Source organism: Leclercia sp. Marseille-Q4284, assembly GCF_916618945.1.
Taxonomy (GTDB): Bacteria; Pseudomonadota; Gammaproteobacteria; order Enterobacterales; family Enterobacteriaceae; genus Enterobacter; species Enterobacter tamurae.
Genome location: NZ_CAKAKG010000001.1, coordinates 863,469 through 978,811 on the forward strand (window position 1 = coordinate 863,469; position 115,343 = coordinate 978,811).

The window sequence follows — 115,343 nt, forward strand, 5'->3', positions numbered from 1 at the left end:
TGATAATGGTTTCGTGGATATCAGACGTTTTGATGCCGTCATAGAACTGGATGTGAGATCGCAGTTCCACCTGAGAAATAGATACGTTGTTCAGTCCTTCTGCTGCCCAGTCGAGAACACGATGGATTTTGTCCAGATTGATACGCTCGGTAGCACCGTCGCGCTTTGTCACCAGCAGACTCTGATTCATGTGGGTTTTTACCTGTCCGTGAAAAATGAAAATATCCCCCGCTTATCCACAGACCTCTGTGGATAAATACTATATATAGGGGTTGTGCGTTAAGCATAACGCAAGATGGTGAGTATTCTAGTAAGGATTCTTTTCAGCACAAGAGTTGATTTTGAGGTTAAATTCAGGTTGTGAAAGGGTAAAAAAGCGTAAGTCCTCGTGCCGTAAGGCCTGGACGTGATGTCAATAATGTAGAAAAAAAAATGAAAATTTGATCGACTGCTGATTTCTTCAACGGGTCTTAAAAAATGCGCAACTGAGGGTTGCGCATTCATCAGAAAAAGAGTGGCTAACCTTACTCTTTTTTTGCAGTGGTATGGAGCATGTAGTTAACGTCCACGCCCGGTGCCAGTTTGAACTTGTCGGTCAGGGGATTGTAATGCAGCCCGGTGATGTGCTGCTCTTTCAGCCAGGTGCCATCGACCCAGCCCAGCAATTCGGCGGGTTTGATGAATTTTTTCACGTCGTGCGTGCCCTTTGGCACCATCCGCAGCACGTATTCCGCGCCGACTACTGCCATCAGCCACGCCTTGCCGTTGCGGTTGATGGTGGAGAAGAACACCTGGCCGCCCGGTTTCACCAGTGCCGCACAGGCTTTTACTACCGATTGCGGGTCGGGAACGTGCTCCAGCATCTCCATGCAGGTGACGACGTCATACTGATGGGCATGTTTCGCCGCGTGCTCTTCGACGGTTTCCTGCACGTACTCCACCTGAACACCGCTTTCCAGCGCATGCAGTCGCGCCACCTGTAGCGGCTCGAAGCCCATATCCAGGCCGGTCACGGTAGCGCCTTCGCGCGCCATGCTCTCTGCCAGGATGCCGCCGCCGCAGCCTACATCGAGCACTTTTTTACCGAACAGGCCGCCGGAACGCTCTGCGATATAGCCCAGACGCAGGGGGTTAATGCGGTGCAGGGGTTTAAACTCACCTTCAAGATCCCACCAGCGCGAGGCGACGGCTTCGAATTTGGCGATCTCTTCCTGGTCAACGTTGGGAGCCACCGGGGATTTTTCCGCATTCATGGACGCTTTTACTCCGTAATTTAAAGACGAGGAAGTATATCAGGATAACAAAGCAAATTAGTTTAAACCTAAGCGGGTGTGTTATAATTTCCGACCTTTGAATCCGGGATACAGTAGAGGGATAGCGGTTAGATGAGCGACCTTGCGAGAGAAATTACACCGGTTAACATCGAGGAAGAGCTGAAGAGCTCCTATCTGGATTATGCGATGTCGGTCATTGTTGGCCGTGCGCTGCCGGATGTCCGCGATGGACTTAAGCCGGTACACCGTCGCGTACTATACGCCATGAACGTATTGGGCAATGACTGGAATAAAGCCTACAAAAAATCTGCCCGTGTCGTTGGTGACGTAATCGGTAAATATCACCCGCATGGTGATACAGCAGTTTATGACACCATCGTCCGTATGGCGCAGCCATTCTCATTGCGTTACATGCTGGTTGATGGTCAGGGTAACTTCGGTTCAGTCGACGGCGACTCCGCCGCGGCGATGCGTTATACGGAAATCCGTATGTCGAAAATCGCCCATGAGCTGATGGCCGATCTGGAAAAAGAGACCGTTGATTTCGTCGATAACTACGATGGCACCGAGCGCATTCCGGATGTGATGCCAACCAAGATCCCTAACCTGCTGGTAAACGGTGCATCCGGTATCGCCGTAGGTATGGCGACCAACATTCCGCCGCACAACATCACGGAAGTGATCAACGGCTGCCTGGCCTATATCGACGATGAAGAGATCAGCATTGAAGGGCTGATGGAACACATCCCGGGTCCGGACTTCCCGACCGCCGCCATCATTAATGGCCGTCGCGGCATTGAAGAAGCGTACCGTACCGGTCGCGGCAAGATCTATATTCGCGCCCGCGCTGAAGTGGAAGCGGACGCCAAAACCGGCCGTGAGACCATCATCGTCCACGAAATCCCGTATCAGGTGAACAAAGCGCGCCTGATCGAGAAGATTGCCGAGCTGGTTAAAGAGAAGCGTATTGAAGGGATCAGCGCGCTGCGTGATGAGTCTGATAAAGACGGCATGCGCGTCGTGATTGAGATCAAACGTGACGCGGTAGGGGAAGTGGTTCTTAACAACCTCTACTCCCTGACCCAGCTTCAGGTCTCCTTCGGCATCAACATGGTGGCGTTGCACCATGGTCAGCCGAAGATCATGAACCTGAAAGATATCCTGAGCGCGTTCGTCCGTCACCGCCGTGAAGTGGTGACCCGTCGTACCATTTTCGAACTGCGTAAAGCTCGCGATCGTGCACACATCCTTGAAGCTCTGGCGGTTGCGCTGGCGAACATCGATCCGATCATCGAGCTGATCCGTCGTGCACCAACGCCTGCCGAAGCGAAAGCAGGTTTAGTGGCTCAGCCATGGGCGCTGGGGAATGTCTCTGCGATGCTGGAACGTGCGGGCGATGACGCTGCGCGTCCGGAGTGGCTGGAGCCAGAGTTTGGCGTACGTGATGGTCAGTATTACCTGACCGAACAGCAGGCTCAGGCGATTCTGGATCTGCGTCTGCAGAAACTGACCGGCCTTGAGCACGAAAAACTGCTCGACGAGTACAAAGAGCTGCTGGAACAGATTGCCGAGCTGCTGCATATCCTTGGCAGCGCCGATCGTCTGATGGAAGTGATCCGTGAGGAGCTGGAGCTGGCCCGCGATCAGTTTGGCGATGAGCGTCGCACTGAAATCACTGCCAACAGTTCTGATATCAACATTGAAGATCTGATCAACCGCGAAGACGTGGTGGTCACCCTGTCTCATCAGGGCTATGTGAAATATCAGCCGCTGACCGACTACGAAGCACAACGTCGTGGTGGTAAAGGCAAATCTGCAGCACGTATTAAAGAAGAAGACTTTATCGACCGCCTGCTGGTGGCCAACACCCATGACACCATCCTCTGCTTCTCCAGCCGGGGTCGTCTGTACTGGATGAAGGTTTATCAGCTGCCGGAAGCGAGCCGTGGCGCGCGTGGTCGTCCGATCGTTAACCTGCTGCCGCTGGAAGCGAACGAACGTATTACCGCAATCCTGCCGGTACGTGAGTACGAAGAGGGCGTGAACGTCTTTATGGCGACCGCCAGCGGTACGGTGAAGAAGACCGCTCTGACCGAGTTCAGCCGTCCACGTTCTGCCGGTATCATTGCCGTCAACCTGAACGAAGGCGATGAACTGATTGGTGTGGATCTGACCTCCGGTTCCGACGAAGTGATGCTGTTCTCTGCCGCCGGTAAAGTGGTGCGCTTTAAAGAGAGCGCCGTGCGCGCCATGGGTCGTACCGCGACCGGCGTTCGCGGCATCAAACTGGCGGGCGAAGACAGCGTGGTTTCCCTGATTGTTCCACGTGGCGAAGGTGCAATCCTGACCGTCACGCAGAACGGCTACGGTAAACGTACCGCCCAGGACGAGTATCCAACCAAGTCCCGCGGTACTCAGGGCGTTATCTCGATCAAAGTGACCGAGCGTAACGGCTCCGTTGTTGGCGCGGTCCAGGTTGATGATGCTGACCAGATCATGATGATCACCGATGCCGGTACGCTGGTGCGTACCCGTGTGTCTGAGATCAGCGTGGTGGGCCGTAACACCCAGGGCGTTATCCTCATCCGTACTGCGGAAGATGAAAACGTAGTGGGTCTGCAGCGCGTCGCTGAGCCGGTGGATGACGAAGAGCTCGACTCCATCGACGGCAGCGTCGCAGAAGGTGACGATGAGATCGCACCGGAAGCGGACACCGACGACGATGCAGCGGATGATGCTGAAGAGTAACGTCTCCTGACGATAAAGGGCCGGTTTCCGGCCCTTTTCTTTTGTAGCACACGCAATTGCAGACAACCGAACATTGCGACCGCGCGCGTTTACCGCTACCTTAAGCCCATTCCTTTTGACCCTGATGGCGGAGCCTCGCCCCCTTGAAATACCTCGTCTCCTTTCGAACCACGCTGAAAGTTTCTCGCTATCTGTTTCGGGCGCTGGCGCTCCTGATCTGGGTGTTGATCGCCCTGTTTTCGGTGTTTTACATCGTCAACGCGCTGCACCAGAAGGAGTCGGAGATCCGTCAGGAATTTAATCTCAGCTACGAACAGTCCCAGCGCTACATTCAGCGCACCGCAGACGTCATGAAGGAGCTCAAGTACATCGCCGAGAACCGTCTGACGGCGGAAAACGGCGTGCTGGCCACCCGCGGGCGCGACAGCAAAACCGAGGTGCCCAGCTTTGAGCCGCTGTTCCCCGATTCTGATTGCGCTGCGATGGGCCCGGCATGGCGCGGGTCACTGGAGTCGCTGGCCTGGTTTATGCGCTACTGGCGCGATAACTTCTCGGCAGCTTACGATCTGAACCGGGTCTTTTTGATTGGTAGCGAAAACCTCTGTATGGCCAACTTTGGCCTGCGTGACGTACCGATGGATCGTGATAACGCCCTGAAAAGCCTGCATGAGCGGATCATGAAATACCGCAATGCGCCGCAGGATGAGCGCGGCAACAATCTGTTCTGGATAAGCCAGGGCCCGCGTCCAGGGGTAGGGTACTTTTACGCCATGACGCCGGTCTATCTGGCCAACCGCCTGCAGGCGATGCTCGGCACTGAACAGACTATCCGCATGGAGAACTTTTTCACCCCCGGCAACCTGCCGATGGGCGTGACTATTCTTGATGAAAATGGCCACTCCCTGATCTCGCTGGCGGGGCCGGAAACCCGGCTCAAGGTTGACCCTCGCTGGATGCAGGAGCGTTCGTGGTTTGGTTATACCTCCGGTTTCCGCGATCTGGTGCTGAAAAACAGCCTGCCGCCATCGTCCCTGAGCATCGTCTATTCCGTTCCGGTGGATCTGGTGCTGGAGCGTATCCGCATGTTGATCCTCAATTCGGTGCTGCTGAACGTGCTGGTGGGGATTGCGCTGTTTACGCTGGCGCGGATGTACGAGCGCAAAATCTTTATTCCGGCGGAGATCGACGCCCAGCGCCTCGAAGAGCATGAGCAGTTCAACCGCAAGATTGTCGCCTCTGCGCCAGTGGGGATCTGTATTCTGCGTACCCTGGACGGTACCAACATCCTCAGTAACGAGCTGGCGCATAACTATCTGAATATGCTGACCCACGAGGACCGGCAGCGGCTGACGCAGATCATTTGCGGGCAGCAGGTCAACTTCGTCGACGTACTGACCAGCAACAACACCAACCTGCAGATCAGCTTTGTGCACTCGCGCTATCGCAATGAGAACGTCGCCATCTGCGTGCTGGTGGATGTCTCCGCGCGCGTCAAAATGGAAGAGTCGTTGCAGGATATGGCCCAGTCGGCTGAACAGGCCAGCCAGTCGAAATCGATGTTCCTCGCCACCGTCAGCCACGAGCTGCGCACCCCGCTGTACGGAATTATCGGTAACCTCGATCTGCTGCAGACCAAAGAGCTGCCCCGGGGCGTTGACCGTCTGGTGACGGCGATGAACAACTCCTCCAGCCTGCTGTTGAAAATCATCAGCGATATTCTCGACTTCTCCAAAATTGAGTCTGAGCAGCTGAAAATTGAGCCGCGCGAATTCTCGCCGCGCGAGGTGATGAACCATATCAGCGCCAACTATCTGCCGCTGGTGGTGCGGAAACAGCTGGGGCTGTACTGCTTTATTGAGCCGGACGTGCCGGTATCGCTGGAGGGCGATCCGATGCGCCTGCAGCAGGTGATCTCCAACCTGCTCAGCAACGCCATTAAGTTCACCGATATGGGCTGCATCGTAATGCATGTCTCGAGGGCAGGGGACTATCTGAGCATCCGCGTGCGCGACACCGGGGTGGGTATTCCGGCCAAAGAGGTGGTCAAACTCTTTGATCCGTTCTTCCAGGTGGGAACGGGGGTTCAGCGTAACTTCCAGGGCACCGGTCTGGGGCTGGCGATTTGTGAAAAACTGATCAGCATGATGGACGGCGATATCTCGGTGGATACCGAGCCGGGTATGGGCAGCCAGTTCACCATCCGCATTCCGCTCTATGCCGCGCAGTCCCCGAGCATCGTGGTGGATGGATTAAGTGATAAACGCTGCTGGCTGGCGGTCAATAATGCCTCGCTGTATGCCTATCTGGAGTCCCTGCTGACGCCGCACGGTATTCGTGTGGCGCGCTACACCGGGCAAACACCGGATGCGGAAGACATACTCCTCACCGACGATGAGCTGACGCAGCCGTGGCAGGGCAAAGCGGCGGTGATCTTCTGCCGTCGCCACATCGGTATTGCTCAGGAGCGTGCCCACGGCGAGTGGGTGAACAGCGTGGCCTCGCCGCACGAGCTGATTGCGCTGCTGGCGCGCATCTATCGTATCGAGATGGACGCAGGCGATGGCTCGGCAGCGCTGCCGTCCCCGGAATCAGCACAGTCGCTGAACGAGGACATGATGATCCTGGTGGTGGATGACCATCCGATTAACCGCCGTCTGCTGGCCGATCAGCTGGGCTCGCTGGGCTATCAGTGTAAAACCGCGAACGATGGCGTGGATGCGCTGAACGTGTTGAGTAAAAACCATATCGACATTGTCCTGAGCGACGTGAACATGCCGAACATGGACGGTTATCGCCTCACCCAGCGTATTCGCCAGCTGGGCCTGACGCTGCCGGTGGTGGGCGTTACCGCCAACGCGCTGGCAGAAGAGAAGCAGCGTTGTCTGGAGTCGGGGATGGACAGCTGTCTTTCCAAGCCGGTGACGCTGGACGTGCTGAAACAGACGCTGTCGGTGTATGCGGAGCGGGTGAGGAAAACGCGAGTATAAGAGTGCGGCCTGATGCCCTCACCCCAACCCTCTCCCACCGGGAGAGGGCGCAAACATAAAAAAAGGCAACTTACGTTGCCTTTTTACATTTACCATGCCGCCGGGCATGTAGTTATCAGTCTTTATCTGCCGGACTCAGGGTCACGGAAGAGAGATAGTTCAGCAGGGCGATATCGTTTTCCACACCCAGTTTCATCATCGCAGATTTCTTCTGGCTACTGATGGTCTTGATGCTGCGGTTCAGCTTCTTGGCAATTTCCGTTACCAGGAAACCTTCTGCAAACAGACGCAACACTTCGCTCTCTTTCGGTGACAGACGTTTGTCACCGTAACCGCCAGCGCTGATTTTTTCCAGCAGACGGGAGACGCTTTCCGGGGTAAATTTCTTCCCTTTCTGCAGCGCGGCCAGCGCTTTTGGCAGATCGGTTGGTGCGCCCTGTTTCAGGACAATCCCTTCGATATCGAGATCCAGAACGGCACTTAAAATGGCCGGGTTGTTGTTCATGGTCAGCACGATGATCGAAATACTCGGGAAATGACGCTTGATGTATTTGATCAGCGTGATCCCGTCACCGTATTTATCTCCAGGCATGGAAAGGTCGGTGATGAGCACGTGCGCATCAAGTTTTGGCAGGTTATTAATCAGTGCTGTGGAGTCTTCAAATTCGCCGACTACATTCACCCACTCGATCTGTTCAAGTGATTTGCGAATACCGAACAGTACAATCGGATGGTCATCGGCAATAATTACGTTCATATTGTTCATGTATAAGGCTACCTTGCTACAGCAAGCTTTTGACATAATCGTCAATGTCGCTGATGTATTTTTCTATGCTGGCGGCATCTTTCTCACGAATAAGATGTTCCAGCGTTTCACATAATTGCTTGCCTGGAACCAGATTAAGCATGGCAAACACCCCTTTGAGCCGGTGTGCTGTCTGAGCCAGCGCTGCGAAGTCGTTCGCGGCGGATTCAGTATACAACCTCTTAACATCATCTGGTACTGTGTCTACGAAGAGAGAATAATAGCCGCTGGCCTGCAGTTCGGCATTTTCATTGCCGCCCAGTGGGGATTCCGGGATCGTTTCCTGCGCCAGTTGCTCCTCTATTAGTTGTAGTACAGCTTCCTGCATCGCATTGCTCATATTAAAGTTGACGCGCACCTGGCCGGGGCCAATTTTTCGCACGCCTGGCTCATCATCGCTTAAAAGCAAGCCCGAGGCAGTAAGATTAGACGGATTATCCGTTAAAAAGAGATCATATTCTTGACTTGCCAGCCTTTCGTCCGGGGAGATACAGGTCGCACCCCAGTTTTCCAGCTGACGCACCACGATACTGCGGATCTCATTCGACGTCACATCCACCATGATCACCACGTCGTCCAGCAGGCCCTCATCGTCCTCGGTTTCCTGCGGGGTGGCCGGCATTTTCACATGCAATGAATAACGGGTGCCCAGCGACTCACGGGCTTTGATATTCAGGTGGCCGCCAAGCTTACGCGCCAGCTGATCGCACAGCCAGAAGGTGAGGGCGTTGGCTTTACCGTAGTTGTCGCCCTGGGTATCGTTCAGGAACGGGAAGTGCAGGTTATCGATTTCACTGGCCGTGACCCCTTCGCCGGTATCGAGGATACGGAAGGTGAGACGGTCATCGGCCGACTCATCGCTGCTCACTTCAAGCGTGATTTTGCCAATCTGGGTGGTGGTCACCGCGTACTGGATCAGCATCAGCAGGATGCGACGCAGCGCGTCACGGTCGCCGTGGCGCTCATCGTTGGCGCGCAGCGGGTTGTTAATCAGCAGCTGTAGCCCTTTACGCTTGATCACCGGCAGCACCTCCGGCACCACTTCATCGATAAGATCCTGAATCGAGAACAGCGTGGCGGTGCTCTTCCAGCTGTCATTTTCCAGCATATTGGCGAGCTGGATCTCATCCACCAGACGCACCAGTGTATCGGCATGACTGGACAGCTGTAGGCTTTCCGGGCTGCTTAACTGCGCTGCTTCGCTGGCCAGCGCCTTCAGCGGAAGTTTGAAGGCGTCGCCAATATTCTGCATAAAGGCCGCCCGGCCCTGCTGGTTCTTCTCGTACAGCCTTTGTGCCTGCTTGAGCTTTTTATTCACCAGCACCTCGCGATCCTGATCGCGAATGATAAAGATCTGCGTGCGCGACGCCACCTGGCTGCGGAACTGGCGGATCTCATACAGCTCATTGTTGATGGTGGCCTGAATCACGCCCTGATGCTGATCTGCCATGCTGGTAATGTTCTGCAGATTCAGGTGCGGCAGCAGGTGATCGGCGATCTTATTGCTGATCACCGTGCGGTTGGCCTCCTGGTCGTGCACCAGCAGACCGAGCGGCAGCACCGAGACAATCTCTTCATTCAATGCGCGCAGGACGCGCAGCTCGTTGCTGGTGCCGCTGGCGACGGGAACATCGCTCTGGCGACCCGGCTGCGAGCGGAAGGTGCTGTAACCAAACAGCGCCAGCGCCAGCAAACCGATATTGAGCAGCAGCGGCAGCAGGATATTTTGCAGCGTATCCAGCAGCAGCGTACCAAAAGGCACCTGCCAGACCAGACGCATACCGGTGGTGTTCAGGGAGGAAGCAATCTCGATTTTCGATCCGTTAAAGGAGATCGAGACGCTATCGGGGCTCTCTTTGTCCGTCTGCGCGCGCTGGTTTTGCACCGAGGTGTCCTGCTCGAGGCGGAAGCTGTCGAGCGGCATATCCGGGGGGATCAGATCGTTGATTGGCAGATCGAAGGCCACTACCGTCGCCAGATGGCCTGGCTGGTTGAAGGTGGTGCGCAGGGTAAAGTAGTGGCCATTCTGCCAGGCCAGTCGGCGCAGGGAAGAGAAGCTTTCGCGCTCATCCAGGGCATTGGCCTGCTGCAGCATCTCCGCACGACGGGAATCGACAATCGAACCCACCGACGACTCTTTAAAACCGGAGGAGAGGTCTTTCAGCGGCAGGGTGGAGATCAGGATCATGCTGTTGTCCTGACCGTTGAGATAGTACATCGACCAGGGCACGGTCTCCGCGCCCCACAGCGTATCGAGATAGGTCGACATGCGCTGGGTCATCTCCAGCGTAGCGCTGTCGTGTGAGCCAAAGATCAGGGCTTCGGTTTTGCGCCGCGTTTTCTCCAGATAGTAGACGTCCTGCTTCAGGCGCGTCTCCTGCAATCCTTCAGCGGAGGAGGTCGTTGGGGTAGCCGCGATGTTGTCGTAAATCTGCCAGGTTGCGTAGCGCCAGGTGTCGATACGTTTATGCATGGCGTGGCTGATATCAACAATCTGATAGCTTCTGTCTTTTAACCAGGTGTTCACCGCGCTCTGTACCATTACGCCCATGGTCACTAACAGCACAACGATCAATAGAAGAAAGAAACGGGTAATACTGCCCGGAAGCAGAGAAAATTTGTTCGCGGCTGTGGTTTCTGACTGACTCATTGATGTGTTTAACCCGTTATGGCTGCGCTTCAGGCGAATAGGGCAGTATAAAGCGTAATAATCGAATTTCCAGCTTCACGCCACTTAGAGGCTGACTTTTTCGCTCCGTTGCGTGAGGCAGAGGGGGTGTCTTAAATCTGTACGGTCGAACTTTTATTGTACAAATAAGGGACAATATATGGAAAAAATAGCACGAATTAACAAGAAATTAAATTAGCCATTCCATTTTTAAGCCTAAAAATAGCACGCTAAGATTTAATTAATAGTCGTTATAGTTTCAGGCAGGTAGCACAAATATGCGGGATTTGCGTAAAGAAAGGTAAAAAAAAACCGAACGCATTGCATTCGGTTCAATTCGGGATAAACAGACATTCAAATATGAATGACGGTAATAAATAAAGTTAATGATGATAGCGAGAGATATTTTAGTAGCCGGATGAATTTTTGTTTTGGCAATCAGTGCTATAATGAATTTTTATATAAGTCATTGAATTAAATAATTAATTTTAAAATTTTGTTTTTTAGTGCTTTATTTTTTAACTTTGCGTGCGGCAAAAAAGTTCCCTCATTTTTACAAATTGAAACATCTATGCGGCAATATGAAACATCTTAAAAGTTTTCGTATCATATTCTTATTGGATTATTCTGTATTTTTGAGGAGAATGAACTTGCCGACTGGTTAAGAGGGTTGATCAGTAAGCAGTGGTAATAAAAGACATATAACAGAGGGTTAAAATAATGAAAGTTAAAGTACTGTCCCTCCTGGTACCAGCACTGCTGGTAGCAGGCGCAGCAAATGCGGCTGAAATTTACAACAAAGACGGCAACAAATTAGATCTCTACGGCAAAGTAGACGGTCTGCACTATTTCTCTGATGACGAAGGCGCTGATGGCGATCAGACCTACATGCGTATCGGCTTCAAAGGCGAAACTCAGGTTAACGATCAGATCACTGGCTACGGTCAGTGGGAATACAACGTTCAGGCTAATGACACTGAAAGCAGCAGCAACCAGTCCTGGACGCGTGTGGCCTTCGCCGGTCTGAAATTCGCTGAAGCAGGTTCTTTCGACTACGGTCGTAACTACGGCGTGATCTACGACGTAACTTCCTGGACCGACGTTCTGCCAGAATTCGGCGGTGACACCTACGGTTCTGACAACTTCCTGCAATCCCGTGGTAACGGCGTTGCGACCTACCGTAACCAGGACTTCTTCGGTCTGGTTGAAGGCCTGAACTTTGCTCTGCAGTACCAGGGTAAAAACGGCAGCGTCAGCGGTGAAAACGATACCGGTCGTAGCCTGCTGAAACAGAATGGTGACGGCTTCGGCGGCTCCCTGACCTATGACCTGGGCGAAGGTTTCAGCGTAGGTGCAGCAGCAGCCTCTTCCAAACGTACCGCAGACCAGAACGGCCCAGGCGTTTATGGCCGTGGCGACCACGCTGAAGTGTATAGCGGTGGCCTGAAATACGACGCGAACAACCTGTATCTGGCAGCGCAGTACTCCCAGACTTACAACGCGACCCGTTTTGGTGACTCTCAGAGCGACGCCGACAACGCTGTTTACGGCTTTGCGAACAAAGCACAGAACTTCGAAGTGGTTGCACAGTACCAGTTCGACTTTGGTCTGCGTCCATCCGTGGCTTACCTGCAGTCTAAAGGTAAGGACATCGAAGGTAACGGCGACCAGGATCTGCTGAAATATGTTGATGTTGGCGCGACTTACTACTTCAACAAAAACATGTCCACCTATGTTGATTACAAAATCAACCTGCTGGATGCAAATGCCTTCACCGATCGTGCCGGCATCAGCACTGATGACATCGTAGCCCTGGGCCTGGTTTACCAGTTCTAAGTCTTACGCAGTAGTGCAAAAAGGGGCCAACTGGCCCCTTTTTTTGGCCCTGCTATCAGCCCCTTACAAAGCCTGCTTTTTAGTGTACTCTTGCCGGTCTCAGGCTTGAGGATAATAACGAATGGAAATTACTTTTCTGCGCGTCGGTTTTCTGGCGACACTTTTTATGCTTTCTGCGTGCGATGCACCCACCCCTCCGGTCAAGAGCGAAACCGCTGCCGCGACGGTGCTGGAAGGCAAAACCATGGGCACCTTCTGGCGCGTTAGCGTGATTGATCTCCCGGCGGCCCGGGCGGAAGAGCTGCGCGGGAAGATCCAGTCCCAGCTGGACGGCGATGACCAGCTGATGTCTACCTATAAAAATGACTCCGCCCTGATGCGCTTTAATCACTCCCAGAGCACCTCCCCCTGGCCGGTGAGTGAGGCGATGGCCGATATCGTCACCGAGTCGCTGCGGGTGGGTTATAAAACCAACGGCGCGATGGATATCACCGTCGGTCCGCTGGTTAACCTCTGGGGCTTTGGCCCGAACAAACAGCCGGTGAAAACTCCCGATCAGGCACAGATTGACGATGCCCGGGCGCAGACGGGCCTGCAGCATCTGACGGTCATCAATCAGTCCGGCAAGCAATACCTCGAAAAAGATATCCCCGATCTGTTCGTTGATCTATCGACGGTCGGAGAGGGCTATGCCGCCGATCACCTGGCCCAACTGATGGCCGAAGAGGGGATCCCGCGCTACCTGGTGTCGGTGGGCGGGGCGCTGGTCAGCCGCGGCATGAATGCCAGCGATAAACCCTGGCGCGTGGCGATCCAGAAACCCACCGATCGGCAAAACGCCGTGCAGGCCATTGTGGATATTAACGGCCACGGCATCAGCACCTCCGGCAGCTACCGTAACTATTATGAGCTGGACGGAAAACGCATCTCCCATGTGATCGACCCCCAGACCGGCCGCCCGATTACGCACAATCTGGTGTCGGTGACGGTGATCGCCCCGACGGCGCTGGAAGCGGATGCCTGGGATACCGGCCTGATGGTGCTGGGAACAGAGAAAGCCAAAGAGATCGTGCGCGAGCAGGGTCTGGCGGTCTATATGATCGTTCGCGAAGGGGAGGGCTTCAAAACCTGGATGTCCCCGCAGTTCGCCAGCTTCCTCGTCAACGGGGCGAATTAAAAAGCAAGGTTGCGGGTTTTTGTCGGGTGGCGTTCAGGCAGGCTAGGCGTATGCTTATATAAGGAGCCGATCATGAAAAAGCCGAACCTGATAAATGATGATCAACGCTGGCTGGCGGTGCAGGCCCGTGATGAGAGTGCCGACGGTCAGTTTGTGTTTGCCGTACAGACCACCGGCATCTTCTGCCGTCCCTCCTGCCGGGCGCGCCACGCTCTGCGCGAAAACGTTCGCTTTTACGCCGATGCCCGTCAGGCTGAGCTGGCGGGTTTTCGTCCCTGCAAGCGCTGCCGCCCGGATCAACTGGATCCCCAGGCGCAGCGGATCGCCACCATCGAAAAAGCCTGTCGCTTACTGGAGCAGGAGCAACCGCTGACGCTGGACATGCTGGCGCAAGCGGTGGCGGTGAGCCCGTATCACCTGCATCGTCTGTTCAAATCCTTCACCGGCATGACGCCGAAAGCCTGGCAGCAGGCGGCCCGGGCGAAACGACTCCGCGACGCCCTGGCCCAGGGCGAGAAGATCACCGATTCGGTGCTGGCGGCGGGTTTTCCCGACAGCAGCAGTTACTATCGCAAGGCTGACGCCACGCTGGGTATGACGGCGAAGCAGTACCGCAACGGCGGGGAGGAAACCACCGTGCGCTATGCCCTGAGCAGCTGCACGCTGGGGCGCTGCCTGGTGGCGGAGAGCGCACGCGGTGTCTGCGCCATTTTACCCGGGGATGAGGACCGTGCCCTGATTGCCGAGCTGGAGACACTCTTTCCCCACGCCCAACGAGAACAGGCCGATGCCGCCTTCGCCGCGCGCGTCGCCCAGGTGATCGCCAGCGTGGATAATCACGCCGTGGCACTGGCCCTGCCACTGGATATTCGCGGTACAGCCTTCCAGCGTCAGGTCTGGCAGGCCCTGTGTGCCATTCCGGGCGGGGAGACCGCGAGCTATCAGCAGGTGGCCAACGCCATAGGTCATCCCGGTGCGGTGCGGGCGGTGGCCCGGGCCTGTGCCGCCAACAGGCTGGCGATTATCATCCCCTGCCACCGGGTGGTGCGTAGCGACGGCGGGCTCTCGGGCTACCGCTGGGGCACGGCCCGTAAAGCGGCGTTGCTGCGCCGTGAAGCCAATAAAGAGGAGGTATAATGCTGGATCTTTTTGCGGATGCTGAACCCTGGCAGGAGCCGCTGGCACCCGGGGCGGTGATCCTGCGCCGCTTTGCGCGGGCAGGGGCCCCGGATTTAATGCAGGGGATCGAACAGGTCGCCAGCGCCTCGCCGTTTCGCCAGATGGTCACCCCGGGGGGATACACCATGTCGGTGGCGATGACCAACTGCGGCGGACTGGGCTGGACTACCAATCAACGCGGCTACCTCTATTCTCCGGACGATCCCCTGACCGACACCCGCTGGCCGCCAATGCCTAACGCTTTTGCCGCCCTGTGCCATGATGCAGCCTGCGCGGCCGGTTATCCCGACTTTCAGCCGGATGCTTGTCTGATCAACCGCTACGCCATCGGGGCTAAACTCTCCCTGCATCAGGATAAGGACGAGGCCGACCTGCGGGCGCCGATTGTCTCGGTCTCACTCGGCCTGCCCGCCGTCTTCCAGTTCGGCGGATTACGGCGCAACGATCCGCTGCAACGCCTGCTGCTGGAGCATGGTGACGTGGTGGTGTGGGGCGGGTCATCCCGCCTGTTTTATCATGGTATCCAGCCCCTTAAACCGGGAGAACACCCTGTCACAGGAGAGTATCGCTACAACCTGACCTTCCGTCAGGCGGCGAATAACGAATAAAAATAAGAATTATTCTTGATGTAAGTGACGAGCAGTTTACACTGCTGGCTGTTTTTTCTTGTCTGGATTGCTCTGCATGGAACTCCTGTTACTGGTCTGGCGCCAATACCGCTGGCCGTTTATCGCGGTGATGGCCTTAAGCCTGCTCAGCGCCACCCTGGGTATTGGACTTATCGCCTTTATCAACCTGCGTTTGATTGAAACGGTGGACACCACCCTGATGGTGTTGCCGGAATTTCTCGGCCTGCTGGTGCTGCTGATGGCGGTCACCCTGGGTTCGCAGCTGGCGCTTACCACCCTCGGTCACCACTTCGTTTTCCGCCTGCGCAGCGAGTTTATCAAGCGTATTCTGGATACCCAGGTTGAACGCGTCGAGCAGCTGGGCAGCGCCTCTCTGCTGGCCGGGTTGACCAGTGATGTGCGCTCAATCACCATCGCCTTTGTGCGTCTGCCGGAGCTGGTGCAGGGGATTATCCTGACCTTCGGCTCAGCCGCCTATCTGGCCTGGCTCTCCACCAAAATGCTGGCGATCACCGCCCTGTGGATTGTGATCACCATCTGGGGCGGTTACATGCTGGTGTCGCGCGTCTATAAGCACATGGCGGTGCTGCGTGAAACCGAAGACAAGCTCTATAACGACTATCAGACGGTGCTGGAAGGGCGCAAAGAGCTGACCCTGAACCGCGAGCGCGCCGAGCACATCTTCAATAACCTCTATATCCCGGATGCCCGCGAATATCGCCATCACATTGTGCGGGCCGATACCTTCCATCTGAGCGCGGTCAACTGGTCAAATATCATGATGCTGGGGGCGATTGGCCTGGTCTTCTGGATGGCGAACAGCCTTGGCTGGGCGGATACTAACGTCGCCGCTACCTACTCGCTGACCCTGCTGTTCCTGCGTACGCCGCTGCTCTCCGCCGTCGGTGCGCTGCCGACCCTGCTCAGCGCCCAGGTGGCCTTTAACAAGCTGCGCAAGTTTTCGCTGGCCCCTTACAAAGCCGAATTCCCGCGCCCGCAGGCCTTCCCGGACTGGCAGACGCTGGAGCTGCGCAACGTCACCTTTACCTATCAGGACAACGACTTCTCTGTCGGACCGGTGAACTTAACCCTTAACCGCGGCGAGCTGCTGTTCCTGATTGGCGGTAACGGCAGCGGAAAATCGACGCTGGCGATGCTCCTCACCGGCCTGTATCAGCCCCAGTCGGGCGAGATCCTGCTGGACGGTAAACCGCTGAGCGCCGAAAAACCGGAAGATTACCGCAAGCTGTTCTCTGCGGTATTCACCGACGTGTGGCTGTTCGATCAGCTGCTGGGCCCGGAAGGCAAGCAGGCCGATCCGGCGCTGGTGGAGAAGTGGCTGGCGCATCTGCAAATGTCGCACAAGCTGGAGCTGCAGGATGGCAAGATCCTCAACCTCAAGCTGTCGAAAGGGCAGAAGAAGCGCGTGGCGCTGCTGCTGGCGCTGGCAGAAGAGCGCGACATCATTCTGCTGGATGAGTGGGCCGCCGATCAGGACCCGCATTTCCGCCGCGAATTCTACCAGGTGCTGCTGCCGCTGATGCAGCAGATGGGTAAAACCATCTTCGCCATCAGCCATGACGATCACTACTTTATTCATGCCGACCGCCTGCTGGAGATGCGCAGCGGTCAGCTGAGTGAGTTGACCGGCGCTGAACGTGATGCCGCGTCGCGTGATGCAGTGGCCCGTACCGCCTGAGTATCAAATATGCCGGGGGCGGTTTCGCCGTCCCCGGTCTGTAACTGCCGCTTTTTTGTTCTTCCCGCCGATTCGTTTATTAAAATTTACACAACCCCGCGCTATGCTTAATGCCAACTCATTTAATGGATTTATGAATTATGTCTGTATTGAATAAGAACAGCGCACGGCTGCGCGATGAAGAGCGTGCGCGCCTGATCTGGCTGATGACCACCGACAAAGCGCTTACCTCTACCCTGCTGGGTAAACTCACCCTGGCTGAGCAATATGACGTCGGCACCTTAGCCGACGATATTGCTGAGGTAGGGGCGCTGGTAGCCCATTTACCGCCGCCGGATCTGGCCGACACCCTCGAAGCCTTACCTTCGGAAGAGCGCCATGCCCTGTGGCGGCTGGTGCAGGATCACGAGCGTGGTCAGGTGCTGGTGGAGGCGTCCGAGAACGTCTGGGAAGATCTGATCGATGAGATGAGCGACGACGCGATCCTCGATGCGCTGCGTACCCTGGATATCGACGATCAGATCTATCTCGTGCAACATCTGCCGCGCAACCTGACCGGACGCCTGCTGGCGTCGTTGCCGCCTCAGGAACGCGCCCGCGTCCACCAGGTCATGCACTATGAGCAGGACCGCGTCGGGGCGATCATGGAGTTCAGCGTGATCACCGTACGCCCGGACGTCACCCTGGGCACGGTCCAGCGTTACCTGCGTCGGCTCGGTAAAATGCCGCAAAACACCGATAAGCTGTTTGTGACTTCCCGGGATAAAACCCTGCTCGGCGAGCTGGAGCTGCAGACCATTCTGCTCAACAGCGCCCAGAGCAAGGTCAGCGAGGTGATGGACCCCCAGCCGATGCTCTTCTCCCCGGAAGATGATGCTGAAAAAGCCGCGCGTACCTTCGAGCGTGACAACCTGCTCAGCGCCGCGGTAGTGGATGCCGTGGGCAAGCTGTTAGGGCGACTGACCATCGATGAGATCGTCGATGTGGTCTATAAAGAGACCGACAACGATATGCGCGCCCTCGGGGGCCTCAGCGCGGAAGAGGATGTCTACGCCCCGGTGAGCAAGGCGGTGAAAACCCGCTGGGCATGGCTGGCGATCAACCTCTGCACCGCGTTTATTGCCTCCCGTGTCATCGATGGATTTGAACACACCATCTCGCAGCTGGTGGCTTTGGCCTCGCTGATGCCTATCGTGGCAGGCATTGGCGGCAATACCGGTAACCAGACCATCACCATGATTGTGCGCGCCCTGGCGTTGCAGCACATCCAGCCGGGCAACTTTACCTTCCTGATTTTGCGTGAGCTGGGCGTGGCGTTGATCAACGGCCTGGTGTGGGGCGGGATTATGGGCGGTATCACCTGGTGGCTATACGACGATATGGCCCTGGGCGGAGTGATGACCCTGGCGATGGTGCTGAACCTGCTGGTGGCGGCGATGATGGGGGTGATCATTCCGTTAACCATGACCCGCCTCGGGCGCGACCCCGCAGTGGGGTCGAGCGTGATGATCACCGCTATCACCGATACCGGCGGGTTCTTTATTTTTCTTGGCCTGGCGACGCTGTTTCTGCTGTAGCGGCGTTATGGCGTCGCAGGCGGGCAGGGAGGATCGCCATCAGGATAATCCCGCCCAGCACGCCAATCGCCAGATTGCCGGTTGAGACGGTGGCCGCAACGGTCACCAGCATCACCAGCGTTTCAGCCACGGGGGCCTCTTTGACGGTGCCCGGCTGAATACTGTGCCAGTTGAAGGTTTTCACCGCGACGATCGCCATGATCCCCGCCAGCACCGCCATCGGGATTTTGGCCATCACGTCGCTCAGGGCTGTGACCAGCAACAGCAGCACCAGCCCGGCGGCCAGGGTGGAGACGCGGCTGCGCCCTTTACCCATTTCGACGTTAACGATGGTCTGACCGATCATCGCGCACCCGGCGATCCCGCCAAAGAAGCCCGCCATGATATTGGCTACGCCCAGCCCCATGCTCTCGCGGCGCTTGCTGGACGGCGTGGCCGTCAGCTCATCCACCAGTTTCGCCGTCAGCAGCGACTCCATCAGGCCAACAAAGGCAATGCTCAGCGCGCAGGGCCAGATAATGCTCAGGGTATGCAGGTTAAGCGGCACCAGCATCTGGGTGATCCCCGGCAGACCGCCGCCGATCGAGCCTTCGTCGCCGACGGTCGGCAGCAGCTGGCCGCTGGTAACGGTAAACAGGGTCAGGACCACAATCGCAATCAGCGGAGAAGGGATACTTTTAATGTAGCGGGGTGCCCAGAGCACAATCAGCAGGGTCAGAACAAACAGGCCGACAATCAGCGGGCTTTTGCTCCAGAAATGCGGCACCTGGGCAAAGAAAATTAAAATCCCCAGCGCGTTCACAAACCCGGTCATCACTGACTGGGGAATAAAGCGCATCAGGCGCGCCATTCCCAGCGCACCAAACAGGATCTGGATCAGGCCCGCCAGCAGCACCGCCGGCAGAATATATTGCGCGCCATGCTGATGAACCATCGGCCCAATCACCAGCGCCACGGAACCCGCAGCGGCGGTTACCATCGCCGGGCGTCCGCCCATTACCGACAGCGCCAGGCATAATACCACCGAGGCGAACAGGCTCACTTTCGGATCGACGCCCGCCACAACCGAGAAGGAGATGACCTCTGGAATGAGCGCCAGGGCGGTGATGACACCGGCCAGGGTTTCACGCATCAACAGCGACGGAGAACGCAGAACCGATAAGGTCCGGGGAGAGGTATGGGTTTGAGACATAGTTTTTCGCAGGTTAGTGGCGCTGGGCAGGATCTGTGCGGCCGATCACAAAGGGCAGCATAGTAGCGGTAAAATGCCCACGTTGCCAGCCCGGCAGCGTCATACCCCTACAAATACCGCGACATTAATTATCATAATTACAATAATTATTTAACCTTTAAACAATATTTAATTATTGCTACCGTGGCGCCGCAATCGACTTCATCTGCATACATAGCGAACAAAACGCTTATTACGAAGGCACTAATTATGAAAAAAATGACTGCCCTGTTGCTGGCTGCGGCGGCAAGCTTTAGCGTTGCCCCGATGGCGGCGAAGGCTCAGGCATCGCAGGATCAGGAAACGGACGTTCTGTTAATTGGCGGCGGGATCATGAGCGCCACGCTGGGAACCTATCTGCACGAACTTGAGCCGAACTGGTCCATGACCATGGTTGAACGCCTGGACGGCGTGGCGCAGGAGAGCTCTAACGGCTGGAATAACGCCGGTACCGGCCACTCGGCCTTAATGGAGCTGAACTACACTCCGCAGAAGAAAGACGGCTCTATCAGCATTGAGAAAGCCGTGGAGATCAACGAAGCATTCCAGATCTCCCGTCAGTTCTGGTCTCACCAGGTGAACAGCGGCGTATTGCACGATCCGCACAGCTTCATTAACACCGTCCCGCACATGAGCTTTGTCTGGGGCGACGACAACGTTAACTTCCTGCGCGGTCGTTATGCTGCCCTGCAGCAAAGCTCGCTGTTCCGCGGGATGAAGTACTCCGAAGATCACGCTCAGATCAAAGCGTGGGCACCGCTGGTCATGGAAGGGCGAGACCCGAACCAGAAAGTTGCGGCGACCCGGACCGAAATCGGTACCGACGTGAACTACGGCGAAATTACCCGTCAGCTGGTGGGCTCTCTGCAGAAAAAAGAGAACTTCAACCTGTCGCTGAACAGTGAAGTGCGCGGCTTTAAGCGTAACGCGGACAACACCTGGAGCGTGACCGTTGCCGATCTCAAGCACAATGAAGAAGAGCACGTCATCAAGGCGAAGTTCGTCTTTATCGGTGCGGGCGGCGCGGCGCTGAAGCTGCTGCAGGAAACCGGCATTCCGGAAGCGGAAAACTATGCAGGCTTCCCGGTTGGCGGCCAGTTCCTGGTGTCGGAAAACCCGGAAGTGGTGAACCGTCATCTGGCGAAGGTGTATGGTCAGGCGTCCGTGGGCGCACCACCGATGTCGGTGCCGCACATCGACACCCGTATTCTTGACGGCAAGCGCGTGGTGCTGTTTGGGCCGTTCGCGACCTTCTCAACCAAGTTCCTGAAGAACGGTTCGCTGTGGGATCTGCTCAGCTCTACCACCACTTCGAACGTGGGACCCATGGTCGATGTCGGTCTGGATAACTTCGATCTGGTGAAATACCTGATTAGCCAGGTGATGCTCTCCGATGACGATCGCTTTGAGGCGCTGAAAGAGTACTATCCGGACGCGAAGCTGGCAGACTGGCGTCTGTGGCAGGCGGGTCAGCGCGTGCAGATTATCAAGCGTGACGAAGAGAAAGGCGGCGTGCTGCGTCTGGGCACTGAAGTGGTCAGCGATAAAGAGGGCACCGTGGCCGCGCTGCTGGGGGCATCCCCGGGGGCATCCACTGCTGCACCGATCATGCTGCATCTGATGGAAAAAGTGTTTAAAGACAAAGTCGCAAGCCCGGAATGGCAGGCGAAGCTGAAGACCATTATTCCGTCTTACGGTACGGCGCTGAACGGCAACGTTGACGCTACCGAGCAGGAGCTGGAGTACACCAGCCGCGTACTGCAGCTGAAGTATGAAAAGCCGCAGGCACCGGATGTGGCGCCTCAGGCTGAGCCGCAGGCGACATCCCAGCCGGAAAGCAAACCGGTCGCGGATATCGCGCTCTGATACAAAAAAGCCGGGTTATCTGACCCGGCTTTTTTATTAACGCGCGACGGCGTTCCCGACCTTATCGTCGGCCTGCCAGATGCGGTATTTCACCTCAACGTTGTCCGGCGTATAGACCACAATCGGCAGCTTGCTGTTGTAGCGCAGCAGTCTATGCTCCCCCAGACTGGCGGTCACAAATTTCGCCCTCTTTTTCCCTTCCGGGCAGGCCATCATGGTCGAAACCGGCGAGGTGACCTTATCAAAGACATAATAGTCGTAGCCCCAGCCTTCCAGCGTCTTGCTGGTTAACTGGCCGCCCAGGCGATGCACGTTGCAGTCCACCTCCAGCGTCTGGCCGATCAGCAGCTCAACTTTATAATTTGCTTCATCTTTCTGCGCGGGCAGGTCGATAACCTGGCGCTTCATCCCGTGCTCCGCCTGCGGATACGGGGCCGTTTTCTCAAGCGGTTGAGCGGCAGGGGCGGCATATGCGCTGGCACAGGCCAGGGCCAGCAGGGCGACGACGCTTTTAGGTGCGTTTTTCACAGTCATTCCTTTTTATGTCAAACGATTCACGCCTACACTAGCATAAGTGGTGTTTATTGCCTTTATTTTATTTATATCTGGTTTATATCACTGGTTATTTGCCTTTGTTGTGGTTTTAAATACTGGATTGGTGCCGGGGCGACGATCGTGGTAGGGTTAGCGGCAATCATTGTTATTCATCTGTGAAGGAATAAATGCATGGTACGCCAAAAACTTAACACGCCGGCCGGGAAAAAATTTCTGCTGGCACTGCTGACGGTGTTTATGATCGCGGTGATTGGAGTGGGCCGTGTGACGATCGTCGGTGTGATTGAGCAGTACAACATCCCGCTGACGTCGTGGACCACCAGCATGTACGTTCTGCAATCGGCGATGGTGCTGGTCTACAGCACGGTCTTTACCGTTCTGCTGGCCATCCCGCTGGGGATTTTTTTCCTCGGGGACAGCGATAAGCACTGAGTTTTCCCGCTAGCAGGAGTGGCGCATGGTCTCCCGGTTTTCCACGCTGAGCCGGATCCCCAAAGGGGTCTGGGTGGTTGGCGGCGTCAGCATGTTGATGGATATCTCTTCGGAGATCATTCATAGCCTGTTACCGCTGTTTATGGTGACTACGCTGGGTGCCAGCATCATCTTTATTGGCCTTATCGAAGGACTGGCGGAAGCCACGGCGCTGATCGTCAAGGTCTTCTCCGGCGCCATCAGCGACTATCTCGGAAAACGCAAAGGGCTGGCGCTGCTGGGCTACGGGCTGGGTGCGGCCAGCAAGCCACTGTTTGCGCTCGCGTCCTCGTCGGGGATGATCCTCGGGGCGCGCTTAATTGACCGGGTAGGGAAGGGGATCCGCGGCGCGCCCCGTGACGCGCTGGTGGCTGACGTGACGCCGCCGGAACTGCGCGGGGCGGCATACGGGCTGCGTCAGTCAATGGATACCATCGGCGCGTTTCTTGGTCCGTTGCTGGCGGTCGGCATGATGCTGCTGTGGAACGACGATTTCCGCACCATCTTCTGGATCGCCGTTATCCCCGGCGTGCTTGCCGTCGCGCTGCTCTTTTTTGGCCTGCATGAACCCGCCTCTCCCGTCACCCATAAACGCACCAATCCGATCAAAAAAGAGAATCTGAAACGCCTCGGGGCGAGCTGCTGGTGGGTGATTGGTCTCGGCGCGGTCTTTACCCTGGCCCGCTTCAGTGAGGCCTTTCTGGTGCTGCGGGCCCAGCAGGCGGATATTCCGCTGGCGCTGATCCCGCTGGTGATGGTCGCCATGAACCTGCTTTACGCCTTTTCTGCTTATCCGTTCGGCAAACTCTCTGACGTCATGAGCCACACCCGCCTGCTGCAGTGGGGGCTGGTAGTGTTGATCGCGGCGGATATCGTGCTGGCGCTCACCACCCACTGGGCGGGGATTATCCTCGGCGTGGCGCTGTGGGGCATCCATATGGGGATGACTCAGGGACTGCTCACCGCGATGATCGCGAAAACGGCACCCGCCGATCTGCGCGGTACCGCCTTTGGTCTGTTCAGCATGGTGAGCGGCGTGGCGCTGCTGATTGCCAGCCTGGGCGCGGGAATCATCTGGGAAGTGTGGGGGGCGGAATATACCTTCTACGCCGGAGCGGCGATCTGCCTAGTGACCCTGGCCTATCTCCTCAGGCGTCCGGCAGCGTTGTAAAGTGCGCAGCTGCGGAAAATTATTGCGTTAAAAATTCGGAGAGTTAGCGCCGTTTTGTTACCAATGTGGTCCTTTCTATCAGGAGATTTTTATGAAAAGGACCACACTGTATTCCGCGCTGGCATCAGCTCTGCTGCTGCCTTCTCTTTACGCTCATGCCGGCCCGCAGGCGCACGTTGTCTGCGCTTACAACCACACTCTGGGGGATGACGCCGTAATGATGTTCGGCAAAGTCAATCAGGCGATGTGGCACGACTTTTTTGGCAACACCCGCACCGATGCGTTCTCATCCTATGCCTCGCTGCGCAAGCAGTCAGAAACCACCTGCGATAACAAAGCCGACAGCTCGGCCTACTGGGCACCCTCCCTGCGTCTCCCGGACGGTACGGTGGTCAAGCCTGCCTACCAGAAAACCTATTATCAGGCTTCAAATGTCGATCAATATCCCCTCAGCCCGTTCCCTGCCGGGCTGGCGATGGTGGCGGGGGATCATCACGGCACCAGTCCTAACTCGCGGATCACCTTTTTATGCGCCAACGGCAAAGGTTACAGCAATAAAATCGGGGAGGTGTGCGGCCTGAGAAAAGCCAAAGATGCGGTGCAGTTCAATATCGGCATCCAGTTCCCCAACTGCTGGGATGGCATCAACCTGAAGCCGCATCACGGGATGGCTAACGCGGCCTATGATGTGAAAGGGCAGTGTCCTTCCGGCTTCCCGGTGAAGATCCCGACGGTGAACATGAACGTGGCTTACGTGCTGCACGGTATCACCTCCCTGGATACCGCCAAAGCGCAGCTGTCCCTCGATCCCACCATGAACGGCGACGCGCGCGAGGAGCACTGGGGCAGTCTGTACACCGCCCATGCCGACTTTATGAACGGCTGGACCGAAGAGGGAGCGCGCTTTATGACCGAGATGTGCATGAACCAGGGCATGGATTGCGGCACCAACGTCCCGTATGGCTATTCGAAAGCGAAGGCCAACGTCTGGGTGAGCAGCGAGGCGCCAACCACGCCGGTTCCGACGGCACAGACCCTGTTAATTCAGGATAACTGGAAGAACGGCGGTCGTACCCGTAACGTCGAGACCATGAGCCTGGTGAAATTTAAGATCCCTGCGCTGCCGACCGGCCAGGATCCGTCCCTGTTTAAGTACAAAGTGCGTATCTTCGGTGGGAAAGTCGAAGCTAACGGCGCGGATCAGATCTTCTTCTATCCCGCCAGCAACGACTGGGATCCGGCCACCGTTACCTGGAAAAAACGGCCTTCCTGCAACTACAGTTCGGATGCGATCCTGTATCTCAACAACAAACGTGAGTACCGGATGGTCGATGTCGACAAGGCGGTGCGTAAAGCGCTGGCCGCAGGGAAAACCGAGATCTCCTGGTACATCGGTGGCGATCGTCAGGGCAATCACTACCAGTTCAGCCCGGCGGATTCCAGAGAGAGCCTGATGCTGATGCTGAGCGGGTACAAACATACTCCGGAAATCTGACAGGCATAAAAAAACCAACCGCAAGCGGTTGGTTTTTTTTGAGGAATTTTTGGTCGGCACGGAGAGATTTGAACTCTCGACCCTCGCCACCCCATGACGATGCGCTACCAGGCTGCGCTACGTGCCGACACGAAAATTTATACTACCTATTTCCGCGTTTAATGCAAGGTCAGTTCAGGCTAACTGATTAATTTTAAATCAGTTAGCGATGAACCGTTTTTCATCCGTCAACACCTGTAACAGCAGGCTGAGCTGCGGCGTCTGGTCGTTGAGTTTTTCACCCTGCAGGTTATAGGTTTTGTAATTCCCGTTGCTGCTCAGGACCAGCGTCAGGGCTGGCGTCGTGACGGCCAGCGTATTGTTGCTGGCGGCGGTCACCCAGTTGTGGCGACGGGTGGCGCTGAACAGATCCTGACCCTGGGAATACTCATTGGCTGGCGTGCTGACGTGGAGCAGACGCTGCATCAGAGTGGTCATCACATCTTTGTGATCGGTCAGCATGTTAATGCGCTGCGATGGTGTGCCAGGCCAGTGGATCACCAGCGGAACATGCAGACGAGGGCGGGACCAGTCGACATCGTTGCGCTCGTTGCCCAGCGGCACGCCGTGACCCGCGGTGATCACTACCACCGTATTCTCCAGCTTGCCGGATTCACGCAGGGCGTTCAGCACGCGCGCAATCTGGGCATCCACATCGCCGGCAGCCTGAGCGTAGCGGCGGGCAAAGGTTTTCTGGTTACTGTCATCCAGGGTGGTGCTGTTGAAGGCAACCCAGGAGAACCAGCGGTTATCGTCCTGGGCATAGCGGTTCAGCCAACTGATCCACTGTCCGGCGGTCTGAGCGTCGGACTGGCTGCGGGTGGCCGGCAGCGAGAAGTCGGACAGCAGCGCCTGACGGAAGAGCGGGCTGCTGAAGCCATCAGACGAGAACAGCCCCAGCTGGTAACCCTGCTGGTTCAGGCCGGTGATCAGCGCCGCAGGAATACGCGACGACAGCACGCCGTCCATATAGCCCGGCGAAATGCCGTAGAACAGGCCGAAGATCCCGGTATCGGTAGCGTTACCGGAACTCATATGCTGGGTAAAGTTGATGTTCTTATCGGCAAACTCCGCCAGCGTCGGCATCTGCTTCTCAAAGCGCGAGTAGTTCAGGCCGTCAACGGTGATCAGCAGGACGTTCTGGCCCTGGCCCATATCACGGTAGCGCAGATCGCTGAGCGGATACTGCACCGATACCGCTTCGGGATCGCCTTGCTCAATCAGGCGGCGCTGATACTCCTGCGCATCCAGCAGGCCGTGTTTCTCGAGGAAGCGGCGGGCGGTCATCGGATAGGAGAGCGGCAGGTTTGCGCGCTGCATAGTGATTGGCCGATAGAAGTTGGCATCCGCCCAGATATACATGAAGTGCGAGCCGATAAAGGCCACGAAGAACAGAGCGGCAACCGGTTTGGCGTAGCGACGACGACGCGTCAGGCTGCGCAGCTTTTGCCAGCTCCAGGTGGCAAAAAGCATCTCAATCAGCAGAATAATGGGCACGCTGATAAACATCAGCTGCCAGTCACGCGCGGTTTCGTTCTGGTCGGGGTTAATCACCAGTTCCCAGACGACAGGATTTAGATGCAGGTGGAAACGGGTAAAGACTTCGCTGTCGATAAGCAGCAGCGTCATGCCCACAGTGGCCAGGATCGCGGAGACAAACCGCATCAGCCGCTGCGACATGACGACAAAGGTCAGCGGGAAGAGGATCAGTAAATAGGTGGCGAAGACCAGAAAGCTGAAATGGCCTATGACGCTCATCCACGAATAGACGCGTCCGGCCAGTGTTGTCGGCCAGTCGGCGACAAACAGATAACGACTGCCCAGCACCATCGCCAGCAGAATGTTAAACAGGGCAAACCAGTGCCCCCAGCTAACCATCTGGGAGACTTTTTCACGGTAGCGCTGACGATTCGTCACCATAAACTGTCGTTCGTTTCCCTTAGTGCGCCTGGTCGTCGTTAACCGAGGACTGTAAGGCCTGAGCGAAAGATTTCGCGATCGCCTGGCGCTGGGCCGGCGCAACGCTGGTATTGATAAGGTTAGTCACCATATTGCCCAGAACCATCAGGGAAAGGTCGGTTGGCGCCTTATGTTTTTCCAGTACGTTGAGCAGCTCACTGAGCATTTGTTCAACGTGTTCATCACTGTAGCGGGAGAGTTGTGGCATAAATCGAAATCTGTTTGTAGAGGAAAGGGCAACATATTACCGTAGCAACAGCTTTTTTTCCCCTTTTTTATCTTCGGTTGCATACATGTCTGGCGGGTGGTTGAATACGGCCCGGTCTAAAAGGAGAGTTTATCATGAGTCTGGATATCAACCAGATTGCCCTGCACCAGCTTATCAAGCGTGATGAGCAAACCCTTGAGCTGGTGCTGCGCGATTCGTTACTGGAACCTACCCCTACCGCGGTTGACATGATCGCGGAGCTGCACCGAGTTTACAGCGCCAAAAACAAAGCCTATGGCCTGTTCAGCGAAGAGAGTGAACTGGCGCAGACCCTGCGCCTGCAGCGTCAGGGCGAAGAGGATTTCCTCGCCTTCAGCCGGGCCGCTACCGGCCGTCTGCGCGATGAGCTGGCTAAATACCCGTTTGCCGACGGCGGGATCGTCCTGTTCTGCCACTATCGCTACCTGGCGGTGGAGTACCTGCTGGTGGCGGTACTGAACAACTTAAGCAGTATGCGCGTCAATGAGCAGCTGGATATCAGCTCTACCCACTATCTGGATATCAACCACGCGGATATCGTGGCGCGTATCGATTTGACCGAATGGGAAACCAATCCGGAATCGACCCGCTATCTGACCTTCCTGAAAGGGCGGGTAGGGCGCAAGGTTGCCGACTTCTTTATGGATTTCCTCGGCGCCAGCGAAGGCCTGAACGCCAAAGCACAGAACAAAGGCCTGCTGCAGGCGGTGGATGACTTCACCGCGGAGGCCGAGCTGGACAAATCCGAGCGCCAGAACGTGCGTCAGCAGGTGTACGCCTACTGCAACGAGCAGCTGCAGGCGGGAGAGGAGATCGAGCTGGAATCCCTCTCTAAAGAGCTGGCTGGCGTCAGCGAAGTGAGTTTCCAGGACTTTACGGCAGAGAAAGGCTATGAGCTGGAAGAGAGCTTCCCGGCGGATCGCAGCACCCTGCGTCAGCTCACCAAATTTGCCGGTAGCGGCGGTGGGTTAACCATTAACTTCGATGCCATGCTGCTGGGTGAGCGCATTTTCTGGGATCCGGCGACCGACACGCTGACCATTAAAGGCACCCCGCCAAACCTGCGCGATCAGCTGCAGCGTCGCACTTCCGGCGGTAAATAACAGCCATAAAAAAACCCCGCAATGCGGGGTTTTTTCTCGATACGTTAGCGATTACGCGCGAACGAAGTCGATGTGAGACAGTTTTGGCTTGAACGGGTGACGCTGAACAGCCTGAACCTTCACTTTTTCTTCTTTACCGTCAACAACCAGGGTCAGAACTTCGCCGTAAAAACCAGGCTTGTCCTGCAGGTTCCACACTTTGTCGTGGTCCAGTTCGATTGCGATCGGAGCAGCTTCGCCGCCATAGATGATGGCAGGGAATTTGTTTGCTACGCGCAGGCGGCGGCTCGCACCCTTGCCCTGCTCTTTACGTGCTTCTACATTGATAGTTAACATTGATTTCTCTCTGTACATATTATTCCTGCTACAGGCGACCCAGCAGCAGGTAAGTGTTCAGCCTCACGGATGTGAAGCGGGCGGCATTTTATACTCAAATGACCCGCACATCAATGAAAAGTCCCTTTATCCCCGTAATTCATTGGCCCGGCGGTAGCGACCTTCATAATCAAAAACCTTCTCACGCACCTGCCAGAACTGCCCTTTTTTCCGCGCCACCACGAAGTCAGGGTGGCGCAGCAGCGGCTGTTGATGGACGATGTCCGCCGCGGTTATCCAGCGCAGCGGCACACCCGGCGTGCGGGTATGCGGGCGGATAAACAGCTGTTCAAAGGCGGTACGCTGGGCGGGCGTCTGCAGACGGAAGCGCTCACTCACGTCAGCGCCATCCTCATCGTAATAGGTAATTTTCAGCCATTCGCCTTTCTCATCCGCGCCGTGGGCCAGCACCATCCCACTGCAGCGCAGCACCAGCGCGTCCTTCAGCTTCAGGGCCGCTTTCAGCATATCGTCGGGATCGACCAGCACCGTATCGCAGGCGCGACAGCGGCGGGCGGCAATGTCATTTTCGGCGTTACACTGCGGACAGTTTTTAAAGCGGAAGCGGTAGTCGCACTGCTCGCGATGGCCGTCGTCATCTTCAAACCAGCCCTGACAGCGGCGGCCAAAGTGTTCAATCAGGGTGCCATCGGCGGTGGTTTTGCCCCAGAAGGTGTTGGCAAACCCGCAGCCGGGACAAAATACCTGCACGGGGACGTTGTCACTTTTCCCCTTTGGCGCCCCCACTTCCGGGGCGTACAGGTCGTGTGGGTTCCCGGCATAATCCAGAATCAGGCAGTCGGTTTTGCCGGGGGCTAAACGCAGGCCGCGGCCGACAATCTGCTGATAGAGGCTGACCGATTCAGTCGGACGCAGAATGGCGATCAGATCCACGTGCGGGGCGTCAAAGCCGGTAGTAAGCACTGACACATTGACCAGGTAGCGGAACTGCTGCGCTTTAAAATCGTCAATCAGTCGATCGCGCTCGCTGCCCGGCGTTTCGCCGGTGATAAGCCGCGCTTCGCTGGGGGGCAGCAGGCCGGTGATTTCCCGGGCGTGCTCCACGGTAGCGGCAAAAATCATCACCCCTTTGCGTTCGGCGGCAAACTCCATTATCTGGCTGATGATGTGCGGGGTAATACGATCCTGCTTTTTCAGCTCGTGGTTGAGATCCGCCTCGCTGAACAGGCCATTGCTCTGCACCTGCAGCCGGCTGAAATCGTACTGCACTACCGGCATGTCCAGCCGCTCCGGCGGCGTCAGGTAGCCGTGTTTAATCATGTAGCGCAGGGGCAGCTCGTAAATGCAGTCGCGGAACAGCGCCTTTTCATTGCCGCGCACCATGCCGTGATAATGAAAGCGGTAGATCCAGCCTTTACCGAGGCGGAACGGGGTGGCGGTAAGCCCCAGCAGACGGATGTGAGGATTCACGCTCTTCAGGTGGGCCAGGATCTGCTGATACTGGCTGTCGTCGTCATCGCTGATGCGATGGCACTCATCCACGATCAGCAGCGAGAACTCGCTCTGAAACTTGTCCAGATTGCGCGCCACCGACTGCACGCTGCCAAACACCACTTTGCCGTGACTCTCTTTGCGCTGTAACCCGGCGGCAAAAATATCGGCCTCGAGGCCCAGCGCCAGATACTTGGCATGGTTCTGCGCCACCAGCTCTTTGACGTGCGCCAGCACCAGCACGCGCCCGCGTGCCAGGCGCGCCAACTCGGCGATCACCAGGCTTTTGCCCGCCCCGGTGGGCAGGACGATGGCGGCCGGTTCTTTATGCTGACGAAAGTGGGCGAGGGTGGCGTCCACGGCTTCCTGTTGATAGGGGCGAAGTGTAAAGGTCATGGTTACTCAGCTTTGTTATCCCGCATATAGTATGCCACGAAACTTTTTCCCTTGAGTGGCGCACAGAGCCCGTTATACTGAGCTGTTGTTAACTGCTTCTTTTCCGGGCGCCTCGTCCGGCTCCTGGCACCTTTAAGGCTAAAATTATTTCATGCGACTTGATAAGTTTATCGCTCAGCAACTCGGCGTAAGCCGCGCTATTGCTGCGCGTCTGATTCGCGGCAGCCACGTTACTGTGGATGACGATATCGTGCGAGACAGCGCGTTCAAACTCCAGCCTGAGCATCAGGTGGAATATGAAGGCAATTCGCTGACCCAGCAGAACGGCCCGCGTTACTTCATGCTCAATAAGCCGCAAGGCTATGTCTGCTCGACTGACGATCCCGATCATCCGACCGTGCTCTACTTCCTGGATGAGCCTGTGGCACATAAGCTGCACGCCGCCGGACGTCTGGATATCGACACCACCGGCCTGGTGCTGATGACCGATGACGGTCAGTGGTCGCACCGTATTACCTCGCCGCGCCACCAGTGCGAAAAGACCTATCTGGTGAACCTCGAATCGCCGGTGAGTGACAGCACGGCAGAACAATTCGCCCACGGCGTCCAGCTGCATAATGAAAAAGATCTGACTAAACCCGCCGTGCTGGAAGTGATCACCCCTACCGAAGTGCGTCTGACCATCAGCGAAGGGCGCTACCATCAGGTAAAACGCATGTTTGCTGCCGTGGGTAACCACGTTGTCGGTCTGCATCGCGAACGGATCGGCGAGATCGCTCTCGACCCGGACCTTGCGCCAGGCGAATACCGCCCGTTGACGGAAGAAGAAATTGCCAGCGTTGGCCTCTCTTCACGCTAATTTCAGGAGTTAACTGTGACCACCAGGCCACACTCGTCGTTCAGCATTGTCTTTATCCTTGGCCTGCTGGCCATGCTGATGCCGCTGTCCATCGACATGTATCTGCCCGCGCTGCCGGTGATCGCTGAGCAATTTGGCGTCCCGGCGGGTAGCGCACAAATGACCCTCAGCACCTATATCCTCGGCTTTGCCCTCGGCCAGCTGCTGTACGGACCGATGGCCGACAGCCTGGGCCGCAAACCGGTGGTGCTGGGCGGGACGCTGGTGTTTGCCGTTGCCGCAGCGGCCTGTGCGATGGCGCAGTCCATCGATCACCTGATTGTGATGCGTTTCTTCCACGGCCTGGCGGCCGCGGCGGCCAGCGTGGTGATCAACGCCCTGATGCGTGATATCTACCCGAAAGAAGAGTTCTCCCGCATGATGTCATTCGTCATGCTGGTCACCACCGTTGCGCCGCTGGTAGCCCCGATGGTCGGTGGCGCGGTGCTGGTGTGGTTCAGCTGGCACGCGATTTTCTGGATCCTGGCGCTGGCGGCCCTGCTGGCCTCGGCGATGATCTTCTTCTTTATTAAGGAAACTCTGCCCGCTGAGCATCGACAGAAGTTTCATATCCGCACCACTCTCGGTAACTTTGCCTCACTGTTTCGCCATAAGCGCGTGCTGAGCTATATGCTGGCCAGCGGCTTCAGCTTTGCCGGGATGTTCTCCTTCCTCAGCGCCGGGCCGTTTGTCTACATCGAGCTTAACCACGTCTCCCCGCAGCATTTTGGCTACTACTTTGCGCTGAACGTGGTGTTCATCTTTGTGCTGACCATGATTAACAGCCGCTTCGTCCGCAAGGTGGGGGCGCTGAACATGTTCCGCATCGGACTGTGGATCCAGTTCGTGATGGCGGTGTGGATGGTGGTGACTGCCTTCTTCGACGTCGGCTTCTGGACGCTGGTGGTGGGTATCGCGGCGTTTGTCGGCTGTATCTCGATGGTGTCGTCTAACGCGATGGCGGTGATCCTCGACGAGTTCCCGCATATGGCCGGGACCGCCTCCTCCCTGGCGGGCACTTTCCGCTTCGGCATTGGCGCCATTGTTGGGGCGCTGCTGTCGCTCGCGACCTTTACCAGCGCCTGGCCGATGCTCTGGTCAATTGCGTTGTGCGCCACCGGCTCAATTCTGTTCTGCCTCTACGCCAGTCGGCCCCGAAAAGCGGTGAAATAACGCACAAGAAAGGGTCCCGATGGGGCCCTTTTTTGATTCGGGTCAATCAAAACTGGTTTCTCTGAGGCCATGTTTGTTTCTTTTATGTAAAATATATTTGTGTAAATAGTCACAGCTTTGTACCTAAAAAGGTTGTGTTAGATCACAGAAACGGGTACATATAGCGCCGCTATCGATCTGAAACACTGACTAAAAGCCCTGATAAATAAGACGCCAGAGCCCGCAGGAACTGGGTGTAAGCGTTTTCTTACTCAAAACAGAGCAAGTGTTTAATGATGTGTTACTATAAATGTAAATAGATTGTGAAGTATATTGTGCTTCCGGGGAACAGACGTGAATACATTACAGCTCTCCATTATTCATCGCTTGCCGCAAAGCTATCGCTGGTCGGCGGGTTTTGCAGGCTCGAAGGTTGAACCGATTCCGCAAAATGCCGCGAACGGTGACAACTGTCTGGTGGCGCTCAAGCTGCTGGGCCCGGAAGAGGGCAACGCATGGCCGGTGATGGAAAAACTGAGTCAGGCCCTGACCGATATTGAGCTTTACAGCTCGGTCCTGGAGTGCGAAGGCGAGCCGTGCCTGTTCGTGAAAAGTCAGGATGAGTTCGCGGCGACCTGCCGCCTGAAAAACTTCGGGGTGGCGATCGCCGAATCCGTAGCAGGTCAGGCTCCTGTCTGAGCGTCAGCGTAACGCTAACAGCTGACGCGTATACGCCTGCGTCGGCGCGGCAAACACGCGCTGACACTCCCCTTGCTCGACCACCTCTCCCTGCCGTAACACAATCACCTGGTGACACAGCGCCCTGACCACCTGTAAATCGTGGCTGATAAAGATGTAGGCCAGCCGGTGCTTCTCCTGCAGATTTTTCAGCAAGGCCAGGATTTGCGCCTGCACGGTTTTATCCAGCGATGAGGTCGGTTCATCCAGAATAATCAGCTCCGGGCGCAGGATCAGCGCGCGGGCAATGGCGATGCGCTGGCGCTGGCCGCCGGAAAAGGCAGCCGGATAACGATGCCGGGTCTGCGGATCCAGTCCCACTTCGCCCATCACCCGAATGACCTCCTCTTCACGCGCCTGCGCGCTGAGGTCAGGCTGATGCACCCGTAGCCCCTCCTCAATAATTTGCTGTACGTTGAGACGCGGATTCAGGGAGGAGTTCGGATCCTGAAACACCACCTGTATCCGGTGGCGGACGGGCAACATCTGTCGGCGATCCCAGCGGTGCAGCGGCTGGCCGTCAAACATAATTTCCCCTTTCGAGGCGATCAGGCGCAGCAGCGCCAGCCCGGTCGTACTCTTCCCGGAGCCGGACTCACCCACCAGTCCCAGGGTTTCTCCGGGGCGCAGCGTGAAGCTGACGTTGTTCAGCACCTGCTTATTATCCACCACCCGACGCAAAAGGCCTTTGCGCACCGGAAACGCCACGGACAGATCTTTTACGCTCAGCAGCGGTTGTGCCGTATCCGGCAGCGGAACGGGATCCCCGTCAGGTTCGCTGTTAAGCAGCCGCTGGGTGTAGGGATGCTGCGGGGCAGCTAACAGCGTCGCGGCCCGGTTCTGCTCCACGCAGCGGCCGCTCTGCATCACCGCTACCCGGTCGGCCAGCTTTTTTACGATGCTGAGGTTGTGGGTGATAAACAGCAGGCTCATATTCAGCTCGTCGCGCAGCTCGCGTAACAGCTGGAGGATCTGCGCCTGCACCGTAACATCCAGGGCGGTGGTGGGTTCATCGGCGATCAGTAATTCCGGGCGGGTCAGCAGCGCCATGGCAATCATTACCCGCTGGCGTTCACCACCGGAGAGCTGATGGGGAAAATCCGCCAGCCTTTTGGCGGCGTTGCGGATCCCGGTGCGCTCAAGGCAGTCGAGCATCTCTCCGCGGGCCGCCTCCTTACGCATCCCACGATGCAGGGAGAGCACCTCGTAGAGCTGTTTTTCGAGGGTATGCAGCGGGTTCAGCGACACCATCGGCTCCTGGAAAATCATGGCGATCTTGTTGCCCCGTACCCCGCGCAGGGTGCGCTCGTCAGCATGCAGCAGCGACTGGCCGTGAAACAGGATATCGCCCTGCGGGTAGACCACCGGCGGGGCGGGGAGCAGGCGCAGCACGGAGAGGGCGGTGACGCTCTTCCCGGAACCCGATTCCCCCACCAGCGCCAGCGTCTCCCCGGCATCGATTTGCAGGGAAATATCATTCACCACGGTGCGCAGCTCACCCTGCTGGCGAAAGGCAATGGAGAGGGCGTCAATATGAAGCAGAGGCTGGGTCATCTTACACCGCCTTATTCGGATCAAAGGCATCGCGGACCGCTTCGCCAATAAAAATCAGCAACGAAAGCAGCACGGCGACGGAGAGAAAACCGGCAATCCCGAGCCACGGCGCCTGCAGGTTGTTTTTGCCCTGTAACAGCAGCTCGCCCAGCGACGGCGACCCCAGCGGCAACCCGAAGCCGAGGAAATCGAGCGAGGTGAGGGTGGTGATGGAGCTACACAGAATAAACGGCAGGAAGGTCAGGGTGGCCACCATGGCGTTCGGCAGCATGTGGCGGAAAATGATCCCGCGATCGCTTACCCCCAATGCCTGGGCGGCGCGGATGTAGTCGAAGTTACGGGTGCGCAGGAACTCGGCCCGCACCACGCCCACCAGCGCCATCCAGCCAAAGAGTACCGTGATCGCCAGCAGCCACCAGAAGTTGGGCTGCACCACGCTGGAGAGCAGAATGATCAGGAACAGCGTCGGCATGCCGGACCAGACTTCGATAAATCGCTGCCCCCAGAGGTCAATTTTGCCGCCGTAGTAGCCCTGAATCGCCCCGGCCAGTACCCCCATCACACTGGAAAACAGGGTCAGCAGCAGGCCAAACAGAATCGAGATCCGCGTCCCGTAGAGAATGCGCGCCAGCACGTCCCCGCCGTTGGCATCGGTACCCAGCCAGTTTTGCGCCGAAGGCGGAGACGGGAACGGGGTGGTGGTGGCAAAGTTAATGCTGGTGGCACCAAAGCGGACCGGGGTCCAGAGCACCCAGCCGTGGTTGTTGAGCTGCGCCTGTAACCACGGGTCCTGATAATCCGCCGCAGTGGCGAAAGGGCCACCGAAGTCGCTTTCGCTGTACGTTTTCACCACCGGGACGTACCAGCGATCGTTAAAGTGCACCAGCAACGGCTTGTCGTTGGCAATCAGCTCTGAGCACAGGCTGAGGAGGAAAAACAGGGCGAAAATCCACAGCGACCAGTAGCCGCGGCGATTGGCCCGAAAGCGAGCCCAGCGGGCCTGGTTGATGGGGCTTAAGCGCGGCATCAGCGACCCTCAAAATCAATGCGTGGATCGACCAGCGTATAGCAGATATCACTGAGGATATTCAGCAGCAGGCCAATCAGGGTGAAAATATAGAGCGTGCCAAACATCACCGGGTAATCCCGCGAGACGGTGGCCTCGTAGCCGAGTAGCCCCAGACCGTTGAGAGAGAACATCACCTCAATGAGCAGGGAGCCGGTAAAGAACATGCTGATAAAGGTGGCCGGGAAGCCGGCGATCACCAGCAGCATGGCGTTACGAAAAATATGTTTCCACAGGATGCCTCGCTCGCTCACCCCTTTGGCGCGGGCGGTGACCACGTACTGCTTGCGGATCTCGTCGAGGAAGGCGTTTTTGGTCAACATGGTCAGGGCCGCAAAGCCGCCAATCACCGTCGCCAGCACCGGCAGGGTGATGTGCCACAGATAATCGGTGATCTTCTTGTACCACGGCAGAGTGCTAAAATCGGTCGACACCAGCCCGCGCAGCGGGAAGAGGTCGAAATAACTCCCCCCGGCAAAAAAGACGATCAGCAGCACGGCAAAGAGGAACGCCGGGATCGCATAGCCAATAATAATGAAGGTGCTGCTCCAGATATCGAACCGACTGCCGTTATACATCGCTTTGCGGATGCCGAGCGGGATCGAGACCAGGTAGATAATCAGGGTTCCCCACAGCCCCAGGGTGATGGACACCGGCAGGCTCTCTTTGATCAGATGCAGCACCGAGGCGCTACGAAACAGGCTGTCGCCAAAATCAAAGCGCAGATAGTCCCCCAGCATTTTGAAGTAGCGTTCGTGGATCGGTTTATCAAAGCCGTAGCGCTGGGTGATCTCGGCGATCACCTCCGGATCGAGGCCGCGCCCGCCGCGATAGTGGCTCTCATTGATATTGCCCACCCCGGTGCGGGCGTGGCTGGCGCGCATCCCTTCATCGCCCCCGCCGGGCATCGACCCGCTGTTGCCGAACTCGATGGCGGCAATCGCCTGATCCACCGGGCCGCCCGGGGCGATCTGCACGATAAAAAAGTTGATGGTGATAATCGCCCACAGGGTGGGGATTATCAGCAGTAAACGACGAAGTAAATAAGCGCCCATTGCGTATCCTTAACGCCGCTCGGCGGGTAATTTCGCCGCTTTGTTAACGTCATACCACCAGTTTTCAAACCCGAGCGCATAGACCGGGCGCTGGGCCGGCAGGGCGAATTTATCCCAGCGGGCTACCCGGTCCTGGGCCATAAACCACATTGGCAGCATGTAATAGTTCCAGGTCAGGACCCGATCCAGCGCCCGCCCGAGGGGCAGCAGCTTCTCTTTATCGCCCTGTGCGGCAACGATTTGCGCAATCAGGGCGTCGATGGCCGGGTTTTTCACCCCCGGCGCATTATAGGTTGAATCAATGTATTCCGAGGACCAGGAGATCTGCAGGTCAGTCCCGGGCCAGGGCATCGCCCGCCACAGGCGCGGCATCATATCGTAATCACGGTTGCGCATGCGGTTGGTGGCTTGCGAATTATCCACCTGGCGGATGTTCATGGTAATGCCCAGCCGTTCAAGATTGTGCTGGAACGGTAGCACCCACTGGTTATTACCGCCCGAGGGCAGCAGCAGCTCAAAGCTGAGCGGTTTGCCGGTTTGCTTGTTGACCCGCCGCTTATTTTTGATCTCCCAGCCAGCCTCGTCCAGCAGCTGACTGGCTTTCAGCAGGTTATTACGATCGTAGCCATCGCCCTTTGAGACCGGCGGTTGGAAGACGGTGGTAAACACCTCGGCGGGGATCGCGCTTTTCAGCGGGGCGAGGAGGGTCAGTTCCGCGGCATCCGGGTATCCCTTTGCCGCGTACTCTGTATTCTGAAAATAGCTGTTAACCCGGCTGTAGGCGCCATAGAACAGCGCCTTGTTCATCCACTCAAAATCAAAGGCGAGGGTAATGGCCTGGCGAACACGGCGATCGCTGAATACCGGGCGCTGAATATTAAACGCCAGCCAGCGCGTATCCTGAGCGGAGTCGTTTTTCAGCGCCTCTTTCACGATAAAGCCGCGGTCAAAGTTTTTCCCGATGTAGCGCGTGGCCCAGTTTTTGGCGCTGCTCTCCACCCGCATATCAAAGGCACCCGCTTTGAAGGCTTCGAAGGCCACGTTATCGTCCAGATAGTAGTCGTAGCGCAGGGTGTCAAAATTCCAGCGGCCCCGGTTCACCGGCAGGTTGGCCGCCCAGTAATCCTTCACCCTGGAGTAGATCAGATACTGGCCCATCCGCCAGCGGGTGATGCGGTACGGCCCGCCAGCCAGCGGTGGGGTGGCGAGCGGATCGCTGAGCTTGTGATCTTTCCAGAACTTTTCAGGCATCACCGGCAGGGTCAGCAGGCTCAGCATATCCTCTTTATTGGGTTTGGTCAGCGTAATGCGCACCGTCAGCGGGGCGATGGCCGTCACCGTGGCCCCTTTATAGACCAGCCGGAACTGCGGCACCCCTTCGGTCATAAATTTATGGAAGGTGAAGGCCACGTCGCTGGCCTTCACCGGCGTGCCGTCATGAAAGCGCGCCAGCGGGTTGATGGTCAGCTCCATCCACGAAAAATCATCGGCGTAGCGTGCCTGCTCTGCTACCAGCGGATAGTAGCTGCCGGGCTCATCGTCAGAGGTGGTGAAGAGGGTATCGTAGAGGGCGTCGGTGCGCTCGGCCGCCACGCCGCGCAGGGCGTAGCGGTTGAAGTTGTCGAAGGTACCAATGGCCGCCAGGGTGACGCTGCCCCCTTTCGGCGCAGCGGGGTTGACGTAATCGTAATGATCGAAGTTGATGGCGTATTTCGGCTCGCCAATCACCGCGAACGCGTAGCTCTCTTTGATGGTTTGCGCCTGGCTGAGCCCACTCATCATCGCCATCAGCAGCACTATTATGCGCACAATCATTCCGCTACGTTTTCCTCTTACACTCTGGCCGGGCCGGATACCTGAATAATAAGTGACGTAGCGGTGGTTGGGAAATTATTCGCTGTCGGGATGTATATCCGGTTTCCAGGTCATAAGCTGCTCCAGGCGCATCGGGCGGCTGATCCAGTAGCCCTGAAGCATATTGACGCCGTGATCGCGCAGCCATTTCGCCTGCTCGGGGGTCTCGACACCTTCGGCGATGGTCACCATATTCAGCCGCCGGGCGAGGGTCAGCACCGTGTCCAGCACCGGGGAGGTGACGGTCTCCATGCCGATGGCGTTGACGAAGCCCCGGTCGATTTTGAGATAGTCCATGGTGAAACGCTCAAGGTAGATCAGGGCGCTGTGCCCGGTCCCAAAGTCATCTACCGCGATTTCAAACCCTTCCAGATGCAGCCACTCAAACAGCTTCGTCGCTTCCCGCTGATTCAGCATATCGCGCTCGGTAATTTCGAGCACAATCTGGAAATGATCTGGCGGCAGCGAGGCGGCGAATTTGCGCATATCGTCCTTGAAGCTGTCGGCATGCAGATGGCCCGGCGAGATATTAATCCCCAGCTTGGAACCCGGCGGGAGGCATTTTTTCAGCGCCGGGGCGTCGCGCAGGATCAGGTCAAAGAGATGCAGCGTCAGTGGCACAATTAATTTCTGCGCTTCCGCAAAGCTAATAAAGGCATCAGGCGGGATCTCCCCGGCGCCGGGATGGTGCCAGCGCATCAGCACCTCCACGCCGCCCGGCTGTAGAGTAACCGCATCCACGACCGGCTGATAGACCACGTGAAACTGGTTCTGCTTAATGGCGGTGAGGATCTCTTTCCGCGGATTGGCGCGGTTCATCAGCCCGTAGAAACAGAGCACCCCAATGCTGGAGCCACACATCAGCCCAAACAGCAGCGCAAATTGCAAATCGGCCAGCGTCCAGGTTTCGGCGTACAGATGAATGGTGAGCGGCAGCCCCTCAATCTGGCTGGCGCGCGCAGGGTGTTCCTTCAGGTCCGAAACAGGGATTAACTGGTTTGAATAGGTCGAAAAAGCGGTCTTGCCGATAATAAGGGCAATACCGGCAAATTCATCCTGGCGGGCGGTATATAACAGATAGGGGGTCAGGTTGAGATTAATAGAGGTAAATACCCCGCCGTTATCCAGCAGCGGATTTCGGTGCCATAACACAATGGCCGGTTTTTTCGGCATCATCGGCGTACCGGGCAGCAGGACCATATCGACCTCTTTACTAATGTCGATATCCGGCACCAGCTCGCTGAGGGGCACATGCAATGGCCCGGTAGCTGACGAGCAGAAGGCGATTTTATCTTTTACCAGCAGGAAGGCCCGGACGTTAAGGCTGAATGCGGCGCGGGAAGTTAGTTCGGCGCTGACTTCGTGGCACTGGCTTAAGGTCAGCGGCTGCAATTCATCAACTGAGATGCGCAGCTCTTTAAAATAATCGGCCATGTAGTCATGGAGGTCGGTAATCAGATTATCGTATTTCACTTCCCGTTTGTGATAACTGAAAAAAAACTGCATACCGCCGCAGAGCAGGGCGACAATAAGACCGACAAGGACGCTGAGCATCAGCACTCTTCGACGGGTTGATAAATGGCGGGTAAACATAAATGTTATCGGATCCTGATGTGCCGCCCGCGTTATCATGACGGCTAAACTCACGCAACTATCAGACTATAGCCTGGAACGGCCAGACCTGATTTCCATGTTGAGGTACAAAAAAAAAGCACTGCATAAGCAGTGCTTTTTTACCATGCTGTCAGTCAAGGGAAACGGACAGCACAGGCGGTTAACTGCGAGTCAGTACACGGCGCGCTTCATTGTAGCGCTTTTTCCAGTACGGTTCGTTCATACTGGAGATAGTCACACCACTGCTGGTGGACGCGTGGACAAACTGGTCGTTACCAATATAGATGCCGACATGACGGCCGGTAGAACCCGCACGGAACAGCACTAAATCGCCGGTGCGTAAGCTGCTACGCGAGATCGATTTGCCCATTTCCTGTTGTTGATAGGTCGAACGCGGAAGTTCTAAACCAAACTGCTCGCGGAAAGTACGTTGTACGAAACCGGAACAATCAATCCCTTTACGTGTATCGCCGCCCAGGCGATAGCGCACGCCCTTCCAGCTAGCATACTGGTCCATTAATCGGGATTTAATATCCAGATTGCTGACCATTTTTTCAAATTCATCCTGAGAAGCTTGCAGTGAAGAGGCGTCTTCCGACCCCACAACACGCGTCTCAGGATGCATATTCTTTGCGGTATTCGATGCGCTACAAGCTGAAAGCAGAACCGCTACTGCAATCGCCGGGATCACCCGTGAGAAGTATCTCAAGATCGGTTGAGATTTGACCATGTTGTTTATTATCCCTTGAAGTCCTTAACGACAAATATCGTTATAAAAAATGCCAAGCGAGACGAGACTAAATACCTGCGCACTATCAGACAATTCTTTATGGTCAAATCTGTGGCGAATCGCACAAATTTATTTACAACGATAATAATTGCAGCGCTGAGGTAAAACGAGTCTGAGAGTACCCGATCGGGACGGTCATTGCGAGAAAAAATATCCTTTTTTTTATAAGAAAATGTGATACCGAAAGTGAGCAACCGGCAAAGCAATATGGCGGCTTAATTTAGGTTAAGTATTGAACAACGTGTTAATTTCTAACGTTATTACTATTACAGTAAGATGACAGTGGGGAGGGATGCAGGAAGATAATCAATCAGGGATTGGTGATAATCCCTGACTGAAACTATTAATTTTGGTTAGAAATTTGTTTTAAGATTGTTGAATTACCCGGGGCAGATAGCGATCAAATAAGCCTATTAAGCGATCGCTTAAGGGGGTCATCAGACACCAGGGAAGCCCAATCAACGCCACTGAAAGGGATCCGACGGCAATATCGCTGAACCAGTGCGCGCCAATCATTACCCGCGGGAAAGAGAAAAACATAAAAATAATCAGGGCTAATGCGAAAGTCTTATGACCAAAATAGCGCCACATAAAGGCGGTGAAAATAAGCAGCATCATGCCATGATCGCCCGGGAAACTGTCCTTCGAGGCGTCTTTTGTCGAAATATGCAGCAATTCACTGACGCGGTAGATATCCGGGAAAAATAGCGTCGGACTCGAGCGTTTCACCGGAATAAGAGCCTGTGCCAGCTGGTTCAAGACCACTGCCGTCAGCAGCATCACCAGGCCGATCATCAGAATACGCCGCCGCCCGGCAGCACTCTCGTTGCGCCAGAAGGTGAGCATCAGGTAGCCCATCGCCAGCAGGGAGCAGACGTCAAAGGCCCGGTTATTGGTGATCGCCACCAGCCACAGGAAGGCGCGACTCTCTGCCAGTTGCTGGTTAAAGAAGTGAAATATCCCGCTATCCAGCGGGAACCAGAAACCGTGGTTGACCGGCAGATACCAGGATAAAAAGAGCGCCAGGCCAGCGAGGTTGAGCAATAAAATGGGAATTAGTCGGGTTTTCATCATCATGCCCTGAGCTGTCAAAACAGGCAACGTTAGTCGCCCGAACCTAAACGAAGCTTCAACAAGCTCGACTGTAGGGCGTTCCAGTCGGTGTTAACCGCACTAATTAACTCTATTCGGCTATCCGGCGGCGTGACACCCTGGGTTTCGATGTGAAAATCGGCCCCCTGGCGATTGACCTGTAACAGCCCCTCGGGAATACGCATCACCCCCTTCACGCGGTCGACCGGTGCCAGCCGGACCCACTCCAGCAAACCGATGGTGTCGAAGCAGGTGTCGGCATCGAATACCCAGCCGCAGGCCTGATGCCCCTGGCCGCTGTTCAGGCTGCGACGCCAGCGCTGGTGAGCAGGCAGGCTCAGCGCGGCCAGACCCTGTTTTTCGCCGTGGCTGTGGGCATGGGCAGCGCTGGCGGACAACGCCTGCAGATTACGCCGCGGCAGGTCAAGCAGGGCATTATCGATATTCCCCTGGGTGGTGTGCGAGAGCTGACGTTCACCGCCGAAGTGCTGCCACCAGATATCCAGCGCGGCACGGCTTTCCGCGGTGGCGCGATCCTCTTTATTGGCAATGATGATGTCGGCAGCGGCAAGCTGATCGCGGAAATTCTCGTTCTGGACATATTTTTCGTCCAGCAGCTGACGCGGGTCGAGCAGGCACAGGGTGGCGCGCAAATCGATCCACGGCTCATAGACCGGGGCGGTCAGCAGGTCGAGGATCTGCTTCGGATGGCCCAGCCCGGTGGGTTCAATCAGCAGCCGGTCGGGCTTGCCCTGACGCAGCAGGGTGTTCAGCCCCACCTGCATCGGCAGGCCGTTCACGCAGCACATACATCCCCCCGGGATCTCCTTCACCAGCGCCCCGTTATCGGCCAGCAGGGCGCCATCAATGCCGATCTCGCCAAATTCATTGACCAGCACGGCCCATTTTTCACCGGGATCTTTATTCGCCAGCAGGTGCAGTATCGACGTGGTTTTCCCGCTGCCGAGAAAGCCAGTAATGAGATTGGTTTTAGTCACAGGTGCTCCAGGGGTGATAAATGTAATGCTATAACAATTATCAGTAATCCTGCCGCAAAAAAACAGCCCTGGGAAGGGGGAGGGCGAACGGGAGACGTCCCGCTCGCCTGAAACGCACCGGTTAACCCTGGAGCGTATCGATAATGGCCTGGCGGGCGCCCGACTGGCGGATGCGCTGGTAAGCCGCGGTAACGGCATCCACGAACTGCGGATCCTGCGGCAGGTCGGTGCCAAAGATTTCACTCAGCGCCAGCAGGGCGGTGACGCGCTCCTCTTCGCTGCTGGTCTCAACAATGGCGCGAATTTTATCGCTCAGCGGATCGCGGACATCAATGGCATTACCCGCATCATCCACGCCACTGACGTAACGCATCCAGCCCGCAACCCCGAGGGCCAGCAGCGGCCAGGCGGTATCGCGCTGGCGGTGGAGACGAATACTCTCCAGCATCCGCTGCGGCAGCTTCTGGCTACCGTCCATCGCAATCTGCCAGGTGCGGTGCTGCAGCGCCGGATTGGCGAAGCGGTCAATCAGGCTGTCGGCGTAGGCGGTCAAATCCACCCCGGTAATGCGCAGCGTCGGAGCCTGTTCTTCAAGCATCAGGCGACGGGCGGCGTCACGCAGGGCGCTGTCCGCCATGCAGTCGTTGATATGGGCAAAACCGGCCAGATAGCCGAGATAAGCCAGGAACGAATGGCTGCCGTTGAGCATGCGCAGCTTCATCTGCTCCCACGGCAGGACGTCCTGCACCATCTGCACGCCAGCCACTTCCCACTCCGGACGACCGGCGACGAAATTGTCCTCGATCACCCACTGGATAAAGGGCTCACAGCTGATAGCGCACGGATCTTCAACCCCCACTTCACGGGCGATTTCGGCCAGCGAGTCGTCGGTGGCGGCGGGTACGATCCTGTCCACCATGGTGCCCGGGAAGCTGACGTTGGCGGCGATCCACTCTGCCAGCTCTGGAGAACGCTTATGGGCCATCCCCAGCACCGCGTTTTTCACCACGTGGCCGTTATCAGGGATGTTATCGCAGGAGAGCACGCTGAACGGGGTCAGACCGCGCTCGCGACGGCGATGCAGGGCTTCGACGAGGATCCCCGGCGCGGAGTGCGGCGCATCGGGATGGTCAAGATCGTGAATAATTCGTTCATTGCGGGTATCGAGCTTGCCGGTGGCCGGATCGATGCAGTAACCCTTTTCGGTGATAGTCAGCGAGACAATCGCCACCTGCGGCTCGCAAAATTTCTCGATAATGGCCGCCAGCGAATCAAGCTTAGCGTTCAGGCATTCATGAACCGCCCCGACGATAATCGGCTGATTACCCTCAGCGCCTTTTTCCAGCACCGTAAACAGGTGATCCTGCGCGCGCAGCTGGCTCATCAGCGTATCGCCGCTAAACAGGCTAATCTCACATATCCCCCAGTCGCCGCCGTTGGCGTTGAGCACCCGATCGGTCAGGAGCGCCTGATGCGCGCGATGAAAGGCACCAAAGCCGAAATGGACGATACGGGAGCGTAATGCCTGGCGATCGTACTGCGGCTGTAACACGTGAGCGGGTAGCGCGGTGGAGGCAACTGTCTTCATGAAATAAACACCTGATTAACCATTAATTAACAATGCCAGTGTAAAGTTATATGACAGCAAATTGAATTGGTGAGCCGTAATTATCCGGGAACTGTGAGATGGATCAATCAATATAGCGAGACACATTGACCTGCCTGGTCAGGCATGTATGGTAGTCGTCATCTCGGTAGATAATATTGGTATAACAACTTTAGAGGGTGAATCAATGGAACAAACCTGGCGTTGGTACGGGCCGAAAGACCCGGTTTCTCTTGATGATGTGCGTCAGGCTGGCGCAACGGGCGTCGTCACCGCACTGCACCATATTCCCAACGGTCAGGTATGGCCAGTGGAAGAGATTAAAGCGCGTCAGGCGCTGCTGGCAGAGAAAGGGCTGACCTGGTCGGTGGTGGAAAGTATCCCGGTTCACGAAGAGATCAAAACCCACTCCGGCGACTACCAGACCTGGATTGCCAACTACCAGCAGAGCATCCGCAACCTGGCGGCCTGCGGGATTGATACCGTGTGCTACAACTTTATGCCGATCCTCGACTGGACGCGTACCGACCTGGAATATGAACTGCCGGACGGCTCAAAAGCGCTGCGTTTTGACCAGATCGCCTTTGCCGCCTTCGAGCTGCACATCCTGAAGCGTGACGGCGCAGCGGCAGATTACACCGCCGAAGAGCAGCAGCAGGCTCAGGTGTGGTTCGACAATGCCAGCGATGCCGATATTGAAAAACTGACCCGTAACATCATCGCCGGCCTGCCGGGTGCGGAAGAGGGCTACACCCTCGACCAGTTCCGCGCGCGTCTGGCGGAGTATGGCAACATCGACAAAGCCCAGCTGCGGGAAAACATGGCCGTCTTCCTGCGCGCCATCGTGCCGGTGGCGGAAGAGGCGGGCGTACGTCTGGCGATCCACCCGGACGATCCTCCGCGTCCGATCCTCGGCCTGCCGCGTATTGTCTCCACTATTGAGGACATGCAGTGGCTGAAAGAGACGGTGGACAGCATCAACAACGGCTTCACCATGTGTACCGGCTCCTACGGCGTGCGTGCCGATAATGACCTGGTGCAGATGATTGAAACCTTTGGCGACCGGATCCACTTCACCCACCTGCGGGCCACCTGCCGGGAAGATAACCCGAAAACCTTCCACGAAGCGGCGCACCTTGGCGGCGACGTGAACATGGTGGCGGTAGTCGATGCGATTCTGCGTGAGGAGCAGCGCCGTAAGCAGGCAGGCGATCTGCGTCCTATTCCATTCCGTCCGGATCACGGGCACCAGATGCTGGACGATCTGCGTAAGAAAACCAACCCGGGTTACTCGGCGATTGGGCGTCTGAAAGGGATGGCCGAGGTGCGCGGCGTGGAGCTGGCGCTGAAGATGACCAAATATCCTGAGCTGCTGTAAGAGGTATTGCCGGGTGGCGCTGCGCTTACCCGGCCTACAAAAAACCGGCCAATGAGCCGGTTTTTTTATGCCTGCTTTTGTAGGCCGGGTAAGGCGAAGCCGCCACCCGGCGCAAACAGCACTCTGTTAGTCAGCACGACCCATATAGCGTTTTTCTTCGATATGGATGCGGATCTTCTCGCCTGCGGAGAGGTATTCCGGCACCTGCACCACCAGACCGGTAGTCAGGGTTGCTGGTTTGTTACGTGCGGAAGCGGAAGCACCTTTGATGCCTGGTGCGGTTTCCACGATCTCCAGATCGACGGTCTGCGGCAGTTCCAGTGCCAGCAGCACGCCATCCCAGGTCAGAACCTGCATATCCGGCATTCCGCCTTCCGGGATAAACAGCAGCTCTTCTTCAATCTGATCTTTGGTGAAGATGTACGGGGTGTAATCTTCTTTATCCATAAATACGTATTCGTTGCCGTCAACGTAGGAGAAATCGACATAGCGACGGGTCAGGGTAACGGTATCCACGATATCGTCGCCTTTGAAACGCTCTTCAACTTTCAGACCGGTACGCACATCAGCAAAACGCATTTTGTACAGCGTTGCTGCGCCACGGGCGCTTGGTGCCTGAATATCGATGTCTTTCACAATCAGCAGCTTGCCGTTGTAATTCAGCACCATACCTTTCTTAATTTCGTTCGCTCTTGGCATTGCAATAATCCTGTTCACGGGAAGGTCAAAAATATCGCGTCAAAGTACTCGCGCGCGGCATTTCAGGCAAGTGGATTTCGTGGCTTTTGCTATCAATACGCAAAAGGTGTTACTGTGCGCGTCACGCCCGCGGGAGCGGCTTTCTTTCAGGTAAAGTACGTTTATGGATTGCCGTCCGGACTGCGGAGCATGTTGCACCGCCCCCTCCATCTCAAGTCCTATTCCCGGGATGCCCAACGGCAAGCCTGCTAACACCCCCTGCGTCCAGCTGGACGCGCAGCAGCGCTGCAAAATTTTCGGCTCGAGCTTGCGGCCGAAAGTCTGTGCCGGGCTCCAGCCGTCGCCTGAGATGTGCAGCACCTCGCGCGGGCAGGCCATGACCTGGCTGCTCGAACTCGAGGCGCTCACCGCGCCTTAAATATCTTTAATGCGCGTCAGGCAGAGCGTGGTGAGGATGCACATCCCCAGCGCAATCCAGAACACCGCATGATAGCTCCAGATCTCGGCCACTACCCCGGCCACCGAGCCGGCAATAATCCAGCCCACGCGGGTGGTATTGGTGTAGAGCGTCGTGGCGGCACCCGCCTGGCCCGGCATCAGATCCTGGAAGTAGAGCATGCCGATCCCGGCGAGAATGCCAATATAGATGGCATTCAGCAGCTGTAATCCCAGCAGCACCACCGGCGAGTGGGCGCTCAGCATCCCGACGTAAAACAGCAGGCCCGCAACGGCGGCAACGCGCATCAGGAAGCGCTTACCGAAGCGTTTAGCGTAGTAGCCTGCAATCAGCATCGTTGGGATCTCCAGCCCGGCGGCCGTGCCCATCATCACCCCGGCCAGCTTCTCGGACAGATGCAGCTCATTAATAATAAACAGCGGCATATTGATGATGTACAGGCTGTTGGTGCCCCACATTAAAGTGCAAACCGTAAACAGCAGCAGGGCGTCGCGACGGTTGCGGCGGGGGGATTCCAGCACCCCGGTGGCCAGCTTCGGCTCTTTGCGCATCGTCGGCAGGAAAAACCACACCATCGCCCCACAGACCACAAACGCCACCGCGGCGCTGAGATACATCGCCGTGAAACCAAATCCCATTGCCAGGGCGTAAGCCAGCGGCGGCCCGACCACCCATGCCAGTGACACCTGGGCACGCAGGATCGAGCTGAACATCACCGCCTCGCGGCCGGTATGGTCGGCATGCTCCCGGGCTAAGGCGAACAGCTGCGGGTTAGCGGTAGAGCCAAAGCTGCTGAGAAACACGCCGACAAACAGCAGCACGAAATAGTTACGGTTCCAGGCAAACAGCAGGCAGGCGAAAACGCCCATCAGGCAGCAAAAGACGATCAGCGATTTGCGGTCGCCTTTCTTGTCCGAACGTCCGGCCAGAAACTGGCTGACCAGGATGCCGATGATGGCACTCCCGGTAAAGAAGAAGCCGACCATGGCCGGACGGACATGCACCTCGTTGGTGAGGAACAGGCTCAGGGTAGGGGTTTGTAACGCCCCGGCAATCCCGGTGAGAAAGGCAACAATGAGAAATGCCGATGAGGTCAAATCAAATGACTTCGGAGAGGCAGCGGCGGGGGTCGTGTGCATGTTTCTGTATCAGTGATATGAAGAGAGGCGGAGTGTACGCCGCTTGTCAGAAAATAGACAGATATCCACACCCCTTACCCCACAAAAAATCAAAAAGGTATTTCATCCTGTCGCTGCGCTTGCTGAAGTTGCTGAAACCGAGCGGTGACTCGGTGTCGGAAGCGTGAATCTGAAGCAAAAATGTGCTGTAACTCTAAATTTTGCATGCTGAAATCAGCCATTACTTGCAAGGTAACGCGTAAAGCGCAAGACTTCTTGAAACGTTTCAGCGCTAATTGGTTTACCTAACCTAAACGGATTGGCGCCTTTTTTCACATTTAAGCTGAAACGATTCAATTTCAGCAGGAGTGGAGAACCATGTTCCAGTTATCCGTACAGGACATTCATCCCGGCGAACAGGCCGGTACTAAAGAAGAGGCTATCCGGCAGATCGCCGCCGCGCTGGTGCAGGCGGGCAACGTCGCCAACGGCTACGTTGACGGCATGCTCGCTCGTGAACAACAGACCTCAACCTTCCTTGGCAATGGCATCGCCATTCCACACGGCACCACCGATACCCGCGATCAGGTGCTGAAAACCGGCGTTCAGGTTTATCAGTTCCCGCAGGGCGTGCTCTGGGGCGAAGGCCAGGTGGCCTATGTCGCCATCGGGATTGCCGCCAGCAGCGATGAACACCTCGGCCTGCTGCGTCAGCTGACTCACGTCCTGAGCGATGACTCGGTGGCTGAACAGCTGAAATCCGCTACCACCGCTGAAGAGCTGCGCGCCTTGCTGATGGGTGAAAAACAGAGCGAAGCCCTGAAGCTGGATAACGACATGCTGACCCTCGACGTAGTGGCATCTGATCTGGTGACCCTGCAGGCGCTCAACGCCGGTCGCCTGAAAGAGGCCGGTGCGGTGGATACCGCCTTCGTGGCTCACGCTATTAACGATAAGCCGCTGAACCTCGGTCAGGGCGTCTGGCTGAACGACTGTGCTGAAGGCAACCTGCGCAGCGCTATCGCCGTCAGCCGTGCGGCCACGCCGTTCGATACTGCCGGTGAAAGTGCCGCTATGCTGGTTACCGTGGCGATGGCTGATGACCAGCCGGTTGAGGTGCTGAAGCGCCTGAGCGACCTCCTGCTGAACAAAAAAGCTGAACAACTGCTGAAAGCGGATGCCGCAACTCTGCTGGCGCTGCTGACCAGCGACGATGTGAATACCGATGAACTGCTGAGCGCCGAGTTTGTAGTGCGTAACGAACATGGTCTGCACGCGCGTCCGGGCACCATGCTGGTCAACACCATTAAGCAGTTCAACAGCGACGTTACCGTTACCAACCTCGACGGCAGCGGGAAGCCGGCCAACGGCCGCAGCCTGATGAAGGTTGTCGCGCTGGGCGTGAAGAAAGGCCATCGCCTGCGTTTCACCGCGCAGGGTGCGGATGCTGAACAGGCGCTGAAAGCGATTGGCGAGGCCATCGCGGCCGGTCTGGGGGAGGGCGCATAATGAGCAGACGTGTTGCCACCATTACGCTGAACCCGGCTTACGACCTCGTGGGCTTTTGCCCGGAAATTGAACGCGGCGAAGTGAACCTCGTGCGTACTACTGGCCTGCACGCGGCAGGTAAAGGGATTAACGTTGCGAAAGTGCTGAAGGATCTCGGGATCGACGTCACCGTCGGCGGATTCCTTGGCAAAGATAACCAGGATGGTTTCCAGCAGCTGTTCAGCGAGCTGGGGATCGCCAACCGTTTTCAGGTGGTGCAGGGCCGTACCCGTATCAACGTGAAAATGACCGAGAAAGATGGCGAAGTGACCGACCTGAACTTCTCCGGTTTCGAAGTCACCCAGGCCGACTGGGAGCGTTTCGTTAATGACTCCCTCACCTGGCTGGGCCAGTTCGACATGGTCTGCGTCAGCGGCAGCCTGCCGTCCGGCGTCAGCCCGGAAGCGTTCACCGACTGGATGACGCGCCTGCGCAGCCAGTGTCCGTGCATCATCTTTGACAGCAGCCGCGATGCGCTGGTGGCCGGTCTGAAAGCCGCGCCGTGGCTGGTGAAACCGAATCGTCGCGAACTTGAGATCTGGGCCGGCCGTAAGCTGCCAGAATTAAAAGACGTGATTGAAGCCGCCCATGCCTTACGTGAGCAGGGTATCGCTCATGTGGTGATCTCCCTGGGTGCCGAGGGCGCGCTGTGGGTTAACGCGTCCGGCGAGTGGATCGCCAAACCGCCGTCGATGGAAGTGGTCAGCACCGTGGGTGCCGGCGATTCGATGGTGGGCGGGTTGATTTACGGCCTGTTGATGCGTGAATCCAGTGAACATACGTTACGTCTTGCCACCGCCGTTGCTGCCCTGGCCGTCAGCCAGAGCAATGTCGGGATCACCGATCGTACCCAGTTAGCCGCGATGATGGCGCGCGTTGACTTGAAACCTTTTAACTGACAGCAGGAGAGGCATAATGAAAACGCTGCTGATTATTGACTCTGCACTCGGACAGGCGCGCGCCTATATGGCGAAAACCTTGCTGGGTTCGGCGGGACATAAAGCACACCTTGATTTCATCGACAACCCGGGCGATGCCGAACTGGTTATCGTCCTGGGCGACAAGATCCCGGCCGACAGCTCGCTGAACGGCAAAAAAGTGTGGCTGGGCGATATCAATCGCGCCGTCGCCCACCCGGAACTGTTCCTGAGCGAAGCGAAAGGCCATGCGGCGCTGTATACCGCCCCTGTCGCTGCGGAAACGGCAACGGCTGTTTCCAGCGGTCCGAAACGCGTAGTGGCGGTTACCGCCTGCCCGACCGGCGTCGCGCACACCTTTATGGCCGCAGAAGCCATTGAAACCGAAGCCAAAAAACGTGGCTGGTGGGTAAAAGTTGAAACCCGTGGTTCAGTGGGCGCAGGCAATGCCATCACTCCGGAAGAGGTGGCGGCAGCGGACCTGGTGATCGTGGCCGCGGATATCGAAGTGGATCTGGCGAAGTTTGCCGGTAAGCCGATGTACCGCACCTCCACCGGTCTGGCGCTGAAGAAAACGGCTCAGGAGCTGGATAAAGCGCAGGCGGAAGCCAAACTGTTCCAGCCTTCAGGTAACACCGCCTCTTCGGCCTCTGAAGGCAAGAAAGAGTCCGCCGGGGCCTATCGTCACCTGCTGACGGGCGTCTCCTACATGCTGCCGATGGTGGTAGCGGGCGGTCTCTGTATCGCGCTCTCCTTCGCCTTTGGTATCGAAGCCTTCAAAGAGCCAGGTACCCTGGCGGCGGCGCTGATGCAGATTGGTGGCGGCTCGGCGTTCGCGCTGATGGTGCCGGTGCTGGCAGGTTACATTGCATTCTCCATTGCTGACCGTCCGGGTCTGACCCCGGGTCTGATCGGCGGTATGCTGGCCGTGAGCACTGGCTCTGGCTTTATCGGCGGGATCATCGCGGGCTTCCTCGCAGGCTACGTGGCGAAGCTGATCAGCTCGAAGCTGAAACTGCCGCAGAGCATGGAGGCGCTGAAACCGATTCTGATCATTCCGCTGTTCTCCAGCCTGGTTGTTGGTCTGGCGATGATCTACCTGATCGGTAAGCCGGTCGCGGGTATCCTTGAAGGCCTGACCCACTGGCTGCAGACCATGGGCACCGCCAATGCGGTCCTGCTGGGTGCGATCCTTGGCGCCATGATGTGTACCGATATGGGTGGTCCGGTGAACAAAGCAGCATACGCGTTCGGCGTTGGCCTGCTGAGTACCCAGACCTATGCTCCGATGGCGGCGATTATGGCGGCAGGTATGGTGCCACCGCTGGCGCTGGGCCTGGCGACTATCATTGCCCGTCGTAAGTTCGACAAGGCGCAGCAGGAAGGCGGTAAAGCAGCGCTGGTTCTGGGCCTGTGCTTTATCACCGAAGGGGCTATCCCGTTTGCTGCCCGTGACCCGATGCGCGTTCTGCCGTGCTGTATCGTCGGCGGTGCCGTGACCGGTGCCATCTCCATGGCGGTTGGCGCAAAACTGATGGCGCCGCATGGCGGTCTGTTTGTTCTGCTGATCCCGGGTGCGATTACCCCGGTGCTGGGTTACCTGTTCGCGATTATCGCCGGTACGCTGGTAGCAGGTCTCTCTTACGCGGTGTTGAAACGCCCGGAAGCTGAAGTGGTGGCCGCGAAAGCAGCATAATTACGCAGAAAGATAAAAGGCAGAGGAAACTCTGCCTTTTTTTATTGCCTTTAAACGTGCAACGGGTCGCATTCTTTTGTAGAGCTGAATACTGTCTCTACAAATAATTGTGATTCTGTTCATGATCGTTTAACGATCCGTATTTCATTCCCTTTACTTCCCCCTTCTTACGCATAATATGAACACGTGTTCGCATGTAAACATATGCTCTAATAACTTTTAATGTTACCGAATCGCTTAATTGTCATTGCGATGGCCAGCGTGCCAGAGGATGTTCTATGCGTGAAAAGGATTATATTGTTGTTATTGGTTCTGCAAATATGGACGTGGCGGGATATTCACATGATTCCCTCAATTACGCCGACTCTAATCCAGGAAAAATAAAATTCACACCCGGGGGCGTAGGCCGCAATATTGCGCAAAATCTGGCGCTACTGGGTAAAAATGTCTGGCTCCTTTCCGCGGTAGGCGACGATTTTTACGGTCAGTCGCTGCTGTCACAAACCCAGGCCGCCGGGGTGCAGATCGATAAGTGCCAGGTTATTCCCGGAGAAGGCACCTCCAGCTATTTATCGTTACTCGACAATACCGGGGAGATGCTGGTTGCCATCAACGATATGGCGATTTCTGACCACATCAATCCGCACTATCTGGCCCATCATCTGGCGTTTATCCGTGCCGCAAAAGCGGTAGTGGTGGACTGCAATCTCAGCGAGTCAGCCCTCGCATGGATCTTTGAGAATGCAGGCCAGACGCCGGTGTTCGTCGATCCGGTCTCGGCCTGGAAGTGCAGCAAAATTAGCGACTGGCTGAGCCATATCCACACCCTGAAACCCAACCGGCTGGAGGCAGAAACCCTGAGCGGCATCCCGCTCTCCTGCGCGGCGGACGCGCCGAAAGTGGCGGCCTGGTTTCACCAGCATGGCCTGTTCCGGCTGGTGCTGAGTATGGGCGGTGACGGCGTTTATTACAGTGAGAACGCGGGTGAAAGCGGCTGGTCAGCGCCGTTTAAAACTCAGGTAGTCAACGTCACCGGCGCGGGGGATGCAATGATGGCCGGGCTCGCTTTTTGCTGGCTGGCAGGCGCCACATTTAAATATTCCGTTCGTTTTGCCCAGGGCTGCTCTTCGCTGGCGCTGGCTTCCGTATATACCAATAACCCTGATTTATCGTCTGAAAACGTTAACGCATTAATGGAGAGAGAACATGTCTGAATTAAAACTTCCTGCTGAGTTCCTGCAAATTTCTCCTGAGGTTCAGGACGCTTTAAATAATAACAAACCAATTGTGGCGCTTGAATCCACCATTATTTCTCACGGCATGCCTTTCCCGCAAAATGCCCAGACGGCGCTGGAAGTCGAAGATGCCATCCGCCAGCAGGGGGTTATTCCGGCCACCATTGCCATTATTGGTGGCGTAATGAAAGTTGGGCTGAGTAAAGAGGAGATTGAATTATTAGGCCGCGAAGGCCATGCGGTGACCAAAGTCAGCCGCCGGGATCTTCCTTTTGTGGTGGCTGCAGGCATCAACGGCGCCACTACGGTGGCCTCTACCATGATCATTGCCGCGATGGCCGGGATTAAGATCTTTGCCACCGGCGGGATCGGCGGCGTTCACCGTGGCGCAGAGCACACCTTTGATATTTCCGCTGATTTACAGGAGCTGGCGAAAACCAACGTCGCCGTAGTTTGCGCCGGGGCGAAATCGATTCTCGATCTCGGCTTAACCACCGAATACTTAGAGACCAATGGCGTGCCGCTGATTGGCTACCAGACGCAGTCCCTGCCAGCCTTTTTCTGCCGCTCCAGCCCGTTTGAGGTCAGCATCCGTCTCGACAGCGCCGAGGCCATCGCCCGGGCAATGGCGGTGAAATGGCAGACCGGTCTCAACGGCGGCCTGGTGATTGCCAATCCCATTCCCGAGCAGTTTGCGATGGCGGAAGAGACTATCAATGCGGCTATCGACCAGGCGGTAAGGGAAGCGGAAGAGCAGGGCGTGACCGGCAAAGCCAGCACCCCGTTCCTGCTGGCCCGTGTGGCGGAACTGACCGGCGGCGACAGCCTGAAATCAAATATCCAGCTGGTCTTTAACAATGCCCGTCTGGCCTGCGATATCGCGAAGGCTTATCAGCGTATGGCGTAACCCTTCACAGGCAGTTTGCCGTCGCCTGTCTTCGCAGTGGAATCACGGATACCCGGCCTGTCGCCGGGTTTTCAGGTAAGGAAATCATTATGGACGTAATGAGAAGTCTGCTGGGTATGGCGGTACTGTTGGCGATAGCCTTCCTCCTGTCGGTGAACAAACGCCGTATCAGCCTGCGCACCGTCGGCGCCGCATTCGTATTGCAGGTGGCGATCGGCGGCATCATGCTCTATTTCCCACCCGGCAAATGGCTGGTCGAACAAGCTGCTATCGGGGTGAGTAAGGTCATGTCCTACAGCGATGCCGGCAGCGCCTTTATCTTTGGGGCGCTGGTCGGGCCAAAGATGGACACTCTCTTTGACGGGGCCGGGTTCGTGTTTGCCTTCCGGGTGCTGCCCGCCATTATCTTTGTCACCGCGCTGATCAGCCTGCTGTACTACATCGGGGTGATGGGGCTGCTGATCCGCGTGCTGGGCGGTATTTTCCAGAAAGCGCTGCGCATCAGCAAAATTGAATCCTTTGTCGCGGTGACCACCATCTTCCTCGGGCAGAACGAGATCCCGGCGATCGTGAAACCCTTTGTCGATAAGCTAAACCGCAACGAGTTGTTTACCGCCATTTGTAGCGGGATGGCGTCGATTGCCGGGTCGATGCTGATTGGCTACGCGGGGATGGGAGTGCCGATTGACTATCTGCTGGCCGCCTCGCTGATGGCGATCCCGGGCGGGATCTTGTTTGCCCGCCTGCTGAGTCCGGCCACCGAGGAGTCGCAGGTCACCTTTGAGAATCTTTCCTTCAGCGAGACGCCGCCAAAAAGCATTATCGAAGCCGCAGCCACCGGGGCGATGACCGGGCTGAAAATCGCTGCCGGGGTCGCGACGGTGGTAATGGCGTTTGTGGCGATCATTGCCCTGCTGAACGGTATGCTGGGCGGCATCGGCGGTTGGTTTGGCATCGAAAGTCTGAGCCTCGAAGGGCTGTTTGGCTACGCCCTGGCACCGCTGGCGTGGATCATGGGTGTCGAATGGCAGGATGCGACTCTGGCGGGCAGCCTGATTGGCCAGAAGCTGGCGATTAACGAGTTCGTCGCCTATCTCAACTTCTCGCCGTATCTGCAAACCGCCGGTCAGCTGGACGTAAAAACCATCGCCATTATCTCGTTCGCGTTGTGCGGTTTCGCCAACTTCGGCTCGATCGGAGTAGTGGTGGGGGCCTTTTCGGCAGTATCGCCCCAGCGCGCCCCTGAGATCGCCCAGCTTGGCGTGCGGGCGCTGGTGGCGGCAACGCTCTCTAACCTGATGAGCGCCACCATCGCCGGGTTCTTTATCGGTTTAGCGGGCTCGTGACACTCAGGCCGGGTAGCGACACTACCCGGCTTTTTTACTGCGGATTGTTCAGCAGGGACCAGGCGTTATCCACTGACAGGGTCGGATTGTTAATGCTTTCACTGGCGCGGGAAAGCGCCGCGCAGGCGAGGGCAAACCGCGCCGCATCAGCAAAATCGCTCCCGTCGAGGAAACCGTAAATCAGACCTGCCATAAAGGCATCATCGGCACCAAAACGGTCGACCACAGGGTGCTCAGGAGGGGTCAGCAGGAACGGCTCCGCGCCTTGCTCACTGCACAGCACCGAATCATCTTCCAGACACACCACAATCCGCTGCACCCCTTTCTCATGCAGGGCGGTCAGCGCGGCATGACGATCGTCGCACTCCGCCAGAATCTGCAGCTCTTTCAGCGTCGGCTTGAGGGTATGGATGCGCGACAGCCAGGGCTTGATTCTGTCGGCTTTAAATTCTGAAACCGTGTCGACAAACACCGGAACATCTCCGGCGAGGGTAAAGACCCACTCCAGAGATTCTGCCGTGAGATTACAGTCGGCCAGCACCACCCCGGCATGGGCCAGCAGCTCGCGCGACTGGTTCAGCAACTGCGGCGTCAGCTCCTGCAGGATGTGCGTGTCGTTGATGGCCAGCACGGTGTCGTCCTGCGGGTTAGCAATCGACAGATAAGTTGCCGTGCTTTGCCCGTGCAGGCGGATCGTGCTCTGAACGTTAACGCCTGCCAGCCGGGTTTGCTCCAGCAGGGTTTCGCCATAAAAATCACTGCCGACCGCGGAGATCAGGTGTACCTCGCGGCCCAGCAGCGCCAGGTTATGGGCAATATTTCGCGCCACGCCACCTGCCGCGCACTGAATCGCCCCCGGATGGGAGGAGGGTTCAGGGAAGCGAATGTCGGCCACGCCGCGAATATCCATATTGATCGCGCCAAGCGCCACGCAATAATCCTGTTCGGTGAGGATATAGCCCTTGCCCTTGATTGCTCCTTTGCGCATCAAATCCATAATGTGCGCGGCCACGCGCGAGCGGCTGATATCCAGAATCTGGGCGATTTCATGCTGCTGAATAAGAGGGTTGCGCCGCAGGATCTTCAGGATCTGCTTTTCCCTTTCGTTCATCATTATGCGGTGGCCTCAGCGTGCTGCTGTGCTTTCAGCCAGGCGATCTCTTCCGCCCAGATATCCGGGTTAATGGTTTCCAGCACCAGCGGAATACCGTCGAAACGCGGGTCCTGCATGATAAAGCGGAACGCGTCGTGGCCGATATTGCCTTCACCGAGGCTATGGTGGCGGTCAACGCGGCTGCCAAAGGTGCTTTTCGCATCGTTGAGGTGCATGCCGCGCAGGTATTTAAAGCCCACAATGCGTTCAAATTCCGCGAAGGTTTTTGCACACTCTTCACTGCTGCGCAGGTCGTAACCGGCGGCAAAGGCGTGGCAGGTATCAATGCAGACACCGACGCGGGTTTTATCTTCCACGCCGTCGATGATGGCCGCCAGATGCTCAAAGCGGAACCCGAGGTTGCTGCCCTGTCCGGCGGTATTTTCAATTACTGCCGTCACCCCTTGAGTCTGTTCCAGCACAATATTGATCGACTCGGCGATCCGCGCCAGACAGGCATCTTCGTCGATCTGCGACAGATGGCTGCCCGGGTGGAAGTTCAGCAGCGTCAGGCCAAGCTGCTCGCAGCGCTGTACTTCATCGAGGAAAGCCGCGCGGGATTTATCCAGCGCCTCCTGTTCCGGGTGACCGAGGTTAATCAGGAAGCTGTCGTGGGGCAGGATCTGACCGGAGGTGAAATGGTATTTTTCGCAGGCCGCTTTGAACTCATCAATTACCTGAGTGGTTAACGGCGCGGCGCGCCACTGGCGCTGATTTTTGGTGAACAGGGCGAAAGCGGTCGCCTCAATTTCGGCGGCACGAATGGCGGCATTTGCCAGACCGCCAGCAGCGCTGACGTGCGCTCCAACATATTTCATACAGGGACTCCTGTTAACCCGCAAACGCTTATGATAGCGGGTTAACAGGAGAAGGATGAAGTGGTTTATGCCAGCAGGCTGTGTACCGCCAGGTTAATGGCACCCCCGCCGACAATCAGCCAGACGAAGAGCACCAGCGCCATCAGCAGCGGTTTGGCTCCGGCCTTTTTCAGGGCGCTGACGTGAGTGGTCAAACCCAGCGCCGCCATCGCCATCGCCAGCAGTACCGTATCCAGCGTCACCAGCATATCCACTACCGCTTTTGGCAGCAGATGGAACGAGTTAAACACCGCCACCACAATAAACAGGATCGCAAACCACGGAATGGTGATTTTGCTCTTCTCGCCGTTGCCCGCTGGAGCAAGCTGCTTCACGCGCGCCGCCAGAATCAGCAGGAAGGGGGCCAGCATCATCACCCGCAGCATTTTGGCGATCACCGCCGCATTCTCTGCTTCCGGGCTGATGGCGTGACCCGCTGCCACCACCTGGGCCACCTCATGCATCGTCGAGCCGATATAAATCCCGTAGGTTTCCGGGCTAAACCAGTGCGCCACCAGCGGATACATCGCCGGATAGAGGAAGATCGCCAGGGTACCGAAGATCACCACTGTCGCCACGGCAACCGTCACCTTACTGGCCTCGGCCTTTACCACCGGCTCGGTCGCCAGCACCGCTGCGGCGCCACAAATGCTGCTCCCGGCGCCAATCAACCAGCTGGTCTGTTTGTCGAGCCCGAACACCTTCTGGCCGATAAAGCAGGCCAGCAGGAAGGTACTGGTCAGGGTTAACACGTCGATGGCGATCCCGCTGACGCCCACGTCAGCAATCTGCGCGAAGGTCAGGCGAAAACCGTACAGGATGATCCCGAGGCGCAGCAGGTGCTGTTTGGCGAAGATCACGCCGCTATCACAGGGTTTGTAGATGTGCGGATAGACCGTATTCCCGACGACCATACCCAGCAGGATGGCCAGCGTCAGGGCACTGAATCCCGCCCCGGCCACCGCCGAAATACTGCCGCCCCATAAGGCCACACCGGTGACCAGCGCGCTCAGCGCCAGGCCAGGAATGTAGCGCCGGACTGAATGATGATGCTGTAGGGTGAGTGTTGTCATAGCCTTCTCCTTTTCTCTGGCTAAAGGTTACGGCGCGCTGGTTTAAAAATAAAATTGATTATATATTTATAATTAATCTCTATAAGTGGTAAGCAGTGTGCTTACCGTTCCGGATGGTGACTATGCACATTACGTTACGCCAGCTTGAGGTCTTTGCCGAAGTGCTGAAAAGCGGGTCGACTACCCAGGCTTCTCAGATGTTGGCCCTGTCCCAGTCTGCGGTCAGCGCCGCGCTGACCGATCTGGAAGGTCAGCTGGGCGTTCAGCTCTTTGACAGGGTAGGGAAGCGGCTGGTGGTGAACGAGCACGGGCGACTGCTCTATCCCCGCGCGCTGGCGCTGCTGGAGCAGACCGTCGAGATCGAACAACTGTTTCGTGAAGACAATGGCGCCATCCGCGTCTATGCTAGCAGCACCATCGGCAACTACATCCTGCCGGAGGTGATTGCCCGCTACCGCCGCGATTTCCCGGGTTTGCCGCTGGAAATGAGCGTTGGCAACAGCCAGGACGTGATCAACGCGGTGATCGATTTTCGGGTGGATATCGGCCTGATCGAAGGGCCGTGCCACAACGCCGACATCATTGCGGATCCCTGGCTGGAGGATGAGCTGGTGGTCTTCGCCTCGCCGGCCTCTTCTTTATTACAGCAGGAGGTAACCCTGGAGCGGCTGGCGCAGGCACCGTGGATTTTGCGCGAGCAGGGGTCAGGCACGCGGGAGATCGTCGATTATCTGCTGCTGTCGCACCTGCCACAGTTCCATATGGGCATGGAGCTGGGCAATTCGGAAGCCATCAAACATGCGGTACGCCACGGTCTGGGCATCAGCTGCCTGTCGCGCCGGGTGATTGCCGAACAGCTGGAGAGCGGCACGCTGGTGGAGATCCCCGTTCCGCTGCCGAACAAGCTGGTGCGCACCCTGTGGCGCATCCATCACCGCCAGAAGCACCTCTCTAACTCCCTGCAGCGTTTTCTGCGTTACTGCGAAATGTAAGCCCGCCCGGCGGCGTTTTGTCCGCCGGGATCTATTCCGCGCACCAATACTATTCTCTGCTTTACTTATAATCCTGGCCCGGTCATGAAGCTCTCTTATAACAGGGCATTTGTGCCGGAAGAGCTGGCGATCGTCTGCTACAATCGCGCCTCATTTTTTGAATGGACAGCATTTTCATATGGTTTCCGAAACTAAAACCACAGAAGCGCCCGCGCTACGTCGCGAACTCAAGGCGCGTCACCTGACGATGATTGCCATTGGCGGTTCTATTGGTACAGGTCTTTTTGTCGCCTCTGGTGCGACCATTTCTGCAGCGGGCCCGGGCGGCGCGCTCTTTTCCTATATCCTGATCGGTTTGATGGTCTACTTCCTGATGACCAGCCTGGGTGAACTGGCGGCGTACATGCCGGTATCCGGTTCTTTCTCTACCTACGGTCAGAAATACGTGGAAGAAGGCTTCGGCTTCGCGCTGGGCTGGAACTACTGGTACAACTGGGCGGTCACCATCGCCGTGGATCTGGTGGCATCGCAGCTGGTGATGACATGGTGGTTCCCGGATACGCCGGGCTGGATCTGGAGTGCGCTCTTCCTCGGGGTGATCTTCCTGCTGAACTACATCTCTGTGCGCGGTTTTGGCGAAGCGGAATACTGGTTCTCGCTGATCAAAGTCGCCACGGTAATCATCTTTATCATCGTAGGCGTGGCGATGATTGTTGGCATCTTCAAAGGCACCGAACCGGCGGGCTGGAGCAACTGGGGGATTGGCGATGCGCCGTTTGCCGGGGGCTTCTCGGCGATGATTGGCGTGGCGATGATCGTCGGCTTCTCCTTCCAGGGCACGGAACTTATCGGTATTGCCGCCGGTGAATCCGAAAACCCGGAGAAGAACATTCCGCGCGCGGTGCGGCAGGTCTTCTGGCGTATCCTGCTGTTCTATGTGTTTGCCATCCTAATTATCAGCCTGATCATTCCGTATACCGATCCGAGCCTGCTGCGTAACGACGTAAAAGACATCAGCGTCAGCCCGTTCACGCTGGTGTTCCAGCATGCCGGTCTGCTCTCTGCGGCGGCGGTAATGAACGCGGTGATCCTGACGGCGGTGCTGTCGGCGGGTAACTCCGGGATGTACGCCTCTACCCGTATGCTCTACTCCCTGGCCTGTGACGGCAAAGCGCCGCGTATCTTCGCGAAGCTCTCCCGGGGCGGCGTGCCGCGTAACGCGCTGTATGCCACCACCGTGATTGCCTGCCTGTGCTTCCTGACCTCGATGTTCGGCAACCAGACGGTCTACCTGTGGCTGCTGAACACCTCCGGGATGACGGGCTTTATCGCCTGGCTGGGTATCGCCATCAGCCACTACCGTTTCCGTCGCGGCTACGTGAAGCAGGGTTATGACATTAATAATCTGCCGTACCGTTCCGGGTTCTTCCCGCTGGGTCCGATCTTCGCCTTTGTGCTCTGTCTGATCATTACCCTCGGTCAGAACTACGAAGCCTTCCTGGCTGACACCATCGACTGGGGCGGCGTGGCAGCGACCTATATTGGTATCCCGCTGTTCCTGATCATCTGGTTTGGCTACAAGCTGACGAAGGGATCAAAGTTTGTCAGCTATAGCGAAATGGACTTCCCGAATAGCTTCAAAAAATAAACGCAACGCCTCTTTTAAACCCGCTCATCCGAGCGGGTTTTTTTATCTCCACAGTATGCCATCTTGACATAACTTTTAACAATTGAATTGATAATAGTTATCGTTTGCCTTATCATTATCGAATTAATAAAAAGCAGTTGTGAGCAGTACATATTTGATTTTGCTGTGTTTACCTCATGGAGATAGTAAATGTTTAGGTTGAATCCCTTCGTTCGGGGAGGGCTGTGTGCGTCTGCTCTGTCCCTGACCCTGCCGGTTGTTGCGGCGGAATCTGGCGACACGATGGTGGTGACCGCTTCGGCCAACGAGCAAAACCTGAAGGATGCCCCGGCCAGTATCAGCGTCATTACCCAGCAGGATCTGCAGCGTAAGCCAGTGCAGAACCTGAAAGATGTGTTACGGGACGTTCCGGGCGTGCAATTAACTGACGAAGGGGACAACCGTAAGGGTGTCAGTATTCGCGGTCTGGACAGCAGCTATACGCTGATCCTGGTTGACGGGAAACGCGTCAACTCGCGCAACGCCGTTTTCCGCCATAACGACTTCGACCTTAACTGGGTTCCGGTTGATGCTATCGAGCGTATCGAAGTGGTGCGCGGGCCGATGTCCTCCCTCTATGGCTCCGATGCCCTGGGCGGTGTGGTCAACATCATCACCAAAAAGATCGGCCAGAAATGGACCGGCACCCTCACCGCCGACACCACCATTCAGGAGCATCGCGATCGCGGTGACACCTACGGTGGCCAGTTCTATACCAGCGGTCCGCTGGTGGATGGCGTCCTCGGGCTGAAAGCCTTTGGTAGCCTGTCAAAACGCGATAAAGACGATCCTCAGGATTCAACAACCAGCGCCACCGGGGAAACCCCGCGTATCGAGGGCTTCACCAGCCGCGATGCCAACGTGGAATTTGCCTGGACCCCGAACGAGAACCACGATTTCACCGCCGGCTACGGCTTTGACCGTCAGGACCGCGATTCCGACTCGCTGGATCAGAACCGCCTTGAGCGCCAGAACTACTCCCTGAGCCACAACGGCCGCTGGGGCCTGGGCAACAGCGAGCTGAAATTCTACGGCGAGAAGGTCGATAACAAAAATCCGGGCAACAGCAACCCAATCACTTCCGAAAGCAACTCTATTGACGGCAAATACGTTCTGCCGCTGGGAGAGATTAACCAGCTCCTGACCTTTGGTGGGGAATGGCGTCATGACAAGCTGAAAGATCCGGTTAACATCACCGGCGGTAGCAGCAGTAACACCTCTGCCAGCCAGTATGCGCTGTTCCTGGAAGACGAATGGCGGATCTTCGAGCCGCTGGCGCTGACCACCGGCGTGCGTATGGACGATCACGAAACCTACGGCGACCACTGGAGCCCGCGTGCTTATCTGGTCTACAACGCCACCGACACCCTGACGGTAAAAGGCGGCTGGGCAACGGCATTCAAAGCGCCATCCCTGCTGCAACTGAGTCCCGACTGGACCACCGGCTCCTGCCGCGGTGCCTGTGAAATTGTCGGTAGCCCGGATCTGAAGCCGGAAACCAGCGAAAGCATCGAGTTGGGTCTCTACTACAACGGGGAAGAGGGCTGGTTAGAGGGCGTGCAGGGTAGCATTACCGCTTTCCAGAACGACGTTGATGATCGCATCAGCATTCTGCGTACCGCGAACGTTAATCAGGCGCAGGGCTACCCGAACTACGTCGGCCTGAACGCCGACGGCGAACCGGTGTTCCGTTACTACAACGTCAATAAGGCGCGTATCCGCGGCCTGGAGACGGAGGTGAAATTCCCGATTGCCGAAGACTGGCGCATGACGCTGAATTACACCTACAACGACGGGCGTGATATCAGCAACGGCGACAACAAGCCGCTCTCCGACATGCCTTTCCATACCGCGAACGGCACGCTTGACTGGCAGGCAACCCAGGCGTGGTCCTTCTACGTGCAGGGCAATTACACCGGTGAGAAACGCACCGTTACCGATGGGGATGCAACGCCGGGCGGCTACGTGGTGTGGAATACCGGTGGCGCATGGCAGGCAACCAAAAACGTCAAGCTGCGTGCGGGGGTCATGAACCTGCTGGATAAAGATCTCAGCCGCGACGACTACAGCTACACCGAAGAAGGACGCCGTTACTTTATGGCGGTGGATTACCAGTTCTGATGGTGGGATCGCCGGGCGGCGCTGCGCTTGCCCGGCCTACATAGGGCACTTGTAGGCCCGGTAAGCGAAGCGCCACCGGGCATCAGGCTGCACTTACTTCAACAACTGCTGCGCATGGAAGCGCAGATGATCTTCAATAAACGACGCAATAAAGTAGTAGCTGTGATCGTAGCCGGTCTGGATGCGTAGCGTCAGCGGCCAGGCCTTCTGGCGCGCGGCTTCCGCCAGCACCGCCGGTTGTAACTGGCTCGCCAGGAACTGATCGGCATCACCCTGATCGATAAGCGTCGGGATCGCCTGTTCCGGCTGGCTGGCCAGCATCAGCGCGCAGCTGTCCCATTCCTGCCAGGTCGCTGCGTCCTCACCCAGATAATGGCTGAACGCTTTTTGCCCCCACGGCACCTGGGCCGGATTCACGATCGGCGCAAAGGCCGACACGCTGACATATTTACCCGGGTTTTTCAGCGCCATCACCAGCGCACCGTGGCCGCCCATTGAGTGGCCGCTGATGGCACAGCGATCGGATACCGCAAACTCCGCCTGGATCAGCGCCGGCAGCTCATCGCGCAGGTAATCGTACATCCGGTAATGATTCGCCCAGGGCGCCTGAGTGGCGTTGAGGTAGAACCCGGCACCTTTGCCAAGATCGTAACCGGCATCGTCTGCCACCTCGTCACCGCGCGGGCTGGTATCCGGCATCACCAGAGCGATCCCCAGTTCCGCTGCCACGCGCTGGGCGCCCGCTTTGGTAGTGAAGTTCTCATCGTTGCAGGTCAGGCCGGAGAGCCAGTAGAGTACCGGCGGTTTTGCGGCACCGTTAGTTGGTGGCAGAAAAATGCTGAACGTCATGGCGCAGTTCAGCACCGCCGAGTCATGACGCCAGCGCTGCTGTCGACCTTCAAAACAGTGGTGCTCTTCGAGCAGTTCCATGCAGGGCTCCTTCAGGAAGGTTGTATAAAGAGATGAAGGTCATAATACAGATAATTCAATAACGAGTGAGTAACTTTCACTTCCGCATTAACGACATATCCTGCATCATGAATTTACGAAACTTTAACATCTGGAGTGGTCATGGCGCTGCGTATCGCGCTCAGCGGTTTTGTGGTTCTGGTGGTGGCGATGGGAATAGGGCGTTTCGCCTTTACACCCCAGGTGCCGCTGATGATTGCGGCAGGGCAACTGACCCTGACCAGCGCCGGGCTGGTGGCGGCCATGAACTACCTCGGCTATCTGGTGGGAGCATGGGATGCCATGCGCGCGCACCGGTTTGTCGAAGGCCGTCTGTGGCTGGGGATTGTTGGCGCGGTGGCGCTGACCCTGCTCTCGGCCGTCGCCGATAACGCTGTGGTCCACGGGCTGCTGCGGTTTGTCATTGGCTGCATGAGTGGCTGGTCGATGGTACTGATCGCCGCCTGGACCAACGATCGGCTGGCCCATTTCGGTAAGCCAGGCCTCAGTGCCGCGGTCTTCGCCGGGCCGGGGGCAGGCATCACGATAAGCGGTCTGCTGGCGGTGTGGATCCAGGCCCAGGGGTTGTCGGCCAGCGCGGCATGGCAAATCTACGGCGTGCTGGCACTGGTGCTGATCGCCGTGGTGGCTCGCTATCTGCCGCGTGCCGGACAGCTGCACCGCCCGGGTACCACGCCGGAGCCGCTGGCGCTGACCCGGGATCTGCGTCGTCTGGTCTGGAGCTACAGTCTGGCCGGGTTTGGCTATATTCTCCCGGCGACCTTTCTGTCGCAGATGGCGGCGCTGCGCTTTCCTGGCAGCGCGTTTGCCCAGTTTGTCTGGCCGGTTTTCGGCGTGGCTTCGGTGCTGGGCATTGCCCTGAGTATCGCTCTGCGCCATCTCTCCACCACGAATCGCAGACTGGCGCTGGTGCTCTGGCTGCAGGCGGTGGGGGTGATTGCTGCCTGGCTGTTGCCGGGGATGGCCGGTCTGGTGACCGGTGCATTGCTGGTGGGCGGCGGATTTTTATGTGCGGTACAGCTCTCGCTGCTTTACGGGCGTGAACTGGCACCGAATCATACGCGTTACATGGCCGGATTACTCACCACTGGCTATGCCATCGGGCAGCTGATTGGCCCGATGACCTCGGCGTTGTCGAGCTGGCTCACCCACCAGCTGGAGCCCGCTCTGGGCCTTGCGGGTATCGCCCTTTTCGTGGCGGGCGGGCTGGTCTGGCAGCGTCAGGTTGAAAGGTAACGGCAATTGCAATAATTATCGCGGTGAATACTGGATTATGCTCGCCGCCTCGCGCACAATGACTGCACATTTTGCCCCATGTAGGGCAGAAGCGCGCCACACCTGCAGGAGAAAAGAATGTCATCAATGAGTAAAGAAGCAGCTCTCGTCCACGAAGCACTGGTTGCGCACGGCCTTGAAACCCCGTTGCGTCCACCGGTTCAGGATCTGGACAACGAAACACGTAAACGTCTTATTTCCGGCCATATGACCGAAATCATGCAGCTGCTGAATCTCGATTTGAGCGATGACAGTCTGATGGAGACCCCGCGTCGCATCGCCAAAATGTATGTCGATGAGATTTTCTCCGGCCTGGATTACGCCAATTTCCCAAAAATCACCGTCATTGAAAACAAAATGAAGGTGGATGAGATGGTAACGGTGCGTGATATCACCCTGACCAGCACCTGTGAACACCACTTTGTGACCATCGACGGCAAAGCGACCGTGGCCTATATTCCGAAAGATGCAGTCATTGGTCTGTCGAAAATTAACCGCATCGTGCAGTTCTTTGCCCAGCGTCCGCAGGTGCAGGAGCGTTTAACCCAGCAGATCCTGATCGCGCTGCAGACGCTGCTTGGCACTAACAACGTGGCGGTTTCCATTGACGCGGTGCATTACTGCGTGAAAGCGCGCGGTATTCGCGATGCGACCAGCGCTACCACGACCACCTCGCTGGGCGGCCTGTTTAAATCCAGCCAGAACACCCGTCAGGAGTTCCTGCGCGCCGTGCGTCACCACGACTGATCATCAGGGCAGAATAGATGGAAAGAAATGTCACGCTGGATTTCGTTCGTGGCGTCGCTATTCTGGGTATTCTGCTGCTCAATATCAGCGGCTTCGGTCTGCCGAAAGCCGCTTATCTCAATCCCGCCTGGTATGGCGATATTACCCTCAGCGACGCCTGGACATGGGCGGTGCTGGATCTCTTCGCCCAGGTCAAATTCCTCACTCTGTTTGCCTTGCTGTTCGGGGCCGGCCTTCAGCTGCTGCTGAAGCGCGGTAAACGCTGGATCCAGGCCCGGCTTTCGCTGCTGGTACTGCTCGGATTTATTCATGGCCTGCTGTTCTGGGACGGCGACATTCTGCTGGCCTACGGGCTGGTGGGGCTGATCTGCTGGCGCATCATCCGCGATGCGCACGATATCAAAAATCTCTTCAATACCGGCGTGGTGCTGTTCCTTATCGGCGTGGCTATCCTGCTGCTGCTGGGGGTGATCTCTGGCGGCTCCACCAACCGTTCCTGGGTGCCGGATGCGGCCAACCTGCAGTACGAGCAGTACTGGAAGCTGGGCGGCGGAATGGAGGCCATCAGCAACCGGGCCGATATGATTGGCAACAGCCTGCTGGCGCTCGGGGCGCAGTACGGCTGGCAGCTGGCAGGGATGATGCTGATCGGCGCCGCGCTGATGCGTACCGGCTGGCTGAAAGGCGAGTTTAGCCTGCGTCATTACCGGCGAACCGGGATCTGGCTGGTGCTGGCCGGGCTGGCGATTAATCTTCCGGCGGTGATCGCCCAGTGGTATCTGCACTGGGATTACCGCTGGTGCGCATTTTTATTACAGGCACCGCGTGAACTGAGCGCGCCGTTGCAGACGATAGGCTATGCCGCACTCATCTATGGCTTCTGGCCGCAGCTCTGCCGTTACCGTCTGGTGATCGCGGTGGCCTGCGTCGGACGCATGGCGCTCAGCAACTACCTTTTACAGACGCTGATCTGCACCACCTTGTTCTATCACCTCGGCCTGTTTATGCAGTTTGATCGCCTGCAGCTAATGGGTTTCGTCCTGCCAATATGGCTGGTAAATATCCTTTTCTCTGTTTTCTGGCTGCGTTATTTCCGTCAGGGGCCGCTGGAATGGCTATGGCGGCAATTAACCGCACGTGCTGCAGGTGTTTCATTAAGTAATACATCCGGATAACGATCTGGATCACAATCATTAACAAAACGGATGTAACCGTTTTCATCCTTGTGAGCTTCTTCACGTAGTCCTCCCTTTCTCGCTGCCAGAATAGTCACCTTGCTAAACACAGGGGGTGTCTGTGAGTTGCTGCAATCTAAATAAGGGTGGTGAATATGATCACCATTCGTGACGTCGCGCGTCAGGCGGGCGTTTCTGTCGCCACCGTTTCCCGGGTTCTTAATAACAGCGCGCTGGTCAGTCCGGAGACGCGTGAGTGCGTGATGAAAGCCGTCACGGCGCTGGGCTACCGGCCTAATGCGAATGCTCAGGCACTGGCAACCCAGGTCAGCGATACCATCGGCGTGGTGGTGATGGATGTGTCTGACGCCTTCTTTGGTGCCCTGGTGAAAGCCGTAGACATGGTTGCTCAGGAGCACCAGAAAAATGTGCTGATCGGCAACAGCTACCACGAGGCGGAAAAAGAGCGTAACGCCATTGAGGTGTTGATCCGTCAGCGCTGTAACGCCCTGATCGTTCACTCAAAAGCCTTAAGCGATGAGGAGCTGTCTGCCCTGATGGAGCAGATCCCCGGCATGGTGCTGGTCAACCGCATCGTGCCGGGCTATGCCCACCGCTGCGTCTGCCTTGATAACGTCAGCGGAGCGATGATGGCGACGCGGATGCTGGTGAATAATGGCCATCAGCGCATCGGCTATCTTGCGTCAAACCACCGCATTGAAGATGACGAAATGCGTCGTGAAGGCTGGCAAAAAGCGTTGCTGGAGCAGGGCATTACCGCCCCGGACAGCTGGATCGGCACCGGCTCGCCGGACATGCAGGGCGGGGAGGCAGCCATGGTGGAGCTGCTCGGGCGCAATCTGCAGCTGACCGCGGTCTTTGCCTACAATGACAGCATGGCCGCAGGGGCGCTAACCGCGCTGAAAGATAACGGCATTGCGGTGCCACAGCATTTGTCACTGATTGGTTTCGATGATATTCCCATTGCCCGTTACACGGACCCGCAGTTGACAACGGTGCGCTACCCCATCGCCTCTATGGCGCGGCTGGCCACGGAGCTGGCGTTACAGGGGGCCGCTGGCAAGCTCGATATCAACGCAACCCACTGTTTCATGCCGACTTTAGTGCGTCGCCATTCGGTTGCCATTCGGCAAATTGTGGTGCCGATCACTAACTAATAATTCGTCGTGATGTAACCGTTTTCAATTTGTGAGTAAATTCACAGTAAGTTAACAATGCGCTGTCTATGATGTCAGCGTTTTAGTGACTGAAACGCTATGTAACGGTGAGTAATCGTTTTTACTATAGCCACGGCACGTTAAACATCCAAAAAAACGCATTCTGGAGCGTTACCGACCAAGGAAGATAGAAATTTTATAAGTGGACTTCGGCGGGCAGTAACGTTTCTTTAACATGCCGCCGCCGATCGTTATTCACACGAACTACCCTGCATAAAAAAAACCGGAGATATCATGAATAAGAAGGTGTTGACTCTGTCTGCTGTTATGGCAAGCATGCTTTTTGGTGCGACCGCGCACGCTGCAGATAGCCGTATTGGTGTGACTATCTATAAATACGACGACAACTTTATGTCTGTTGTGCGTAAAGCCATCGAGAAAGAGGGCAAAGGGGCGCCAGACGTTCAGCTGCTGATGAATGACTCTCAGAATGACCAGTCCAAACAGAACGACCAGATTGACGTCCTGCTGGCTAAAGGCGTAAAAGCCCTGGCAATCAACCTGGTTGACCCGGCTGCTGCGGGCACCGTTATCGAGAAAGCGCGTGGCCAGAATGTGCCAATCGTGTTCTTCAACAAAGAACCTTCCCGTAAAGCGCTGGATAGCTATGACAAAGCCTTCTACGTGGGTACCGACTCCAAAGAATCCGGCATCATTCAGGGCGACCTGATTGCTAAACACTGGGCTGCTAACCCGAACTGGGATCTGAACAAAGACGGTCAGGTTCAGTTCGTTCTGCTGAAAGGCGAACCAGGCCACCCGGATGCTGAAGCCCGTACCACTTACGTGATCAAAGAGCTGAACGACAAGGGTCTGAAAACCCAGCAGCTGGCGTTAGATACCGCCATGTGGGATACCGCGATGGCGAAAGACAAGATGGACGCCTGGCTGTCCGGCCCGAACGCTGACAAAATCGAAGTGGTTATCGCCAACAACGATGCGATGGCAATGGGTGCTGTAGAAGCGCTGAAAGCTCACAACAAATCTTCTGTGCCGGTATTTGGCGTGGATGCCCTGCCTGAAGCAATGGCGCTGGTTAAATCTGGCGCAATGGCCGGTACCGTGCTGAACGATGCTAACAACCAGGCGAAAGCTACCTTCGATCTGGCGAAAAACCTGGCAGACGGCAAAGGCGCTGCTGACGGTACCAACTGGAAAATCGAAAACAAAGTTGTTCGCGTACCGTACGTTGGCGTAGATAAAGAAAACCTGGCGCAGTTCACCAGTAAATAAGTTTTAGTATTCCACTGGGCGCAGTTTCTGCGCCCTTTTATCACGCGACGCGAGGCCGAGAAGGTATAATTATGGTCAGCACAACGACTCAGTCGTCCGGTGAATTCTTGTTGGAAATGAGCAATATCAACAAGTCTTTTCCCGGGGTTAAAGCACTGGATAATGTTAATTTAAAAGTACGGCCTCACTCCATTCACGCTTTAATGGGTGAAAACGGTGCGGGTAAATCAACATTATTGAAATGCTTATTTGGGATCTATCAAAAAGATTCTGGCAGCATTGTTTTTCAGGGGAAAGAGATCGATTTCCATTCTGCCAAAGAGGCACTGGAAAACGGTATTTCGATGGTTCACCAGGAACTTAACCTGGTACTTCAGCGTTCGGTGATGGACAATATGTGGTTGGGTCGTTATCCGACCAAAGGCGTATTTGTCGATCAGGACAAAATGTATCGCGATACGAAAGCCATTTTTGATGAACTGGATATTGATATCGATCCGCGTGCGCGCGTGGGTACGTTATCGGTTTCACAGATGCAGATGATCGAAATCGCCAAGGCGTTCTCCTATAACGCCAAAATCGTGATTATGGATGAGCCGACCTCTTCATTAACGGAGAAAGAGGTGAACCACCTGTTCACCATTATCCGTAAGCTGAAGGATCGTGGCTGCGGCATCGTTTATATCTCGCACAAAATGGAAGAGATCTTCCAGCTGTGTGATGAGATCACGGTGCTGCGCGACGGTCAGTGGATTGCCACTCAGCCGCTGGAAGGGCTGGACATGGACAAGATCATCGCCATGATGGTGGGTCGCTCCCTGAACCAGCGTTTCCCGACGAAAGAGAACAAGCCGGGTGAAGTGATTCTGGAAGTACGCAACCTTACGTCGCTGCGTCAGCCTTCCATTCGCGATATCTCCTTCGAACTGCATAAAGGGGAGATCCTCGGGATTGCTGGTCTGGTGGGGGCCAAGCGTACCGATATCGTGGAGACCCTGTTCGGTATTCGCGAGAAATCCGGCGGGACCATCACTCTGCACGGGAAAAAGATCAATAATCATAACGCCAACGAAGCCATTAACCACGGTTTTGCGCTGGTGACGGAAGAGCGCCGCTCAACCGGTATTTACGCCTATCTGGATATTAACTTTAACTCGCTAATTTCTAATATTCAGAATTACAAAAACAAAATCGGTCTGTTGGATAATTCCCGCATGAAGAGCGATACCCAATGGGTAATTGACTCGATGCGCGTGAAAACCCCAGGTCACCGCACGCAAATTGGCTCGCTCTCCGGTGGTAATCAGCAGAAGGTAATTATCGGACGCTGGTTATTAACCCAGCCTGAAATTCTGATGCTGGATGAACCCACCCGTGGTATCGACGTGGGTGCAAAGTTTGAAATTTATCAGCTGATTGCTGAATTAGCCAAGAAAGATAAAGGGATCATTATTATTTCGTCCGAAATGCCGGAATTGTTAGGGATCACAGATCGTATTCTGGTCATGAGCAATGGTCTCGTTGCCGGAATTGTTGAAACCAAAACGACAACGCAAAACGAAATTTTGCGTCTTGCGTCTTTGCACCTTTAAGATTAGGGGCTCCTCATGAGTGCGTTAAATAAGAAAAGTTTTCTTACTTATCTGAAAGAAGGCGGTATTTACGTTGTTCTTTTAGTCTTGCTGGCCATTATTATTTTCCAGGATCCGACATTCTTAAGTCTCCTGAACTTAAGTAACATTCTGACCCAGTCTTCGGTGCGTATTATTATCGCCCTGGGCGTAGCGGGTCTGATCGTCACCCAGGGTACTGACCTGTCAGCCGGTCGTCAGGTTGGTCTGGCGGCGGTTGTCGCGGCAACGCTTCTGCAGTCGATGGAAAACGCCAACAAGGTGTTCCCGGAGATGGCGACCATGCCGATTATTGTGGTAGTCCTGATTGTCTGCGCTATCGGTGCGATCATCGGTCTGATTAACGGCATCATCATCGCTTACCTGAACGTAACGCCGTTCATCACCACCCTGGGTACGATGATCATCGTTTACGGTATCAACTCCCTGTACTACGACTTCGTGGGTGCCTCGCCGATTTCCGGTTTCGACAGCGGCTTCTCTACCTTCGCGCAGGGCTTTATCGCGCTGGGCAGCTTCCGCCTCTCTTACATCACCTTCTACGCCCTGATTGCGGTGGCCTTTGTCTGGGTGCTGTGGAACAAAACCCGCTTCGGTAAAAACATCTTTGCTATCGGCGGCAACCCGGAAGCGGCGAAAGTCTCCGGTGTTAACGTCGCGCTGAACCTGCTGGTTATCTATGCCCTCTCCGGCGTGTTCTACGCGTTCGGTGGTTTGCTGGAAGCGGGCCGTATCGGCTCTGCTACTAACAACCTCGGCTTTATGTATGAGCTGGATGCGATTGCGGCCTGCGTCGTGGGCGGTGTCTCCTTCAGCGGCGGTGTGGGTACTGTGCTGGGCGTGGTAACTGGTGTGATCATCTTCACCGTTATCAACTACGGCCTGACCTATATCGGCGTGAACCCGTACTGGCAGTACATTATTAAAGGCGCGATCATTATCTTCGCCGTTGCGCTGGACTCCCTGAAGTACGCGCGTAAGAAGTAAGATTGGTGATAATAAAAAACCCGCGTAATGCGGGTTTTTTTATGGTTGCTGGGGTTCATTTGCTAACAGCGACACGATAAGTGATTTTGAGGTGGGGACCAGTCCGGTTTCCAGCCCGAACGGTTTAAAGACTTTATTAATCATCTCTGCAGAAAAATTGCCTTTATCATTTTCCACTTCTGATAACGTCTTACGTGCCACCTTCACCAGACGAGCATAATCATCCTGACGCAGCCCTAAAACTTCGATCCTGAGTCGCTTCAATGCCTGGCCTTGCGTGATATTCCCCAGTAACAGGTCCCGGATAATGGCATGCATCACCGGTTTACGGTCCAGCGTATTGACTCTGGGTTTATTGGGTGAGAATCGCTGGCTGCCTGAGCCTGTAATGAGCGCTTCGTCCGCTATGGGGAGCGGAGAGGAGGGAAGACGCTGATTGCGGCTGCGTAGATTTGCCAGCGTGGCACTCAGGTCTGACTGTTTCTTATCAGAAGATTTCATAGCAATTTCCAGCGCGTCAGTTTATCGGCAATAAAGTTGAAACCAGTAGCGGGCATCTCAAGAATCTGCCCGGGCACACCACGGTCTTGTAAGCGTGCTTTAAGCCCAGCAAGCTGCGCTGATGTTTCCCGTAATGCAGCTAAAAGTTGGGGAGCGGGAACTAAATCAGACAGCGCCTGAGCGATACCGTTGAAATCGTACTCACCGCCTGATTCATAGGGTGATGACCACTTTGTTGAGCGTGGTATCCCTTCCGGATCTGCTTTCATCGGGGCAAAATCGTATATGGGGGCCAGATAAATTTTATTTTCTGTTCTGATAAAAGCGGTATTACGACCGTGATTGTCACTGTTGCCAAACAAAATATTCAACAGGTCTCGGCGAACCCATTCGACAACAAACTCAGGAATATTGAAATTGTATCCCTGCTCGCAACACATATTACTGCGTGTGATTTTTTCGATTAATGTGCGAAGCGTTGTTTCATGATCGAGAATAACCCCCGGGCCCTTTTGTAACAGGGAATAGACAGATTCCATCCCTAACTTGATTAACTCCCCTTGCGCATTTCTTGCGATATCAAAACGGGGCAGCCATAAGGAAGGGTAGCTACGACCTTCCAGTAGCCTCATCCCTTCGGTGGGGATAGTGCTGAACCCCATGGCTGTTAGCTCATGATAATAATGAAATTCAGCTCTCAATATATTGCAGTCGATTTCGTTTCGCGCACCCCGAGGGTACTTAACCAGATAATAACTGTCCTGGTTGTCAGGGTTATTTTGCCAGGTATCGATCCAGATCTTTTGTTCCTTGCTGCAACGCAACAATAATTTTGGCGCCTCCCCGCCGGCACCTGTTGCCCCACCGGCTGCAGCGCCTCTCTCCTGAGCATAATCGAGAAAATCGGCGGCGCGGTTAATAACATCTTCTACCGTAAAATAGTGCGCTTCCGCGTGCGGATGATAATCGGGAACGGATTCTTTAATACGTAGGTTACCAACAGGAGACATCGTGCCATATTTCAGCAGGATAAAATTTTGCTGGCCGATGGGTAGATCGTTAATGTCGAGATAGTTTATCCAGTAACGACGACTTGCGCCGCCTGGAATGATGTCATCCAGGAATCTCAGCCAGCCTGGTTTACCCCGATCATCAAAGTAGAGGGAGACAGGATAATTCAGTGAGACGGCATGATGATCGTCATAGTCAAGAAAATCGATAGCATAATCAGAGAGATAATTGACTTCCGTGGTTCGCCAGTCGTCATTATCGCTATAAGGGAAAGTGACGATCGCAATGTCTTGCCATTCGCTGTACAACCACGCCTGTATTGTTAATGACTCCATTATCGTCTCCTCCTTGCCACATGAGTAAAATATTACGCATTAATCAGCAATTTGCCAGTTAATGTAACTTATATTACTCAGGAATGGGCCTGGAAGGTTTTAATGTGTACTATAGGCCGCATTAAACTCAGGGGGTGGCTTTCTTCTTCTGCATCTCCAGCAGTTGCTCTGGCGTAACCGCCGGATAGCCCTGGGCATCTTCCGGCACTTCAAGCATCGCCGGGATCGGCACCAGCGGGCCTAAGAAGCGCGGCTCACGTTTGAAGACATAGAGATCGGCCAGTGCACCGAGGCGAGCGCCAAACTCGCGCACCCGCACGGTGAGCATGTCTTTCGGTGACGGGACGGCATAACACTGCGCCTGAATGCCCATATGCAGGGCAATAAACAGCGCGCGCTCGCAGTGGAAGCGCTGAGTGATGATGATGAAATCGTTGGTATCAAACACCTTGCGGGTGCGCACAATCGAATCGAGGGTTCTGAAACCCGCGTAGTCGAGCACGATATCCGCCGGATCAACGCCTGCGGCAATCAGATCCTTACGCATGGTGACCGGCTCATTGTAGCTCTGCAGCGCGTTATCGCCGCTCAGCAACAGGTAGTTGACCTTCCCACTGTTGTAGGCGTTGAGCGCTCCCTGAATGCGGTAACGGTAATACTGGTTGATCACCCCGGTGCGGTAATACTTGGCGGTGCCGAGCACTACGCCAACCTGACGGTAGGGCAAGTCCTGAAGGTCATCAAAGATATAGGGGGCCGTTTTCCAGCTCATCCAGCGGTCGAGGCCCAGCGCAGTCAGCAGCACAATGGCGATCAGGGCAACCAGGCTGTAAAACACGCGCTTTAACATACAGATGACTCTTACCAAAGGTGAAATTTCACTCAGGCTACTTTACCCGTCTGGTAAGCGCAAGAAACGGCGGTTTAATTGGAGGGATTTTCATCAATTGTGCGGGCATTGCTGCCCGCATCAAGGACTTACGCCAGCAGAACGCGGTCGATGCTGGTGCAACCCAGGGCGCGCAGCGTGGCCGCAGTGGCATCCCACTGGATCAGCGGAGCGTCGGCTTTTTCCGCCAGAATGGCGCGCTGGATGTCCGGGTAGTCGTAACCGTTGAGGCTGAGCAGGTTCAGGGCGCCCTGCAGCGGTGGCAGCGTCGGGTTAAAGGCGGCGTTCTCGGCATAGCTGCCGGTGAAGAGTCGGCCATCGCGACACTCCAGCGCCACGCCGCTCGGGGAGTTACTGTACGGTGCGTGTGACTTGTTGGCAGCGAGAATAGCCGCCTGGGCCAGCTCGTCACCGCTGACGGCATAACCATGATCCTGCTCATCCATCAGCAGGGATTTAATCTCCAGATCCTTAGGTCCGAAGGCGTCCGGCAGATAATCTTCCAGCGTATGCGGGGCGCGGCCCGGGAGGTTGATGCGCAGCTGCAAACCGCTGTTGAGCTCGTTCATAAACTGACGACAGTGGCCGCACGGCGTGTAGTTCACGGTAATGGCCTGCAGGGAGTGTTCCCCGCGCAGCCAGGCGTGGCTGATGGCGCTCTGTTCTGCGTGCACGGTCTGCTGCATGGTGGCCCCAATAAACTCCATATTGCCGCCGAAATACCAGGTGCCGCTCACGCCGCGCGCAATGGCGCCGACGTTGAAATGAGAGAGGTCCGCACGGGCGCAGGCCGCCGCCAGGGGCAGAAGTGCAAAGGCCAGCGCGTCATCATCCAGATCGGTAGCACCTTTCAGGGCGGTGACCTGTTCAGCCGTCAGCAGGGCGGGGAAGTGTGCATCCGCCAGAACCGGGGCCAGGGCTGACTGCAAATTCTCTGCAAGCTGAGCGAAAGCTGATTGAAAACGTGGATGCATGGCGTTGCCTCTTAAAGGTTAATGGATCGGTAGTGTACGGAGCCGATGCGGCTTTATATGTGACTCAGATCTCATTATTTGTGCAACTTATGAAACTCAAATGAAAAATGCGCGACGCGTCGCAAATTTTAGCCCATGACCGCCAGAATAATCGGGAACAGGAACGGCGCGATCAGCGAGGTCATGATCCCGCAGATCACCAGCGCCAGGGAGCTGAATGCCCCTTCCTGATAATCCAGCTCCGCGCAGCGGGCGGTGCCGAGGGCGTGCGAGGCGGTGCCCATCGCCAGACCACGGGCTGACTTAGTGCGAATGCGCATCGCGTTGAGCAGCGTATGGCCTAATACCGCCCCGAGAATACCGACATAAATAACGCACACGGCGCTGATCGCCGGGATACCGCCGAGACTGCCACCCACTGCCATTGCGATCGGCGTGGTCACGGATTTAGGTAAAATAGAGGCTGCGATTTCCGGCGTCGCCCCCATCAGCAATGCCACCGACGTACCGGTGATCATCGCCACCACGCTACCGATCAGGCAGATGGTAATGATCGACTTCCAGCGGGCGCGGATCTGGTGCAGCTGTTCATACAGCGGAAACGCAAGTGCGACCACCGCAGGCTGGAGCAGATCGTTGAGGACCTTGCTGCCCTGGAAATATTTCGCATAAGGGATGCCGGTCAGCAGCAGGAACGGAATAATCACCACCATCGCCACCAGCAGGGGATTGAGCAGGGGGAACTTCAGGCGCACCGCCAGCTTGCGGGCGGCGAAGAATACCGCCACGGTAAGCGGCAGCGACCACCAGATATTGGCCATCATTTGTTCTGTCCTTTCTGTCCAACCACGTTACGTTCCCCGTGCACCAGATGCGTGCTCCAGCTCACCACTAAAAACGCCACCAGCGTACTGATGGTGCAGGAGACAAATATCGGGCCAAACTGCGCACTCAGCAGGTCGTAATACTGCATCACCCCCACGCCAATCGGCACGAACAGCAGCGCCATATAGCGGATTAATACCGAGCAGCCGGGCTTGACCCATTTTGCCGGGAGGATTTGCAGCGCGAGCAGCACAAACAGGATCAGCATGCCAATAATGCTGCCGGGAATGGTAATGGGCAGCAGGGAGGCGAGAAAGATACCCGCATACAGGCAGGCATAAATCAGGATGAAGGCGCGCAGGTATTGCCAGACAACTATCAATGATTTCTTCATGGTGAAAGTCCTTAATGGAACGCATTCATCATACAATTAAAACCGGAAACGTGCTACGGATCACATCATGACTTTTGAGCATACCAGACATTACTTTCTGGAACGTTGGGCATTTCCCCAAACCGCAGGAGACAACGTGGCGCTGACAAGATACGATCAACAGATAAAGATAATGATGCTCAAATCCGGCCCTTACCCTTTACTGGAGGTAAACAATGCCATCAATTCTCATTAAAACCGCCGACGAGCTGGCTCGCCAGCGCCACGCGGGTGAACTGCTGGCCTCGGTGTTCACCATGCTGGACGACTTTATTAAGCCTGGCGTATCCACTATGGAGATCAACAATCGCGCCGAGGCCTTTATCGTCGATCAGCTTAAGTCCCGTCCGGCCAGCAAAGGGCAATATGATTACCCCTACGTGCTGAACACCTCGGTCAACGACGTGGTCTGCCACGGGATCCCTAAAGAGTCGGAACACCTTAAATCCGGGGCTATCGTCAACGTCGACATCACCCTCGAAAACGCGGGCATGATCGCCGACTCCAGTAAAATGTATCTCATTGGTGACGTTTCGCCTCTGGCCCGCCGGCTGGTGAAAGCGACCTACGAAGGGATGTGGAAGGGGATCAAGGCCGTCAAACCGGGTGCCACGCTGGGCGATATCGGCCACGCCATTCAGTCCTATGTTGAAAGCCAGGGCTACAGCGTGGTGCGGGAATATTGCGGCCACGGCATTGGCAAAGAGATGCATGAAGAGCCGCAGATCCTGCACTACGGCAAACCTGGCGAAGGCCCTGTATTACAGGAGGGGATGGTCTTTACCATCGAACCGATGATCAACCAGGGCGGCAGCCGGATCAAAACGAAGAAAGATGGCTGGACGGTGGTGACCCGTGACAAAAAGCTCTCTGCCCAGTGGGAACATACCATCGCCGTGACCGCAGATGGGTTTGAGGTGCTGACCCTTCGCCCCGAAGAGTCCATTCCTGGTTAAAGCCGCAACCCACACGCATCTCTGTCCTGACGCTTCCCACCTTTCGCGGGAGCGGCTACTATAGCGCCTCTTTTTTGACGGGTACTGATATGCGTGTATTACTGGCACCGATGGAAGGCGTGCTCGATTCGCTGGTGCGTGAGCTGCTGACCGACGTTAACGATTATGATCATTGCATCACCGAGTTCCTGCGGGTGGTGGATATGTTGTTGCCGGTAAAATCGTTTTACAGACTCTGCCCGGAACTGCATCACCAGAGCCGCACCCCTTCCGGCACTCTGGTGCGGATACAGCTGCTGGGGCAATATCCCGAGTGGCTGGCGGAAAATGCCGCCCGCGCCGTTGAGCTGGGCTCCTGGGGCGTGGATCTGAACTGCGGCTGTCCATCGAAAATGGTCAACGGCAGCGGCGGCGGGGCCACGCTGCTTAAAGATCCCGAGCTAATCTACCGCGGCGCGAAAGCGATGCGCGAGGCAGTGCCCTCCCATCTGCCGGTCACGGTGAAGGTCCGTCTGGGCTGGGACAGCGGCGAAAGGCAGTTTGAAATTGCCGATGCGGTGCAGCAGGCGGGTGCCAGCGAGCTGGTGGTTCACGGCCGCACCAAAGAGGATGGCTACAAAGCCGAACGCATTAACTGGCAGGCCATCGGCGAGATCCGCAGGCGTCTGACCATTCCGGTGGTGGCTAACGGCGAAATCTGGGATCGCGAAAGCGCCCTGGCCTGTATGGCAGAAACCGGCTGCGATTCAGTGATGATCGGGCGCGGGGCGCTCAACGTGCCTAACCTCAGCCGGGTAATCAAATACAACGAGCCGCGGATGCCCTGGCCGGAAGTGGTGACTCTGCTGAAGAAGTACACCCGCCTCGAAAAGCAGGGCGACACTGGCCTGTACCACGTGGCGCGCATCAAGCAGTGGCTGAGTTATTTACGGAAAGAGTACGACGACGCGCTGGACCTGTTTCAGGAGATTCGCGCCCTGCAATCCTCGGCGGAGATCGCCCGGGTCATCCAGTCAAAATAAGCCAACGTCGATCTGCGTCACGTTTTTCAGCGGGGCGCATTGAGGCGAAGCGCGAAACTGGTAAAGTGCGTTAACTGGATTGTTACTGCTGCGGCAGGCAAAACCTGATTTTCTGGCATCTGCCGGAGGTCAGGTTTTTTTGTTTCTGGGGCATGGAATGAAAATCGCCAAAATACTGAATAACAATGTGGTGGTTGTTCTGGATGAACAGGGGCGCGAACAGGTGGTGATGGGCCGTGGGCTGGCCTTTCAAAAGCACCCTGGCGACGCGGTCCCGAAAGAGAACATCGAGAAAGTGTTTGCCCTGCAAAGCGACGAGCTGGTGCAGCGGCTGGGGGAGTTACTCAGCCAGATCCCGCTGGAAGTGATGACCACCTGCGACCGCATTATCGGGCTGGCGGCGCAGCGGCTGGGCAAGCTGCAGGAGAGTTTGTACATCACCTTAACCGACCACTGCTACTTTGCGATTGAGCGGCAGAAGAAGGGGCTGGCGATCAAAAATGTGCTGCTGTGGGACATCAAGCGGCTCTACCCGCGCGAGTTTGAGCTGGGCCAGCAGGCCCGGGCCATCATCGCGAAACGGCTGGGCGTGGAGTTGGGTGAAGATGAAGCCGGGTTTATCGCCCTGCATCTGGTCACCGCCCAGCTCCACAGCGAGATGCCGGAGGTGATGCACGTCACCCGGGTGATGCAGGAGATCCTACAGCTGGTGAAATATAGCTTACAGCTGGAGTATGACGAGGAGTCGCTAAGCTATCAGCGCTTCGTTACCCATCTGAAATTTTTCGCCCAGCGGATGCTGACCCGCACCGTGGTCGCGGATGACGATGCCTCGCTGCACTCGGCGGTAAAAGATAACTACGCGAAAGCGTGGGTGTGCGCCGAGAAGATCGCCCGGCATCTGCAAAAGAGTTATCAGCGCGAGCTGACCACCGAAGAAATTATGTTTCTCACCATTCATATTGAGCGCGTGAGAAAAGAGGGGCGCTAAGTCCCCAATCTGGATTGTTACTGCACTACGCAGGCAAAACCTGAGCGCGGCTCCCGAAAGGGCGTCGTTCTCGGGTTTTTTTGTTTTTAGACTCAGTCAAACCCTGCCTGCGGGCAGTGAAGAAGGAAACAGAGATGGAATATCAAGCACTGGCGAAGGATATTCTCGGCCACATTGGCGGCAAAGAGAACATCGTCAGCCTGGTTCATTGCGCGACCCGGCTGCGTTTCAAACTGAAAGACAAACACAAAGCGGATGGTGAAGGGCTCAAGCAACATCCTGGCGTGATCATGGTGGTCGAAAGCGGCGGCCAGTTTCAGGTGGTGATTGGCAACCACGTTCACGACGTCTGGCAGGCGGTGTGCCAGGAGGCGGGGCTGGCTGACGACGCGGCACCTGCCACCGAGGAACAGGGCGAAAAAACCAGCCCTGGCGGCCAGCTTATCGATATTGTCTCCGGCATTTTTACCCCTTTTATCGGCGTCCTTGCCGCCTCGGGGATCCTGAAGGGGTTGCTGGCTCTGGCGGTGGTGTGCGGCTGGCTGACTACCGACAGCGGCACCTACAAAATCTGGTTTGCCACCAGTGACGCGCTGTTCTTCTTCTTCCCGCTGGTGCTCGGCTATACCGCCGGGAAAAAGTTTGGCGGCAGCCCGTTTATCACCATGGTGATTGGCGGGGCGCTGGTGCACCCGACCATGATTCAGGCCTTCGAGGCCAGCCAGCAGGCGGGCGCGGCGGCCAATGCCTTCCTCGGCATTCCGGTGATCTGGTTTAACTACAGCACCTCGGTCATTCCGATCATCCTTGCCGCCTGGGTCAGCTGCTGGCTGGAGAAGCAGGGCAATAAACGCCTGCCGTCGGCGATGAAAAATTTCTTCACCCCGCTGATCTGCCTCGGCGTTACGGTACCGCTGACCTTTCTGGTGATTGGCCCGGTGGCGACCTGGCTCAGCCAGATGCTGGCCAACAGCTATCAGTGGATCTACGTGCTTGCCCCGTGGCTGGCGGGTGCCGCGATGGGCGCGGTGTGGCAGGTGTGCGTCATCTTCGGTCTGCACTGGGGGCTGGTACCGCTGATGATCAATAACCTTGCCGTGCTGGGCCATGACTCGATGCTGCCGATGCTGTTACCGGCGGTGATGGGCCAGGTGGGGGCCGCGCTCGGCGTGTTCCTGCGTACCCGGGATACCAGGCTGAAAATGCTGGCGGGCTCCTCGGTCACGGCCGGGATTTTCGGTATCACTGAACCGGCGGTGTATGGCGTGAACCTGCCCCTGCGTCGTCCCTTTATCTTCGGCTGCGTGGCCGGAGCGGTGGGCGGCGCGATTGTCGGTTTCTTCGATACTCATGTTTACTCCTTTGGCTTCGGCAATATCTTCACCATCGCGCAGATGATCCCCCCAACGGGGGTGGACGCCACGCTGTGGGGCGGGATTGCGGGAATGGTGGTGGCGCTGGTGCTGAGCTGCGTCCTGACCCTGATCGCCGGCATGCCTGCCAGCACGGTTCCGGTCTCTTCCCCGGCGGTGGTTAACGCCGATGAAGAGACGGTCCTTTCGCCGATGCGCGGCACGGTGCTGGCGCTGGACCAGGTGCCGGACGCCACCTTTGCCAGCGGCCTGCTGGGGCAGGGGGCGGCGATTATTCCTGCCGATAACAAAGTGATTGCCCCCTTTGCCGGGGAGGTGGCCTCAATATTTGCCACGAAACATGCCATCGGCCTGCTGAGCGACAGCGGCATCGAAGTGCTGATCCATGTCGGGATCGACACCGTGAAGCTCGACGGCAAGCCGTTCACCACCCACGTCAAGGTGGGTGACAAAGTACAGCCTGGCGATCTGCTGCTGGAGTTCGACCGTCAGGCGATTCTCGATGCCGGATACGATCTGGCGACCCCGATTATTATCAGCAATAGTGACGACTACCGTGATGTCGCGACCGTGGCGGCAACCGCCGTTCAGGCCGGCGCACCGTTGCTTTGCGTCAGCCATCAATAACAGGAGAACGTAATGAAAACTTTCCCGGATGATTTCTTATGGGGCGGCGCGGTTGCCGCGAATCAGGTAGAAGGCGCTTACCTGGACGATGGCAAAGGATTGTCCACCTCTGACATCCAGCCGCAGGGGGTGTTTGGCCCGGTAGTAGAGCGGGTGGCGGGCGACAGCGGCATCAAGGATGTGGCGATCGATTTCTATCATCGCTACCCGGAGGATATCAAACTGTTTGCCGAGATGGGTTTCAGCTGCCTGCGTGTCTCCATAGCCTGGACGCGGATCTTCCCGAACGGCGATGAGCAGCAGCCGAACGAGGCCGGGCTGGCCTTCTATGACAGGCTGTTTGACGAGCTGGCGGCGCATAACATTACGCCGCTGGTGACCCTCTCGCACTACGAGATGCCGTGGGGCCTGGTGAAGCAGTACGGCGGCTGGGGCAGCCGTCAGGTGATCGGTTTCTTCGAGCGCTACGCCCGCACCGTCTTCACCCGCTACCAGCACAAGGTCAAGCTGTGGCTCACCTTTAACGAGATCAACATGTCCCTGCACGCGCCGATGACCGGCGTCGGCCTGCCGGAGACCAGCAGCAAGGCGGAGGTCTATCAGGCGATCCACCATCAGCTGGTGGCCAGCGCTCTGGCGGTGAAAGCCTGCCACGAGATCATCCCGGATGCGAAAATCGGCAACATGCTGCTGGGCGGCCTGGTCTACCCCCTGACCTGCAAGCCGGACGATGTGCTGGAAGCCCTGCAGGAGAACCGCGCCTGGCAGTTCTTCGGCGATGTACAGTGCCGCGGGGCCTACCCGGGCTACATGCTGCGCTACTTCCGCGATAACGGCATTCAGCTCGAAATCACCGAGGCCGATCGCGAGGCACTGAAATCGACCATCGACTTCATCTCCTTCAGTTACTACATGACCGGCTGCGTCACTACCGACGAAGAGCTGAACCAGCAGGCGCGGGCCAACATCCTGAATATGGTGCCGAACCCGCATCTGGCCAGTTCAGAGTGGGGCTGGCAGATCGACCCGGTTGGCCTGCGCACCCTCCTGAACGTGCTCTGGGATCGCTATCAGAAGCCGCTGTTTATCGTCGAGAACGGTCTGGGGGCGAAGGACAAGCCGGACGCCGACGGCGTGGTGCAGGATGATTACCGCATCAGCTATCTCAACGACCATCTGGTGCAGGTGCGCGAGGCGATTGACGACGGCGTGGAGGTGATGGGCTACACCAGCTGGGGGCCAATCGATCTGGTGAGCGCCTCCAAAGCGGAACTCTCCAAACGCTACGGTTTTATCTACGTCGATCGCGACGACAGCGGGGCAGGTACCCTGGCGCGCAGCCGTAAGAAGAGTTTTTACTGGTATCAGGAGGTGATTGCCACCAAAGGCGCGTCGCTGAAAGGCTGATGCCGCAAGGGCGCCCGCCGGGCGCCTTTTCTATCTGTGTAAAGGTATGACAAAGTGTGGATTGCCACCGATTCCTAAAAAAATGAAGCGCAGCGGGCGTATTTTGCAGCCTTCTTTTTTATGTGAATAACCTGATGAAACCTTCACGTTTTTACTGTTTCTGCCTGCCTCTCTCCCTTTTCCTGGTTGCCTGTGCCCCTCACCATGATACGGCGGCCTCGCTTCATCAACAGATCCCCGCCATGAAAATAGAGACCGGGCTGGCGGCCGGGCAATGGCCCAAAAATGCGTGGTGGGAGGATTTCCACGATCCGCAGCTGACGGCCCTGATCGTAAAGGCCCAGGCCGACGCGCCGGATATGCAGATTGCCCGTCAGCGCATTGCCCTTGCCGAAGCGCAGGCCAAAATGGCGATGGCTGCTGAAGGCCCGGAGGTGGATTTCTCTGCCGATGCCGAGCGGCAAAAAATGTCCGCCGAAGGGCTGATGGGGCCCTTTGCGATCACCGATCCGGCGGCCGGCACCACCGGCCCGTGGTACACCAACGGCACCTTTGGCGTTACCGCTGGCTGGGATCTGGATTTATGGGGCAAAGACCGGGCTCAGGTGGAGGCCCGCATCGGGAAAGTTAACGCGCAACAGGCGGAGCTGGAACAGACCCGCCAGCTGCTTGCCAGCAGCGTGGCGCGCCTCTACTGGGAGTGGCAGACTCAGGCTGCGGTCGGGCATGTCTTAACCGCCATCAAGCAGGAGCAGGGGAATATTATCAGTACCGACCGGGAGCTGTATCAGCATGGCATCACCTCGTCCGTGGAAGGGGTTGAAACCGACATCAATGCCGGTAAAACCGATGAGCGCATCGCGGAGGTGAACGGCAACCTGAAAGCCATCGAGGCACGCCTTGAAGCCCTGACCAACACCCCGTCGGTAACCCTCACCCCGCACGCCTTGCCCACCGTCGCGACCACGCTGCCGAACTCGCTGGGCTACCAACTGCTGGCCCGCCGCCCCGATCTGCAGGAAGCCCACTGGTATATTGAAGCCTCCCTGCATGAGGTGGATGCCGCGAAAGCCGCGTTTTATCCCGATGTGAACCTGATGGCGTTTCTGCAGCAGGATGCGCTGCACCTGAGCGACCTGTTCCGCTCCTCGGCGCAGCAGATGGGTGTCACCGCCGGTCTGACCCTGCCGATTTTTGACAGCGGACGCCTGAATGCCAATCTCGATATCGCCCAGGCCCAGAGCAATCTGTCGATCGCCAACTACAACAAAGCGGTGGTGGAGGCGGTGAATCAGGTGACCCGTACCGCCAGCGAGGTCGAAACCCTAATGGAAAAAAATCAGCACCAGCAGCGCGTTGAGGCGGATGCCGCGCGGGTGGTGGCCCTGGCACAGGCGCGTTATAAGGCGGGAATTATCGCCGGAACGCGCGTCAGCGAAGCGCGAATCCCGGCCCTGCAGGAACACCTGGCCGCGCTCACGCTGCAGGGGCAGTACATCGATGCCACCCTGCAGCTCACCTCCGCGCTGGGCGGCGGCTATCAGCACGGGTAGAAAATGAGAAGTAACTATACTTACCTCTTTGTCTTCTTTTCTGGAGGTGAGTATGGGTTCAAACAATCGTGTGGCTATTGTGACGGCATCGGATTCAGGGATCGGTAAAACCACGGCGCTGATGCTGGCGGAGCGTGGGTTTGATATTGGCGTCACCTGGCACTCGGATGAAGAGGGGGCGATGAAAACCTGTCGTGAGGTCGAGGCGCGCGGACAGCGGGCCGAGGCCATTCATCTGGATCTCAGCCAGCTACCGGACGGGGCGAAGGCGATCGAGACCCTGATTGAGCGCTTCGGACGTATCGACGTGCTGGTCAACAACGCCGGGGCGATGGTCAAAGCGTCGTTTCTGGAGATGGAGTATGAGCAGTGGCGATCCATTTTTAGCGTCGATGTCGATGGGGCGTTTCTCTGCTCGCAGATCGCCGCCCGGCAGATGGTAAAGCAGGGTGAGGGCGGGCGGATCGTCAATATCACCTCGGTGCATGAACATACCCCGCTGCCGGATGCCAGCGCCTACACCTCGGCAAAACATGCCCTCGGCGGCCTGACCAAGTCGATGGCGATGGAGCTGGTGCATCACAATATTCTGGTTAACGCCGTCGCGCCGGGGGCCATCGCCACGCCGATGAACGACATGGACGACAGTGAAGTGGAGCCGGGCTCGATGCCGAACATTCCGCTGGCAAGACCGGGGCATACCAAAGAGATCGCCAGCCTGGTGGCCTGGCTGTGTGACACCGACGCCAGCTACGCCACCGGACAATCCTTTATCGTCGATGGCGGCTTTATGCTGGGCAATCCGCAGTTTAAACCGGCAGAGTAAATCAGTGGCGATCCCGGCGTTTTAGCCACCAGCGTACCGCGAGAACCAGCACCACCACCAGGATCAGCCAGATCCAGTGGCGCAGGTGCTGGTTTAGCGAGTGCAGCCATGGCTCCAGCACTTCACCCCCGACGTAGCCTAAGGTGGTGAAGATCAGCGCCCAAATAATGGCCCCGACAATGTTGAGCGGCAGGAAAATTTTTGGCGGCAGACGGCTGGCGCCGATCAGCAGCGGGCCGATGATGCGAAAGCCGTACATAAAGCGGGTGCCGATGACGAACAGGTAGGGGTGACGCTGGATCAGCTGTTGGGCGCGGTCGATTTTCTTCTGATGGCGGGAAAAACGTCGCAGGATTGCCGGACCAAACCGCACCCCAACCAGGTAGAGCAACTGATCGCCGATCATCCCGCCGAGCGCCACGGCGGCCACTACCAGAGGGAAACGTAGCAGTCCCTGATGCGCCGCCACGCCCCCCAATAGGGTGATGGTTTCGCCTTCCGCTATGCTGCCAACAACCAACGCGGCATAGCCATACTGTGCAATGAGAGTATTGATATCCATGGGTTAAGCGTAGCGCAGGATACGTTAGTTGCCGAACAGGTATCCCACGACCATCATAATGGCGAAGATAACCCCAAAAAAGGCAGCACCTGTCGCCCAGGCAAAAGGGGCGATCTCTTCTTCTTTTTTAATATCGGCCAATCGGGCCAGCGCGTGCTGGCCGTCCGGGGCAATAATCTCCTCGAACTGCTTTTCATACCCCTGATTGATGAACAGCACGGCCCCCTGCACGTCGGACTTCTCAAGTGCAGTAGTTTTGTTTCCCTTTTTGAAAAAAACGAATTCCGGCATCAGAGACTCCTTCCTGTAAAACTCTGTTTAACAGGGATTAACATATCAGAACCCCACACCATTAGCGGCATTTTTATACTGTACAAAAAATAATCTCAGGCCTGCATTATACTTGAGTTATCGCTATACGGGCCGACAACAAGGGGGCGTTATGAACCATGTCTGGGGACTCTTTTCCCATCCCGATCGTGAAATGCACGTGATCAGAAGCGAAAACGAAACGGTCAGTCATCACTATACCCACCATGTGTTGCTGATGGCCGCCGTGCCGGTGATATGCGCGTTTATTGGTACCACGCAAATAGGCTGGGATTTTGATGACGGCAATATCGTCAAACTGTCGTGGACCACCGGCCTGGCGCTGGCCGTGGTGTTTTATGCGCTGATGCTGGCCGGGGTGGCGGCGATGGGGCGGGTCATTTACTGGATGGCGCGCAAATATCCGCAGCGGCCTTCGCTGACGCACTGCATGGTGTTTGCCGGGTATGTGGCAACACCGCTGTTTCTGAGCGGGATTGTGGCGCTCTATCCAATCGTCTGGCTATGCGCGCTGGTAGGAACCCTGGCGCTGTTTTATACCGGATATCTGCTCTATATCGGCATTCCTACCTTCCTGAAGATCAACAAAGAAGAGGGCCGAAGCTTCTCCGGTTCAACTCTCGCCATCGGCGTGCTGTTACTTGAGGTGCTGCTGGCGCTGACGGTTATTCTTTGGGGTTATGGATATCGTCTCTTCTGACGTCACTGCATTGCTGGCGTAATTGCCAGCAATGCAGCATCTGTTCACGATTAACTACTGGCAGCAAGGCATCCGGACGGCTATGATGCCTTAGCCAGCCCGCGTTCGCGCCATGACCCGGGCGGTGTACGTTATTACGTGCATGAATAATTATCAGAAATCTCACCATGCTGAAATTCCGCGTTTCTTTATTGAGTCTTGCACTGTTGCTGGCTGTGCCAGTGGCGACCCCGGCGATCGCCAAACCTGCCGCTGTGGCTACTGCGGCCCAGCCGGAGATTGCCTCCGGTAGCGCCATGATCGTCGATCTGAATACCAACAAAGTGATCTACTCCAGCCACCCGAATCTGGTGCGCCCGATCGCCTCGATTACCAAATTAATGACCGCGATGGTGGTGCTTGATGCCCGACTGCCGCTGGATGAAAAACTGCGGGTCGATATCAGCCAGACGCCGGAGATGAAAGGGATCTACTCCCGGGTGCGCCTGAAGAGTGAAATCAGCCGCAAAAACATGCTGCTGCTGGCGCTGATGTCCTCGGAAAACCGCGCTGCGGCAAGCCTGGCGCATCACTATCCGGGCGGCTATAACGCCTTTATCCGCGCGATGAACGCGAAAGCGAAGGCATTGGGGATGGTTCAGACGCGCTTTGTGGAGCCAACCGGCCTGTCGATTCATAACGTCTCAACGGCGCAGGATCTGACGAGATTGCTGATTGCCACTAAGCAATATCCGCTGCTCGGCCAGCTCAGTACCACCCGTGAAGAGATGGCGACCTTCTCGAATCCGGCCTATACCCTGCCATTTCGTAACACCAACCATCTGGTTTACCGCGATAACTGGAATATTCAGCTGACCAAAACCGGCTTTACCAACGCCGCGGGCCACTGTCTGGTGATGCGTACGGTCTTTAATGGCAAGCCGGTGGCGCTGGTGGTGATGGATGCCTTCGGCAAATATACCCACTTTGCCGATGCCAGCCGTCTGCGGACCTGGATTGAAACCGGGAAGGTGCAGCCGGTACCGGCTGCGGCGCTGAGCTATAAAAAGCAAAAAGCCGCCCAGATGGCGACAGCGCAAAACGATTGAGTTGTTTGTAAATGCCGGGTGGCGCTGCGCTTGCACAGGCCTACGGGATTAATGCCCGGCGGCGCTTCGCTTGCACGGGCCTACGGTTTTGTAGGCCGGGTAAGCGCAGCGCCACCCGGCAATACCGGGCACAATGCCTCTTACTCCGGCAGCGTCCAGTCACCGTCATTGAGAGGGCGCTGCATAATCAGCGTATCGCGCCAGTCCCCTTTCTTGTAGCCCACGCTTCTGAGCTGTCCCGCCACTTCGAATCCATGTTTTTTATGCAGGCGTAACGAACCGGCATTGTTTGGCCCATCCCCGACGATGGCGATCATCTGCCGCCACGGCCCCTCTTCGCTACGGGCAATCAGGGCGCTCAGCAGTGCGCTGCCAAAGCCGCGTCCGGGCGTGCTGGCCTCGACGTAAACTGAATCTTCAATGGTGTAACGGTACCCGGGGCGCGGGCGATAGAGGGTGGCGTAACTAAAGCCCACCACAATCCCCCGATAGAGTGCCACCAGCCACGGCAAACCCTGGCTGGTCACCGCGCTAATACGCTGGCGCATCTCGTCTATAGTAGGGGGAACCTCTTCAAAGGAGGCACGCCCGTTAAGGACGTGCCAGGCGTAAATGGCGGCAATGGCATGCGCATCCTCCGCCTCTGCATCGCGAATCTGAACGTCAGTTTCGGAAAAAATTTCAATAGCCGACATAGGTGTCCGCTCCTCGCAAAAAAGCCAGAGAAACGTTTCCCTGGCGACCCGTGGCTACTCTAGTACGATTTGTATGGGCTTAATAGCGGGCCCACCCTGGCTAACTGGTTTGATCAGTGGCTTGCGCACCATGCCCCGCTGTTTCAGGCTGCTCTTTCCAGTTTTTATGCTTGGTGGTTTTACCAATGCCCGGGTTCATGCTGTTTGTCGGGTCATTTTCGCGATAAAACTGCTTTAATGCGGCCGGGGCTTCGTAAATGTGACCCACATTGTGTTCCGCCGGGTACTGCGCGCCGCGCGCCTTCAGCAACGCCAGCATCTGCGCCTTCAGGGCGTGGGCATCCACCCCTTTTTTGACGATGTAATCCTGATGGAAGACATAACACATAAAGTGGCCGTAATAGAGCTTATGCACCAGCTGGCTGTCGATCTCAGGCGGCAGCTGCTCGAACCACTCGGTATCGTTGCGGCGCAGGGCGATATCCAGCGCCAGAATGTCTTCCACCTCGTCGGCGTGTACCGCCTGATAGCGGATCGCGGCCCCGGCGGCGGCAAAGCGGTGTAAAAAGGCCTTGCTGCCCTCTTCAGGGGTGCAGGCGAAGAAGTCGCCCTCGGCGCTTTTAAAGAATTCCGCCAGCCAGGTCTGCGCTTCGGCAATGCCGTCGCCGGACATTTTCAGCAACAGGTGATGTTCGTACTTATCCCGCCAGCTTTTCATCCGCGGCGGCAGGTGCGCCGGGAAGGCATTGCCCAGCTTTTGCATAAAGCGGTCGGTAAAGTGCGGCTTAAACAGCGATACCTTCTCCAGCATCGCATCGGTGCGCCCCTTCATGGTGAAGAAGAAGGGCATCTTGTCGGTGCCGAGCTTGTCGATCATCAGGAAGGTATCTTTGCCGTAGCGTTCGGCAATGTCGTAGATATCCCGGTGCATATACTCACCGGCCACCGGCAGGTGGGTGAACTCCCCGAGGATGTGGCGACGAATGGTGGTCAGCACCTCAGGCTGGTTGGTGCCGATGTAAAACACCTGCTGCCGTTTCTCGGCCGGGAAGGTGTCGAGGCGCACGGCAAAGACGGCCAGCTTGCCGGCACAGCCGGAAGATTCAAACAGACGATCCGGGTCGGCGTTATAGCGCGCCGGGGTGTCGGCGTCGATCTCGCGTACCCGGGAGATGTAGTCATGATCGTGGGCATGGCGGCCGTCGTGCAGTACATCGCTGTCCTTGACGCGATCGTCATCCAGCTTGCTGAGGATCTGCTCCGGCGTGACGCCCAGATCGATACCCAGGTGGTTCACCAGGGTCAGTTTGCCCTGTTCATCAATACGCGCAAACAGGGACATTTCGGTATAAGCCGGGCCGCGCTGCACCAGCGAGCCGCCGGAGTTGTTGCAGATCCCGCCGATCACCGAGGCGCCGATACAGGACGAGCCGATCACCGAGTGCGGCTCGCGGCCCAGTGGTTTCAGCGCCTTCTCCAGGGAGTAGAGCGTGGTGCCCGGATAGGCCAGCACCTGCTCGCCCTTGTCCAGCAGATGCAGCTTGTCGAGGCGCAGGGTGCTGATAATTACAATGTCGCGGTCATAATCGTTGCCGTTCGGCGTGGAGCCTTCGGTCAGGCCAGTATTAGCCGCCTGCATCAGAATGATTTTGTCTGCCGCCACGCAGGCGCTGAGCACCCGCCACAGCTCCAGCAGGGTGCCAGGGAAGACCACCGCCAGCGCGTCGCCTTGTCCGGAGCGAAAGCCCTTGCGGTAGCGGGCCGTTTTCGCGGCATCGGTCAGCAGGTGCGCCTGGCCTACCAGACGTGACAGTTCGTTAATGAAGCTGGTGTTATCAGAAGACATCGTCCACCCCTTGTGGTTATTCAAATGCGTGTCCAAAATCATAGCGCGATTAATGTTTAAGCGAACCAGTATTCACCAGAAAAATCAGAGAATAAACCCTGCAACGTTCACAGGGTTTATGGCACACTGCGCTTTTCGTACGGTCTGGCCGCGACTATCCGGCGGTTATTGATGAGAGAGTAAACGAGATGAAATGGCTTTGTTCTGTAGGGGTAGCTGTGAGTCTGGCGCTGCAACCCGCGCTGGCTGATGACCTGTTTGGCAATCATCCGCTGACGCCGGAAGCCCGCGACGCTTTTGTCACCGATCTGCTCACAAAGATGTCGGTCGATGAGAAAATCGGCCAGCTGCGTCTGATCAGCGTCGGCCCGGATAACCCGAAAGAAGCCATCCGCGAGATGATTAAAAACGGGCAGGTGGGGGCAATTTTCAACACCGTCACCCGTCAGGATATCCGCAAAATGCAGGATCAGGTGATGGAACTCAGCCACCTGAAAATCCCGTTATTCTTCGCCTATGACGTGGTTCACGGTCAGCGTACCGTCTTCCCGATCAGCCTCGGCCTGGCCTCCTCCTTTAACCTCGAGGCGGTGAAAACCGTCGGCCGCGTGTCGGCTTACGAAGCGGCGGATGATGGCCTGAACATGACCTGGGCGCCGATGGTCGACGTCTCCCGCGATCCGCGCTGGGGCCGTGGCTCAGAAGGCTTCGGGGAAGATACCTATTTAACCGCAACGATGGGCAAAACCATGGTTGAAGCGATGCAGGGCAAAAGCCCGGCCGATCGCTACTCGGTAATGACCAGCGTTAAGCACTTCGCCGCCTATGGCGCAGTGGAGGGCGGGAAGGAGTACAACACCGTCGACATGAGCCCGCAGCGCCTGTTTAACGACTATATGCCGCCGTACAAAGCCGGTCTCGATGCCGGGAGCGGCGCGGTGATGGTGGCCCTGAACTCGCTGAACGGCACCCCTGCGACCTCCGATGCCTGGCTGCTGAAAGATGTGCTGCGCGACCAGTGGGGCTTTAAGGGCATCACCGTCTCCGACCACGGCGCGATCAAAGAGCTGATCAAGCACGGCACGGCCTCTGACCCGGAAGACGCGGTGCGGGTGGCGCTGAAGTCCGGCATCAATATGAGCATGAGCGACGAGTACTACAGCAAGTATCTGCCGGGTCTGGTGAAGAGCGGTAAAGTTACCATGGCGGAGCTGGACGATGCCACGCGCCACGTTCTGAACGTGAAGTATGACATGGGGCTGTTTAACGATCCGTACAGCCACCTGGGGCCGAAAGAGTCCGATCCGACGGACACTAACGCCGAGAGCCGTTTACATCGCAAAGAAGCCCGCGACGTGGCGCGCGAAAGCCTGGTGCTGCTGAAAAACCGTCTGGACACGCTGCCGCTGGCCAAATCCGGCACCGTGGCAGTTGTTGGACCCCTGGCTGACAGCAAGCGCGACGTGATGGGCAGCTGGTCTGCGGCAGGCGTGGCCGATCAGTCCGTGACCGTGCTGACCGGCATCAAAGACGCGCTGGGCGACAAGGGCAAGGTGATTTACGCCAAAGGCGCTAACGTTACCAGCGACAACGACATCGTCACCTTCCTCAACCAGTATGAAGAGGCGGTGAAGGTCGATCCACGCCCGGCGCAGGAGATGATCGACGAGGCGGTTAACGCCGCGAAGCAGTCCGACGTGGTGGTTGCCGTCGTGGGTGAAGCCCAGGGCATGGCCCATGAAGCGTCGAGCCGTACCGATATCACCCTGCCACAGAGCCAGAAGGCGCTGATTGCCGCGCTGAAAGCCACCGGTAAACCGCTGGTACTGGTGCTGATGAACGGCCGTCCGCTGGCGCTGGTTGACGAGAACCAGCAGGCGGATGCGATCCTGGAAACCTGGTTCGCCGGCACCGAGGGCGGGAACGCTATCGCCGACGTGCTGTTTGGCGATTACAATCCGTCGGGCAAACTGCCTATGTCCTTCCCGCGCTCCGTCGGGCAGATCCCGGTGTACTACAGCCACCTGAATACCGGTCGTCCGTACAACGCGGATAAACCGAACAAGTACACCTCGCGCTATTTCGACGAAGCCAATGGCCCTCTGTATCCGTTTGGCTATGGCCTGAGCTACACCACCTTCACCGTTTCCGACGTGAAAATGTCGGCACCGACGATGAAAGCGGATGGCACGGTAACGGCCAGCGTCGAGGTGACCAACAGCGGCAAACGTGAAGGGGATACGGTGATCCAGATGTACGTCCAGGATGTGACCGCCTCCATGAGCCGTCCGGTGAAACAGCTGCGTGGCTTCGAGAAGGTGCACCTGAAACCAGGCGAAACCAAAACCGTCAGCTTCCCGATCGACGTGGATGCGCTTAAGTTCTGGAACCAGCAGATGAAATACGCCGCCGAGCCGGGCAAGTTCAACGTCTTTATCGGTGTCGATTCTGCCCGTGTGAATAAGGGCGAGTTCGAGCTGCTGTAAATAGCGCCACCCGGCAATACCCAAACGGGGCTGCGTCACTGAATACGTGACCGGCCCTACAATTTTCCTCCTTCTGTTTTGAAACTCGTTTATTCCGCTCGTTTAAAACCCTTTCCCCATAAAGAATTGTGACTTTTTTCACACTTCAATTTTGCCTGACCCGCCAAAACGTGACCCCCATCAAAAGCGCTTTATATCACCGCATTCAGGCGTGACGACCTTCACTCTTCGCTCAAAATCCGCAGAAACGGCCCGCGAGCCGGGGGATAAAACCGCGTGTAATGCCTGTCACTTAACAGCTGACAGGTACCAACATGAAGCTCTCGGTAGAACAACTCGACCTCGACCGCAGCGGTCTGACTTCCGTTACCACTGCGCTGCAGAGCCTGATCGATACCATCGACCAGGCCGGGGGTGGCACGCTGGTGGTGACGCCGGGGATCTGGCTGACGGGCACGCTGGTGATACCGTCAAACTTTACCCTGCATCTGGAGGCGGGCGCGCATCTGCTGGCCAGCCCCCACGAGGCCGACTATCTGGCCGCCGAAACCCAAAGCATGGCCGAGCAATCAAGGATGGCGCTGCTCTACGCCCGCGACGCGCATCACCTGACCCTGAGCGGGGCAGGCCGTATCGATGGCAATGCCAGCGCCTGGTTTGCCCCGCATCCGGACGCCCAGGGCTACCGCCAGCCGAAAACCCGTCGCCCGCGGATGCTGGTGCTGGAAGGGTGCCAGCAGGTGCGGATCCGCGATATTACCTTGTGTGACGCGCCGATGTGGACCGCGCACCTGGTCAGCTGCAACCACGTGTTCATCAACAACATCACCATCGATAACGATCTCACCCTCTCCAATACTGATGCCCTGGATATCGACAGCTGCCAGCACATCCACCTCAGCGACAGCTATTTCAGCGCCGCCGATGACGGCATCTGCCTGAAAACCACCGCCAAAGCCGCGGAACTACAGCAGCCGATCGAGAACGTGACGGTCAACAACTGCATCATCCGCTCGAAGAGCTGCGCTATCAAAGTCGGGACCGAAACCTTCGCTGATATCCGCAACCTGGTGGTCAGCAACTGCATCATCTTCGAATCCAACCGCGCTATCGGCCTGGTCTCCCGGGATGGCGGCCAGTTCAGCCAGATGCTGTTCAGCAACATTATTTTCGACTGCCAGCACGGGGACCCCTGCCACTGGGGCAAAGCCGATCCGGTCTTTATCTCCGTCCGCCATCGCGCCCCGGATATTCAGCCGGGGGCGATAAGCCAGATCACCTTCTCGAATCTCAGCGGCAGCGGGGAAGGGGCCATCAACCTGCACAGCGATATCCCCGGCGCTCTCCACGACGTGACCTTCAACGGCCTGAACTTCGCCCAGCGCCTGAGCGCCAGCGACGAGCAGGGCTGCTATGACCTGCGCCCGCCCTGCAACCCGCAACGCCCGACCGGGATGGGGCGGGATAATGCCTGGCGACTCAACCCGCAAACCGGCCGCGCCCACGGGGTGGAGCCTTATCCGCACGGCCTGCCCGGGCTGTATGCCGCAGGGATTGAGGGATTACAGCTGCACGCTATCCAGATCACCCGTCCGCAGCCGTTACCCGCGGGCTGGGATGAAGAGAGCATCCGTATCGACCCGGCAAATTCAGGGGAACAAAAATGATAAAAAAAGTGCGAGAAATAAAACTGCGTAACTATGTCTGTTACGGACTGGCGGACGTGATTGGCTCCGGTGCCTTTACGCTGGTCAGCGCCTGGCTGCTGTTTTTCTTAACCACCTTCTGCGGGCTGACGCCGATCCAGGCCGGCTCGCTGTTTGCGGTGGCGCGTATTGTCGATGTGATCATGTGTCCGGTCATCGGTTACATTTCCGATAACTTCCATAAGACCGCGCTTGGCCGTCGCTTTGGCCGACGCCGCTTCTTCCTGCTGGCCAGCATCCCGCTGGTGTCGGTCTACAGCCTGCTGTGGGTGGAGGGCTTCAGCTACTGGATGTACCTGCTGTTCTACATCCTGTTTGAGATCGTCTACACCATGATCATCATCCCCTACGACACCCTGTCGGCAGAGATGACCTCCGACTTTAAAAAGCGTTCTAAGCTGACCAGCGCCCGCATGTACATTGCCCAGTTGGCCGGTTTTGCCGCCGCTTTCCTGCCGGGCCGCCTGGTAGCGTACTTCGGTCCCGAATCCTCAGACTCGTTCTTCTACACCGGGGCTATCTTTACCGTCTCGTTCATGATCGTGCTGTTCTTTGTCTACTTCGGCACCTGGGAGCGCTCGCTGGAGGAGATCCAGCAGAGCGAAGTCCATGACGCAGAGGAGGCGAAAGAGCCCCTGGCGACCCGGCTGTACCATATCTACTACGATTTCGTCTCAACCCTGAAAATCAAAACCTTCCGCTCGCACCTCGGGATGTACCTCGGCGGCTCGGTAGCACAGGATATTTTCAACTCGGTCTTTACCTACTTCGTGGTCTTTGCCCTGATGACCTCCTCGGTGATGGCCTCTAATCTGCTTGGCGTCATCAACGCATTGCAGTTCTTTGGCGTCGGGATCGCCACCTGGCTGACCCTGCGTTACTCCCCGTCCCGCGCCTTTGCCACCCAGGCGTCGATGGCGCTGGTGGCTTTCGCCTTGCTGGTGTCGGCGTATTTTCACCAGACCGGCGGGATGGTGCTGCTGTATGCCGGGGCGGCGATTGCCGGTCTGGCCCGCGGCGGGATCTACGCCATTCCGTGGAACAACTACACCTTCGTGGCGGATGTGGACGAGATCCTCACCTGCCAGCGTCGGGAAGGCATCTTCGCCGGGTTTATGAGCCTGCTGCGTAAAGCCTCGCAGGCGATGTCGATTTTTCTCGTCGGCGTGGCGTTGCAGATGTCGGGTTTTGTCTCCGGGCAGGCCGCCCAGCCACAGTCGGCCATCAACATGATCATGGTGATCATGATTGTCCTCCCGGTGATCCTTACTATCTGGGGGATCTGGTCTGCCTTCCAGTTCCGCGTCAACAGCCGGACCCACGCCATTCTTAACGAAGAGGTGGCGCGCCTAAAGCAGGGCGGCAGCAAAGCCAGCGTCAGCGCCGAAAACCGTCAGGTCATCGAGAGTCTGACCGGCATGCCGTACGAGCACTGCTGGGGCGAGAACAGCGTCGGCTACCTCAATCGCAAACGGCTGCTGGCGCGTCACGCCTCCCCGCAATTGAAAAATGCATAATCCTCAACCAGTACCGGGCCCCGTGCCCGGTCCGTTAAGACCACACAGATGACAGAACACAGCGTATTCATACAGCAAGGGATCTGGGCCCGGCTGGGGCTGCCCCGGGAGTTGAGCTGGGGCTTTATCGGCATTTTCCTGTTTATTACCGGCGCCACCATCGAGCAAAGCTGGCTGGCCTCGATGCTGCAAAACCGCGGCTATGACGCCTTCCACATCAGCCTGCTCTCATCGGTATTTGGCCTGGGCGTGGCGGCAGTCTCCTGGTTCTCGGGGTTTGGCGCCGGGGTATTGGGCCTGCGTCGCCTGATGTGGGCCGCGACGGCGGTCTACTTTCTCGGCTCGATTCCATTTATCGGCTATGCCCTGCCGCAGGGCAACTACCCGCTGATGGTGGCCAGTTACGCCCTGCGCGGCGTGGCTTACCCGCTGTTTGCCTACTCCTTCCTGGTGTGGATCAACCAGCGCTGCGAGCCGCGGATCCTCGGCCGGGCAGTCTCCTGGTTCTGGATCGCCTTTGGCGTGGGGATGACCATCGTCGGGCCCTGGTACTCCAGCCTGATGCTGCCTGAAGTCGGCGAAACTGCCACCCTGCTGAGCGGCTTTGTCTTTGTGATGCTCGGGGCTTTTTGCGCCCTGGTGCTCAATCGCGATCGCCCGCAGGTGGAGCAGGGGGGCAGCATCGGGGCGGCGCTGGCTGAAGGCATCATGGTGCTGATTCGTGAACCGAAAATGCGTCTGGGGGTAATCGTCAAAACCATCAATGACATCGGCAAGTTCTCGCTGGTGATCCTGATGCCGGTCTACCTCCCGCGCTTTGGCTTCAGCATTGCACAGTGGCTTACTGTCTGGGGGCTGGTGAACCTGGTTAACATCTTCGCCAGCTACTTCTTTGGCTGGCTGGGGGACACCATCGGCTGGCGCAACACCGTGGTCTGGTTCTCCGGCACCCTGTGCGGACTGGCGATGCTGGCGGTGTGTTACGCCCCGGTGCTGTTTGGCGACAGCGAAACGGCGCTGTTCTGCGCCCTGGCACTCTATGCCATCGGGCTGGGGGCGTTCGGACCGCTCAGCGCCCTGATCCCATCGTTATTACCGGATAACAAAGGCGCGGCCATCTCCTGCCTTAATCTGGGCTCCGGCCTGAGCAACTTTGTCGGCCCGCTGATTGTCACCCTGTGCGTGGCCCCGCTGGGCGTGGAAGGGACGCTGTGGGTGATTGCCATTCTGTACTTTGCCGCCAGCGTACTTACCCTTCCGTTAAAACTGCCGGACCAGGGCTAAAACCCCGCTTTTCGACTACGCTTTTCTCTCAAGCCTCTGAAAAAGGCGGCAAAATCATGAGGAAAGTGGAATGACTATCTTAAAGGGGATTGTTGGCTCAACGGCGCTGCTGGCGGCGTTGAGCCTGCCTTTGCAGGCCGCTGAGCCGGTAAAGGTCGGGTCAAAAATTGATACGGAAGGCGCGCTGCTCGGCAATATCATTTTGCAGGTGCTTGAGAGTCACGGCGTAAAAACCGTCAATAAAGTGCAGCTCGGCACCACCCCGGTGGTACGCGGAGCTATCACCTCCGGCGAGCTGGATATTTACCCGGAATACACCGGCAACGGGGCCTTCTTCTTCAAAGATGAAAACGACCCGGCATGGAAAAATGCCAGCGCCGGGTATGAAAAAGTCAAAAAGCTCGATGCCGAACAGAACAAGCTGATATGGCTCACACCGGCACCGGCCAACAACACCTGGACCATCGCGGTGCGTAAGGACGTGGCGGAGAAAGGCAAGCTCACCTCCCTCGACGATCTCAGCCGCTACCTGAAAGAGAAGGGCGACTTTAAACTTGCCGCCTCGGCGGAATTTATCGAGCGCCCGGACGCCTTGCCAGCCTTTGAAAAAGCCTACGACTTCAAGCTGGACCAAAGCCAGCTCCTCTCCCTGGCGGGCGGTGATACCGCGGTGACCATCAAAGCGGCGGCCCAGCAAACCTCGGGCGTGAATGCGGCGATGGCCTACGGTACCGACGGCCCGGTAGCGGCGCTGGGTCTGCAAACCCTGACCGATCCGAAAGGCGTTCAGCCGATCTATGCTCCGACGCCAGTGGTGCGCGAAGCGGTGCTGAAAGCCTACCCGGAGCTGGATGCCTGGCTGAAGCCAGTATTTGAAACCCTGGATGAGAAAACCCTGCAACAGCTGAATGCCAGCATTGCAGTGGAAGGGCTGGATGCCAAAAAAGTGGCGGCAGATTACCTGAAGCAGAAAGGGCTGGTGAAGTAGCCCCAGGACAGTTCAGTGCCGATAAGATGTCATAACCGCGTCCTGCTGCTGCTGGCTGTCATAGCCCTGGCCGCAGGCGCGTTACCTTTCGTTAATTTCGCCCCTAACCGGCTGGTGTCCGGAGAGGGGCGTGCCCTCTGGCAGGTGTGGTCGTTTTCCCCTGCGCTGCTGCTGTTACCGCTGGGCCTGCTGCTGGGGTTAACCCTGGCCCGCGGACGCTGGGCGTTAGCGGTGACGCTGGTGGTGTGCGAGCTGCTGTTCGCCGGGCTGGTCTGGAGTGCCGGGCTGGCGGCGTCGCATCTCGCCACCGCGGAGAGCCCGCTGGCGCGTACCGCGGTGGGCAGCGGCCTGTGGCTATGGCTGGCGCTCTGCCTGCTGGCCTGCAGCGATGCCATTCGCCGGCTCAGCCCGCAGCCGATCTGGCGCTGGCTGCTGCAGGTGCAAATCTGGATCCTGCCGCTGGGGCTGTTATTCAGCGGCGAACTCCATTCTCTCTCCCTGCTGAAAGAGTATGCCAACCGCGAGGATATTTTTAACGCTGCCCTCGCCCAGCATCTGACCCTGCTGGCAGGAACCCTGGTGCCGGCGCTGCTGGTCGGGGTGCCGCTTGGGATGCTCTGTTATCGCCGTCCGACGACGCAGGGGCCGGTGTTTGCGGTGCTGAACGTGATTCAGACCGTGCCGTCCGTAGCGCTGTTCGGCCTGCTGATTGCCCCTCTGGCCGGGCTGACCCGTGCCTGGCCGTGGCTGTCGTCGCTGGGGATTGCCGGGACCGGCATGACCCCGGCGCTGATCGCGCTGGTGCTCTATGCCCTGCTGCCGCTGGCGCGCGGGGTGCTGGCGGGGCTCAGCCAGGTACCGGCCGAGGTGCTGGAGAGCGCCGACGCGATGGGGATGAACACCCGTCAGCGTTTCTGGCAGATCCAGCTTCCGCTGGCGCTGCCGGTGCTGCTGCGTGGCCTGCGGGTGGTAGCGGTACAGACGGTGGGGATGGCGGTGATTGCGGCGTTAATCGGCGCGGGAGGATTCGGGGCACTGGTGTTCCAGGGCCTGCTGAGCAGCGCGCTGGATCTGGTCCTGCTGGGGGTGATCCCGACTATCGTCCTGGCGGTGGTGGTGGATGCGCTGTTTGCCCTGTGGATCGCCCTGTTGGGAAGGAAGACCAATGATTGAATTTCATGATGTAAATAAAACCTTTGCCGGGGAGCCGGCGGTCAGCGATCTGAACCTGACCTTTGCCGAAGGGGCTTTTTCGGTGCTGATTGGTACCTCGGGGTCGGGCAAATCGACCACCCTGAAGATGATCAACCGGCTGGTGGAGCACGACAGCGGCCTGATCCGCTTTGCCGGAGAGGAGATCCGCAGCCTGCCGGTACTGGAGCTGCGTCGCCGGATGGGCTACGCCATTCAGTCCATCGGGCTGTTTCCGCACTGGACGGTGGCGCGCAACATCGCCACTGTGCCGCAGCTGCAAAAATGGTCCCGGCAAAAAATCGACGAACGGGTGGATGAGCTGATGGCCCTGCTGGGGCTGGATCCGGTGCTGCGTGAGCGGTTCCCGCATCAGCTCTCCGGTGGTCAGCAGCAGCGGGTAGGGGTGGCGCGTGCGCTGGCCGCCAATCCGGAGGTGCTGCTGATGGATGAGCCCTTTGGCGCCCTCGATCCGGTGACCCGCAGCGCCCTGCAGCTGGAGATGACCCGCATCCACCGCATCCTGGGCCGCACCATTATTCTGGTCACCCACGATATCGACGAAGCCCTGCGGCTGGCGGACCATCTGGTATTGATGGATAACGGCAGAGTGGTGCAGCAGGGAACGCCGTTGAGGCTGCTGACCCAGCCCGCGAATAGTTTCGTGCGCGAGTTTTTTGGCCGCAGCGAGCTGGGCGTGCGCCTGCTGTCGCTGCGCACGGTGGGCGAGTCGATGCGACGGGAGATCGCCGTCAGTCAGGTCAGCCCGCTGCGGGCCTCCATGAGCCTGCGCGATGCGCTCTCGGCCTTTGTCAGCAGCGGCAGCGAAAGCCTGCCGGTGGTGGACGACGAGGATCGCCCGTGCGGCACCCTCTGGTTCCGCGATCTGCTCAATCAGGAGGCGGCGCATGACGTGGTTACGTGATCCGCTCCCGTGGCTGGTGGCCCTGTTCGTGGCGCTCCTCCTGTGGATGCCCCACAGCGGACCGCTGTTCAGCGCCCTGTTCCCGGAGCTGCCGCGCCCGGTCTATCAGCAGGAGAGCTTTGTTAGCCTGACGCTGTCACACTTCTGGCTGGTGGGTGCCTCAAGCCTGATCGCGATTGTGCTGGGGGCCGGAGCCGGGATCGCCGTGACCCGCCCGGCCGGGCGTGAGTTTCGCCCGCTGGTGGAGACCATCGCCGCGGTCGGACAGACTTTTCCGCCGGTGGCGGTACTGGCGATTGCGGTGCCGGTGATGGGATTTGGACAGCAGCCCGCGATTATCGCGCTGATCCTTTACGGAGTATTGCCGATTCTGCAGGCGACGTTAGCGGGGCTGGCGTCAGTACCCGCAGCGGCCATCAGCGTGGCGGAAGGGATGGGGATGAGCGGCTGGCAGCGTCTGCGCAACGTGGAGTTGCCGCTCGCCGCGCCGGTTATGCTGGCCGGGATCCGCACCTCGGTGATTATCAATATCGGTACGGCGGCCATTGCCTCCACGGTGGGGGCTAACACGCTGGGGACGCCGATTATTATCGGCTTAAGCGGGTTTAATACGGCCTATATTATCCAGGGGGCGCTGCTGGTGGCGCTGGCGGCGATTGTGGTGGATCGTGCCTTTGAGCGGCTGGCTAAGCGCCTCAGCCGACACCGCCACGGACAATAAACGAATACCCTGCCAGCATCACGCCGCCAATACCGCTAACGGCCATGAGAATGAATAGGGTGATAACCGCGACTTTGGTTGCCTTCATAATGTGCTCCTGATGTTAACAGAGCGATTATACGGTGAAGCACGGCTGTTAATGAACCATTAATTGCCTTTCAGCGGGAACACGGGATAGCCATGCGCCTGCCACTGGGTAAGCTGTTGCTTCTGCGCTGCGGTAGGGGATTCGCCGCACCAGACCAACAGCGTCTGCCCGTCGAACAGCTCCGGGCGCAGCTGCACCAGCGAGTGCGCCAGCACGTCGACGCGCCAGCCCTCCTGCGCGGCTATCCACGCCTCCAGCCAAAGGCGGGTGGTATCCTGCACATTCCAGCCGACAACCAGCGCATCCTTGCTGTTCTTCTTTCGCGCGGTGGCCAGACAGATGCAGATGTAGTTGATCAATACCCCGTCCAGCGCACTCAGCAGCGCCTGCAGCGTGGGCTGCTGGGACTGGAGTCGGCGGCGTAACGGGACGAACAGGTGCGAAATTAAGGTTTGCGCCGGGTATTCGCTGCCGCGCTCCTTGAGCCACACGCGCAGGCGATGCAGATGGCCGGACTGCAGATAACGCAGCAGCACCTCCTGCTGTTCGCGCCAGATGTCCTGCTCCTCCTGGCCTTCCGGGCTCAGTAGCGTCTTGACCTTGCCGACCTGCACGCCGTTATCAATCCAGCCCTTGATCTCCCGGATGCGATCGATATCTGCATCGGTAAACAGCCGGTGCCCGCCGTCGGTTCGCTGTGGTTTGAGTAGTCCGTAACGTCGTTGCCATGCGCGTAACGTTACAGGGTTGATATCACACAGGAGTGCCACTTCCCCAATCGTGTAGAGCGCCATGTTTTCCCCCGGCTTGCACATGCCCAGATTAACTGTAGACGCAGTTTGCTGAACCAGGAAGGATTGCTCTTTTTTTGCACTATTAATGTGAATTTCGGAATACGTTGAGTAAAAGGTGTGATGCCTGACACGAAAACACATTTTTATCCGCGTGCTGCCAGGCAAGTTAAGACGCTTCAGTGTATGTTACGCGGTTTTAGCGTTGTGGTTTGTGGGCATGTACGAATTTAATCTGGTGTTGCTGCTGCTTCAGCAGATGTGTGTGTTTCTGGTCATCGCGTGGCTGATGAGTAAAACACGCCTGTTCATCCCCCTGATGCAGGTCACCGTCCGCCTGCCGCACAAGCTGCTCTGCTACGTTACCTTCTCTATCTTCTGCATCCTTGGCACCTATCTCGGCCTGCACATTGAAGACTCCATTGCCAACACCCGGGCGATTGGCGCGGTGATGGGCGGCCTGCTCGGCGGCCCGGTGGTCGGCGGGCTGGTGGGCCTGACCGGGGGGCTGCACCGCTATTCGATGGGCGGAATGACGGCGCTGAGCTGTATGATCTCGACCATCGTCGAAGGGCTGCTCGGCGGCCTGGTCCACAGCGTGATGGTCCGGCGCGGTCGCCCGGATAAAGTCTTTAGTCCGCTCACGGCGGGGATGGTCACCCTGGTTGCCGAGCTGGTGCAGATGCTGATCATTTTACTCATCGCCCGCCCGTTCGAGGATGCCCTGCATCTGGTCGGCAGCATTGCCGCGCCGATGATGGTTACTAACACAGTGGGTGCCGCGCTGTTTATGCGCATTTTGCTCGACAAGCGGGCGATGTTTGAAAAGTACACCTCCGCCTTCTCGGCAACGGCGCTGAAGGTCGCAGCCTCGACGGAGGGGATCCTGCGCCAGGGCTTTAACGAAGAGAACAGCATGAAGGTGGCTCAGGTCCTGCATCAGGAGCTGGATATCAGCGCCGTCGCCATTACCGATCGCGAAAAACTGCTGGCCTTTACCGGCACCGGGGACGATCACCACCTGCCCGGGAGACCGATTTCGTCCACCTATACGCTTCGCGCCATTGAGACCGGTGAGGTAGTCTACGCCGACGGTAACGAAGTGCCGTACCGCTGCTCGCTGCACCCGCAGTGCAAGCTGGGCTCAACGCTGGTGATCCCGTTGCGCGGCGAAAATCAGCGGGTGATGGGCACCATTAAGCTCTACGAAGCGAAAAACCGCCTGTTCAGCTCCATCAACCGAACCCTGGGGGAGGGGATTGCCCAGCTGCTGTCGGCGCAAATCCTGGCCGGACAGTACGAGCGGCAGAAGGCGCTGCTGACCCAGTCGGAAATCAAGCTCCTGCACGCTCAGGTCAACCCGCATTTTCTGTTTAACGCCCTCAACACCCTGAAGGCGGTGATCCGCCGGGACAGCGAGCAGGCGACGCAGCTGGTGCAGTTTCTCTCGACCTTTTTCCGCAAGAACCTGAAGCGGCCGTCGGAGATCGTCACCCTGGCCGATGAGATCGAACATGTGAACGCCTATCTGCAAATTGAGCAGGCTCGGTTTCAGTCGCGCCTGCATGTCACGCTCTCGGTGCCGGATGAACTGGCCTGGCAGCAGCTGCCGGCCTTTACCCTGCAGCCGATCGTCGAGAATGCGATTAAGCACGGCACCTCGCAGCTGCTGGGCACCGGAGAAATTGCCATCACCGCCAGCCGCTTTAACCGCTATCTGGTGCTGGATATTGAAGATAACGCCGGGCTCTATACCTCAACTACCGAGGGCGGCGGCCTGGGGATGGGGCTGGTGGATAAACGCCTGCGCGCCCATTTTGGTGAGGATTGCGGCATTACCGTCGTCTGCGAGCCGGACTGCTTTACCCGCATAACCTTAAGACTGCCTCTGGAGGAGCACGCATGATGAATGTGCTGATTGTCGATGATGAGCCTTTGGCGCGGGAAAACCTGCGGTTTTTGCTGCAGGAGCAGAGTGATATCGAGATTGTTGGCGAATGTGCTAACGCCATCGAAGCCATCGGCGCGGTGCATAAGCTGCGCCCGGACGTGCTGTTCCTGGATATCCAGATGCCGCGCATCAGCGGCCTGGAGATGGTGGGGATGCTCGACCCGGAGCATCGACCCTACATCGTGTTTCTCACTGCCTTTGACGAGTACGCGGTCAAAGCCTTTGAAGAGCACGCCTTTGACTACCTGCTGAAACCCATTGAAGAGCAGCGGCTGGAAAAGACCCTCAACCGTCTGCGCCAGGAGCGCAACGTGCAGGACGTCTCCCTGCTGGCGGAGCATCAGCAGCCGCTGAAGTTTATCCCCTGTACCGGCCACAGCCGCATTTATCTCCTGCAGATGGACGACGTAGCCTTCGTCAGCAGCCGGATGAGCGGGGTATTTGTCACCAGCGGTGAGGGCAAAGAGGGCTTTACCGAGCTGACGTTGCGCACCCTGGAGAGCCGCACGCCGCTGCTGCGCTGTCATCGCCAGTATCTGGTCAACATGGCGCACCTGAAAGAGATCCGCCTGGAGGAGAACGGGCAGGCGGAGCTGGTGCTGCGGGCCGGGCAGACGGTGCCGGTCAGCCGTCGCTATCTGAAAAGTTTGAAAGAGGCGATAGGGCTGTAAAACTGGTACACTGCGCGGCAGAGCATCATCGACAGTTAAAGGCACACATGATTAGCAATGACATTCTTCGTAGCCTGCGCTACACCCTGAAAGCAAACAATAACGACATGGTGCGCATTCTTGCGCTTTCCGATATGGAATCCACGTCGGCAGGTTTCGACACCTGGATGACCAAAGAAGATGAAGACGGGTTTGTTCGCTGCCCGGACATCATCCTGTCAGGTTTCCTGAACGGTCTGATCTACGACAAGCGCGGCAAAGATGAGTCCGCGCCTGAGCTGGCGCTGGAGCGTCGGGTGAACAACAACACGGTGCTGAAAAAGCTGCGCATCGCCTTTTCCCTGAAGACTGACGATATTCTGGCGATCATGACCGAGCAGAAATACCGCGTCTCAATGCCGGAAATCACCGCCATGATGCGCGCCCCGGATCATAAAAACTACCGCGAGTGCGGGGACCAGTTCCTGCGTAATTTCCTGCGCGGACTGACGCACCGGGTGCATCACCCGAAGGCGTGATGCGGCAGGGTGCGGCCTGATGCCCTCACCCCGACCCTCTCCCACGGGGAGAGGGAGAAAACAAAATGCCATAAAAAAAGCCGGATGATGAATCCGGCTTTTTTGTTATTTCACCTGCTGACCAGGCTTCGCGCCTTCATCAGGGCTTAACAGGAAGATCTCCTTCCCGCCAGGGCCTGCGGCCATCACCATCCCTTCCGAGATGCCGAAGCGCATCTTGCGTGGGGCGAGGTTCGCCACCATCACTGTCTGACGACCAATCAGCACCTGCGGGTCCGGGTAAGCAGAACGGATGCCGGAGAAGACGTTGCGCTTCTCGCCGCCCAGGTCCAGGGTCAGACGCAGCAGCTTGTCAGAGCCTTCGACGAATTCCGCGTTCTCGATCAGCGCTACGCGCAGGTCAACTTTGGCGAAATCATCAAAAGTAATGGTCTCCTGAATCGGATCGTCCGCCAGCGGGCCGGTAACCGGTGCGGCTGCGGCTTTCACCTCTTCTTTCGACGCCTCAACCAGCGCTTCGACCTGCTTCATCTCAATGCGGTTGTACAGCGCCTTGAAAGCGTTCAGCTTGTGGCCGAGCAGCGGCTGGTGAATGCTGTCCCAGCTCAGTTCGGTGTTCAGGAACGCTTCGGTACGCGCGGCCAGCTGCGGCAGTACCGGCTTCAGATAGGACATCAGCACGCGGAACAGGTTGATACCCATAGAGCAGATCGCCTGCAGGTCGGCATCGCGGCCTTCCTGTTTGGCGACTACCCACGGCGCCTGCTCGTCAACGTAGCGGTTAGCCAGATCGGCCAGGGCCATGATCTCACGCACCGCTTTACCGAATTCACGGCTTTCCCAGGCTTCGCCAATCACGGTAGCCGCGTCGGTGAAGGTTTTGTACAGCGCCGGATCCGCCAGTTCAGCCGCCATCACGCCGTCAAAACGTTTGGCGATAAAGCCGGCGTTACGGGAAGCCAGGTTGACTACTTTATTGACGATGTCGGCGTTGACGCGCTGGACGAAATCTTCCAGGTTCAGGTCGATATCGTCGATACGGGAAGAGAGCTTCGCCGTATAGTAGTAGCGCAGGCTGTCGGCATCAAAGTGGTTCAGCCAGGTGCTGGCCTTGATGAAGGTGCCGCGGGATTTGGACATCTTCGCGCCGTTCACCGTCACATAGCCGTGCACGAACAGGTTGGTAGGCTTGCGGAAACCGCTGCCTTCCAGCATTGCCGGCCAGAACAGGCTGTGGAAGTAGACGATGTCTTTGCCGATGAAGTGGTACAGCTCGGCGTCGGAATCTTTCTTCCAGTATTCCTCGAAGCTGGTGGTGTCGCCGCGTTTGTCGCACAGATTCTTGAAGGAACCCATGTAGCCGATTGGCGCATCCAGCCAGACGTAGAAGTATTTGCCCGGCGCGTTCGGGATTTCGAAGCCGAAGTAAGGCGCATCGCGGGAGATATCCCACTGCTGCAGGCCGGATTCAAACCACTCCTGCATCTTGTTCGCCACCTGCTCCTGCAGCGCGCCGCTGCGGGTCCACGCCTGCAGCATTTCGCTGAAGGACGGCAGGTCGAAGAAGAAATGTTCGGAGTCACGCATCTCAGGCGTCGCACCGGATACCACGGATTTCGGCTCAATCAGCTCGGTCGGGCTGTAGGTCGCGCCGCACACTTCGCAGTTATCGCCATACTGATCCGGGGATTTACATTTCGGGCAGGTGCCTTTCACAAAACGGTCCGGCAGGAACATGCCTTTTTCCGGATCGTAGAGCTGAGAGATGGTGCGGTTTTTAATAAAACCGTTCTCTTTCAGACGGGTGTAGATCAGCTCCGACAGCTCACGGTTCTCGTCGCTGTGCGTGGAGTGATAGTTGTCGTAGCTGATGTCGAAGCCAGCAAAATCCGTCTGATGTTCCTGACTCATTTCAGTAATCATCTGTTCCGGGCTGATACCAAGCTGCTGGGCTTTCAGCATGATCGGCGTGCCGTGTGCGTCGTCTGCACAGATGAAGTTAACCTGATGGCCGCGCATTCGCTGGTAACGGACCCAGACATCAGCCTGGATATGCTCCAGCATGTGGCCGAGGTGGATTGAGCCGTTTGCGTACGGCAGAGCGCACGTTACCAGAATTTTTTTCGCGACTTGAGTCATAGTGGACATTACTTCTTTGGTAGTGAAAAGGGCTTTGATAGTACCAAATGGGGCATTATTAAGTAAGCACAAACCATGGCCTTTCAGGTAAACTTGTTCAACAAAGCTCTTATCCACAATAACAAAAGGAGTCGGGATGAGTTCTCAATCCCAGGCCAAATCACCGGAAGCCTTGCGCGCAATGGTCGCCGGAACGCTGGCTAATTTTCAGCACCCCACCCTGAAGCACAATCTCACTGCTCTCAAGGCGTTACATCACGTGGCGTGGCTGGATGATACCCTGCATGTTGAGCTGCAGATGCCGTTCGTCTGGAACAATGCGTTTGAGACGCTGAAAGAGCAAACCAGTGCTGAGTTGCTGCGCATCACCGGGGCGAAGGCCATTGACTGGAAATTGTCCCACGCTATCGCCACCCTGAAGCGGGTGAAAAACCAACCGGGCATCAACGGCGTGAAGAACATTATCGCCATCAGCTCCGGCAAAGGTGGGGTGGGCAAATCCTCCACCGCCGTGAACCTGGCGCTGGCGCTGGCTGCCGAAGGGGCGAAGGTCGGTATCCTCGATGCCGATATCTACGGGCCTTCCATTCCGAATATGCTGGGCGCCGAAAATCAGCGTCCAACCTCGCCGGATGGCACCCATATGGCACCGATCATGGCCTACGGCCTGGCGACCAACTCGATTGGTTATCTGGTGACCGACGACAATGCCATGGTGTGGCGCGGGCCGATGGCCAGCAAAGCGCTGTTGCAGATGTTGCAGGAGACGATGTGGCCGGATCTCGATTATCTGGTGCTGGATATGCCCCCGGGTACCGGTGATATTCAGTTGACGCTGGCGCAAAACATCCCGGTTACCGGGGCGGTAGTGGTCACCACGCCGCAGGACATCGCGCTGATCGACGCCAAAAAAGGCATCGTGATGTTCGAGAAGGTTGAAGTGCCGGTGCTGGGCGTGGTCGAAAACATGAGCATGCACATCTGCAGCAACTGTGGTCATCATGAAGCGATCTTTGGCGCAGGCGGGGCAGAGAAGCTGGCGGCGCAGTATCACACCCAGCTGCTGGGGCAGATGCCGCTGCACATTACGCTGCGTGAAGATCTCGACAGCGGGAAGCCGACCGTGGTCAACCGTCCTGAAAGTGAGTTTGCTGAGATGTATCGCCAGCTGGCGGATCGCGTCGCGGCCCAGCTCTACTGGCAGGGGGAAGTGATCCCGGGCGATATCGCGTTCCGCGCGGTGTAACATTTGGGTGCGGCCTGATGCCCTCACCCCGGCCCTCTCCCACGGGAGAGGGTGCAAACACAAAAAACGGTCACCTCAGGGCGACCGTTTTACATTTACCTTGCGATTAACGGTGGTAGAAGATATCGCCGTTATACGCTTTGTAGATCTTGCCGTCGGTATCACCCACCAGCACGTAGTTCTCACCCATATAGGTCCAGTGCGTGCCAGCTTGTGGTTCAGGCAGGTTGCGCAGCTTATATTGCTTGATGGTGTACTCAGGTGTCAGATACTGTGCCGGGGCGAAATCACCAATCTTAAATTTCGTAAAATCGGCTACAAACTCCTGTTCCTCATAGGCCTGGATGCCAGAGGGTGCCGCTGCGGCTTGTGGTGCAGCAAACGCCGCGCTCGCCAGTGACATCAGTACGCCCAGAAGTAGAATTTTACCTTTCGTCATTTTTTCTCCAGATTAACCGTGGCCATTACTCTTGGTCTGCTGATTCGTGACCGAGCAACAGATACTCTATTTTATGTTTTGCCGGCTGGCTGGGCTGGTAAAAAATGTAACAAATCAACACATCCTTGTACATGCCGGGCTGGTTCTAATTATTTTTACCGTGAATGCATTTTTATTTTATCTTTATATTATCTATGTTTCCTTTTATAAAATCCGAAAGCAACCCCCAATACCAATATAGTCATGTTCGGGATGTATTTTTTTGTTTGTAGAATGCTTATGATAAAGCCTAATTTATTGGTGTTGTTTTTGCTTTCTCCTATCTAAAGAAGTTACCAGACAATCGTCAGCCCGGCTGGTGCATTTCTTTTGTCAGGTTATTTTATTGTAACTCTCTGATATTAATTAATATTTTAAATATTAATTACGTATATCTATTGCCGGGAGTTATCCAGAAATTAATGGGCTATTAACGTAATTCGTAGAGTATTATTAATTAATGACAATCCCACTCCGCACCGGCGCGGGTTTTTTGGCCGCCCTGTTATTAGCAGGCTGCACAATTACGCCCGGCCAACATATCAATACTTCTGGGAAAAATAACGTTGCTGTCGCCGACAGTTCGCTTGATTTGGATAAGAAAGTGGATGTCTGGCCGTTAACACCCTCCGTCATTGAACAGCTCCGCGGCGATCGTGAGAAATCTCAGTCAAATCCGAATCTGGACGAGGAATTAAAAAACTGGGAATACCGGATTGGCCCCGGGGATGTGCTGATGATCACCGTCTGGGATCACCCGGAACTGACCACGCCGGCCGGGCAGTATCGTAGCGCCAGCGATACCGGTAACTGGGTCGGTGCCGACGGCACGCTCTTTTATCCCTATGTCGGTAAGCTCCAGGTTGCAGGCAAGACCCTCGCTCAGGTGCGCCAGGAGATCACCGCCCGGCTGGACAGGGTGATTGAAAGCCCGCAGGTCGATGTCAGTATCGCGGCGTTCCGTTCGCAGAAAGCCTATGTCACTGGCGAAGTGGTCAAATCTGGCCAGCAGCCGATTACCAATATCCCCCTGACCATTATGGATGCGATCAATGCGGCGGGAGGCCTGTCTGCTGATGCCGACTGGCGCAACGTGGTGCTCACCCACGGCGGCAAAGATACGCGAATTTCGCTCTACGCCCTGATGCAGCATGGCGATCTCACGCAAAACCGCCTGCTGTGGCCGGGGGATATTCTGTTTATCCCGCGCAATGATGCCCTGAAAGTCTTTGTCATGGGCGAGGTGGTGAAACAGAGCACACTGAAGATGGATCGCAGCGGTATGACGCTGGCAGAAGCGTTGGCCAGCGCCGGTGGTCTGAATCAGGACATGGCCGATGCGACCGGCATCTTCGTCATCCGCTCCACCACCGGAAAAAGCCCGGACGGCAAAATTGCGCGCATCTGGCAGCTGAATGCCCGCGACGCGTCTGCCATGGTGCTCGGCACAGAGTTTCAGCTCCAGCCCTACGATATCGTCTACGTGACGACGGCGCCGGTCTCGCGCTGGAACCGCGTACTGACCCAACTGGTGCCTACCATCAGCGGTGTACATGATCTGACGGAAACCGTGCGCTTTATTAAGTCGTGGCCTGAATAATGATCCAGTCCATTCTGGTGGTGTGTACTGGAAATATATGCCGCTCCCCGATCGGAGAACGGCTCTTACAGCAGCAGTTACCGGCATTATCCATCGCTTCGGCGGGCATTTGCGGTCTGGCCGGTCATCCGGCAGATCGCCATGCCCAGCAGATCGCGGCCATGTATGGCCTTTCGCTGGCAGATCACGTTGCCCGCCCGCTCACGGCGGCAATGATGCGGGAATACGATCTGATCCTCGCCATGGAGTCAGGGCAAATTAACCGGATTTCGCTCATCGCACCGGAGGCGCGTGGTAAGGCCTTGCTGTATGGGCAATGGCTAAGGGAACAGGAGATCCCCGATCCGTACGGTAAAGGCATGGAAGCCTTTGAATATGTTTTTCGCCTGCTTGGCGAAGCAAGTCAGGAATGGACTAACCGACTTACAGTAAAGGGATTACGGTCATGTCGTCGAAAAACGTGAATGCACAGGGTTATGCTGTTGATAATCAAGAGTTGGATCTGGCACGTCTTCTGGGGGAGTTAATTGATCATCGCGTGTGTATTCTTAGCGTCACGCTATTGTTTGCGCTCTGCGGGACGTTGTATGCGTTATTTGCATCGCCGGTCTATGTCGCAGATGCCATGGTGCAAGTAGAAAATAAGCAGCAGAACAGCATTCTCAAAACCTTAAACCAGCTGGCACCGGAGCGGGCATCGGATTCCGGCGCCGAGATGCAACTGCTGAAATCGCGGATGATCCTCGGTGAAACCGTAGAGGCATTGCGCTTACGCGATGAGATAACCCAGGTTCGTCTGCCGGTTATCGGCAAGGCCTGGGCGAAGCTTACCGGACAACCTGCCGCCACAGTGATCCTCGATAATCTGACGCTTCCGGCCACCCAAAGCATGACCCTTACCGCCGAAGAGAACGGGCACTACCTGCTGGAAGGGGAGGGCTTTAGCGCGCGCGGCACCGTAGGGACCCCGCTGCAGCACGCCGGAGTAACGATCGCCGTTCGCGAATTGACGGCACCGGCAGGGACGCGTTTCAGACTGCGGCAGCACGCGCAGCTGGAAGCGATAAACGCCCTGAGCCGCCAGTTTAGCGTCACGGAGCAGGGCAAAGAGAGCGGGATCCTCTCGCTGAGCCTGACCGGGCAGGATCCCGCGCGCATCGCCACCGTGCTGAATCACATTGCGCAGAGCTATCTGCAACAGAACATTGCTCGTCAGGCTGCGCAGGACTCGCAGAGCCTTAGTTTCCTTCAACGCCAGCTGCCACAGGTGCGCGGTGAGCTGGAGTTGGCTGAAGAGCGTCTGAACACCTACCGTAAGCAGCGCGATTCGGTGGATTTGACCCTCGAAGCCAAGTCGGTGCTGGAGCAGATCGTTAACGTCGATAATCAGCTGAATGAGCTGACCTTCCGCGAAGCCGAGATCTCCCAGCACTTTAAAAAGGACCATCCCACCTATCGGGCGCTGCGTGAAAAACGTCAGACGTTAGAGAGCGAGCGGGAGCGGCTGAACAAACGGGTAGGGACGATGCCGTCGACGCAGCAGGAGATCCTGCGCCTCAGCCGCGATGTCGATTCTGGCCGGGCGGTTTACCTGCAGCTGCTAACCCGACAGCAGGAGCTGAATATCTCCCGCTCCAGTACCATCGGTAACGTACGTATTATCGATTCGGCGGTAACGCAGCCTGCACCCATTAAGCCGCGCAAGGCGTTAATCGTGGTCATTGCGACCCTGTTTGGCTTCTTCGTCTCGACAGGCGGGGTGCTGGCGAGATCGGCACTGCGACGCGGGATCAACGCCCCTGAACAGCTGGAAAGTGAAGGGATTAGCGTCTATGCCACCTTGCCTCATTCGGAGTGGCTGCACGGTAAAACCCGGGTGGGCAACCGCTATTTCTTCCACTACTGCAGACGGCATAAAACCACCGACGTGCCTTTTTTACCGATCGACAGGCCGCTGGATAATTTTGTCGAAGCGGTGCGCGGGTTACGTACCAGCCTGCACTTCGCCATGATGGATGCCGAAAATAACATTCTGATGTTCAGTGGCCCGTCTCAGGACTGCGGCAAAACGCTGGTTAGCACCTCGCTGGCAGCGCTGGTGACCCAGGTCGATCAGCGGGTGCTGTTTATCGATGCGGATATGCGTAAAGGCTACGTGCACAATATTTTTGGCCTGCGCAATGATGCCGGCCTGTCGGACGTGCTGTCAGGTAAAGTGGCCTTCCCGCAGGCAATACAGACTTACGCCAGCGGCCAGTTTGATGTGGTGACCTGCGGGTATTATCCGCCGAATCCGTCCGAGCT

The 115,343-nt window shown here is 57.1% G+C and carries 96 protein-coding genes, 1 tRNA gene and 1 pseudogene (2 of these 98 cut by a window edge); 58 read left to right on the forward strand and 40 right to left on the reverse strand.

From position 1 onward, the window contains the following. Both nrdA and ubiG read right to left on the reverse strand, forming a co-directional pair. Positions 1–190: the 5' end (the start) of a class 1a ribonucleoside-diphosphate reductase subunit alpha gene (gene nrdA, locus LG383_RS03975; protein WP_225758373.1), read on the reverse strand. The gene continues 2,096 nt to the left of window position 1, outside the view; 190 of the gene's 2,286 nt are visible here — the first part of the coding sequence; it begins with the start codon at positions 188–190; the stop codon falls past the left edge of the window. Between the two features lie 334 nt (positions 191–524). Continuing rightward, positions 525–1,253 carry a bifunctional 2-polyprenyl-6-hydroxyphenol methylase/3-demethylubiquinol 3-O-methyltransferase UbiG gene (gene ubiG, locus LG383_RS03980; protein ID WP_106995399.1) on the reverse strand — a complete coding sequence of 243 codons (729 nt, stop codon included), beginning with the start codon at positions 1,251–1,253 and terminating at the stop codon, positions 525–527. A 132-nt stretch (positions 1,254–1,385) separates the two neighbouring features. Here ubiG and gyrA point away from each other — a divergent pair, with 132 nt between their 5' ends. Beyond that, complete coding sequence (gyrA, locus tag LG383_RS03985) at positions 1,386–4,022, forward strand: DNA topoisomerase (ATP-hydrolyzing) subunit A (RefSeq protein WP_106995398.1); 2,637 nt, start codon at positions 1,386–1,388, stop codon at positions 4,020–4,022. A gap of 143 nt (positions 4,023–4,165) precedes the next feature. After that, positions 4,166–7,009 carry a two-component system sensor histidine kinase RcsC gene (gene rcsC, locus LG383_RS03990; protein WP_225758374.1) on the forward strand — a complete coding sequence of 948 codons (2,844 nt, stop codon included), beginning with the start codon at positions 4,166–4,168 and terminating at the stop codon, positions 7,007–7,009. Between the two features lie 115 nt (positions 7,010–7,124). Here the strand turns inward: rcsC and rcsB are convergent, their stop codons facing one another. Then, the gene (gene rcsB, locus LG383_RS03995) at positions 7,125–7,775 is read right to left on the reverse strand and encodes a response regulator transcription factor RcsB (protein ID WP_106995396.1); all 651 of its coding nucleotides are present in this window, start codon (positions 7,773–7,775) and stop codon (positions 7,125–7,127) included. Between the two features lie 16 nt (positions 7,776–7,791). Continuing rightward, positions 7,792–10,464 (reverse strand): phosphotransferase RcsD, encoded by a 2,673-nt coding sequence (rcsD, locus tag LG383_RS04000; protein ID WP_106995395.1) that lies wholly within the window; start codon positions 10,462–10,464, stop codon positions 7,792–7,794. Between the two features lie 738 nt (positions 10,465–11,202). On the opposite strand from rcsD, the gene LG383_RS04005 reads away from it, so the two are divergent. From LG383_RS04005 to mgtE, 6 genes are all read left to right on the forward strand, one after another. Next, the gene (locus tag LG383_RS04005) at positions 11,203–12,318 is read left to right on the forward strand and encodes a porin OmpC (protein WP_225758375.1); all 1,116 of its coding nucleotides are present in this window, start codon (positions 11,203–11,205) and stop codon (positions 12,316–12,318) included. 121 nt (positions 12,319–12,439) lie between these two features. After that, a complete protein-coding gene (gene apbE, locus LG383_RS04010; protein WP_166183025.1) occupies positions 12,440–13,495 on the forward strand; it encodes an FAD:protein FMN transferase ApbE in 1,056 nt (351 codons plus the stop codon). Between the two features lie 72 nt (positions 13,496–13,567). Next, positions 13,568–14,632 (forward strand): bifunctional DNA-binding transcriptional regulator/O6-methylguanine-DNA methyltransferase Ada, encoded by a 1,065-nt coding sequence (gene ada, locus LG383_RS04015; RefSeq protein WP_225758376.1) that lies wholly within the window; start codon positions 13,568–13,570, stop codon positions 14,630–14,632. Continuing rightward, positions 14,632–15,282, forward strand: a complete 651-nt coding sequence (alkB, locus tag LG383_RS04020) for a DNA oxidative demethylase AlkB (RefSeq protein WP_225758377.1) — start codon at positions 14,632–14,634, stop codon at positions 15,280–15,282. The genes ada and alkB overlap by 1 nt, the downstream gene beginning before the upstream one ends. Before the next feature lie 76 nt (positions 15,283–15,358). Continuing rightward, on the forward strand, positions 15,359–17,002 hold the full coding sequence (locus LG383_RS04025) for a multidrug ABC transporter permease/ATP-binding protein (RefSeq protein ID WP_225758378.1): 1,644 nt from the start codon (positions 15,359–15,361) through the stop codon (positions 17,000–17,002). A 140-nt stretch (positions 17,003–17,142) separates the two neighbouring features. Then, entirely contained in the window at positions 17,143–18,579 is a 1,437-nt protein-coding gene (gene mgtE / locus LG383_RS04030; RefSeq protein ID WP_166183021.1) for a magnesium transporter, read from the forward strand. On the opposite strand, the pseudogene LG383_RS04035 reads toward mgtE, so the two are convergent. Further along, a pseudogene (locus tag LG383_RS04035) lies at positions 18,542–19,832 on the reverse strand (SulP family inorganic anion transporter). The gene mgtE and the pseudogene LG383_RS04035 overlap by 38 nt on opposite strands. A 188-nt stretch (positions 19,833–20,020) precedes the next feature. Here LG383_RS04035 and mqo point away from each other — a divergent pair. Continuing rightward, entirely contained in the window at positions 20,021–21,676 is a 1,656-nt protein-coding gene (gene mqo / locus LG383_RS04040) for a malate dehydrogenase (quinone) (RefSeq protein WP_225758379.1), read from the forward strand. A gap of 36 nt (positions 21,677–21,712) precedes the next feature. Here the strand turns inward: mqo and eco are convergent, their stop codons facing one another. Then, positions 21,713–22,210 carry a serine protease inhibitor ecotin gene (eco, locus tag LG383_RS04045; protein ID WP_225758380.1) on the reverse strand — a complete coding sequence of 166 codons (498 nt, stop codon included), beginning with the start codon at positions 22,208–22,210 and terminating at the stop codon, positions 21,713–21,715. 192 nt (positions 22,211–22,402) lie between these two features. Here eco and LG383_RS04050 point away from each other — a divergent pair, with 192 nt between their 5' ends. From LG383_RS04050 to LG383_RS04060, 3 genes are all read left to right on the forward strand, one after another. Continuing rightward, entirely contained in the window at positions 22,403–22,663 is a 261-nt protein-coding gene (locus tag LG383_RS04050; protein ID WP_106995385.1) for a DUF2534 family protein, read from the forward strand. Between the two features lie 25 nt (positions 22,664–22,688). Continuing rightward, the gene (locus tag LG383_RS04055; protein WP_225758381.1) at positions 22,689–23,873 is read left to right on the forward strand and encodes an MFS transporter; all 1,185 of its coding nucleotides are present in this window, start codon (positions 22,689–22,691) and stop codon (positions 23,871–23,873) included. A gap of 91 nt (positions 23,874–23,964) precedes the next feature. Next, a complete protein-coding gene (locus tag LG383_RS04060) occupies positions 23,965–25,368 on the forward strand; it encodes a DUF1996 domain-containing protein (RefSeq protein WP_225758382.1) in 1,404 nt (467 codons plus the stop codon). A 50-nt stretch (positions 25,369–25,418) separates the two neighbouring features. On the opposite strand, the gene LG383_RS04065 is transcribed toward LG383_RS04060, so the two are convergent. The 3 genes from LG383_RS04065 to LG383_RS04075 all read right to left on the reverse strand — a co-directional run bounded on the left by LG383_RS04065 (position 25,419) and on the right by LG383_RS04075 (position 27,574). Beyond that, positions 25,419–25,495 (reverse strand) — tRNA-Pro (locus tag LG383_RS04065). Between the two features lie 71 nt (positions 25,496–25,566). Continuing rightward, the gene (yejM, locus tag LG383_RS04070; RefSeq protein WP_225758383.1) at positions 25,567–27,327 is read right to left on the reverse strand and encodes an LPS biosynthesis-modulating metalloenzyme YejM; all 1,761 of its coding nucleotides are present in this window, start codon (positions 27,325–27,327) and stop codon (positions 25,567–25,569) included. A 19-nt stretch (positions 27,328–27,346) separates the two neighbouring features. Beyond that, entirely contained in the window at positions 27,347–27,574 is a 228-nt protein-coding gene (locus LG383_RS04075; RefSeq protein WP_032612681.1) for a YejL family protein, read from the reverse strand. A gap of 134 nt (positions 27,575–27,708) precedes the next feature. On the opposite strand from LG383_RS04075, the gene yejK reads away from it, so the two are divergent. Continuing rightward, entirely contained in the window at positions 27,709–28,716 is a 1,008-nt protein-coding gene (gene yejK, locus LG383_RS04080) for a nucleoid-associated protein YejK (protein ID WP_106995381.1), read from the forward strand. A gap of 51 nt (positions 28,717–28,767) precedes the next feature. Here yejK and rplY read toward each other — a convergent pair whose 3' ends face one another. Then, complete coding sequence (gene rplY / locus LG383_RS04085; RefSeq protein ID WP_106995380.1) at positions 28,768–29,052, reverse strand: 50S ribosomal protein L25; 285 nt, start codon at positions 29,050–29,052, stop codon at positions 28,768–28,770. A gap of 126 nt (positions 29,053–29,178) precedes the next feature. Continuing rightward, positions 29,179–30,939 carry a DEAD/DEAH box helicase gene (locus tag LG383_RS04090; protein ID WP_225758384.1) on the reverse strand — a complete coding sequence of 587 codons (1,761 nt, stop codon included), beginning with the start codon at positions 30,937–30,939 and terminating at the stop codon, positions 29,179–29,181. A 151-nt stretch (positions 30,940–31,090) separates the two neighbouring features. Between LG383_RS04090 and rsuA the strand changes: the two genes are divergently transcribed. From rsuA to LG383_RS04105, 3 genes are all read left to right on the forward strand, one after another. Continuing rightward, positions 31,091–31,798 carry a 16S rRNA pseudouridine(516) synthase RsuA gene (gene rsuA, locus LG383_RS04095; protein WP_106995378.1) on the forward strand — a complete coding sequence of 236 codons (708 nt, stop codon included), beginning with the start codon at positions 31,091–31,093 and terminating at the stop codon, positions 31,796–31,798. A 15-nt stretch (positions 31,799–31,813) separates the two neighbouring features. After that, a complete protein-coding gene (locus LG383_RS04100) occupies positions 31,814–33,010 on the forward strand; it encodes a Bcr/CflA family multidrug efflux MFS transporter (protein ID WP_106995377.1) in 1,197 nt (398 codons plus the stop codon). 333 nt (positions 33,011–33,343) lie between these two features. Beyond that, positions 33,344–33,688: a YejG family protein gene (locus tag LG383_RS04105; RefSeq protein ID WP_106995376.1), complete on the forward strand. Its 345-nt coding sequence runs from the start codon at positions 33,344–33,346 to the stop codon at positions 33,686–33,688. Between the two features lie 3 nt (positions 33,689–33,691). Here the strand turns inward: LG383_RS04105 and yejF are convergent, their stop codons facing one another. The 9 genes from yejF to LG383_RS04150 form a co-directional block, all read right to left on the reverse strand. Then, positions 33,692–35,281 (reverse strand): microcin C ABC transporter ATP-binding protein YejF, encoded by a 1,590-nt coding sequence (gene yejF / locus LG383_RS04110; RefSeq protein WP_225758385.1) that lies wholly within the window; start codon positions 35,279–35,281, stop codon positions 33,692–33,694. Position 35,282: 1 nt separating this feature from the next. Then, on the reverse strand, positions 35,283–36,308 hold the full coding sequence (locus tag LG383_RS04115; protein ID WP_225758386.1) for an ABC transporter permease: 1,026 nt from the start codon (positions 36,306–36,308) through the stop codon (positions 35,283–35,285). Continuing rightward, a complete protein-coding gene (locus tag LG383_RS04120) occupies positions 36,308–37,402 on the reverse strand; it encodes a microcin C ABC transporter permease YejB (RefSeq protein ID WP_106995373.1) in 1,095 nt (364 codons plus the stop codon). The genes LG383_RS04115 and LG383_RS04120 overlap by 1 nt, the downstream gene beginning before the upstream one ends. 9 nt (positions 37,403–37,411) lie before the next feature. Beyond that, positions 37,412–39,217: an extracellular solute-binding protein gene (locus tag LG383_RS04125; RefSeq protein WP_225758387.1), complete on the reverse strand. Its 1,806-nt coding sequence runs from the start codon at positions 39,215–39,217 to the stop codon at positions 37,412–37,414. 75 nt (positions 39,218–39,292) lie between these two features. Continuing rightward, positions 39,293–40,849: a cyclic di-GMP phosphodiesterase gene (locus LG383_RS04130; protein WP_225758388.1), complete on the reverse strand. Its 1,557-nt coding sequence runs from the start codon at positions 40,847–40,849 to the stop codon at positions 39,293–39,295. Between the two features lie 181 nt (positions 40,850–41,030). Beyond that, positions 41,031–41,600 carry a bifunctional murein DD-endopeptidase/murein LD-carboxypeptidase gene (gene mepS / locus LG383_RS04135; protein WP_106995370.1) on the reverse strand — a complete coding sequence of 190 codons (570 nt, stop codon included), beginning with the start codon at positions 41,598–41,600 and terminating at the stop codon, positions 41,031–41,033. A 426-nt stretch (positions 41,601–42,026) separates the two neighbouring features. Beyond that, positions 42,027–42,731 carry a phosphatase PAP2 family protein gene (locus LG383_RS04140; protein ID WP_225758389.1) on the reverse strand — a complete coding sequence of 235 codons (705 nt, stop codon included), beginning with the start codon at positions 42,729–42,731 and terminating at the stop codon, positions 42,027–42,029. 32 nt (positions 42,732–42,763) lie between these two features. Beyond that, a complete protein-coding gene (locus tag LG383_RS04145; protein WP_106995368.1) occupies positions 42,764–43,750 on the reverse strand; it encodes a GTP-binding protein in 987 nt (328 codons plus the stop codon). 121 nt (positions 43,751–43,871) lie between these two features. Continuing rightward, positions 43,872–45,338, reverse strand: coding sequence for a mannitol dehydrogenase family protein (locus LG383_RS04150; RefSeq protein WP_225758390.1), 1,467 nt, complete (start codon positions 45,336–45,338; stop codon positions 43,872–43,874). Positions 45,339–45,543: 205 nt separating this feature from the next. Here LG383_RS04150 and uxuA point away from each other — a divergent pair, with 205 nt between their 5' ends. Continuing rightward, positions 45,544–46,734 carry a mannonate dehydratase gene (gene uxuA, locus LG383_RS04155; protein WP_106995366.1) on the forward strand — a complete coding sequence of 397 codons (1,191 nt, stop codon included), beginning with the start codon at positions 45,544–45,546 and terminating at the stop codon, positions 46,732–46,734. A 126-nt stretch (positions 46,735–46,860) separates the two neighbouring features. Here the strand turns inward: uxuA and yeiP are convergent, their stop codons facing one another. Then, positions 46,861–47,433 carry an elongation factor P-like protein YeiP gene (gene yeiP, locus LG383_RS04160; RefSeq protein WP_014884579.1) on the reverse strand — a complete coding sequence of 191 codons (573 nt, stop codon included), beginning with the start codon at positions 47,431–47,433 and terminating at the stop codon, positions 46,861–46,863. A 163-nt stretch (positions 47,434–47,596) separates the two neighbouring features. On the opposite strand from yeiP, the gene LG383_RS04165 reads away from it, so the two are divergent. Then, positions 47,597–47,851: a YkgJ family cysteine cluster protein gene (locus LG383_RS04165; RefSeq protein ID WP_166183005.1), complete on the forward strand. Its 255-nt coding sequence runs from the start codon at positions 47,597–47,599 to the stop codon at positions 47,849–47,851. Here LG383_RS04165 and setB read toward each other — a convergent pair. Then, positions 47,848–49,029 (reverse strand): sugar efflux transporter SetB, encoded by a 1,182-nt coding sequence (gene setB / locus LG383_RS04170; protein ID WP_166183004.1) that lies wholly within the window; start codon positions 49,027–49,029, stop codon positions 47,848–47,850. The genes LG383_RS04165 and setB overlap by 4 nt on opposite strands. A 357-nt stretch (positions 49,030–49,386) precedes the next feature. On the opposite strand from setB, the gene fruB reads away from it, so the two are divergent. The 6 genes from fruB (at position 49,387) to LG383_RS04200 (ending at position 56,657) form a co-directional block, all read left to right on the forward strand. Beyond that, positions 49,387–50,517 carry a fused PTS fructose transporter subunit IIA/HPr protein gene (gene fruB / locus LG383_RS04175; protein ID WP_166183003.1) on the forward strand — a complete coding sequence of 377 codons (1,131 nt, stop codon included), beginning with the start codon at positions 49,387–49,389 and terminating at the stop codon, positions 50,515–50,517. Then, positions 50,517–51,455 (forward strand): 1-phosphofructokinase, encoded by a 939-nt coding sequence (gene fruK, locus LG383_RS04180; protein ID WP_039031046.1) that lies wholly within the window; start codon positions 50,517–50,519, stop codon positions 51,453–51,455. The genes fruB and fruK overlap by 1 nt, the downstream gene beginning before the upstream one ends. Positions 51,456–51,471: 16 nt before the next feature. Next, positions 51,472–53,169, forward strand: a complete 1,698-nt coding sequence (fruA, locus tag LG383_RS04185; RefSeq protein WP_225758391.1) for a PTS fructose transporter subunit IIBC — start codon at positions 51,472–51,474, stop codon at positions 53,167–53,169. A 278-nt stretch (positions 53,170–53,447) separates the two neighbouring features. Beyond that, on the forward strand, positions 53,448–54,383 hold the full coding sequence (locus LG383_RS04190; RefSeq protein WP_225758392.1) for a pseudouridine kinase: 936 nt from the start codon (positions 53,448–53,450) through the stop codon (positions 54,381–54,383). After that, on the forward strand, positions 54,376–55,311 hold the full coding sequence (locus LG383_RS04195; RefSeq protein ID WP_225758393.1) for a pseudouridine-5'-phosphate glycosidase: 936 nt from the start codon (positions 54,376–54,378) through the stop codon (positions 55,309–55,311). Before LG383_RS04190 ends, LG383_RS04195 begins: the two co-directional genes overlap by 8 nt. A gap of 89 nt (positions 55,312–55,400) precedes the next feature. Next, positions 55,401–56,657: a NupC/NupG family nucleoside CNT transporter gene (locus LG383_RS04200; RefSeq protein ID WP_106995359.1), complete on the forward strand. Its 1,257-nt coding sequence runs from the start codon at positions 55,401–55,403 to the stop codon at positions 56,655–56,657. Between the two features lie 34 nt (positions 56,658–56,691). Here LG383_RS04200 and LG383_RS04205 read toward each other — a convergent pair whose 3' ends face one another. The 3 genes from LG383_RS04205 to LG383_RS04215 all read right to left on the reverse strand — a co-directional run bounded on the left by LG383_RS04205 (position 56,692) and on the right by LG383_RS04215 (position 59,740). Continuing rightward, the gene (locus tag LG383_RS04205; protein WP_225759504.1) at positions 56,692–57,768 is read right to left on the reverse strand and encodes a sugar kinase; all 1,077 of its coding nucleotides are present in this window, start codon (positions 57,766–57,768) and stop codon (positions 56,692–56,694) included. 2 nt (positions 57,769–57,770) lie between these two features. Continuing rightward, the gene (nfo, locus tag LG383_RS04210; protein ID WP_106995358.1) at positions 57,771–58,628 is read right to left on the reverse strand and encodes a deoxyribonuclease IV; all 858 of its coding nucleotides are present in this window, start codon (positions 58,626–58,628) and stop codon (positions 57,771–57,773) included. 65 nt (positions 58,629–58,693) lie between these two features. After that, positions 58,694–59,740, reverse strand: coding sequence for a YeiH family protein (locus LG383_RS04215; RefSeq protein WP_225758394.1), 1,047 nt, complete (start codon positions 59,738–59,740; stop codon positions 58,694–58,696). 122 nt (positions 59,741–59,862) lie between these two features. Here LG383_RS04215 and yieE point away from each other — a divergent pair, with 122 nt between their 5' ends. From yieE to cirA, 3 genes are all read left to right on the forward strand, one after another. Continuing rightward, a complete protein-coding gene (gene yieE / locus LG383_RS04220) occupies positions 59,863–60,732 on the forward strand; it encodes a DNA-binding transcriptional regulator YeiE (RefSeq protein WP_106995356.1) in 870 nt (289 codons plus the stop codon). A 178-nt stretch (positions 60,733–60,910) separates the two neighbouring features. Next, positions 60,911–62,380, forward strand: coding sequence for an amino acid permease (locus LG383_RS04225; RefSeq protein WP_225758395.1), 1,470 nt, complete (start codon positions 60,911–60,913; stop codon positions 62,378–62,380). Between the two features lie 189 nt (positions 62,381–62,569). Further along, positions 62,570–64,540, forward strand: coding sequence for a catecholate siderophore receptor CirA (gene cirA / locus LG383_RS04230; protein WP_225758396.1), 1,971 nt, complete (start codon positions 62,570–62,572; stop codon positions 64,538–64,540). A 93-nt stretch (positions 64,541–64,633) separates the two neighbouring features. Here cirA and fghA read toward each other — a convergent pair whose 3' ends face one another. Then, a complete protein-coding gene (gene fghA / locus LG383_RS04235) occupies positions 64,634–65,470 on the reverse strand; it encodes an S-formylglutathione hydrolase (protein ID WP_225758397.1) in 837 nt (278 codons plus the stop codon). A 141-nt stretch (positions 65,471–65,611) separates the two neighbouring features. On the opposite strand from fghA, the gene LG383_RS04240 reads away from it, so the two are divergent. From LG383_RS04240 to mglC, 7 genes are all read left to right on the forward strand, one after another. Then, positions 65,612–66,745 (forward strand): YbfB/YjiJ family MFS transporter, encoded by a 1,134-nt coding sequence (locus LG383_RS04240; protein ID WP_106995352.1) that lies wholly within the window; start codon positions 65,612–65,614, stop codon positions 66,743–66,745. A gap of 117 nt (positions 66,746–66,862) precedes the next feature. Then, positions 66,863–67,531 carry a GTP cyclohydrolase I FolE gene (folE, locus tag LG383_RS04245; protein ID WP_106995351.1) on the forward strand — a complete coding sequence of 223 codons (669 nt, stop codon included), beginning with the start codon at positions 66,863–66,865 and terminating at the stop codon, positions 67,529–67,531. 17 nt (positions 67,532–67,548) lie between these two features. Beyond that, entirely contained in the window at positions 67,549–68,706 is a 1,158-nt protein-coding gene (yeiB, locus tag LG383_RS04250) for a DUF418 domain-containing protein YeiB (RefSeq protein WP_225758398.1), read from the forward strand. Between the two features lie 155 nt (positions 68,707–68,861). Continuing rightward, the gene (gene galS, locus LG383_RS04255; RefSeq protein ID WP_225758399.1) at positions 68,862–69,884 is read left to right on the forward strand and encodes an HTH-type transcriptional regulator GalS; all 1,023 of its coding nucleotides are present in this window, start codon (positions 68,862–68,864) and stop codon (positions 69,882–69,884) included. 294 nt (positions 69,885–70,178) lie between these two features. Further along, on the forward strand, positions 70,179–71,177 hold the full coding sequence (gene mglB / locus LG383_RS04260; protein WP_166182993.1) for a galactose/glucose ABC transporter substrate-binding protein MglB: 999 nt from the start codon (positions 70,179–70,181) through the stop codon (positions 71,175–71,177). Positions 71,178–71,248: 71 nt separating this feature from the next. Next, the gene (gene mglA, locus LG383_RS04265) at positions 71,249–72,769 is read left to right on the forward strand and encodes a galactose/methyl galactoside ABC transporter ATP-binding protein MglA (RefSeq protein WP_225758400.1); all 1,521 of its coding nucleotides are present in this window, start codon (positions 71,249–71,251) and stop codon (positions 72,767–72,769) included. A gap of 15 nt (positions 72,770–72,784) precedes the next feature. Beyond that, on the forward strand, positions 72,785–73,795 hold the full coding sequence (gene mglC / locus LG383_RS04270) for a galactose/methyl galactoside ABC transporter permease MglC (RefSeq protein WP_106995346.1): 1,011 nt from the start codon (positions 72,785–72,787) through the stop codon (positions 73,793–73,795). Between the two features lie 39 nt (positions 73,796–73,834). Here the strand turns inward: mglC and LG383_RS04275 are convergent, their stop codons facing one another. The 6 genes from LG383_RS04275 to LG383_RS04300 form a co-directional block, all read right to left on the reverse strand. After that, positions 73,835–74,296, reverse strand: coding sequence for a helix-turn-helix domain-containing protein (locus tag LG383_RS04275; RefSeq protein ID WP_225758401.1), 462 nt, complete (start codon positions 74,294–74,296; stop codon positions 73,835–73,837). Then, entirely contained in the window at positions 74,293–75,642 is a 1,350-nt protein-coding gene (locus tag LG383_RS04280; protein WP_225758402.1) for a type II toxin-antitoxin system HipA family toxin, read from the reverse strand. The genes LG383_RS04275 and LG383_RS04280 overlap by 4 nt, the downstream gene beginning before the upstream one ends. Positions 75,643–75,769: 127 nt before the next feature. Then, positions 75,770–76,492, reverse strand: a complete 723-nt coding sequence (gene sanA, locus LG383_RS04285; RefSeq protein WP_106995343.1) for an outer membrane permeability protein SanA — start codon at positions 76,490–76,492, stop codon at positions 75,770–75,772. A 128-nt stretch (positions 76,493–76,620) separates the two neighbouring features. Then, the gene (gene cdd, locus LG383_RS04290; RefSeq protein ID WP_106995342.1) at positions 76,621–77,505 is read right to left on the reverse strand and encodes a cytidine deaminase; all 885 of its coding nucleotides are present in this window, start codon (positions 77,503–77,505) and stop codon (positions 76,621–76,623) included. A 128-nt stretch (positions 77,506–77,633) separates the two neighbouring features. Beyond that, a complete protein-coding gene (locus LG383_RS04295) occupies positions 77,634–78,329 on the reverse strand; it encodes a CidB/LrgB family autolysis modulator (RefSeq protein ID WP_225758403.1) in 696 nt (231 codons plus the stop codon). Then, positions 78,326–78,724: a CidA/LrgA family protein gene (locus LG383_RS04300; RefSeq protein ID WP_106995340.1), complete on the reverse strand. Its 399-nt coding sequence runs from the start codon at positions 78,722–78,724 to the stop codon at positions 78,326–78,328. The genes LG383_RS04295 and LG383_RS04300 overlap by 4 nt, the downstream gene beginning before the upstream one ends. A 215-nt stretch (positions 78,725–78,939) precedes the next feature. Here LG383_RS04300 and map point away from each other — a divergent pair, with 215 nt between their 5' ends. The 7 genes from map to LG383_RS04335 all read left to right on the forward strand — a co-directional run bounded on the left by map (position 78,940) and on the right by LG383_RS04335 (position 87,518). Beyond that, positions 78,940–79,719 carry a type I methionyl aminopeptidase gene (gene map / locus LG383_RS04305; RefSeq protein ID WP_166182989.1) on the forward strand — a complete coding sequence of 260 codons (780 nt, stop codon included), beginning with the start codon at positions 78,940–78,942 and terminating at the stop codon, positions 79,717–79,719. 89 nt (positions 79,720–79,808) lie between these two features. Continuing rightward, on the forward strand, positions 79,809–80,741 hold the full coding sequence (gene dusC / locus LG383_RS04310; protein WP_106995338.1) for a tRNA dihydrouridine(16) synthase DusC: 933 nt from the start codon (positions 79,809–79,811) through the stop codon (positions 80,739–80,741). A gap of 157 nt (positions 80,742–80,898) precedes the next feature. Continuing rightward, positions 80,899–81,732 carry a BglG family transcription antiterminator LicT gene (gene licT, locus LG383_RS04315; RefSeq protein ID WP_106995337.1) on the forward strand — a complete coding sequence of 278 codons (834 nt, stop codon included), beginning with the start codon at positions 80,899–80,901 and terminating at the stop codon, positions 81,730–81,732. 134 nt (positions 81,733–81,866) lie between these two features. Further along, the gene (bglF, locus tag LG383_RS04320) at positions 81,867–83,732 is read left to right on the forward strand and encodes a PTS beta-glucoside transporter subunit IIABC (protein ID WP_225758404.1); all 1,866 of its coding nucleotides are present in this window, start codon (positions 81,867–81,869) and stop codon (positions 83,730–83,732) included. Positions 83,733–83,744: 12 nt separating this feature from the next. Further along, the gene (locus tag LG383_RS04325) at positions 83,745–85,139 is read left to right on the forward strand and encodes a glycoside hydrolase family 1 protein (protein ID WP_225758405.1); all 1,395 of its coding nucleotides are present in this window, start codon (positions 83,745–83,747) and stop codon (positions 85,137–85,139) included. Between the two features lie 134 nt (positions 85,140–85,273). Further along, positions 85,274–86,692 (forward strand): multidrug resistance outer membrane protein MdtQ, encoded by a 1,419-nt coding sequence (mdtQ, locus tag LG383_RS04330; protein WP_225758406.1) that lies wholly within the window; start codon positions 85,274–85,276, stop codon positions 86,690–86,692. A gap of 52 nt (positions 86,693–86,744) precedes the next feature. Continuing rightward, positions 86,745–87,518, forward strand: coding sequence for an SDR family oxidoreductase (locus LG383_RS04335; RefSeq protein ID WP_225758407.1), 774 nt, complete (start codon positions 86,745–86,747; stop codon positions 87,516–87,518). Between the two features lies 1 nt (position 87,519). Here the strand turns inward: LG383_RS04335 and LG383_RS04340 are convergent, their stop codons facing one another. Then, entirely contained in the window at positions 87,520–88,080 is a 561-nt protein-coding gene (locus LG383_RS04340) for a DedA family protein (RefSeq protein WP_106995332.1), read from the reverse strand. A gap of 24 nt (positions 88,081–88,104) precedes the next feature. Further along, a complete protein-coding gene (locus LG383_RS04345; protein WP_225758408.1) occupies positions 88,105–88,371 on the reverse strand; it encodes a hypothetical protein in 267 nt (88 codons plus the stop codon). A 151-nt stretch (positions 88,372–88,522) separates the two neighbouring features. On the opposite strand from LG383_RS04345, the gene LG383_RS04350 reads away from it, so the two are divergent. Both LG383_RS04350 and pbpG read left to right on the forward strand, forming a co-directional pair. Then, positions 88,523–89,110: a Yip1 family protein gene (locus LG383_RS04350; RefSeq protein WP_225758409.1), complete on the forward strand. Its 588-nt coding sequence runs from the start codon at positions 88,523–88,525 to the stop codon at positions 89,108–89,110. 167 nt (positions 89,111–89,277) lie between these two features. After that, a complete protein-coding gene (gene pbpG, locus LG383_RS04355) occupies positions 89,278–90,198 on the forward strand; it encodes a D-alanyl-D-alanine endopeptidase (RefSeq protein WP_106995329.1) in 921 nt (306 codons plus the stop codon). A gap of 140 nt (positions 90,199–90,338) precedes the next feature. On the opposite strand, the gene LG383_RS04360 is transcribed toward pbpG, so the two are convergent. Together LG383_RS04360 and dld are read right to left on the reverse strand one after the other, a co-directional pair. Then, positions 90,339–90,893, reverse strand: coding sequence for a GNAT family N-acetyltransferase (locus LG383_RS04360; RefSeq protein WP_106995328.1), 555 nt, complete (start codon positions 90,891–90,893; stop codon positions 90,339–90,341). Between the two features lie 100 nt (positions 90,894–90,993). After that, complete coding sequence (dld, locus tag LG383_RS04365; RefSeq protein ID WP_106995327.1) at positions 90,994–92,739, reverse strand: D-lactate dehydrogenase; 1,746 nt, start codon at positions 92,737–92,739, stop codon at positions 90,994–90,996. A gap of 188 nt (positions 92,740–92,927) precedes the next feature. On the opposite strand from dld, the gene bglX reads away from it, so the two are divergent. From bglX to LG383_RS04405, 8 genes are all read left to right on the forward strand, one after another. After that, positions 92,928–95,225 carry a beta-glucosidase BglX gene (bglX, locus tag LG383_RS04370; protein ID WP_225758410.1) on the forward strand — a complete coding sequence of 766 codons (2,298 nt, stop codon included), beginning with the start codon at positions 92,928–92,930 and terminating at the stop codon, positions 95,223–95,225. A 314-nt stretch (positions 95,226–95,539) separates the two neighbouring features. Continuing rightward, complete coding sequence (locus LG383_RS04375; RefSeq protein WP_225758411.1) at positions 95,540–96,892, forward strand: glycoside hydrolase family 28 protein; 1,353 nt, start codon at positions 95,540–95,542, stop codon at positions 96,890–96,892. Further along, positions 96,889–98,448, forward strand: a complete 1,560-nt coding sequence (locus tag LG383_RS04380; RefSeq protein ID WP_225758412.1) for an MFS transporter — start codon at positions 96,889–96,891, stop codon at positions 98,446–98,448. The genes LG383_RS04375 and LG383_RS04380 overlap by 4 nt, the downstream gene beginning before the upstream one ends. Before the next feature lie 48 nt (positions 98,449–98,496). After that, on the forward strand, positions 98,497–99,732 hold the full coding sequence (locus LG383_RS04385; RefSeq protein ID WP_225758413.1) for an MFS transporter: 1,236 nt from the start codon (positions 98,497–98,499) through the stop codon (positions 99,730–99,732). A 70-nt stretch (positions 99,733–99,802) separates the two neighbouring features. Beyond that, positions 99,803–100,720, forward strand: a complete 918-nt coding sequence (locus LG383_RS04390; RefSeq protein WP_166182979.1) for an ABC transporter substrate-binding protein — start codon at positions 99,803–99,805, stop codon at positions 100,718–100,720. Positions 100,721–100,735: 15 nt separating this feature from the next. Further along, complete coding sequence (locus LG383_RS04395; protein WP_225758414.1) at positions 100,736–101,893, forward strand: ABC transporter permease; 1,158 nt, start codon at positions 100,736–100,738, stop codon at positions 101,891–101,893. After that, positions 101,886–102,836, forward strand: a complete 951-nt coding sequence (locus LG383_RS04400) for an ABC transporter ATP-binding protein (protein WP_225758415.1) — start codon at positions 101,886–101,888, stop codon at positions 102,834–102,836. The genes LG383_RS04395 and LG383_RS04400 overlap by 8 nt, the downstream gene beginning before the upstream one ends. Next, the gene (locus tag LG383_RS04405) at positions 102,820–103,557 is read left to right on the forward strand and encodes an ABC transporter permease (protein ID WP_166182977.1); all 738 of its coding nucleotides are present in this window, start codon (positions 102,820–102,822) and stop codon (positions 103,555–103,557) included. The genes LG383_RS04400 and LG383_RS04405 overlap by 17 nt, the downstream gene beginning before the upstream one ends. On the opposite strand, the gene LG383_RS04410 is transcribed toward LG383_RS04405, so the two are convergent. Next, entirely contained in the window at positions 103,532–103,645 is a 114-nt protein-coding gene (locus tag LG383_RS04410; RefSeq protein ID WP_106995318.1) for a protein YohO, read from the reverse strand. The genes LG383_RS04405 and LG383_RS04410 overlap by 26 nt on opposite strands. Positions 103,646–103,704: 59 nt before the next feature. Then, a complete protein-coding gene (gene mlrA, locus LG383_RS04415; RefSeq protein ID WP_106995317.1) occupies positions 103,705–104,439 on the reverse strand; it encodes an HTH-type transcriptional regulator MlrA in 735 nt (244 codons plus the stop codon). A gap of 217 nt (positions 104,440–104,656) precedes the next feature. On the opposite strand from mlrA, the gene LG383_RS04420 reads away from it, so the two are divergent. The 3 genes from LG383_RS04420 to LG383_RS04430 are packed head-to-tail and all read left to right on the forward strand — an operon-like array spanning position 104,657 to position 107,576. Beyond that, positions 104,657–106,342 carry a sensor histidine kinase gene (locus tag LG383_RS04420; protein WP_106995316.1) on the forward strand — a complete coding sequence of 562 codons (1,686 nt, stop codon included), beginning with the start codon at positions 104,657–104,659 and terminating at the stop codon, positions 106,340–106,342. Continuing rightward, positions 106,339–107,058: a two-component system response regulator BtsR gene (gene btsR, locus LG383_RS04425; RefSeq protein ID WP_106995315.1), complete on the forward strand. Its 720-nt coding sequence runs from the start codon at positions 106,339–106,341 to the stop codon at positions 107,056–107,058. Before LG383_RS04420 ends, btsR begins: the two co-directional genes overlap by 4 nt. 47 nt (positions 107,059–107,105) lie before the next feature. Further along, positions 107,106–107,576: a DUF1456 family protein gene (locus LG383_RS04430; protein WP_106995314.1), complete on the forward strand. Its 471-nt coding sequence runs from the start codon at positions 107,106–107,108 to the stop codon at positions 107,574–107,576. A 105-nt stretch (positions 107,577–107,681) separates the two neighbouring features. Here LG383_RS04430 and metG read toward each other — a convergent pair whose 3' ends face one another. Further along, positions 107,682–109,715 carry a methionine--tRNA ligase gene (gene metG / locus LG383_RS04435; RefSeq protein ID WP_225758416.1) on the reverse strand — a complete coding sequence of 678 codons (2,034 nt, stop codon included), beginning with the start codon at positions 109,713–109,715 and terminating at the stop codon, positions 107,682–107,684. A 136-nt stretch (positions 109,716–109,851) separates the two neighbouring features. Here metG and apbC point away from each other — a divergent pair, with 136 nt between their 5' ends. After that, entirely contained in the window at positions 109,852–110,961 is a 1,110-nt protein-coding gene (gene apbC, locus LG383_RS04440) for an iron-sulfur cluster carrier protein ApbC (RefSeq protein WP_166182974.1), read from the forward strand. Between the two features lie 106 nt (positions 110,962–111,067). Here apbC and LG383_RS04445 read toward each other — a convergent pair whose 3' ends face one another. Next, positions 111,068–111,400: an RcnB family protein gene (locus LG383_RS04445; RefSeq protein WP_032612537.1), complete on the reverse strand. Its 333-nt coding sequence runs from the start codon at positions 111,398–111,400 to the stop codon at positions 111,068–111,070. Between the two features lie 499 nt (positions 111,401–111,899). On the opposite strand from LG383_RS04445, the gene LG383_RS04450 reads away from it, so the two are divergent. The 3 genes in view from LG383_RS04450 to LG383_RS04460 are tightly spaced (each overlapping or abutting the next) and all read left to right on the forward strand, a layout consistent with a single transcriptional unit that may run on beyond the window. Next, on the forward strand, positions 111,900–113,039 hold the full coding sequence (locus tag LG383_RS04450; protein ID WP_106995310.1) for a polysaccharide export protein: 1,140 nt from the start codon (positions 111,900–111,902) through the stop codon (positions 113,037–113,039). Then, positions 113,039–113,503: a protein tyrosine phosphatase gene (locus LG383_RS04455; protein ID WP_225758417.1), complete on the forward strand. Its 465-nt coding sequence runs from the start codon at positions 113,039–113,041 to the stop codon at positions 113,501–113,503. Before LG383_RS04450 ends, LG383_RS04455 begins: the two co-directional genes overlap by 1 nt. Continuing rightward, a protein-coding gene (locus LG383_RS04460; RefSeq protein WP_225758418.1) for a polysaccharide biosynthesis tyrosine autokinase crosses the window boundary here: on the forward strand, positions 113,485–115,343 show its 5' portion. Its footprint extends 325 nt past the window's final position; only the first 1,859 of its 2,184 coding nucleotides appear in the window; its start codon is at positions 113,485–113,487; its stop codon lies off the right edge, out of view. The genes LG383_RS04455 and LG383_RS04460 overlap by 19 nt, the downstream gene beginning before the upstream one ends.

Bases quoted from the DNA above. Each gene is read 5' to 3' on its own strand.
- ubiG (WP_106995399.1), bottom strand. From the start codon at position 1,253: ATGAATGCGGAAAAATCCCCGGTGGCTCCCAACGTTGACCAGGAAGAG.
- gyrA (WP_106995398.1), top strand. From the start codon at position 1,386: ATGAGCGACCTTGCGAGAGAAATTACACCGGTTAACATCGAGGAAGAG.
- rcsB (WP_106995396.1), bottom strand. From the start codon at position 7,775: ATGAACAATATGAACGTAATTATTGCCGATGACCATCCGATTGTACTG.
- rcsD (WP_106995395.1), bottom strand. From the start codon at position 10,464: ATGAGTCAGTCAGAAACCACAGCCGCGAACAAATTTTCTCTGCTTCCG.
- LG383_RS04005 (WP_225758375.1), top strand. From the start codon at position 11,203: ATGAAAGTTAAAGTACTGTCCCTCCTGGTACCAGCACTGCTGGTAGCA.
- apbE (WP_166183025.1), top strand. From the start codon at position 12,440: ATGGAAATTACTTTTCTGCGCGTCGGTTTTCTGGCGACACTTTTTATG.
- ada (WP_225758376.1), top strand. From the start codon at position 13,568: ATGAAAAAGCCGAACCTGATAAATGATGATCAACGCTGGCTGGCGGTG.
- alkB (WP_225758377.1), top strand. From the start codon at position 14,632: ATGCTGGATCTTTTTGCGGATGCTGAACCCTGGCAGGAGCCGCTGGCA.
- LG383_RS04025 (WP_225758378.1), top strand. From the start codon at position 15,359: ATGGAACTCCTGTTACTGGTCTGGCGCCAATACCGCTGGCCGTTTATC.
- mgtE (WP_166183021.1), top strand. From the start codon at position 17,143: ATGTCTGTATTGAATAAGAACAGCGCACGGCTGCGCGATGAAGAGCGT.
- mqo (WP_225758379.1), top strand. From the start codon at position 20,021: ATGAAAAAAATGACTGCCCTGTTGCTGGCTGCGGCGGCAAGCTTTAGC.
- eco (WP_225758380.1), bottom strand. From the start codon at position 22,210: ATGACTGTGAAAAACGCACCTAAAAGCGTCGTCGCCCTGCTGGCCCTG.
- LG383_RS04050 (WP_106995385.1), top strand. From the start codon at position 22,403: ATGGTACGCCAAAAACTTAACACGCCGGCCGGGAAAAAATTTCTGCTG.
- LG383_RS04055 (WP_225758381.1), top strand. From the start codon at position 22,689: ATGGTCTCCCGGTTTTCCACGCTGAGCCGGATCCCCAAAGGGGTCTGG.
- LG383_RS04060 (WP_225758382.1), top strand. From the start codon at position 23,965: ATGAAAAGGACCACACTGTATTCCGCGCTGGCATCAGCTCTGCTGCTG.
- yejM (WP_225758383.1), bottom strand. From the start codon at position 27,327: ATGGTGACGAATCGTCAGCGCTACCGTGAAAAAGTCTCCCAGATGGTT.
- LG383_RS04075 (WP_032612681.1), bottom strand. From the start codon at position 27,574: ATGCCACAACTCTCCCGCTACAGTGATGAACACGTTGAACAAATGCTC.
- yejK (WP_106995381.1), top strand. From the start codon at position 27,709: ATGAGTCTGGATATCAACCAGATTGCCCTGCACCAGCTTATCAAGCGT.
- rplY (WP_106995380.1), bottom strand. From the start codon at position 29,052: ATGTTAACTATCAATGTAGAAGCACGTAAAGAGCAGGGCAAGGGTGCG.
- LG383_RS04090 (WP_225758384.1), bottom strand. From the start codon at position 30,939: ATGACCTTTACACTTCGCCCCTATCAACAGGAAGCCGTGGACGCCACC.
- rsuA (WP_106995378.1), top strand. From the start codon at position 31,091: ATGCGACTTGATAAGTTTATCGCTCAGCAACTCGGCGTAAGCCGCGCT.
- yejF (WP_225758385.1), bottom strand. From the start codon at position 35,281: ATGACCCAGCCTCTGCTTCATATTGACGCCCTCTCCATTGCCTTTCGC.
- LG383_RS04115 (WP_225758386.1), bottom strand. From the start codon at position 36,308: ATGCCGCGCTTAAGCCCCATCAACCAGGCCCGCTGGGCTCGCTTTCGG.
- LG383_RS04120 (WP_106995373.1), bottom strand. From the start codon at position 37,402: ATGGGCGCTTATTTACTTCGTCGTTTACTGCTGATAATCCCCACCCTG.
- LG383_RS04125 (WP_225758387.1), bottom strand. From the start codon at position 39,217: ATGATTGTGCGCATAATAGTGCTGCTGATGGCGATGATGAGTGGGCTC.
- LG383_RS04130 (WP_225758388.1), bottom strand. From the start codon at position 40,849: ATGTTTACCCGCCATTTATCAACCCGTCGAAGAGTGCTGATGCTCAGC.
- mepS (WP_106995370.1), bottom strand. From the start codon at position 41,600: ATGGTCAAATCTCAACCGATCTTGAGATACTTCTCACGGGTGATCCCG.
- LG383_RS04140 (WP_225758389.1), bottom strand. From the start codon at position 42,731: ATGAAAACCCGACTAATTCCCATTTTATTGCTCAACCTCGCTGGCCTG.
- LG383_RS04150 (WP_225758390.1), bottom strand. From the start codon at position 45,338: ATGAAGACAGTTGCCTCCACCGCGCTACCCGCTCACGTGTTACAGCCG.
- uxuA (WP_106995366.1), top strand. From the start codon at position 45,544: ATGGAACAAACCTGGCGTTGGTACGGGCCGAAAGACCCGGTTTCTCTT.
- yeiP (WP_014884579.1), bottom strand. From the start codon at position 47,433: ATGCCAAGAGCGAACGAAATTAAGAAAGGTATGGTGCTGAATTACAAC.
- LG383_RS04165 (WP_166183005.1), top strand. From the start codon at position 47,597: ATGGATTGCCGTCCGGACTGCGGAGCATGTTGCACCGCCCCCTCCATC.
- setB (WP_166183004.1), bottom strand. From the start codon at position 49,029: ATGCACACGACCCCCGCCGCTGCCTCTCCGAAGTCATTTGATTTGACC.
- fruB (WP_166183003.1), top strand. From the start codon at position 49,387: ATGTTCCAGTTATCCGTACAGGACATTCATCCCGGCGAACAGGCCGGT.
- fruK (WP_039031046.1), top strand. From the start codon at position 50,517: ATGAGCAGACGTGTTGCCACCATTACGCTGAACCCGGCTTACGACCTC.
- fruA (WP_225758391.1), top strand. From the start codon at position 51,472: ATGAAAACGCTGCTGATTATTGACTCTGCACTCGGACAGGCGCGCGCC.
- LG383_RS04190 (WP_225758392.1), top strand. From the start codon at position 53,448: ATGCGTGAAAAGGATTATATTGTTGTTATTGGTTCTGCAAATATGGAC.
- LG383_RS04195 (WP_225758393.1), top strand. From the start codon at position 54,376: ATGTCTGAATTAAAACTTCCTGCTGAGTTCCTGCAAATTTCTCCTGAG.
- LG383_RS04200 (WP_106995359.1), top strand. From the start codon at position 55,401: ATGGACGTAATGAGAAGTCTGCTGGGTATGGCGGTACTGTTGGCGATA.
- LG383_RS04205 (WP_225759504.1), bottom strand. From the start codon at position 57,768: ATGAACGAAAGGGAAAAGCAGATCCTGAAGATCCTGCGGCGCAACCCT.
- nfo (WP_106995358.1), bottom strand. From the start codon at position 58,628: ATGAAATATGTTGGAGCGCACGTCAGCGCTGCTGGCGGTCTGGCAAAT.
- LG383_RS04215 (WP_225758394.1), bottom strand. From the start codon at position 59,740: ATGACAACACTCACCCTACAGCATCATCATTCAGTCCGGCGCTACATT.
- yieE (WP_106995356.1), top strand. From the start codon at position 59,863: ATGCACATTACGTTACGCCAGCTTGAGGTCTTTGCCGAAGTGCTGAAA.
- LG383_RS04225 (WP_225758395.1), top strand. From the start codon at position 60,911: ATGGTTTCCGAAACTAAAACCACAGAAGCGCCCGCGCTACGTCGCGAA.
- cirA (WP_225758396.1), top strand. From the start codon at position 62,570: ATGTTTAGGTTGAATCCCTTCGTTCGGGGAGGGCTGTGTGCGTCTGCT.
- fghA (WP_225758397.1), bottom strand. From the start codon at position 65,470: ATGGAACTGCTCGAAGAGCACCACTGTTTTGAAGGTCGACAGCAGCGC.
- LG383_RS04240 (WP_106995352.1), top strand. From the start codon at position 65,612: ATGGCGCTGCGTATCGCGCTCAGCGGTTTTGTGGTTCTGGTGGTGGCG.
- folE (WP_106995351.1), top strand. From the start codon at position 66,863: ATGTCATCAATGAGTAAAGAAGCAGCTCTCGTCCACGAAGCACTGGTT.
- yeiB (WP_225758398.1), top strand. From the start codon at position 67,549: ATGGAAAGAAATGTCACGCTGGATTTCGTTCGTGGCGTCGCTATTCTG.
- galS (WP_225758399.1), top strand. From the start codon at position 68,862: ATGATCACCATTCGTGACGTCGCGCGTCAGGCGGGCGTTTCTGTCGCC.
- mglB (WP_166182993.1), top strand. From the start codon at position 70,179: ATGAATAAGAAGGTGTTGACTCTGTCTGCTGTTATGGCAAGCATGCTT.
- mglA (WP_225758400.1), top strand. From the start codon at position 71,249: ATGGTCAGCACAACGACTCAGTCGTCCGGTGAATTCTTGTTGGAAATG.
- mglC (WP_106995346.1), top strand. From the start codon at position 72,785: ATGAGTGCGTTAAATAAGAAAAGTTTTCTTACTTATCTGAAAGAAGGC.
- LG383_RS04275 (WP_225758401.1), bottom strand. From the start codon at position 74,296: ATGAAATCTTCTGATAAGAAACAGTCAGACCTGAGTGCCACGCTGGCA.
- LG383_RS04280 (WP_225758402.1), bottom strand. From the start codon at position 75,642: ATGGAGTCATTAACAATACAGGCGTGGTTGTACAGCGAATGGCAAGAC.
- sanA (WP_106995343.1), bottom strand. From the start codon at position 76,492: ATGTTAAAGCGCGTGTTTTACAGCCTGGTTGCCCTGATCGCCATTGTG.
- cdd (WP_106995342.1), bottom strand. From the start codon at position 77,505: ATGCATCCACGTTTTCAATCAGCTTTCGCTCAGCTTGCAGAGAATTTG.
- LG383_RS04295 (WP_225758403.1), bottom strand. From the start codon at position 78,329: ATGATGGCCAATATCTGGTGGTCGCTGCCGCTTACCGTGGCGGTATTC.
- LG383_RS04300 (WP_106995340.1), bottom strand. From the start codon at position 78,724: ATGAAGAAATCATTGATAGTTGTCTGGCAATACCTGCGCGCCTTCATC.
- map (WP_166182989.1), top strand. From the start codon at position 78,940: ATGCCATCAATTCTCATTAAAACCGCCGACGAGCTGGCTCGCCAGCGC.
- dusC (WP_106995338.1), top strand. From the start codon at position 79,809: ATGCGTGTATTACTGGCACCGATGGAAGGCGTGCTCGATTCGCTGGTG.
- licT (WP_106995337.1), top strand. From the start codon at position 80,899: ATGAAAATCGCCAAAATACTGAATAACAATGTGGTGGTTGTTCTGGAT.
- bglF (WP_225758404.1), top strand. From the start codon at position 81,867: ATGGAATATCAAGCACTGGCGAAGGATATTCTCGGCCACATTGGCGGC.
- LG383_RS04325 (WP_225758405.1), top strand. From the start codon at position 83,745: ATGAAAACTTTCCCGGATGATTTCTTATGGGGCGGCGCGGTTGCCGCG.
- mdtQ (WP_225758406.1), top strand. From the start codon at position 85,274: ATGAAACCTTCACGTTTTTACTGTTTCTGCCTGCCTCTCTCCCTTTTC.
- LG383_RS04335 (WP_225758407.1), top strand. From the start codon at position 86,745: ATGGGTTCAAACAATCGTGTGGCTATTGTGACGGCATCGGATTCAGGG.
- LG383_RS04340 (WP_106995332.1), bottom strand. From the start codon at position 88,080: ATGGATATCAATACTCTCATTGCACAGTATGGCTATGCCGCGTTGGTT.
- LG383_RS04345 (WP_225758408.1), bottom strand. From the start codon at position 88,371: ATGCCGGAATTCGTTTTTTTCAAAAAGGGAAACAAAACTACTGCACTT.
- LG383_RS04350 (WP_225758409.1), top strand. From the start codon at position 88,523: ATGAACCATGTCTGGGGACTCTTTTCCCATCCCGATCGTGAAATGCAC.
- pbpG (WP_106995329.1), top strand. From the start codon at position 89,278: ATGCTGAAATTCCGCGTTTCTTTATTGAGTCTTGCACTGTTGCTGGCT.
- LG383_RS04360 (WP_106995328.1), bottom strand. From the start codon at position 90,893: ATGTCGGCTATTGAAATTTTTTCCGAAACTGACGTTCAGATTCGCGAT.
- dld (WP_106995327.1), bottom strand. From the start codon at position 92,739: ATGTCTTCTGATAACACCAGCTTCATTAACGAACTGTCACGTCTGGTA.
- bglX (WP_225758410.1), top strand. From the start codon at position 92,928: ATGAAATGGCTTTGTTCTGTAGGGGTAGCTGTGAGTCTGGCGCTGCAA.
- LG383_RS04375 (WP_225758411.1), top strand. From the start codon at position 95,540: ATGAAGCTCTCGGTAGAACAACTCGACCTCGACCGCAGCGGTCTGACT.
- LG383_RS04380 (WP_225758412.1), top strand. From the start codon at position 96,889: ATGATAAAAAAAGTGCGAGAAATAAAACTGCGTAACTATGTCTGTTAC.
- LG383_RS04385 (WP_225758413.1), top strand. From the start codon at position 98,497: ATGACAGAACACAGCGTATTCATACAGCAAGGGATCTGGGCCCGGCTG.
- LG383_RS04390 (WP_166182979.1), top strand. From the start codon at position 99,803: ATGACTATCTTAAAGGGGATTGTTGGCTCAACGGCGCTGCTGGCGGCG.
- LG383_RS04400 (WP_225758415.1), top strand. From the start codon at position 101,886: ATGATTGAATTTCATGATGTAAATAAAACCTTTGCCGGGGAGCCGGCG.
- LG383_RS04405 (WP_166182977.1), top strand. From the start codon at position 102,820: ATGACGTGGTTACGTGATCCGCTCCCGTGGCTGGTGGCCCTGTTCGTG.
- LG383_RS04410 (WP_106995318.1), bottom strand. From the start codon at position 103,645: ATGAAGGCAACCAAAGTCGCGGTTATCACCCTATTCATTCTCATGGCC.
- mlrA (WP_106995317.1), bottom strand. From the start codon at position 104,439: ATGGCGCTCTACACGATTGGGGAAGTGGCACTCCTGTGTGATATCAAC.
- LG383_RS04420 (WP_106995316.1), top strand. From the start codon at position 104,657: ATGTACGAATTTAATCTGGTGTTGCTGCTGCTTCAGCAGATGTGTGTG.
- btsR (WP_106995315.1), top strand. From the start codon at position 106,339: ATGATGAATGTGCTGATTGTCGATGATGAGCCTTTGGCGCGGGAAAAC.
- LG383_RS04430 (WP_106995314.1), top strand. From the start codon at position 107,106: ATGATTAGCAATGACATTCTTCGTAGCCTGCGCTACACCCTGAAAGCA.
- metG (WP_225758416.1), bottom strand. From the start codon at position 109,715: ATGACTCAAGTCGCGAAAAAAATTCTGGTAACGTGCGCTCTGCCGTAC.
- apbC (WP_166182974.1), top strand. From the start codon at position 109,852: ATGAGTTCTCAATCCCAGGCCAAATCACCGGAAGCCTTGCGCGCAATG.
- LG383_RS04445 (WP_032612537.1), bottom strand. From the start codon at position 111,400: ATGACGAAAGGTAAAATTCTACTTCTGGGCGTACTGATGTCACTGGCG.
- LG383_RS04450 (WP_106995310.1), top strand. From the start codon at position 111,900: ATGACAATCCCACTCCGCACCGGCGCGGGTTTTTTGGCCGCCCTGTTA.
- LG383_RS04455 (WP_225758417.1), top strand. From the start codon at position 113,039: ATGATCCAGTCCATTCTGGTGGTGTGTACTGGAAATATATGCCGCTCC.